This window comes from Arcobacter ellisii, assembly GCF_003544915.1.
Taxonomy (GTDB): domain Bacteria; phylum Campylobacterota; class Campylobacteria; order Campylobacterales; family Arcobacteraceae; genus Aliarcobacter; species Aliarcobacter ellisii.
The window spans coordinates 576,713-692,055 of record NZ_CP032097.1 but is presented as its reverse complement, the minus strand read 5'-3'; the positions used below and the strand labels follow the sequence as shown (position 1 = coordinate 692,055).

Genomic DNA, 115,343 nt, shown 5'->3' with positions numbered 1-115,343 from the left:
ATTTTAATAAAGTTGATTTTCCTCCACCATTTGGACCAATTATCGCTAAAAAGTCATTTTCACTTATTGATAAATTTATATTTTCTAATACATCTGTTTTATGATATCGATAAGATAAATTACTTATATTTATTATTTCCACTAAAAACCTTCATTTGCAACTTTGTTGCAATATTATCAAATATTGGATTAATCCAATATCAAATCTCATCTCTTAACCAAGAATAGATTAATCCTAAATATTCATGAAAAGCTAATTCACATTTTCTTAAATTATTTGCAGAAAAAAATGAACTATAAGAACTATCTTCATATGCCATATGATTGGTTGGACTTGCAATTATTTTTAAGCCCTCCTTTTCAAATAACAAAGCTGAACGTTTCATATGTGAAGCTGAAGTTACCAAAATAAGTTCATTATCCCCAACTATTTTTTTTGTTTCAATTGCCTCTTCTTTTGTATCTTTTGTAGTCTCAAGTCTTATAATATCATTTGGATTTACACCCAAAGAAATAGCTAGTTGTTCTTGCATAAAAGCATGGGAATTTTTATCACTAAAACTATAACCTGAAACTATTAGTTTTGCCTTTTCTAAATTTTTATAGTGTCTAACTCCCTCAACTAATCTATTTATTCCTGTCATTTTTATTTGAGAAGTTATACTTAAACTTTCATCACTTTTATGTCCACTTCCTAAAACTAAAATATAGTTTACTTTTGGAGTTTCTATCAAAGCTTTATGGGAATTTTCAAGTGGTGCTAAAATAGCATTTGAAATTGGCTGAAATGAGAGAAGAACAAACCAAGACAAACCTAAAAATAGAAATACTTTAGCTTTTTTATGGGAATTAAACATCAAATAAATAAAAGCTATAAAAAGTAAAAAAATACCAATTGGAATTGGCAACAAAAATGCTGAAATAATTTTTTTAAGTGTAAACATCTATTTTCCTATGAGAGCTGATGTATATCCAACAACCCTACTTTTATCTTTTGTAACATCTGCGCTTGTACAATAATTTAATATTTTAGTTTCATAATTATTTTTAATAGCCCAATTTATAATCGCTTCTACTCCAACTTTTCCACAAGCTTCACAATAATCAAAAAGTTTTAAATCTTTTTTATCTATGGCCTCTAAACAAACATTATCAAGTTTTTGTGCTTCTTCTAATGTATAAAAATGGCTTAAATCTGTACTTATTACTACAAAATTATCAACATCGGCTAAAACCTCATTTATAACTTTTGATAAATCTTCGTAATTAATCTCACCATAAACTATCTCAACTAATTTTACATTTTCAAAATAGTATTTTATAAATGGAGCTTGAGTTTCAGTTGAATGCTCAAATTCACACTCAACGTTAAAATCTAAAAAATCATATTTATCTATTAAATTTTGAGAAAACTCTTTATCAATTTTTAGATTTCCAAGTGGAGTTTCATATTCATCATAAAGTGCAACACTAGCACCTTTTAAGTAAACTCTATGTGATGGACCAATAACAACAACTCTTTTTATATCTTTTTTTGAAATTGAAACTAATTGATAAGCTAAATTTGCAGTAAATCCACTATAAATATATCCAGCATGGGGAACAATAATAGCTTTTATATCTTCAAAAGTTTCAGTTTTAAAATCATTACTATTAAAATGATTTATATATTTTAAAATCTCTTCTTTTTTACTTGGATAAAAACTTCCACTTACAACTGCTTTTCTTATACTCATTTGAAAACTCCATCAAGTTTTGTTTTACATTTTGGACAACATCCATTTAAAACTCTGTTTTCTAAAATATTAAAATATTCTCTTCGTATTAAAACTTCACCACAATTTTTACAAACTGTATCATTCTCAAAAGTGCTATTTCCCATATAAACATAGTTTAACCCATGACTTTTTGCAATATCATAAGCCATTTCTAGACTCTCATCTTTTGTTCGTTCTAAATCTTGTTCTTTATAATCTGGGTGAAAAGCACTAATATGCCAAGGAACATCAACTCCAAGATTTTCTTTTATAAATTTAACTATATTTTCTAATTCAACTTTTGAATCATTTTTTGAAGGAACTATCAAAGTTGTAATTTCTAAATGAATGTCATTCTTTTTAATGTTTATTAAATTATCACAAACAACTTTTAAATCTCCACCTAAAGATTTTTTATAATAGTTTTTATCAAAAGATTTCAAATCAATATTCATAGCATCAATAACACCTTTCATATCGGCTATTACTTCACTACTTTCAAATCCATTTGAAACAAAAACTGATTTTAGGCCAAACTCTTTGGCTTTTAGAGCAATATCCCTTGCAAATGGATAAAAAATTGTTGGTTCATTATAAGTATATGAAATTGATTCACACTTTTTCTCTTTTGCTATATTTACTATTTCATCAACACTAAAATAGTTATTTTTATTTATATTATTGTTTTGCGAGATTTGCCAATTTTGACAAAATGAACATCTAAAATTACAACCAACAGTTCCTAAAGAAAGTGATTTTGAAGAGGGTAAAAAGTGATAAAGAGGTTTTTTCTCAATAGGGTCAATATTTAAAGCACTCAAATATCCATAAACTAAACACTCGATTTTATCCCCAATATTTTTATTTACTCCACAAACTCCCGTTTGCCCTACTTTTAACTTACAATAATAAGAGCATAAAAGGCAAACTAATCGCTCTTTTTCTTGTTTATAAAATTTCATTTTATCTTCTTAACTTCATAAGTAAAGATTTGAGGATGAAACTCCAAACAATTTACTTCAAAACTTCCTTTATAACAAAGATGTGCAAAAAATTCTTTAAAACTAGGAAGTTGTTCCCAAACTTGTGGCAAGAAAGTACTTCTTCTTCCATCTTTTTGTAAAATCACACCATGTATATTTGGTTTTATTTTTGATTTTAAATCTTCTAAATCACTATATAAAACTTCAACAGGTGTTGTTAAAATAGAGATTTCTATATTTACTTTTTTAAACTCTAAGGGCGTTAATTCATAAAATCTTGGGTCTTCAAAAGCAGCTGCAAAGGCATTTGAAATCAAATCATCCAAAAGTGGTCTATAAGCTTGTAAACTTCCAATACAACCTCTTAGTTGCCCATCAAGAGTCAAAGTAACAAAAGTTGCACCATTTTCTTTTAATTCTGGAAAATCAGTTAAAAGTTTTGTTTTATCAATCTTTATATTTGAATCAAACTTCTTTTCAATAGATTTTTTTGCGATATCCAATAAAACCTGATTTTCCATCTTAACTCCTTAGTTTTTAATAATATCCTTTATTGCTTCAACAAATTCATCACTATCATTTACACAACGACATACTTTATATTCATTAATTCCCATTTCATGTGCAATTTCTCTATATTCAATATCTAATTCAAAGTCTGTTTCAGAATTATCTACTATAAATGCAATTGGATAAATTATTACCTTTTGCTCTTTAAAGTTTTTTAACATATCTTCAAGTGACGGTTCTAACCATTTTAGAGGTCCAACTTTTGATTGATATGCTAAATTTACAGATTTAAAATTTATATTTTTTTCTTTTAATTTTTCACTTAAAATTTTTACATGTTCATTCATCTGAATTTCATAAGGATCACCAGCATCAACTATTTTTTGAGGAAGTCCATGTGCTGAAAAAATCAGATTATATTCACTTGGCTCTTCCACATTTGAAATAATCTCATTTATAATACATTCATTAAATTTATCATTTTTATAAAATGTTTCTATATATCTTATGTTTTTACCAAAAGTATAAGGTAAATAATCTATAAAATCTTCAACCGATGATTTTGTAGTTGTTGTTGAATATTGAGGATATAAAGGCAATAATACTATTTCATTTATTCCATCATCTAACATCTGTTTTATCACATCTTGTGCAAAAGGTGGCGTATATCGCATCACTTGATAAGTTTTAAACTCTTCAATTTTTTCATTACATTTTTCTACTAACTTTTCAGTTAATGGATTAATAGGTGACGAATTTCCTATATGTTCATAATTCTCCCATGCACTATCCAATCGTTTTGTAACTATAAAATATGCAATCATTTTTCTTATTAATGGATTCTTTATAGTTAAAATATTTTTGTCATTAAACATATTTGTTAAAAACATTTTTAATTCAGCCTTATTTCTAGCCCCACCCATATTTAGTAATACTAAAGCTTTTTTATTTTCTTGCATTCTCTTCTAACCTTATAATTTTATCACTACACCACGAAGCCATATCTACATCGTGTGTTATTAGTAAAATAGCACATTTATCCAAAAGTGTAATTAATAATTTCATTACATCATATGCTATTATATTATCCAAAGCTGATGTTGGCTCATCAACTAAAAGTAAGTCAGGTTTCATTAAAAGTGCTCTTAAAATAGAACATCTTTGAAGTTGACCTCCGCTTAATTGATATGTTTTTTTCTCTAAAATCTCTTTCTCTAAACTAAGTTTTGGTAAAAGTTCGTTCATTTCTTCTTCAAAATCTTTTCTAACGACATCTTTTATTTGTTCAAGTATTGAATATGTTGGATGAAAAGAGTTAAATGGGTCTTGAAAAATCATTGCAATATTTGATTTTTTTATTGTTCCAGTTATTGGTTTTAAATTTCCACAAATCAATTCAAAAAGTGTTGTTTTTCCACTACCACTTTTACCAAATATTGTAACTAATTCACCCTTGTTTAACTCCAAAGAAAAATCCTTATAAATAGGATTTTCTTTTTTATAATAAAATGTTAAATTATTTATATTTAAAACTGACTTTTTATTCAATCTTTTACCTTTATTTTAATCTTAATACTATATAAAAAAAAACCTTTATATTCCCATTGTATAGTATTTAAAAGCTTTCACAATTTTTATACAATTATAAGTAAAACTTACATTGGATATTTAGTAAAATTTGAAAAATATTAAGTATAAAAAAAGAAAAAAAAGCTAAAATATTTTTCTTAAAAAACAAGGAGAAAAAATGAAAAAAATCGTATTAACTACATTAGCTGTTGCTACTTTTGCATTAGCTGACGCGCCTGCTACTTACAATACTTGTAAAGCATGTCATGGAGCTAAAGGTGAAATCAACACTACAACTCAAAGTAAAAGTCATGTTCCAGCTAATTTAACAAAAGCTGACGTTGAAAAAGCATTACATGGTTATAAAGATGGTACTTATGGTGGACCAATGAAAGCTATCATGAAAGGTCAAGTAATGAAACTTTCTGATGCTGACATTAAAGCTTTAGCTGAGTATATTGGTAAATAATTTTTTAGAAGAATAAAGATTTTCTTTATTCTTCTTTTCCTTCCTCTTTCTTATTTTCACTTTCAAGTTTTGATTCTTTTGCTTCTTTTAAATTTTTTTCTTTTTTGATAGCATCATTTAAATCTTCAATACTATCATATAAAGGATTATTTAACATTTTATTTGCATCATCAAATTGACCAGTTTTTGCGGCCCAAACAAAAAGAAGTAATAACCCCGCTGAGATTATAATTCCAACTATTAACATAAAAAAAAGCGTATCATTTATCATTTAAAAACTCCTATTTCATCTTTATTCTAAGTGAATTTAATACAACCATCAATGAACTCAAACTCATTGAAAGAGCAGCAACTAATGGAATAACAAAACCAGCCATAGCTAAAGGTATTGTAACCATGTTATAAATTATTGATAAAGATAGATTTTGTTTAATATATTTATATGTTTTATTTGAGATTATAAAAGCTTCTTGTAAAGATTTTAATGTTGAATTTAATAAAACTATATCAGAAACTGCCAATGAAATATCAGCAGAACTTCCCATAGCAACTGCAACATCTGCACTTGTTAAAGCAACACTATCATTTACTCCATCACCAACCATAACAACAATTTTATTCTCTTTTTTTAACTCTTTTATATAATTCGCTTTTGAAATTGGCGTTTGAGAAGAGAAATATTTTTTTATATTTAACTCATTTGCTATTTTTGAAGCTACTTGTTCATTATCCCCTGTTAACATTACAACTTCAATATTTTTATTTTGTAAATAAGTTATTAATTCTTGTGCATCATCTTTTATTTTATCTTCAAGTTCAAAAGTTGCTATTACTTTTTTATTTATTGCAAACAGATAAACTGTTTTTGATGAATCAAATTTATAAAAAATCCCAAATTGTCTTAAAAGGTCAACATTTCCACCAATTAACTCAAACTCTTTACCTTCAATATTTTTATAAGTTGCACTCATTCCTTTTGCTTCAATATTTTTTACATTTTCAAGTTTTTTAATATCTAAGTTATATTTTGTTTCTAAATATTTTTTAATTGAAACACTAACTGGATGAGTTGAAGCATCTAACAAAGAGTAAAGTAGATGCATTTTATGAATATTATCATCCATAATTCGAGCTTTTGTTACATTTAATTCACCTTTAGTTAAAGTTCCTGTTTTATCAAAAACAACAGTTGAAGCAACTGCCATTGTTTCAATAAATTTCGCTTCTTTAAAAAGTAAACCTTTTTTTGCAAGTTCTGAAATTCCTATCAAACTTGCCATTGGAGTTGCAAGTGCTAAAGCACAAGGACAAGCAATTACTACAACAGAAACAGCAACAATAAATGATTTTTCAAATTGTGTTGTTCCTTCATAATCAAAACCTAAATCTATTCCAAAGAAATACCAAACTAAAAAAGTCATTAAAGCAAGACTTAAAATAGTTACACTAAAGCCTTTTGAAATTTCTGCTGCTTTTGTTTGAATAGTTGGTTTTGAATTTAAAGAATCTTCAAGTAAAGCAACAATTGATGAAAAAGTTGAATTTTTAAAACTTTTTGTTACTTCAAATTGTATTAATGAATCTAAATTTATAGTTCCACTATAAACAAAATCTTTTACTTTTTTGTAAATAGGAATAGATTCTCCTGTTAGAGTTGATTCATCAAATGAACCATTTCCTGAAATTATTTTTCCATCAACAGGAACTTTTTCTCCAGGTTTTATCTCAACAATATCACCAATATTTATACTATTTAAAGCTATTACTTTTTTTTCATTATCTTTTACAACAACAGCTTCCAAAGGCAAACTTGATTTGATTTTGTCTAAAGTATCGATAGCTGATTTTTTACCTATTACTTCTAAATATTTTCCAACTAAAACAAAGGTAATTATCATTGAAACAGAATCAAAATAACTTTCTCCTTTTGCTCCAAAAAGAATAAATAACGAATAAATGTAGGTTGATGTAGCACCAAATGCAACTAAAAAATCCATATTTAACATACGATTTTTTAGACCAAAATATGCACCTTTATAAAAAATCCATCCACTATAAAATAGAACAGGAGTTGAAAGAATAAACTCTCCAATATGAATCATATCCTTTACTTCTTTTGAAATTCCAGTAAAAAATCCAGTATATTTTGCAACACTTAGCATCATAATATTCATACTACAAACAACAGCAACCATCATACGAATAAAATATTCTCTTTTAGCTTTTGAGGCTTGAGCATCTGCAACACTTGATTCATAAGCATAAGCGTTATAACCAATTGATCTGATTTTTAGAATAATTTCAGAGAGTTTTAGTTTCTCTTCATCCCAAATAATTCTCGCTTTATTTGTTGTGAAATTGATATTAGCTTCAACTATTCCTTTTGTATCATGAAGAACTTTTTCATTTAGCCAAACACAAGCAGCACAATGAATTCCTTCAATAATTAAATCAATTTGAGAAAAACCATCTTTTGTTTTACTTACATAGTTTTCCAAGAAATTTTCTGAATCAAATTTTGTAATATCATCACTATCCAACTTTATAGGTGGAGTTAAAGTTTTATTACCTAATTTATCATAAAAAGAATCCAAACCATCACTCTTTAAAAGATGGTAAACTCCTTGACATCCTTTACAACAAAAGTTTAAATTTTCCTCCTTAATCATTATATTTTCTTCAAACTCTAAATGACAATGATTACACTTGATTTTAGACAAAAATACTCCTAGCAGACCCGAATAGTTTAATTCTTACTTTTTTTATTATTTAGATATTATGTTAATTTATGATATTATATCTTAATAATTTTGGAGAGAGTCTTAATAATGATAAATAATATTTCAATACTGAAAAATATAACAATTTTATATGCTGAAGATGAAAAAGACTTAAGAGAAGTTACACATCAAATATTAAAAGGCTTTACCAAAAAGCAATATGTTGCACAAAATGGACAAGAGGGTTTAGAACTTTTTAAAAAATATGAAAATGAAATTGATTTAATTATTACTGATGTTAATATGCCTATTTTAAACGGTTTAGACATGGTAAAAGAGATAAAAAAAATAAATATGAATATCCCTATTATTGTGGCAACTGCATTTTCAAATAAAGAGTATTTACTAGAAGCAATTGACATTGGTGTTGATAAATACGTATTAAAACCTATTGATATAGCAAAACTTTTACAAGTTATGTCTCAATCTCTTGTTTACCACGAATTAAAAGATTTATACACTGATAAACTTACAAACTTACCAAATAGAAATAAATTAAAAAAAGATTTAGATGAAAATAGTATTGATTTAATGGCTCTTCTTGATATCGATGAATTTTCTACAGTTAATGACCTTTTTGGTGAAAAAATTGGTGATACAATTTTATATGAATTAGCAAACAAACTAAAAAGCTATTTTAGTAATGAAGAGTATTTTGTATATAGAATTGAAGCTGATAAATTTGCAATTGTCGCAAAACAAAATAATAAAGATATAAATGAATTTTACGATATTTGTAAAATATTTGCAGATAAAATCGAAAAAGAGTCATTACTTATTGATGAAGATGAAATTGATATAAACATAACTATTGGAATAGCTCAAGGCGATGGAGCAAGAGCTTATAAATACTCACAAAGAGTTATAAATTATGCAAGAACAAAACTTCAAAGAATTATGATTTATAATGAGTCATTTAAAATTCAGCAATCTTTTGAAGAAAATATAAAATGGGTAAAACAACTAAAAATTGGTTTTAGAGAGAATCTATTTCAAGCCTATTTTCAACCTATTGTTGATACTCAAACAAAAGAAGTTCATAAATATGAAGCATTAATCAGATATGTTACAAAAGAAGGTGTTGAAATAGCTCCATATAACTTTATAAATGTTGCTAAAAAGACTAAACTTTATCCAAATATCATAAAAATTGTAATTCAAGACTCTTTTAAACTCATAAAAAATAAAAACAAAAGAGTATCTGTAAATATCTCTTTTGATGATATAGCAAATAGTGAAACTACATCATTTATTTATGAGATATTAGAACAAAATAGAGAATATACTCAGTTTTTAGAATTTGAAATTTTAGAGTCAGAGGAGATTTCAGATTTTAATGAAGTTTCTAAATTCATTTCTGAAATCAAAAAATTTGATTGTATTGTTGGAGTTGATGATTTTGGTGCAGGATACTCAAACTTCAATCTTCTAACTCTTCTTGATATCGATTTTGTTAAAATTGATGGTTCTTTAATTGAAAGAATAAATACATCAAAAGATTTAGAAATTATTGTAAATACAATTGCTAATTTCTCAAAAGAGTTTAAAGTAAAAACTGTTGCTGAATATGTTTCAAATGAAGATATTTATAATAAAATCAAAGAGTTAAATATTGATTATTGTCAAGGGTATTATTTCGAAAAGCCAATAAGTTATGATAGTATCAAATAGCTTAAGTAATTAATTACTTAGCCAATTTGATACTATTTTTTCTTTGTCAAAAAGTTTAGTTTTTATTCTTGTAATATTTGCAATACAAACTAACTCTTTTGCTGCTGTTTGTAAATCATCATTAATTATTAAATAATCATAATCCTGAAAAAATTCAACTTCTGCTTTAGCATTTTTAATTCTTTTTTCTATTATTTCTATACTATCTGTATTTCTACTATTTAATCTCTCTTCTAAAACATTTAAAGATGGTGTTGTAATAAATACAGATGTAACCAATGAATCTATCTTATTTCTAACGATTTCATGCCCTTGAACATCAATATCAAAGATAACTAATTTACCCTCATCTAAAGCTTTATTTATAGGTTTTAAAGATGTACCATAATAGTTGTCATGTACTTTTGCATACTCTAAGAAATCATCATTTTTTATATCTTCTTCAAACTCTTCTTTTGATACAAAAAAATAGTCAACTCCATTTACTTCTCCAACTCTTGGAGCTCTTGTTGTAGTTGAAATAGAAAAATAGTAGTTATCTATATCTTTATATACTTCTTTTAATAATGTTGATTTACCACAACCACTAGGTCCTGAGATGATTAAAATTGCACCTTTTTTCTCTTTTATCATCTATTTATCCTTCAATGTAATTCTAACATCAACTGTTTCCCCAGTTGAAAGTTTATCAATTACAGATTGGTCGAATTTTTCTAATAATGGTCTTAATTCATTAATATTAAAATTACTTAATACTAAATTATAAGGCTTAATTGGCTCTTTTGTTAAATCAAATTCATACTCTTTAACTTCTGCTAAAGCATCATCAATAATAGAAGAGATATCTTTCCAATCATTCTTTTCAAGGTTTATCTCATTTTGTATAGTATCTTCTCTTAAAATATCATTTATCTTATTTAATTCACTAGAATCTAAAACTCCACCTATATTTAATGAAGCAAGACTTACTATACTTTCATCATTATCTAATCCAAACTCATCATCTTCTTCTATAACACTTTGTTTCTCTTCTATCATATTACTTACATAATTAACAACAGGAATCGTAACTTCTTCATCATCATCTTCATCATAAGAAGAAAATGTAGTTACTTTTCTATTATGCTCATACTCCTCTTCTTCTTTAATAAACTCTATTTGTTCAAGTAGCATTGATTCTAATTTTGTTGGTAAAAATGGTCTTGGAATAATAAAATCTCTTGATTTATCAAAAGGTAATTCTTCTGAACTAATTGCACCTAATTTTTTTGAAAGTTGCTTAAAAGAGTTAAATTTATCATCAATAAAATTTTGATCAACAACTATTAAATCAAATTTTTCATTAACACTATTTGTTTTTTGAACTGTTAAACTTATGTTTAATCTTTTACAAACTAAAGTAAAAATATGTTCAATAATTGCTGTTTCACAAATTAATAATAATTTCACTTCAACTCCTGCAATCTCAGCTCTTCCAATTTATATACTTTATCACATCTCATAGCTAATTCATTTTCATGTGTAACTAAAATTAAACCAGCTTCATTATTTTTTATATAATTAAACAAAGTATTCATTACAACATTTGCTGTCTCTTTATCTAAATTTCCAGTTGGTTCATCTGCAAAAATTATTCTTGGTTTTTTTGTCATAACCCTTGCAATTGACAATCTTTGCTGTTGTCCACCACTTAATTCTCCAACACCTTGATTAATTACATGCTCAATTTTTAACTCTTTTAATAAATCATGATCTATTTTTTCACCACTTAATAATGTAGCAATTTCTAAATTTTCAATTGCTGAAAATCCACGAAATAGATAATGTGCTTGAAAAATTATACCAAAATCATCTCTTCTAATTTTTAAAAGTTCATTTTGTTTGATTGAGTACATATCTTTACTTTTAAAAACAACTTTTCCAGATGATGGTTTTAAAAGTGAAGACAAAATATTTAAAAGTGTTGATTTTCCACTTCCACTTGTACCTATAATTGCAATTGATTCTTTTTTATAAAGTGATAGATTTATATCTTTGAAAAGCTCATAATCAAATTTATGAGATAAATTATTTGCTTGTAGTAAAAGGTCCTCTGCAATGAGTGCATCCAAATTATTAGTTTCACTCATCACATACTTCCTTTTATTTTTTTACATTGTAGTTTTTTTAACTACGAATTATTTACCCATTTGTTTTGCAACTTCTGCTGCAAAATCTTCTTCTTTTTTCTCAATACCTTCACCAAGTTCAAATCTAATGTACTCAGTAATTTTAATAGATGCATCAACTTCAGCAATTGCTTGCTCTACAGTTTTTTTGTCATCCATTACATAAGCTTGAGATAAAAGTGCAAATCTTCCATCTAATTGAGTATTATCAGTGATATATCTCTCAATTTGTCCAGGAATGATGTTTGCCCAAATTTTTTCTGGTTTACCAGCTGCTCTTAACTCTTCTTCAAATCTAGCTTTTGCATTTGCAATTGCTTCATCTGTTAATTGAGATTTAGAAACAAACTCAGGAATTTTCTTTAATGGTTTTCCTAATCTTTTTAATTCATCATTTTCAGCAATAATTTCAGCAACAATTGCTTTGTTTTCAGATTCAACAAATGCTGGATCTAAATCTTTATATGAAATAACTGTTGGTTTCATTGCAGATGCGTGCATTGCAATATTTCTTAATAAAGCAGCTGCTTTATCTTTTACAGCTTCATCACAAGATGCAGCTAAAACAACTCCAACTCTTCCTGTTGCATGAACATAAGCATTAACAACTTGTCCAGAAACATTTGCAAGTTTTCTAGCAACTAAGTTTTCACCGATAGTTGCAATTTTTTCATTTAAGAAAGTTGGGAAATCTTGTCCATTAATTGAAGATGCAGCTAAAGCTTCTGCATTTTCAATTCCATTATTTAACGCATGAGATGTAATCTCTTTTGTTAAATTAACAAAGTTTTCATTTTTTGCAACGAAGTCTGTTTGAGAGTTTAATTCTAACATTACAGCTTTTGTATTATCAGCATTAACTAAAACAGAAATTAAACCTTCAGCAGCAACATTTCCAGCTTTTTTAGCAGCTTTTCCTAAACCAGCTTCTCTTAAAGCTTGAACAGCTTTTTCTAAATCACCACCAGTTTCATTAAGTGCATTTTTACAATCAAGCATTCCTGCACCAGTCATCTCTCTTAATTCTTTAATTAATTGTGGAGTTGCTCCTGCCATTACGCTTCCTCACCTTCTGCAAATTTGAATTCTTCTTCACCTTCAGCTACTGCTTCAGCAATTAATTCTTCAGTTTCTTCAACAGAAATTGGCTCAATTTCAGCACCAGTTTCATCAGCTAATGCTGCTTTACCTTCATTCATAGCTGCAGCCATTTCGTTGCAGAATAAGTGAATTGATCTGATAGCATCATCATTTCCTGGAATTGGTAAATCTACAACATCAGGATCACAGTTTGTATCTAAAGGAGCAACAACAGTGATTCCTAATCTTCTAGCTTCTTGAATAGCAATTTTTTCTTTAACAGCATCAAGAACAAACATCATATCTGGAAGTTTGTGCATTTCTTTGATACCACCAAGGTATAATTCTAATTTTTCTTCTTTTCTAGTAAGCATTAAAGCTTCTTTTTTAGTTAAAAGATCTAATTGACCTTCTTCTCTCATTTTTTTAATAATTTCTAATTTTCTAATTGATTTTTTAATTGTTCCGAAGTTAGTTAACATTCCACCTAACCATCTGTGGTTAACGTATGGCATACCACAAGAAATAGCAGCTTTTTTAATTGTTTCGCTAGCTTGTTTTTTAGTTCCTACGAAAATCATAGTTTCACCTTGAGCAGCTCTGTCTCTAACTACGTTATATGTATATCTGAAATATCTTAACGTTTTTTGTAAATCTATAATATAGATATTTTTTCTAACACCGAAAATGAATTTTTTCATTTTTGGATTCCATCTTCTTGTTTGGTGTCCGAAGTGTACACCACACTCTAATAGGTCTTTCATTGTAACCATGAGTAATTCTCCTTGAATTAATTGTATTTTTTGTAATAGGGTTTAGCCTCTGTGTCCCTTAATGTCAAGATTTCTCTTGTCACAACCCGTACAAGGATTGACACATGTGAGGTTCTAATTTAAAATTAGAACGACGATTTTATCTAAATTAAATTTAATTTAACTTTAATCTTAATTTAACAATATTTTTAATTTGTAATTAGCTAAAATTCAAACTCTTATATAAAAGGATAGATTTTGAGTTTACAAGATAAATTAGATGAATTAAGACAAGAGATTTCAAAAGGTGTAATTGGTCAAGAAGAGATGGTAAATTCCATCTTAATTGGACTTTTAACTTCTGGACATATTTTACTAGAAGGTGTTCCAGGCTTAGCTAAAACTACAACTGTAAAAGCAGTTTCACAAGCACTAAATCTTGATTTTAAAAGAATACAATTTACTCCTGATTTACTTCCTAGTGATATTATTGGTGCTCAAATTTTTGATATGAAAACAAATGAGTTTAAAATCAAAAAAGGACCAATATTTACAAATTTACTTTTAGCCGATGAGATAAATAGAGCTCCTGCAAAAGTACAATCTGCACTTCTTGAAGTTATGCAAGAAAGACAAGTTACAATTGCAGAAAATACATTTAAAGTTGATTCTCCTTTCTTAGTTCTAGCTACTCAAAATCCAATAGAACAAGAAGGAGCTTATAGTCTGCCTGAAGCTCAACTTGATAGATTTATGTTTAAAATTGTTGTTTCATATAATACAAAAGAACAAGAGTATGAAATTGCTAAAAAAGCTACTATGAACTCTTTTGAAACTATAAACAAAGTTTTAAATAAAGAAGATTTAGAAGAGTTAAAACAAGCAGTTAAAAATATTCATATTGATAAAGAGTTGGAAGAATATATTGTAGATATTATTGATGCAAGTAGAAATCCAAAAAATTATGCCTTAGAAGAGTTAGTTGATATTATTCATTTTGGAGCAAGTCCACGGGCAACTATTGATATGTTTAAAGCTGTAAAAGCAAATGCATATTTAAGAAAAAATGATTTTGTCTCACCAATTGATATTGCAATGGTTGCAAAAAATATTTTAAGACATAGAATTATTTTAACTTATGAAGCCATGGCAAAAGAGATTAATATAGATGATGTAATTCAAAAAATTTTAGAGAAAATTGCAATTCCATAAAATATGAATCAAGCTTTAAAAAAAATACTCATAAAAACAAAAAAACAAGTTTTTTCAGAAATCATAGGAAATAACAGTACAAAACTAAAAGGTGAAGGTTATGATTTTTGTGAGTTAAAAGAGTATGAATATGGAGAAGATGTAAAAAATATTGATTGGGTTGTAAGTGCAAAAATGCAAAAACCTTATGTGAAAGTTTTTTATTCCCAAAAGGAGTTAAACGTAAATATTGTTTGTTTATTAAATGGTTCTACTTATTTTGGAACTGATGTTTTTAAACAAGAGATTATCACTCAAATTGCTTCAAGTTTAGGCTTTATTTGTATAAAACAAGGAAATCCTTTTTCTTCATATATTGCAAATGAAAATCTTGAAGTTTGTACAAAAAAATCTAAACAAATTTTTAATGTAAATTTTATGGCTGATTTATTATATAACTACAATGTTATTGGTAAAAATATAAATTATGAAAAAATTACAAAAGAGCTTTTTAAATCAATAAAAGAGAAATCTTTAATCTTTTTGATTGGGGATTTTTTTGATATTGAAAAACTAGATTTAAAACTTCTTTGTCAAAAACATGAAATAATCACACTTATAGTTAGAGATAAATTTGAAGAAAATCCAATCGAACTTGGAAACGTAAGTTTTATTGACCCAAACAATAATAAAATTTTTGAATCAATTTTAAATAAAACTTCTATTTTAGAGTATGAAAAAAAAGTTTTAGAAAATGACCACAAACTTTATAATCATCTACAAAATTGTGCTGTTAGATTTACTAAAATTTATACAAATGAAGACCCAATCAAAAAACTAATTGGAGTTTTAAGATGAAAGAAGAACTTTTATCAAAACTAAATGATATAAAAGAGTTGGAAAAAATTCCTGATAACTCAATATTTATATTTTCATTTTTAATTTTTTTAGCTATTTTAATTTTAACAACTCTAATTTTTTTTCTAATTAAATTTTTTAAAAATAGAAAAAAAAGTCCAAGAAAAATCTATTTTGAAATTTTAAAAAATATTGATTTTAGTGATTCTAAAAAATCTGCTTATGTTATTACAAAATATTCAAGACTAATAACTACAAATGAAAGAGAAAAAAAATTGGCAAATGAACTAATAGAAGAGCTTGAAAAATATAAATACAAAAAAAATGTTGAAAAAATAGATGAAACAATCAAAGCAAAATTTTTAGTTTTTATGGATTCTTTAGATGTTTAATAACTTTACTTTTGAATATCCATATTTTTTATTATTAATTCTTTTATTTATGTTTTGTTCATTTTTTTGTAGAGCAAAATCTCCTTCATATTTAATTCCTCATCTAAATATTTTTCAAAAAGTAAATCAAAAATCAACTCTATTTACTAATATCTTAAAATATCTTGTGATTATTTTTTCAATCATAGCTCTTTGTAGTCCAATTAAAATAAATGATACAGTTAATTTAAAAAATGATGGAATAAATATTATTTTAAATTTAGACGCAAGTTTTTCAATGTATGAAATGGATTTGGATGAAAATAATGAAAAGAATCGTTTTGATGTTGTAAAAGAGATAGTAAAAGATTTTATAAGCAAAAGAGTTGCTGACAATATTGGTATTATTTTATTTGGAGATTCTGTATTAATTTCAAGTCCACTTAGTTTTGATAAAGAGGCTCAAAAACAAATAATTGATTATTTAGATGTTGGAATGGCAGGGAAAAATACTGCTTTGATTGATTCAGTGGCTTCTGGTATAAATATTCTAAAAGATAAAAAAGCTAAATCAAATATCATAATTTTATTAAGTGATGGAGAAGATAATTCTAGTTCAATTCCTCTTGAAATAGTAATAAAATTATTAAAAAAATATAGTATAAAAGTTTATACTATTGGAATTGGAAATTTTAACAACTCTATTTTAAACTCTTTAGCAATTGAATCTAAAGCAAAAGCTTATACAGCCTACTCAAAAGAAGATTTAGTTTTTATTTATGAAGATATCAATAAATTAGAAAAATCACAAATTGAGCAAAATAAAATTGTTCTAAAAGATTATTTATTCTTCTATCCACTTTTCCTTGCTGTTTTATGTTTAATTATATTCATATATTTAAGGAATAAAGAGTAAAAAAGGTTATAATATGATAAGAGGAATCAAAATGTTTAAAAATATATCTTTACCACTAAAAATTACTTTAATATATTTTCTATTTAGTTTGTTATGGATTTATTTTTCTGATTCTATAATAAATATTTTAGTTAAAGATTTAGAAAAATTACAATTTTTACAAACAATCAAAGGTTGGTTTTTCATAAGTCTATCTTCAATTCTTTTATATCTCTTATCAAAAAAACTATTTTCTTATGTGGAAGAAGAAAGAGATAAATTAGCCAAAGCAAATGAACTACTTGAAAAAGTGCTGGAAAATGCACCTGTAATAATCTTTTGGAAAAGTAAAAAAGGTGTTTATCTTGGATGTAATACTCAATTTTTAGAATTAATGAATCTAAAATCAAAAGATGAATTATTAGGAAAGACTGATTCTAATTTTGCTATTAATGAAAAAGAGGATTATATAAGTGATGATATGCTTGTAATGAGTACAAAACAACCTAAATTAAACTATATTGAAACAATCACACCAAAAGATAAAACCCTTAAAATTTTAAATACTTCAAAAGTTCCATTATTTGATAAAAATGGTTCTGTAATTGGTGTTCTTGGAGTGATTCAAGATATAACAGAAGAAATAGAAAAACAAAATCAAATAAAATCTCAAGAAGAGTTACTAATCCAACAATCAAAACTAGCTTCTATGGGAGAAATGATTGCAAATATTGCTCATCAATGGAGACAACCTTTATCTGTAATTTCAACTCTTTCAACAGGAATGAAATTACAAAAAGAGTTAAATATTTCAAATGAAGATTATGAAAAACAATCTTTAGATAACATAAATGCAAATGCTCAATATCTATCTAAAACAATAGATGATTTTAAAAATTTCTTTAAAAAAGATAATCCAAAAAGTAGCATTAATACAAAAACTTTAATTGACAAAACAATAAAACTTATAGATTCAAGATTAAAAATAAGAGATATAAAAATAGTTCAAAATGACCAAGAGATAGAATTTGATAGTTATGAAAGTGAAATTATTCAAGTTTTAATTAATTTGATTAATAACTCAATAGATGCCTTTGAAAATATCAACACAAATAAATATATATTTATTGATATTAAAAAAGTTGAAGACAATTTAATAATAGAGCTAAAAGATAATGCAGGAGGAATCTCAAGTGAAATTATAGATAGAATTTTTGAACCCTATTTCACAACAAAAAGTGAAGATAAAGGTACTGGGATTGGTCTTTATATGTCAAAAGAGATAATTTCAAAACACCTAAAAGGAACAATAAAAGCAGCAACTGTAGATTTTAATTATAAAAATGAAAATTACACTGGAGCACTTTTTACAATAACTATTCCTTTAAATAAAATTTCAACTACGGAATAAAAATTGCATAAAATCCTTAAAAAAGGATTTTCTATGACACCAAATGAATACATCAAAACAAACAAACTTGAATGGCAACCATCTTTTAATGGTTCTATTTCATCTTCTTTAAATGCTTATAGAGGAGCATTAATTATTGAAGAGGGTAAAAAACTTTCAGAAACAAAAATCATGCCTCCAAAAGCTCAAGCAAAACAAGTGATTATGATAAGTGAAAATGACAAAGTTAAATTTTTTGCTTGTGAGTTAGAAACATTTAACTATTTTGAAGCATTTTTTGAAAAATATAAAACTTTCTTTGACAAAGATTCTATCATCGTACTTTATGTTATTGATTTAGATGGAAATGGGATTTTTGAATACGAAGGTATAAAATTTAATGCAATTATGTTATATGAAAATTCAGTATGGAATGAAGTTTTAGATTTTTTATCACTAGAAAAAGGTGATTTGAAAAAACTTTCAAATGAAGATAAATTAGTTGCAATTTATGATGAATTAGCAAATTTAGAAAAAGAAGAAGTTAATAAAACTTATGATGAAATGTTAGCTTTAATAGGAAATACAAAAAAAGCTCTTATGGGAGCAGTTTGATTAAATAAAGAGTTTTTACTCTTTATTTAAAATCTTTAAAACTTCTTCTTTATCAGAAAAAGGGAATTTTTTATCGTAAATTATTTGTGTTGATTCATCACCCTTTCCAAGAATTAAAACAACACTATTCTCATCAGCCATATCAATTGCTTTTTTAATGGCCTCTTTTCTATTTATTTCAACTAAAACACTTGGATGATTTTTAATTCCAGCTAATATATCTTCAATAATCATATCTGGGTCTTCAAATCTTGGATTATCACTTGTTACAATAATATGTTTTGAATATTTTGCTGCAACAGTTCCCATCAATGGACGTTTAAGTTTATCTCTATCTCCACCTGCACCAAACACACAAATAATATCTTTTTCATTAAAACTTTTTAAAACCTCATCCATTCCATCAGGAGTGTGAGCAAAATCAACTATAACTAATGGATTTACACTAATTGTTTCCATTCTTCCACTAACTCCACCAAATCCTTCAAGAGCTTCACAAATCTCTTCTAAAGGTTTTTTTGTAGTTATATGAACTGCTGCAACAGCTGCCATTAAATTATAAACATTAAAAATTCCCATCATCATTGATGAAAAAGAGAAATGTTTTCCAAAATGATTAAACATTACATGCATACCATTTTTAAAAGAGTATGCATCAACTTTATATGTTGATGGATTTTCCAAAGAGTATGCAAATCCATTTTTTGGATTACATACTACTTTTGGGTCATCTTTATTTATAAGTTTTGGGGATTCATCTTCAAAAAAAGAGTTTTTAACTCTTACATACTCTTCAATAGTTTTGTGATAATCAAGATGGTCTCTTGTTATATTTGTATGAATTTTTAAAGCAAACTCCAAACCTTCAATTCTTTTTTGTTCAATCGCATGAGAACTTACTTCCATCACAAAAAAATTACAACCATTTTGTATAGCTTTTTGAATGTGAGCAAAGTTTCCAAGTTGAACAGGAGTTGTTAAAGAGTATTCTTCAACTCTTTCATCATTTATGAAAAAACCTCGTGTACCTTGAAGTGCAACTTTATACCCTAAATCTAATAAAATAGAATAAATAGCTGCTGCTGTTGTAGTTTTTCCATTTGTTCCAGTAATTCCAATAACTTTGATAGATGACATATCCAAATGATTTTTTAATTCACTTGCAGTTATTATCTCACGGCATCCATTATCAATTGCACTTTGTTTAAATTTTTCATTCTGTTTTGAAACAACAAAAACAGAATTTTCATCTACTTCATTTGAATTATCAGTATAAACTCTATTATTTATGATTAGTTGCAAGGTTTTTCTCTTCTAATTTTTTATATAATTTTTCAATCTCTTTATCATATGAAAAATATTCATTAAATCCATCTAAATATGAATAAGCTGTTGTGTTAAAATCATTGTCAATCAACTTTGTAACAAAATCAAAAAAATCATCTTTATTTTCAATTGCAACTTTTGTTGAAAACATTATATCTTCAAAAGCAATTCTAAAAGAACCTCTTGATTCTATTAATTTTTTAAAATCGTCATATCTAATTGCATCAAGTGATTCAACAGTTGATGTACTTAAATCTTTTAGAATTTCCATCATCTTATCTATATCACCATCATATGCATTAATTACATCTTCAACATATTTTATAGCTTCATCTAAATTTTCATCTTTGATTATACTAAAATAGTCAAATAATGACATTGCTTTTTGAACATCTTCAGTTGCAATATCACAAAAAAGTGCGTACACTTTATACTCTTTGTTTTGTGGAAAGTTTGATGATAGTTGTGAATATAAAAATAAAGCTTCATCAAACTTCTTTTGAACAAAAAGTGAATTTGCCTCATTTAATAACCTATTCTCGTTTATCATTATTATAATTCCTCTAATTTATTTTCCATACCTTGTGGTACATTAACAATTCCTAAATCTGGATGTATTGCAGCTTTTAACTCTTTTTCAACAATATATTTTAAAGTACTTCCACTTGCACTACAACCAACACATGCACCTTGTAATTGAACATAAACTTTTGCATTTTTTATATCTAAAAGTTTAATTGCTCCTCCATCTCTTGCTAACATTGGAGCAATTTTATTTTCAATAATTGAACTTACTGGTGCTTGTAAATCTTCATCAGAAAATGGCATCATTTATTTTTTTACCTCTTTTGCTTTTTTCTTTACAAAATATATTCCAACAGCTGTAATTACTAAAATTACAGCTATTGTTTGAAATATAAAAGAAAGTGTTACTTCTTCTTGAAACATTATTTTCCTATTTTAAAACGTCTTCACATCTATTACAAAGAGTTTCTTCAGCTGTTGCTGTAAATTTCCAACATCTTGGACATTTGTGAGCTACGGCTTTATAAACTTCGAAATCTTTTCCATCAATTTGGAAACTTCCAAGTATATCAGAGTTTTGTTTATTATTTGTTACAGAACTTACTAAGAACCAATCACTTGATTCTACTTCATCTAAAGCTAAAATTTCTTCACAGTTTGTATAAATCATTAATTCTAAAGTTGATTTGATTACTTTTTCTTTACTTAAAGCATCTTTGATTTCAGAGAATTTTTCTTTTGCAGTTAATAAAACTACTTCATTTAAAGTTGATTCAACTTCTGGTAATTCAACTTTTTTGAAATCAAAAATATCTTCACATCCATCTTTTATAAATGCTGGTGCATACTCTAATAACTCATCCATTGTATAAGTTAAAATACAAGCTAATGTTGAGATTAATTTTTTAGCGATTAATGCCATTGCACTTTGAGATGCAAGTCTGTGAATATCTTTTTTATCATCACAATATAATCTATCCTTACAAACATCTAAATAGATTCCAGATAAATCAACAACTAAGAAGTTATTTAATTTATTTAAACCTTTTGAGAATTCATAAGCATAAAATGCAGCTTCAATTTCATCAAATACTTTTTTAGCTTTATTTAAAACCCATTTATCTAAAGGTCCCATTTTATCAACACTAATGATTTCTTCTAAATCATCAATATTTGCAAGTAAGAATCTTGCAGTATTTCTGATTTTTCTATATAACTCACCATTTTGTTTTAAGATATTATCAGAGATTTTTAAATCAGATTGGTAATCACTCATAGCAACCCAAAGTCTTAAAATTTCACTTCCGTACTCTTTGATTACTTTATCAGGAGCAACAACATTTCCTTTTGATTTAGACATTTTTTCACCTTTTTCATCAACAGTGAATCCATGTGTTAAAATCGATTTATAAGGAGCAATTTCACTTGAAGCTAAAGTTGTTAAAAGTGAAGATTGGAACCAACCTCTATGTTGGTCACTTCCTTCTAAATACATATCAGCTGGGAAAGTTCCCGCATCATAATTTCTACTTCTTAAAACTGCATTTTGTGTTGAACCACTATCAAACCAAACATCTAAAATATCAACAGTTTTTTCTAAATCATTTGGATTTAATCCACTTCCTGGATATAATAAATCAGAAATCTCTAAATCATACCAAGCATCACAACCTTTTTGTTCAAAAATCATTGCTGTATAATTTAAAACTTTTTCATCAAAAATGATTTCATCAGTTTTTTTATTTCTAAAAAATGCAATTGGAACTCCCCAATCTCTTTGTCTTGAAATACACCAATCAGGTCTTCCTTCTAACATTGCTTTTAATCTATTTCTTCCCCACTCTGGATAGAATTTTAAATTTTCAACAACTTCTAAAGCATTTTCTCTTAATGTATTATTTTTATTACCATATTTATCATCTATTGAAATAAACCATTGTTTTGTTGCTCTAAAAATAATTGGTGTATGAGTTCTCCAACAATGTGGATAAGAGTGTCTAATATCTACTCTTTTTAATAAAGCACTTCCTAACTCTTCTAAAATTAACTCATTTGCTTTAAATACATTTAATCCTAAATATTTATCTGTGTCTTTAAATAGTTTTTCTCTAACTATTGTTTCGTCATATTTTCCATATGCATCAACTGGCATAATTACATCTAAGTTATATCTTAATCCAACTTTATAGTCATCTTCTCCATGACCTGGTGCTGTATGAACTGCTCCAGTTCCTGAATCCATCATAACATGGTCACCTAAAACAATTTTAGAAGTTCTTCCATTTAATGGATTAATTGCAAATGTGTTTTCTAAATCTTTTGGATTAATAGTTTCAACTACTTCACCACTTATAACTCCACTTTCTATTAAAGAGTTATATAATTTTTTTGCAACAATAAATTTATCAGCTGTTTTTACATACTCTTCTTCACCATTTAATGAAATCCCTGTATTTGCTGGAAGTGTCCAAGGAGTAGTTGTCCATATAATTATACTTGCATCAATACTTTCATGTTTAAACGCCACAAATATTGATGGAGATGTTTTATCTTCATACTCAACTTCAGCTTCAGCTAACGCAGTTTGAGCAGCCCAAGACCAATAAACTGGTTTGCTTCTTTGAACTAATAAACCTTGTTTTGCAATTGCACATAATTCTCTATAAATATTAGCTTCAAATTTAAAATCCATCGTTAAATATGGATTTTCCCAATCAGCAATTACACCTAATTTTTTGAATTCATCTTTTTGAATTTCAACAAATTTAGTTGCGTGGTCTCTGCATAATTGTCTTAATTTTGATTTTGGTAACTCTTTTTTCTTTTCACTACCAATTTTCTCTTCAACTTTTTGTTCAATTGGTAAACCATGACAATCCCATCCTGGAACATATCTAATTGATTTTCCTTCAAAATAATGAAATTTGTTAATAATATCTTTTAGAATTTTATTTAAAGCATGACCAATATGAATATTCCCATTTGCATAAGGAGGTCCATCGTGAAGTGTAAATGATGGACACCCCACTCTATTTTTTTTCATTTTTTCGTAAACTTTTTTGTCATCCCATTGCTTATATTTCACTGGCTCATTTTGAGGAAGATTCCCTCTCATTGGGAAATCTGTTTTTGGAAGTAATAAACTCTCTTTATAATCCATTATAACACCTTCATTTTTCAAATATTTATTTGTTGTTTCATTAAATCGTTGATTATATCTAATTAAATTTAAAACTAAATTTAGCATTTATAAATAATAGTTTGTTACTAAAATCTATAATTTATTTAATATTGTGTAATTTTGTGTAGTATTTATGTTAAATATAAAATTTATATGATAAAATCCTCAGATATTTCACAAAAAAGCATAGGAAAGATAAATGAATGAAAAACACTATGAAGTAGTAATTGTTGGTGGAGGAATCTCTGGGGCAGCTCTATTTTTCGAGTTAGCAAAATATTCTGATGTAAACAGTATGTGTTTATTAGAAAAATACGAAGACTTAGCTACATTAAATTCAAAAGGTACAAGTAACTCTCAAACTATTCACGTGGGAGATATTGAAACAAATTATACATTTGAAAAAGCTAAAATCACAAAAAGAACAGCTAAGATGATTGAAAAATTCAACTTAATGTATAATCTTCAAGATAAAATTATGTTCAAACACCAAAAAATGGCTCTTGGAGTTGGTGAAAAAGAAGTTCAATTTATAACTGATAGATATAACAAATTTAAAGAAATTTTCCCTTACTTAGAATTATGGGATAAAGAGACTTTAAAAGAAAAAGAACCTTTATTAGTTTGGGCAGATAAAGAAAGAACAAAAGAAAGACCAGAACCAATTATTGCTATGGGAACAGATGATCAATATACAACTGTTGATTTTGGAGCAATGACTAAAGAATTAGTTAAAGCTGGTCAAAATGCTGATAGTTCTAAAACAACTGATGTATTCTTTAATTCTGAAGTTGAAGAGATTGAAAAAGTTGGAAGTAAATTCAAATTAACTACAACAAATGGTACAGTTTATACCGCTGATTTCGTTGTTGTTGACGCTGGTGCTCACTCATTATTCTTAGCTCACAAAATGGGTTATGGAAAACATATGGGTTCTTTATCAATGGCAGGGTCATTCTATATTACAAATGGAACTTACTTAAATGGTAAAGTTTACATGGTTCAAAATGATAAATTACCATTTGCTGCTCTTCATGGAGATCCAGATATCCTTTGTGAAGGTAAAACAAGATTTGGACCAACTGCATTAGCATTATTAGTTCTTGAAAGATACAAAGGTGGAAAATCATTCTTCCAATGTCTAAAAACTATGAATTTTGATGGAAGCATTATGAAAATTTTCTGGGACTTATTAAAAGATTCAGATATTAGAAATTATGTATTCAAAAACTTCTTATTTGAAGTACCAGGAATTAATAAAGGTCTATTCGTAAAAGATGCTAGAAAAATCGTTCCATCTTTAAGTGTAGATGATATTGAATATGCAAAAGGATTTGGAGGGGTTAGACCTCAAGTTTTAAATAAAACTGAGAAAAAATTAATGCTTGGAGAAGCTTCAATTACTGAGCTTGAAGGAATTATCTTTAATATGACTCCATCACCAGGTGCTACATCTTGTTTAGGAAATGCAGAAAGAGATATCAAAAAAGTTTGTGAACACTTAGGTAAAACTTTCTATGAAGATCAATTCTTAGCTGACTTTACTGACGACAAATAATCTATATAATTAGTAGAAGAATTTTTTCTTCTATTAATTTCTTCTATATTCTTATAATTATCCCTATTTAATCTTATAATCATTAAAATACATCAAATAATTACTTTACAAAGGAAAAGTTATGTATGAAGATATATTTAATGAAAATGATATGATAAAGCTACAAGAACTTTTAAGAACATATAATAAAACTATTACAACTGCTGAATCTTGTACAGGAGGTTTAGTTGCAAGTTTAATTACAAAAATCTCTGGCTCATCTGATATTTTTAATGGAAGCATAGTTACATACTCAAATAAAATAAAAAATCAAGAATTAAATGTAAAAAATGAAACTTTAGAAACATTTGGTGCAGTTAGTATTGAAGTTGTAAATGAGATGTTAGATGGAGTAATTAAAAAATTTAATGCAGATTTTGCAATAGCTATCTCAGGAATTGCAGGTCCAACTGGTAAAACAAAAAATAAACCTGTAGGTACAGTTGTTATTGGAATAAGTGACTCAAACAACCATAAAATCGTTAATATGTACCACTTTAAAGGTTCAAGAGAAGAAGTGCAAATACAAGCTGCAAAAACATCTTTAAAAGAAATTTCAAAATTTATTCAAAAAACTCTTGACAAATAAAATGTTTTGCACTATAATTCCAGTCCAATTTAAGTAGAACAACTTAAAGAAGGACAAAATATGTGACCCGTTAGCTCAGCCGGTAGAGCATCTCACTTTTAATGAGGGGGCCGATGGTTCGAATCCATCACGGGTCACCACTTTTACATTGTTGCATAATCTTGGCCCCTTCATCTAACGGTTAGGATTCATGGTTTTCATCCATGCCACAGGGGTTCGAATCCCCTAGGGGTCACCAAGCCAAATATGCAACAAACGGTCGATTAGCTCAGTTGGTAGAGCGCTACCCTTACAAGGTAGATGTCATAAGTTCGAGTCTTATATCGACCACCACTTAAAAATCTAAAAATACAGTTAGTATAGGATTTTTATTTTATTGTGACTTTGTTTATAAAGTGCGGCTGTAGTTTAGTTGGTTAGAATGCCTGCCTGTCACGCAGGAGGTCGCGAGTTCGAGTCTCGTCAGCCGCGCCACTTTTATTGTTTATTTATGTGACCCGTTAGCTCAGCCGGTAGAGCATCTCACTTTTAATGAGGGGGCCGATGGTTCGAATCCATCACGGGTCACCACTTTTACATTGTTGCATAATCTTGGCCCCTTCATCTAACGGTTAGGATTCATGGTTTTCATCCATGCCACAGGGGTTCGAATCCCCTAGGGGTCACCAAGCCAAATATGCAACAAACGGTCGATTAGCTCAGTTGGTAGAGCGCTACCCTTACAAGGTAGATGTCATAAGTTCGAGTCTTATATCGACCACCACTTCTTTATATATTTCCAAGTGCGGCTGTAGTTTAGTTGGTTAGAATGCCTGCCTGTCACGCAGGAGGTCGCGAGTTCGAGTCTCGTCAGCCGCGCCACTTGAAATATAATCTAAAAAAAGATTCTTATTATAAAAAACTAGATACCATATCAACCATTTAATTGCACAAAGGTAGTCTAAGTTATGTTAAAAGCAAAAAGTTTATATCATCTCATCGTATATAGTATTTTATTTATTATTATTCTAATATCTTTTTTTACTTTTATCATCATAAATAATGCTCACGAAGAATTACAAGAAAAAATACACACTTTAAAAAATGATTATACTAATAGTCAAAAAACTTTGATTAAAAATCAAGTTAACTATGTAATTAATTTTATTGATTATTATTACAACCAAAACAAAGATAAAAAGCCTTTAGAAACTATCCAAAAAGAAGTTATTGAAGCCATTGAGAAACTAAGAATTGGAGATAATCCAAATGAATATATTTTTATATACAATTTTAATGGTACTGTAATACAAAATTCTGTTTCAAAAGGAAATATTGGTAAAAACTTTTTAAATGTTGTTGATTCAAAGGGAAAAGAAGTTATTAAAGAATTGATAAACACTTCTAAAAAAGAGTTTGGTGGTTATGTTGATTATGTTTGGTTTAAACCAGAGATAAATAAAGAAACCAATAAAGTATCATATGCAAAATCTTATAATGCTTGGAATTGGTCAATTGGAAAAGGTGTATATTTAGATGAAATTGATAAATTAGTACACTTAAAAGAAGAAGAATACAATCAAAAAATATCAAACTATACTCTTCAAATTACTTCTTTAACAGTTATGTTAATTCTTTACTCTATTTTTATATATAAAAATGCAACCATACTAATTGTTAATGACGTAAAAGAGATAGGAAAATATTTTAAAGAATCACAAAAAAATGATGAACCTATTAATCAAAATAGAATTATTTTTGGGGAATTTAAAGTAATTGCTAATTATGCAACAGATGCAATGAATAATATAAAATTAAAAACTCATATGCTTGAAGATTTAAATAAAAATCTTGAATACAAAGTAAATGAAAAAACAAAAGAATTAACCAACTTGATTGAATCTCAAAAAAAATTTATAAAAAATTCAGTTCACGAAATAAATACACCTTTATCAATTATAAGAACAAATATTGATTTACTTAAAATGAAAATTCCAAATAACAAATATATTACAAATATTGAATCAGGTTCAAAAATCATTCAATATATTTATGATGATTTATCATATTTAATAAAAAAAGATAGAGTAATTTATGAAAAAGAGTATTTGGATTTTACTAATATTTTAAAAAATAGATTAGATTTTTTTGATGAAATTGCAAAATCAAACTCTTTATATTTTATAAATAGTATTGAAGATGATTTATATATAAAATTTAATGTTACAGAGCTTCAAAGGATAATTGATAATAATCTTTCAAATGCAATTAAATACTCATTTGCCCAATCTGCAATTTTTGTAAAATTGTATTATTTAAATGATGATGAAATAGAGTTTTCAGTAACAACAAACTCTAAAAAAATAGAAGATACAGAAAAAATATTTGATGATTTTTATAGAGAAAATTCAGCCCGAGGTGGTTTTGGATTAGGCTTAAAAATCGTAAAAGATATATGTGATAAAAATTTAGTTATAATCAATCTTAATTCAAATGAAAAAGAGACAAAATTTACTTATAGGTTTAAAATAAATGAAGATACTACTGCTTGAAGATGAATTAATGCTAAATAATGCAATAAGTGAATATTTAAGAAATATAGGTCATATGGTTGAAAGTTTTTCAGATGGACAAGAAGTTCTTGATAATATAAATAGTTCATATGATTTACTTGTGTTAGATATAAATGTTCCTACAAAAGATGGTTTTGAGATTTTAAGTGAATTAAATAGCAAAAAAATCTATATTCCAACTATTTTTATTTCTGCATTGATTGATATTGAAGATATTTCTAAAGCATATGATTTAGGATGTCGAGAATATATAAAAAAACCTTTTCATTTAGGTGAATTAGGTATCAAAATAAATCAAATTCTAAAAAAAGAACAAAATAACACTTCACATATTAGATTTTCAGAAAACTATTCTTACTCAAAAGATAAACAAACTTTATATTTTAATGGTGAACCACAAAATCTAACAAAAAAACAGTTAGAAATCATCCATATTCTAGCATTAAATATCAATATGATTGTTGATTTTGAAAGATTCAGAATTGATATATGGGATGGAGAAAATATTGATAACCCAACAATTAGAGCTGAAATTTCAAGATTAAAAAAAGCATTAAAAGAAGATTTTATAAAAAATATTAGAGGTCTTGGTTATAAAATAGACAGATATTATTCTGTATAAAAGCACTATATTTAGGCTCTTATCTTAGATTTGAGTCTAACTCTTTTCTCAAAAATAATTAAATTTTCCAAAAAAAAATTAATTGCTACCTTTTTGCTATTCATAATTGTTATAGTTTCATTGTTAATTATTTGACATTAATTTGTTTGATAAAAATTCAAAAAGGAGAGCTAAGATGAGTCCAGAAAAAGCACAAGCATACTGGAAAGAAAATATTTCTATGATTATCAAATTACTTGTAGTTTGGTTTCTAGTTTCTTTTGGTTGTGGAATTTTATTTATTAACGAACTAAACACTATTGAGATTAGTGGAGTTAAATTAGGTTACTGGTTTGCACAACAAGGTGCAATTTATATATTTGTTATCTTAATTTTTGTTTACGTAAAAGTAATGACAGGAATTGATGAGAAATATGGCGTAAATGAATAGGGAGAATAGAAAATGGAATTACAAACATTAATTTATCTATTCGTAGGTGTTTCTTTCGCAATTTATATAGGTATTGCATTGTGGGCAAAAGCTGGATCAACTAAAGATTTCTATGTTGCTGGTGGTGGAGTTCACCCTGTTGCAAATGGTATGGCAACTGCTGCTGACTGGATGTCTGCTGCGTCATTTATCTCACTTGCAGGTATTATTGCTTTCAAAGGAAGTGATGGAGCTGCTTATTTAATGGGATGGACTGGTGGATACGTTCTACTTGCAATGTTACTTGCTCCTTATTTAAGAAAATTTGGTAAATTTACTGTTCCAGATTTCGTAGGTGATAGATACTATTCTGATACAGCTAGACTTGTTGCTGTTATTGGTGTAATTTTCGTTTCATTTACTTATGTTGCAGGACAAATGAGAGGTGTTGGTATCGTATTCTCAAGATTCTTACAAGTTGATGTAAATACAGGTGTTATTATTGGTATGGCAATTGTATTCTTCTACTCTGTTCTTGGTGGTATGAAAGGTATTACGTATACTCAAGTTGCACAATATGTTGTAATGATTTTTGCTTATACAATTCCAGCAATTTTCTTATCATTACAAGTAACTGATACATTCTTACCTCAATTAGGTATTTTTGCAACAACTACGTTTGCATTTAGTACAGGTGTACAAGTAATTCCTGAAGGAACTTACCTTTTACATGCACTAGATCAATCTTTACTTGATTTAGGATTTAAACCTTATACTGAGCCAGGTAACTTATGGAATGTATTTATGTTAACAACTGCTTTAATGTTAGGAACAGCTGGTCTTCCTCACGTTATCGTTAGATTCTTTACAGTTCCAACAGTAAAAGATGCAAGAGTATCTGCTGGATGGGCTTTAGTATTCATTGCTATTATGTATACAACTATTTCTTCTGTTGCTTCTTTCTCAAGAATCAACTTAATTAAAAATGTACAAAATGTTGAGTATTCTGCATTTGTAAATGGTGAAGCAAAACATATTGATGGAACATCAAATAATGGTAAATGGTTTGCTACTTGGGAAAATGGTGGATTATTAGCATGGAATGATAGAAATGGTGATGGTAAAATCCAATATGCTTCTGGAGCTGCATTTGATGGTAAAGGTGGAAAACCTGCATACGATGGAGATAAAAGAGCAGAAGATGGACATAAGTTAAGTACTAATGCTAAAGGTGCAGCTGATGAGAAAGAATTAGCAAAAGGTAATGGAATTGCTAATGAAATCTATGTTGATAATGACATTATGGTTCTTGCAAACCCTGAGATTGCAAACTTACCAAACTGGGTTATCGCATTTATCGCAGCTGGAGGTTTAGCAGCAGCATTATCAACAGCAGCTGGATTATTACTTGTAATTGCGTCAGCTATTTCACACGATTTAATGGGACAAGTTATCTTTAAAGATAAAGCAACTGGTAAATCTACATTAAATGAAAAAACAGAGTTAATGTGGGCAAGAATTTCAGCTATCGTTGCAATCGTTATTGCAGGATATTTAGGAATTAACCCTCCAGGTTTCGTTGCACAAGTTGTTGCTTTTGCATTTGGTTTAGCAGCTGCTGCATTCTTCCCTACAATTATCCTTGGGGTATTTGATAAGAGAATGAATAAAGAAGGTGCGATTGCAGGTATTTTAGTTGGATTAATCTTCACATTTGGATATATTGTTTACTTCGTATTCATGGGGTGGATTAAAAGAAAACTATCTATTTGGAATTGACCCAACTGGAATTGGAACTATTGGTACTATTTTACACTTAATTGTTGCTTTAATTGTATCAAGAATGACTCCTCCACCTCCAACTGAAATTCAAGAATTAGTTGAGAGAATCAGAATTCCTTCTGGTGCTGGTGAAGCGTTAGATCACTAAAAACTATAAAGTATACCTTCAAAGGTATACTTTTAGTATTTTTTTAAATTAAAATAATACTTTAATTTAAAAAAATATTATTATTAAAGGAAATAAATGAGTATACAAGATCAAGAGGCTTTTCTTTCAAATATTCATCCTTTTCAAGTTTTAACTCCAGGACAAATGTCTTTATGTATTCAACATATGGATATCGCTTATTATCCTAAAGATACGATATTAATTAGTCCAGAAAAAATTCCTAATCATTTTTTTATTATTATAAAAGGTTCAGTTTATGAGTACTCTGCTGATAATGTTGTTGTTATGGATTATGAAAGTGAAGATTCTTTTGATTCAAACTCTTTGATTTATGGAAAATGTTCTAACACATTTAGAGTAAATGAAGAACTAATTTGTTATGAAATTGAAAAGAATACTTTTCTTAATTTAATTGAAAAAAATCAACAATTCAAAGACTATTTTCTAAAAGATTTAGTAAATAAAATTCAATCACTAAAAGATAAAGAGTACACTTCTCAACTCTCGTCATTTATGATTGCAAAAGTTGAAGATACTTTAATTCATGAAGCTTGTATAGTTGAAGAAAATACAAAATTAATTGATGCAATTCAAAAATCAATGGAGTATAAAACTTCAACAATAATTATAAAAAAAGCATCTGGTGAATATGGAATTATTACAGATTCACTTTTAAAAGTAAAAGTATTATTAGAGGGTAGAGATTTAGATATTCCAGTAGAAAGTATTGCTATTTTCCCTCTTCTAACTGTAAATAATGATGACTATTTATTTGAAGCTCTTACAATATTAATCAAAAAGAATATAAAAAGAATTGGTGTAACAAATAGTAAAGGTGAAATGATAGGAATATTAGAACAAATTGATGTTCTTTCACATTTTGCAAATCACAGTTATGTTGTAGATTCAAAAATCAAAAAAGCTAAAAATGTTGAGGACTTAAAATCTGCAAGTAAAGATTTAATTAATATCATAAAAAGTTTACACGCAAAAGGTGTAAAAGTAAATCATATTTCAAATCTAATTGGTCAATTAAATACAAAAGTTTATCAAAAACTTTATAACCTAGTTTTACCAAAAGAGTTAAGAAATGATGCTTGTCTGATTGTAATGGGAAGTGAAGGAAGAAATGAACAGATTATAAAAACTGACCAAGATAATGCTTTAGTTGTAAGAGATGATGTTGATGTTGAACAATATAGACCTTATATGCAAGAAATAACTAAACACTTAATAGACTTTGGTTATCCTCCTTGTGAAGGTAATATTATGGTTTCAAATCCATTTTGGTGCAAAAATGTAAAAGAGTATAAAGCTGAAACAGTAAGATGGATAGAAGCTCCTGATATGCAAAATTATATGGATTTAGCAATATTCTTTGATTCATTTGCAGTTGCAGGAGATAAAGAGTTATTAATTAATTTAAAAGATAATTTATTTAATAAACTTCACGATAAAGACGTATTTATGGCATATTTTGCAAGGGCAACACTTGCTTTTGATACACCAACAACAATTTCTAATTTTATGACAAAAACACACTTTATTGATATTAAAAAAGCAGCTGTTTTTCCAATCGTTCAAGGAATTAGAAGTTTAGCTTTAAGAGAAAGAATTAGAGAAACAACAACTGTAAAAAGAATAAAAATTTTAGAAGAGAAAAAAATCTTAGAAAAAGACAAAGCAGCTGAATTATTGGAAGCTTTTGATGTTGTAAATACATTAAGATTAAAGTCTCAATTAGAAGATATTCAAGCTGGGAAAAAAATCAATAATGAAATTGACACACATAGTTTAGGAAAAATTGAAAGGGATTTATTAAAAGACTCTTTCAAAATTGTTATTGAATTTAAAAAATTCATTAATTATGTATTTAAAATAGATAAGATTTCATAATGTTAGAAAATTTTTTTAGAAATTGGAATAAAAAAAGATTAAAAAATAAAAAATATGATTTTTTATTTGATGAACCATTACCAAATGAATTTATCTCTTTGGATTGTGAAACAACAGGATTAAATCCTAAAAAAGATGAAATTCTTTCAATTGGTGCTGTTTTAATAAGAGATAACAAGATATTGATGAGGAAAACATTTAATGTTTTTTTAAAGCCATCAAAAAATATAAATGCAGAATCTATTAAAATTCATCACATAAGAAAAGTGGATTTAGAAAATGCCCTTAATCCAGAAGATGCAATTTATCAACTATTAGATTTCATTGGTTCAAGACCAATTGTTGGCTATTATATAAAATTTGATGTTACAATTATTTCAAAATATACAAAAAATTTTATTGGAATAAAACTTCCTAATGAAACAATTGAAGTTTCATCTTTGTATTTCAAAACTAGAAAAAGATCAAGTGATTATGAATTTATTGACTTGAAATTTGATACTATTTTAAAAACTTTAGATATCCCTGCTCTTGGTAAACATGATGCTTTAAACGATGCAATAATGACAGCAATGATGTTTCTTAAATTAAAAGATTTAACTCCAGCGAAAACTACTTTTTATACAAATTAGAAACTTTTTTCCTAATTTGTATTTTATATTTTAATAATATAATAACTCAATATATTTTCATAATGAAAATATTATTAAAATTTTTTGAAAATATTTTAAATGCTATGTTATTGCGACTTTTATAGTCTAATATTCCAGACATTTAAAAAGAATCTTACACAGGAGGGGAATGATGGATAAAGAATTAGTTAACAAAATTAAGTCTAATCCTAAATATAAAGAGTTAGTTGAAAAAAGAAACTCGTTTTCTTTAAAACTTTCTATTTTTGTTTTAGTAATGTTTTATGCATTTGTACTTGTAATTGCTTTTGACAAAGAATTATTAGCTACAAAAATTGGTGAGGGAGTAATGACGGCTGCGTTTCCAGTTGGTGCTGCGATTATTGTAATTAGTTTTATTACTACATTAATTTATGTTAAAAGAGCAAATAGTGAATTTGAAGATTTAACAAATGAAATCAAAAATGATGTAAAGGATTTATTATAATGTTAAGAATTGTTACAATATTAATTTTATTTGCATTAGCTATGTTTGCTGCTGGTGATGCAACATTTGAAGGGAAAAGAGACTTAAATATCTCTGCTATTATTATGTTCTTCATCTTTATTGCTGGAACATTAGGTATTACTAAATGGGCTGCTAGTAAAACAAAATCTGCTTCAGATTTCTATACAGCTGGTGGAGGAATTTCAGGATTCCAAAATGGTATGGCTATTGCTGGAGACTATATGTCTGCTGCTTCTTTCCTTGGTATTTCAGGTATGATTTACTTAAGTGGATTTGATGGTTTAGTTTATGCTGTTGGATTTTTAGTTGGATGGCCTGTAATTTTATTCTTAATGGCTGAAAAATTAAGAAACTTAGGTAAATTTACATTTACTGATATTGCTGCTTATAGATTATCACAAAAAGAGATTAGAATCTTAGCTGCGTTTGGTTCTTTATCTGTTGTTACTTTATACTTAATTGCACAAATGGTTGGAGCTGGAAAATTAATTCAAATCTTATTTGGTATGGATTATGAGTACGCTGTTATCCTTGTTGGTGTTATGATGATTGTTTACGTAACTTTTGGTGGTATGCTTGCAACTACTTGGGTACAAATTATCAAAGCTGTATTATTATTATCTGGTGTAACTTTCATGGGATTAATGGTAATGGCTCATTATGGTTTCTCTTTTGAAGCATTAGCTACAAAAGCTGTTGAAACTCATACAAAAGGTCAAGCTATTATGGCTCCTGGTGGATTTATTTCTGACCCTATTTCTGCTATCTCTTTAGGTATGGCATTAATGTTAGGAACTGCTGGTTTACCACACATTTTAATGAGATTCTTTACAGTTGGGAATGCAAAAGAAGCTAGAAAATCTGTTGTTTATGCAACTGGGTTTATTGGTTACTTCTACTTAATTATTGCTGTAATTGGTTTAGGAGCTATTGTATTCTTAAACTCTCCAGAAGGTGCTGCTTACTTCAAAGATGGTAAATTAGTTGGTGGAGCTAATATGGCTGCTATTCACTTATCTCATATTGTTGGTGGAGATATTTTCTTAGGATTTATTTCAGCAGTTGCATTTGCTACAATCTTAGCGGTTGTTTCAGGATTAACACTTGCTGGAGCTTCTGCAATTTCTCATGATATCTATGCAATCGTTGTAAAAAAAGGATTAGCAACTGAAGCTGATGAAATCAAAGTTTCAAAAAGATCAGTTATCATCATCGGAATTGTTGGAGTTATCTTAGGAATTGCATTTGAAAATCAAAATATTGCATTCATGGTTGGTCTTGCATTTGCTATTGCTGCTTCTGCTAACTTCCCTATTTTATTCCTTTCAATTTACTGGTCTAAATTAACAACAAGAGGAACATTTATTGGTGGATTTGTTGGTCTTATAACTGCTGTTGTATTAGTTATCTTAAGTCCAACTGTATGGGTTGAAGTTTTAGGAAATGCACAAGCTATTTTCCCTTATAAACACCCTGCATTATTCTCTGTAACTGCTGCTTTTGTTGCAATTTGGTTCTTCTCTATAACTGATAAATCAGCTAGAGCAAAAGAAGAAATTGAATCATTTGAAGCACAAAATGTTAGAGCTAATACTGGTATTGGAGCTGACGGAGCTGTTGCTCACTAAAAATATTACTAAAGAGATTTTCTCTTTAGTAATTTCATCTTTTTATAAAATTTTGCTTAAGAATTATAATTAAAATTAATAATTTATAATTCAATTTTTTGTTACATTTCTACAAAATACTACACAATTTTTACACATTTTGAAAAAAAAATCCCTACATATTTGTATTTGCTTGTATAATCAGTTACTTTTTTTCATTTAAAAATTAGTTTAAATGAAAAAGGCTAATAGACATTATTGTTTATTAACTAGAAAAAAGGGAGCAAAAATGAACGACGAATTGGTTAATCGAATTGAATCTAATCCTAAATATAAAGAGTTAGTTTCAAAAAGAAATGGCTTAGGAATTAAGCTAGGTATTTTTGTATTAGTTATGTTTTATGCATATATTTTAGTTATTGCATTTAACAAAGAACTTTTATCAACAAAAATCGGGGATGGTGTTACAACAATTGCATTTCCTATTGCATTAGCAATTTTAGTAATTAGTTTTATTACAACACTAATTTATGTAAAAAAAGCTAATACTGAATTTGAAGATTTAACAAATCAAATCAAAAAAGATGTAAAGGATTTATTATAATGTTAAGAATTTTAGCACTTATCTCAATTATTGCACTATCTGTTTTTGCAGCAGGTGATGCGACTTTTGAAGCAACAAAAAGAGACTTAAATGTAGCTGCAATTATTATGTTTTTTGTATTTATTGTTGGTACTTTAGGAATTACATATTGGGCAGCAAGAAAAACAAAATCTGCTAGTGACTTTTATACAGCTGGTGGAGGAATTTCAGGTTTCCAAAATGGTTTAGCAATTGCTGGAGATTATATGTCTGCTGCTGCATTCCTTGGGGTTTCTGGTCTTATTTATATGAAAGGTTATGATGGAGTTATTTATGCCGTTTCATTCCTTGTTGGTTGGCCAATTATTCTATTTTTTATGGCTGAAAAATTAAGAAACTTAGGTAAATTTACTTTTGCGGATATCGCTGCTTATAGATTAGGACAAAAAGAGATTAGAACACTTGCTGCATTTGGTTCTATTTCAGTTGTTATTTTATACTTAATTGCACAAATGGTTGGAGCTGGAAAATTAATTCAAGTTCTTTTTGGTATGGATTATGAATATGCTGTATTTATGGTTGGAGCATTAATGATTATTTATGTAACATTTGGAGGGATGCTAGCAACTACTTGGGTACAAATTATCAAAGCTTGTTTATTACTTTCTGGTGTATCATTTATGGCAATTATGGTTTTATACCATTTCAATTTCTCTTTTGAATCACTTGCTGTTAAAGCTGTTGAAAATCATAAATCTGGTGAAGCTATTTTAAGTCCAGGTGGATTTATTACTGACCCTATTTCTGCTATTTCTTTAGGTATGGCTTTAATGCTTGGAACTGCAGGTCTTCCTCACGTTTTAATGAGATTCTTTACAGTTGGTAATGCAAAAGAGGCTAGAAAATCTGTTGTTTATGCAACTGGTTTTGTTGCGTACTTCTGGGTAATTATCACTATTGTTGGTTTTGGTGCAATTGCATTTTTAAATAGTGCTGAAGGTGCTCAATATTTTGATGATGCAAAAGCATATATTGATGGTGGAAAACTATTTGGTGGAAGTAATATGGCTTCTGTTCACTTATCACACATGTTAGGTGGAAATGCCTTCTTAGGATTTATCTCAGCTGTTGCATTTGCTACTATTTTAGCGGTTGTTTCAGGATTAACATTAGCAGGAGCTTCTGCTATATCACACGATATTTATGCAAATGTTATTAATCCAAATGCATCTGATGAAAAAGTTGTAAAAATTTCAAAAATTACAGTTATATTAGTTGGAATTATTGGTGTTGTTTTAGGGATTGCTTTTGAATCTCAAAATATCGCTTACATGGTTGGTCTTGCATTTGGTATTGCTGCATCTGCTAACTTCCCAATTTTATTCTTATCAATTTACTGGAGTGGATTAACAACAAAAGGTGCATTTATTGGTGGATTTATGGGATTAATTTCTGCTGTAATGTTCGTTGTTTTAGGACCAAATGTTTGGGTACAAATTTTAGGAAATGAAAAAGCGATTTTCCCTTATGCACACCCTGCACTATTCTCAGTTACTATTGCATTCGTTTCTATTTGGTTTTTCTCAAAACTTGATAACTCTGCTAGAGCTAAAAATGAAAAAGAATTATTTAGAGCTCAAAATATAAGAGCAAATACAGGAATTGGTGCAGCTGGAGCTGTTTCTCATTAATTTAAAAATATCAAAGGTTTTCCTTTGATATTTTAACTGTGTTCTGTCGATTGAATTTTTTAATTCAATCTTGTCTTTTATATTTACAAAAGAGGAAATATGAGTATATTAGAACAAAAAAAAGTTATCTCTTCAATTCATCCATTTCAAAACTTAACATCAGAACAACTAGATACATTTGTTGAAAATATGGATATTGTTTATTTTAAGAAAAATGAAACTGTACAAGCACAAGGTTCAACTCCTCAATCACTTTTTTTTATTTTAAAAGGAATAATTCAAGAAAAACAAGATGACGAAGTTTTTTCAATTTATTCAAAAAATGAGATTTTTGATTCAATATCTTTAATCGAAAATTATTCAAAAAATAGTTTTGTGACTGCAGAAGAGACGATTTGTTACACTCTTCCAAGAGAGATTTTTATAGAAATACTTCATGAAAATCAAGAGTTAGAGAACTATTTTTTCCAATCAATTGCAGAAAAATTAAATAACAACACTCTTTATGAAAAAAATAAAGAGATGGCTAATATCATGATTGCAAAAGTAAAAGATGCAAAAATTCATAAAGCTGTAATCGTTGATACAAATATTTCTATTTTTGAAGCTGCGACAATCATAAAAAAAGAGAAAGTTCCAACTATTTTATTAAAAGATGAAAATGGTGAAATGTATATAGTAACTGATTCTGATTTTAGACAAAAAGTAATATTAAATAGAATGGATTTTGACGATAAAATCGTAAAAATTGCAACAAAAGGTTTAATATATATAAATGAAGATGACTTTTTATTTAATGCTCAATTGATAATGGCTAAACATGGAATAAAAAGAGTTGTTGTAAAAAATGATAAAGATGAAATAATTGGTATCTTAGACCAAATCTCTTTATCTTCATTTTTTGCCACAAACATTTTTTCAGTTTCAAATCAAATCGTAAAAGCTGAAACTATAGATGAGTTAAAAGAAGCATCATTATCATTTATAAAAATCATAAAATCACTAAATGCAAAAGGTGTAAAAATTGAATTTATTTCAAAATTAATTAATCAATTAAATAAAAAACTTTTAGATAAATTATACAAAGTTTTAGCACCTTCTGAATTATATGAAAAATCATGTTTAGTAGTAATGGGAAGTGAAGGAAGAGGTGAACAAATCCTAAAAACAGACCAAGATAATGCTTTGATTTTATCTGATGATTGTACTATTGATGAAAAAGAACTTCAAGAATTTACAACAAAATTTACTGAAACTTTAGTTGATTTTGGTTTTCCAAGATGTGAAGGAAATATCATGGTTTCAAATCCTTATTGGTGTAGAAAAGAATCAGATTTTAAAGATTTAATTTATACTTGGATAAATGAACCAAATGGTGATAACTTCATGAATATTGCAATATTTTATGATGCTGTTTGTGTTTCAGGAAATAAAAATTTAATTACACATTTAAAAGAATATCTATTTAAACTTACTTCAAATAGTTTATCTTTTTATGCACATTTTGCAAAAGTTATTACAAGTTTTGATGTTCCATTAGGATTTTTTGATGGTTTTGTATTTAATAGTAAAGATAACAAACACAAAAATGAGATTGATATAAAAAGAGGTGGTATTTTTATTCTTGTTCAAGGTATTAGAAGTCTTAGTTTAGAAAATAAAATTTTTAATACAAACACAAATAAAAGAATTAAAAAACTTACAGAACTTGGTGTTTTAGAAGAAGAGTTTGCAAAAGAGTTAACAATGGCATTTAATTTTTTAACAAATCTAAAATTAAAATCAAATCTAGAAAAACTAGATAAAAAAAGTGATATAGATAATTATATTAACCCTGATAATTTGAATACAATGGAAAAAGATTTATTAAAAGAGTCGTTTAAAATTGTAAATAAATTAAAGAAAAAATTAGAATTTCATTTCAAGTTAAACTATGTTTAGAAATATAAAAAACTATTTTAATAAAAAAAATCTAAAAGACGAAAAATACTCTTATTTGTTTGAAAATTCTTCAAATGAAGAGTATGTTTGTTTTGATTGTGAAACAACAGGATTAAATCCAAAAGTTGATGACATTATCTCAATTGGTGCAGTAATTATTAAAAATAATACTATTGTATCAAGTAAAAAATTTATTAAATTTGTTAAACCTAAAACAAAATTACAAGCAGAAGCTATAAAAATCCATCATATCAGAGAGTGTGATTTACTTCATGCTGAAGATATCAATGATGTAATCATAGAATTTATTGAATTTATAGGAAATAGACCGTTAGTTGGATATTTCTTAGAATTTGATATCACTATGATTAACAAATATTTAAAACCAAAACTTGGAATTACTCTTCCAAATAGAGCCCTTGAAGTTTCTGAAATTTATCATGATTATAAAATCGAAATTATTCCTCAAGGACATATTGATTTAAGATTTAACTCAATTATGGAAGAGCTTGAAATCCCAACTCTTGGCAAACACGATGCATATAATGATGCAATAATGACTGCCATGATATTTATAAAACTTAAAAACTTACAAAAAATTAAATAAACTAGAAAAGGAAAATTAGAATAATGTTAGTATTTGTATTAAATGCTGGTTCATCATCTTTAAAATATCAATTAATCAACGCTGAAACTTCTGAATTAAAAGCAAGTGGAATAGTTGAAAGAATTGGAATAGATGGTGTATTAAAACATGTAATCTCAGAAAATAAAAAATTAACTATTGAAGCATATATTCCTTCACATAAAGAAGCTATCGAACTTATATTAGAAACTCTTACACATGATGAAACAAAAACTATAAACTCGATTGATGAAATTCAAGCAGTTGGACATAGAGTTGCACATGGTGGAGAATATTTCAAAGAATCAACTCTTGTTACAGATAAAGTTATAAAAAAAATTGAAGAGTTAATTCCCCTTGCACCTTTACATAATCCAGCTAATATTTTAGGAATGAAAATCTGTATGGAACTTATGCCAAATGTTCCAAATGTAGCTGTATTTGATACAGCATTTCATCAAACTATGCCTGAAATTCATTTCTTATTTCCTGTACCACATGAAGATTATACAGAACATCATTTAAGAAAATATGGATTCCATGGAACTTCTCATAATTATGTTTCAAAAGAAGCCATCAAACTTTTAAATAATAAAAAAGATTCTAAAATCATTGTTTGTCATCTTGGAAATGGTTCATCAATTTGTGCAGTAAGAGATGGAAAATCTATTAATACAACAATGGGATTAACTCCACTTGGAGGATTAATGATGGGAACAAGAAGTGGTGATATTGACCCTGGAATCATCCCATATTTGATGGATAAAAAAGGTATGGATACACATCAAATTATTGATTATCTAAACAAAAAATCTGGTATTTTAGGAGTTTCTGGAATTAGTTCAGATTTAAGAGAAATTATTGGTGCTGCTAATGATGGTGACCAAAGAGCACAAGTTACAATTGATATGATGTGTAATAGAGTAAAAAAATATATTTGTTCATATTCTGGATTACTTGGTGGTGCTGATGCAATTTGTTTTACAGCAGGAATTGGAGAAAACTCTGATTTAATAAGAGAAAAAGTTTGCGAAAATCTTGATTTTATGGGAATTGAACTTGATAAAGAAAAAAATCAAATAAGAACTCATGGAAATAGAGAGATAAATAAACCAACTTCAAAAACTAAAATCTTCGTAATACCTACAAATGAAGAGTTAGTAATCGCAAGAGATACATATAATCTTGTAAAATAAATCTCCTATAAATAATTAGTATTATGTACAACAAATTGTACATAATACTTTTATGTTACTTTTTAATTTGAAATTTTAAATTCCTTTATCTTTATAAATCAAAATTAATTTTAAAAGCAAATTTAGATTTAAGTTTTACTATAATGCAAAACAAATTTTATATTAGAAAAATAATAAAGGAAAAATTTATGTTAGTATTTGTATTAAATGCTGGTTCATCTTCTTTAAAATATCAATTAATCAATGCAAAAACATCTGAATTAAAAGCAAGTGGATTAGTAGAAAGAATTGGAATTGATGGTATTTTAAAACATGAAGTAGGAGAAAATAAAAAATTAACTTTTGAATTACCAATTCCTACACATAAAGAAGCAATTGAATTAGTTCTTAGAATTTTAACAAATGATGAAACAAAAGTTATCAACTCAATAAGTGAAATCGAAGCTATTGGACATAGAGTTGTTCATGGTGGAGAATATTTTAAAAAATCTGTTTTAATAGATAATGAAGTAATCGATAAAATTGAAGAACTTATCCCTTTAGCTCCATTGCACAATCCAGCTCACGTAATTGGAATAAAAATATGTAGAGAATTAATGCCGAATGTTCCAAATGTTGCGACTTTTGATACAGCATTTCACCAAACTATGCCAGAAGAAAACTTTTTATATGCAGTTCCGTATGGAGATTACACAGAACATCACTTAAGAAAATATGGATTTCATGGAACTTCACACTATTATGTTTCAAATGAAGCAAATAAACTTTTAAATAAAAAAAATAGCAAAGTTATTGTTTGTCATTTAGGTAATGGTTCTTCTGTTTGTGCTGTAAAAGATGGAAAATCAATTGCAACTTCAATGGGATTAACTCCACTTGAAGGTTTAATTATGGGTACACGTTGTGGAGATATTGATGCTGGTGTTATTCCATATTTAATGGAAAAAAAGGGTCTTGATTCTCACCAAATTATCAATTATCTAAACAAAAAATCTGGAATTTTAGGAGTTTCAGGAATTAGTTCTGATTTAAGAGAAGTAATCAAAGCATCAAATGATGGAGATAAAAGGTCTAAAATTGCAATTGAAATGTTATGTGGAAGAATAAAAAAATATCTTTGCTCTTACGCTGGATTAATGCAAGGTGTTGATGCAATTTGTTTCACAGCTGGTATTGGTGAAAACTCTGATTTAATAAGAGAAAAAGTTTGTGAAGGTTTAGATTTCATGGGAATTGAAATTGATATAGACAAAAATAAAGTTAGAACTCCAGGAATAAGAGAAATTCATAAAGAAACTTCAAAAACTAAAATCTTTGTTATTCCTACAAATGAAGAGTTAGTAATTGCAAAAGACACTTATAACTTAGTTAAATAAGTGGAAATTGTTACCTTTTAGAATTCTATTTTAAAATTGAGTATTATGTACAATTCTTGTACATAATACCACTCTTTATTACATAAATAAAACAAATAAACTCCATATATTATCACTATTTCTCACTTCTATGATTTTTTTTTATAATTATGTATATTTTATGTACTTTTTTTTAATTATGATATAAAATATACATAAGTGAGATTATAAGAGATTGCTATTTTAATGCTATGTTTCTCAATTATAATTTTTCCACAAAGTTTAAAGTAGAAAGGATAACTTACAAATGGGTTTAATTGAAAGTATCAAAGAAAAAGCGAAACTACAATTAAGAACTATTGTTCTGCCAGAGCCAGAAGATGAAAGAGTTCTAAAAGCTGCACAACAAGTAATTGAAGAAAAAACTGCGAAAGTTGTTTTAATTGGTAATGTTGAAACAATAAAAGCAGATGCTGCAAAATGTGGTGCAAATATAGAAGGTGCAACTATTGTTGATCCTAAAAATTTTGACAATATCAATAGATATATTGATGAATTAGTTGAACTAAGAAAAAGTAAAAATCTTTCAAGAGAAGAAGCTACTGAGATTATGTTAAATGAACCAAGATTTTTTGGTTGTATGATGGTAAGACTTGGTGATGCTGATGGTTTAGTTGCAGGTTCAAATTCTCCAACTGCTGATGTTTTAAAAGCTGCTATTCAAGTTATTAAAACAGCACCTGGAATTAATACTGTTTCTTCTACATTTATTATGGAAACGGCTGATGGTAAATTTGGTGACAATGGTTTAATTTTATTTGCAGATTGTGCTGTTATTCCAGAACCAAATGCAGAACAATTAGCTGATATCGCTTGTGCAACTGCTGCTACTGCTGCTTCAGTTGTTGGTTTAGATCCAAGAGTTGCAATGTTATCATTCTCGACAAAAGGAAGTGCTTCTCATCCATTAGTTGATAAAGTACAATATGCTTGTGATATTTTAACTGAAAGAAATGTAAATTTCTCATTTGATGGTGAATTACAAGCTGATGCTGCTATTATTGAATCAATTGGTGCAAAAAAAGCTCCAGGTTCAAAAGTTGCAGGTAAAGCAAATATTTTAGTATTCCCTGATTTACAATCTGGAAATATCGGATACAAACTTGTTCAAAGATTTGCAGGAGCTGAAGCTCACGGTCCAATCGTTCAAGGATTAAATCAACCAGTTAATGACCTATCAAGAGGTTGTTCAGTAGAAGATATTGCAAATTTAGTTGCAATTACAGCAACACAAATCAAATAATTATATTAAATAACTAAGGAGAGAGTATATGTTAGTATTCATTTTAAATGCAGGAAGTTCATCACTAAAATATCAATTAATGAACCCTATTTCAAAAGAAGTTTTAGCAACTGGATTATGTGAAAGAATTGGAATTGATGGTATATTAAAACATGAATTTGGTGATAATAAATTAACTTTAGAAGTTTCAATGCCAACTCATAAAGAGGCTATTGAATTAGTATTAAAAACTTTAATTGAAAGTGAAGGAAAAGTTATCAATTCTATTGATGATATCGATGCAATTGGACATAGAGCTGTTCATGGTGGAGAAGAGTTTGCATCTTCTGTTATGGTAACTCCTAAAGTTATTGAAACTATGAAAAAATTAATTCCATTAGCACCTTTACACAATCCTGCTAATATTATGGGAATGGAAATTTGCCAAGAATTAATGCCTGGTAAACCTAATGTTGCTGTATTTGATACTGCATTCCACCAAACTATGCCTGATTATGCTTATATGTATGCTTTACCTTATGAACAATATACTAAACATGGTATTAGAAAATATGGATTCCACGGAACTAGCCACTACTTTGTTTCAAATGAAGCTAGAGGGATGTTAGATAAAAAACACAATACAAGAATTATCGTTTGTCACTTAGGAAATGGTTCTTCTGTAAGTGCAGTATTAAATGGTAAATGTATTGATACATCAATGGGTCTTACACCAGTTCAAGGTTTAATGATGGGAACAAGAGCTGGAGATGTTGGAGCTGGAGCTATTTCTTATATGATGAGCCAAGAAAAACTTACAATTGATCAAGCATTAGATATTATGAACAAAAAATCTGGTATCTTAGGAATTTCTGGAAAATCATCTGATTTAAGAGAAGTTTTACAAGGTATGCAAGATGGTGATGATAGATGTAGATTAGCTGTTGAAATGGTTGCATACAATATCAAAAAATATGTTGGAGCTTATGTTGCTGCACTTGATGGTGTTGATGCATTATGTTTCACAGGTGGAATTGGTGAAAACTCTTCATTAATTAGAGAAATCGTTTGTGCTGGACTTGATGGTATGGGATTAATTATTGACCCAACTAAAAATAACAAAAGATCAGGGAAAGCTAGAGATATTGCTACAAATAGCTCTGCTGCTAGAATCTTTGTTATTCCTACAAATGAAGAATATGTTATTGCAAACGATACTTATAAAATCGTTTCAGGACTTGAAAAATAAATTCATAAAAAAAGGTGAAGAAAAAATCTCTTCACCTTTTTTACTTTCTAAACTAACTATCAAAATAAATCAATAAGCTTTTAAAGAATTCCCAAACATCATTGTAACTTGAGAAACTGCTTCACTTACAAGTTTATCCATAAATTTTTCAAACTTATCCTCTTTTTGCCAAACAGGATTTTCAACTTTTGCTAAATCTTTTAACAAATTTTGAGCATAAAAAATTGTGGCAACCTCATCAACAAGACCAACCTCTTTTGCTTGTTTTGAAGTGAATATTTTTGCATCAGCAAATATAGTATGATTTTTTACATCAAGATTTCTTGCATTTGATACATCTGTAATAAACATATTATATGTATCATCAATTACAGCTTGAAGTTGTTTTTCTTCATAATCAAACCATTTTCGTGTTGGAGTTCCTGATTCTTTAAACTTTCCAGCTTTTACAGTTTGTGTTGAAACACCTATTTTTTCCATAAGTTCTTCTGCATTTACACCTTGCATAATAACTCCAATAGAACCAACTATACTTCCTGGATTTGCAATAATCTTATCTGCCCAAATTGAAGCATAATAACTACCACTTGCAATTACACCACTCGCATAAACAACAACCGGTTTAATCTGCTTTAACTCTTTAATTGCATAAGCTAATTCAACAGAAGGAGCAACAGCACCACCTGGAGAATCTACTACAAATAAAACACCTTTTATATTTTTATTAGTTCTTGCTTTTTCAATATCTTCTAAAGTCTTTTTAACATCTAAAATTGGACCAGATAACTCAATTTTCTGTAAATTAGCTAAACTTGTATTCTCTTTTAGATTTTCATTTGAATCAAATACAATAAAATACATAATTGTTAAAAAAACAATTGTTTTAAAATATTTTGTTATAAAATCAAGTATAGCTATGATTGGTGAAAATAGAGTTCTAAAAAAATTAAACATATTCTCCTCCTATAATTACATTATCAACAAATTTTGTATGTAATATTATTTGCATATATAAATCTTCTACATCTTCAAGATTATCAGGTAAAGAGAAACTTATAATATCACTATCAAAATCTTTTCCAATAACACCTTTATTTAATCCTAATGCCCTACTTCCATTTACAGTTGCAGCTTTTATTAGTTTTTTTGAAAACTCTATTACATTTTTATCATAATGAGCCATCAAAGCATTTCTTAATTCATCAAACATTGATAAAGAGTTATTTGAACTTAAACCATCCGTTCCAATAGTAAAAGGAATCTCACCTAATCTATCTAAATCTAATTTTGTATTATTTAAAAGTCTATTTGAAGTAACACAATGATTTATACTTGCACCTAACTCTTTAATCTTTTCTAAATCATTATTACTTACTTCAACACAATGGGTAAATGAAAGATTTTTTATATTTGAAAAAAGATTTAAAAACTCCATTGGTTTTGAAACAGCTTTTTCTTGATTTAAAAAGTTTTTAAAAAATTCTAAAAATGAACCTTCATCTTTATGTAACCATTCAAACTCTTCACGTGATTCTAAAAAGTGTGAACTAACAGCTAAATTTTCATTTCTTGCTAAATTCAAAGTTTCTCTTACTAAAAATGGATGAACTGAATATGGAGAATGTATAGCAATTGCTGGAATAAAATTTTTTGAAGCAAATTTTTTTGCATTGTTCAATCTACTTTTAAAATCAGCAAAAAGTGTATCAATCATATCACCTTTTGAGCCAATAACTTCACAAAAAAAGACTTTATTTATTGGCGATTTTAAACAAGCTTCTAACTCAAAAGAGTAAGATGAAATAGCTCCAATAGTTGTTGTTCCTGTTCTTTTCATTTTTTCAAGTTTTAAAGAGATTAACTTTTTATCAGCTTTATTGATTAAATCTTCTCTATGTTTGATAACAGAAGTTAACCATGAATAAAAATTTCCATATTTTAAAGTTGTTGAATTACCACTAAATTCTAAGTGAACATGAGAGTTTATAAGTCCTGGCATTAAAACTGAATTATTTTCAAGTTTGTTTATTTCTATATTTGGATATTTTTTTTCTATTTTATCTAAAGAATCAATTTCTATAATTTTGTCATCAAAAACAATAGCACCATCCTTTATGATACTATCGTTTTCATCACAAGTAACAATCCAATTTGCACTAATTATTTTCATTTATTAAGAATTTTATGCATTTGCTTGTTGAACTTGAGCAACAGCTTTAATTTCACTAATAATTTGCATTAAAGCAATTAATCCCATATGATAACCAAATGGTCCAAATCCAGAAATAACACCAGTTGAAGCACCAGCAGTAATTGATTTTTGTCTAAACTCTTCTCTTTTATAAATATTTGAAATATGTACTTCAACTACAGGCATATTTACTGCACTTAAAGCATCTTTTATTGCTATAGAAGTGTGAGAATAAGCAGCTGGATTTATCATAATTCCATCAACTGTTCCTAAACATTCTTGAATTCTATCTACGATTTCACCTTCTAAATTTGATTGAAAAAATTCTACTTCAACTCCATTTTGAGCTGCAGCATTTTTTAATTGTTCATGAATTTGGTCTAAACTCATTGGACCGTAAATGTGTTGTTCTCTAATTCCTAACATATTTAAATTTGGTCCTTGAATTACGGCAATTTTCATATTATATTCCTTTTATAAATTTTGGGTAAGATTATAATTAAATTTTTGTTAAACCATACCCAAACAAAGGCTTTTTATGAAAAACTTTATATTACAGAATGAAAATGCAATATATTTTGAATGTAAATTCTCTTGTGATAATGTTATTTTTTTGAATTTAGAAAAAGATAGATTTTTTATAACTGATGCTAGATATACAACAGAAGCAAAAGAGTATGCAAAAAAATGCGAAGTGATAGAATCATCAAATCTAATTGATACAGCAAAAGAGATTTTGAAAAAAAATAAAATCAAAAAAATCACATTTGACCCAAATGATTTTAGTTTTGCCTCTTATACAAAATTGACTGAAAATCTAAAAACTGAATTTATAGCTAAAGAAAACTTTTCAAAATTAAAAAGAATTATAAAAAGTGATAAAGAGATAACTTTACTTAAAAAAGCGGCTGTTGCAGGACGGGAAGGTTTCAAAGAACTTGCAAAATATATAAGAAAAAATGGTTTTAATCAAACTGAACAATTTTTATATTTCAAAGCATTTGAAAAAATGAGCCAAACAGGTAAACTTGATATAAGTTTTGAACCAATTGTTGCAATAAATGAAAATGCTGCAAAACCACATGCACTTCCAACTTCAAAAAAACTAAAACTTCATGATTTATTATTGGTTGATGCAGGAATAAAATATAAAAGATATTGTTCAGATAGAACTTGTACAAGCCATGTAGATTTTGAAAATTTTAATTTTAAAAGAGAACAAAAATTCAAAAATGAAAAACATCAAAAAGTATACGATATTGTTTTAAAAGCTCAGTTAAATGCAATTGAAAAAGCAAGAAGTGGTATGAAAGCAAGTGAAGTTGACAAATTAACTAGAGATATAATAGAAAAAGCTGGATTTGGAAAATATTTTATTCATAGCACTGGGCATGGAGTTGGTCTTGATATACATGAATTCCCAACAATAAATTCAAAATCTGATGTAATTATTGAAGATAATATGGTATTTACAATAGAACCTGGAATTTATCTTCCAGATGAATTTGGTGTTAGAATTGAAGATACTGTAGTGATGCAAAATGGAAAAGCTGTAATACTATAAATTAAAAAAATAGAAAAAATAAATCTTGATAAATTTAGTCATAATTTATTTTTAGCAAAAAAGAGAGAAATTTGAGAAAAAAATTAAGCCCTACTTTAACACTTTTTTATACTCCTAATTTTCCTAAAAAGTTCAATTCATATTCACAAAAAAAATACAAGGTAACTATAGGAATTGGGGGAAATATTGGAAATACAAAATATTTATTTGATAAATTAATCTTATGTTTGAAAAAAGATGCAAGATTTACTTTACTTATGAGTTCACCACTTCTTAAAAATCCTCCTTTTGGATTTTTGGAACAAAGCGACTTTTTAAATGGTATAATTCTCCTCCAAACAAATCTTTGTCCTAATGCTTTTTTAAAAGCAATGCAAAGATATGAAAAGAAATTCGGAAGAAAGCGATCCTTTCAAGATGCGCCTAGAACCTTAGATATAGATATTATATTTTTTGATAATAAGAAAGTAAATACAAAAAATCTTATTATCCCTCACAAAAATTGGGCAAATAGAGAGTCAGTGATTATTCCTTTAAAATATATGCAAAACAACTAAATTGTTGTAAATACAGTTCTAAAAAAGAACTTTTTAAAGGTAAAAAATGAGCAAAAATAAAAAAGTAGTTGTAGGAATGTCAGGTGGAGTTGATTCATCTGTTACTGCATTATTGTTAAAACAACAAGGTTATGATGTTGTTGGACTATTCATGCGAAATTGGGAGTATGGAATCAAAGGAAGCCAATGTCCTAATCGTATTGAATTTGAAGATGCAAAAAAAGTTGGTGCTTTAATAGGAATAGAGGTAAGAGGAAAGGACTTCGTTAAAGAATATAGAGATAGAGTTTTTGATGTATTTTTAGAAGGTTTAAAACAAGGTCTAACACCAAATCCTGATATTTTATGTAACAAAGAAATAAAATTTAATGTATTTTTAAATGAAGCAAAAAGTATGGGTGCTGATATGATTGCAACTGGACATTATGCAAAAATTGCAAAATACAAAAATCATTTTGTATTAGATACTCCAAAAGATAATTCAAAAGACCAAAGTTATTTCTTACACGCATTATCAAGTGAACAATTATCACATGCTATGTTTCCACTTGGAGATTTAACAAAAAAAGAAGTTAGAGAAATAGCAAGAGCTCATAATTTACCGGTTAGTGATAAAAAAGATAGTACAGGAATTTGTTTTATTGGAAATCAAAAATTTGATGAATTTATTACTCAACATCTTCAAGCGATTCCAGGTGATATTATAGATGAAAATGGAAAAGTTATAGGAAAACATAAAGGTTTAGTTTGTTACACATTGGGACAAAGAAAAGGTATTGGTCTTGGTGGTATTAAAGGCAATGAAAGTGAAAATAATACACATAAACCTTGGTTTGTAGCTTCAAAAGATGTAGTAAATAATACATTAACAATTGTTCAAGATACAAATCATCCACTTCTTATGAGTAAAACAGTTGAAGCTAGTCATATGCATTGGGTACTTGAAGAAGCACCAAAAGTTGGTGATAAATTAATGGCACAAGTTAGATATAGACAACAAAAACAAGCTTGTACAGTGATTGTTGCAAGTGATGAAAAAGTGGTTGTTGAGTTTGATAATCCTCAAAGAGCTGTAACATTAGGACAAAGTCTTGTTTTATATTCTGGTGATTATTGTCTTGGTGGTGGCTTTATAAGTTACTACAAGTAAAAAGGTAAAAGATGAGCAAAAAAAAAGTTATGGTTGGAATGAGTGGTGGAATTGATTCTTCTGTTACTGCTTATATGTTACAAAAAGATGGTTATGAAGTTGAAGGAGTTTATCTAAAACTTCATAATAGAACTGATGGTTATCATGAGAAAAATTTAGCTTACATTGAAGATGTAGCTAATTTTTTAAATATTAAATACCACATATTAGACTTAGCCGATGAATTTTCAAAAGAAGTTTATGACTATTTTGTTGATTCTTATTTAGAAGGTACAACTCCAAATCCATGTGTAAAATGTAACAAACAAATAAAATTTGGTGCTATGCTTGATTTTGCAAAAAAACATGGTGCAAATTTTTTAGCAACTGGACATTATGCAAAAACTGATGGTAAGTTTTTTTATGAAGCTGATGATAAAACAAAAGACCAAAGTTATTTTTTATCGCAAGTAGATAAAGAAGCCTTAAAATATATGATGTTTCCACTTAGCACTTATAAAAAAGAAGACATCGTAAAATTTGGTGCTGATTTAGATGTGGCATACAAAAAAATTACAGAAAAAAGTGAATCTCAAGAGATTTGTTTTGTTGAGACAGTTTACACTGACGTTGTAAAAAGACATGCAAATATTGACCAAGAAGGTGATGTTTTAGATGAAAATGGCAATGTAGTGGGAAAACATAAAGGTTTTGCACATTATACAATTGGGAAAAGAAGAGGATTTACAGTTCATGGAGCACATGAACCACATTTTGTTACAAAATTAAATCCAAAAGATAACACTATTGTTGTAGGTAAAAAAGAAGCTTTAGAAGTAAATGAAGTTGTTGGAAATAATCTAAATATGTTTATTGATGATACTAAATTTTCATGTAGTGTAAAACTAAGATATAGATCAACTTCAACACCTTGCGAAGTAGAAATTAAAGATGAAAAAGCATATATTACTTTAAAAGAACCAGTTTATGGTGTTGCAAATGGGCAACTTGCAGTTTTTTATGATAGACAAAAAGTAATTGGAAGTGCTTGGATAGAAGGAACTAAATAAATCTAAAAGATTTACTTATGTGAGTTGACATTATACGTCAACTCATATAATATTTAAAATGAATATTTTGCTGTTACAAATAAATTTTTTTGATCACCTTTAGTTGTATCATCTGGATTATAATTTGCATAAATAAGTGCTAAATCAATTGATTGACCTTCAATTTCAACAGTTTTACTAATTCCAGCTGTATAATTTCTACCATAATCTTGATAATCTCCATAACTTGCATCTACACTTAAGATTTTAAAGTCATATGATACTGTTCCTTCAACATAATATGGTTTGTGTCCACCCCATTCTTGATACATTGCTTTAGAGTAAGATGCACCTAATGATAAATCTCCTAAAGTATAACCTAATGCAAGTTTTGCTTCATCAAAATCAGATTGATCTTTTGAATCAGGATACATATATTTAATATAAGATAAATCATATGAAAAATCATTAATTGTATTACTATAACCAACATATCCATCTAATTCATAATTTGCTTGTGTACCAAAATCAACATTTGAAGCCCAAGTACCTAAATAAAAACCATTATATTTTAAATCAACACCACCATTAACAGCAGATTTATCTTTAGTTTGAGTCATACCTCTCCAAATATAATTTGAAGCTGCTCCTACATTACCACTAACCTCTAAATCATTTGCTTGAATTGTTGATACTGACCCCAGTGTACCTAACGCTAACAAAGCTGCTAAACTTAATTTTTTCATAATTTTTCCTTATTATTATTTGTAAAACTTTTCATGACTGAAAAAGATTTATCTTAGAAGAACAAAAAAATTATAACATTAAGTAAACAAATTATAAATACCTTTAATGTATATTTTTTATACAATATTTTAATTATTAATTTTACAATAAATACGCAAGAAAAGTAGGCAAGAGATTTTAAAAAGTAATTAATCTTAGATATAAATTGAGGAAATTTTCCCCAATTATATTTACATAAATTTATATTAGAAAGTATATTCTACACTTGCTAGTACATATTTATCATCTGAAAAAGATGTTTCTCTTGAATCTTCATTAACAACACCATATAAAATCGATGTTTTAATTGACTCAGTTATAGAATAACCTGCTGTTAAATTTAATTCTGTTTCTTTATAATCATTTGTACCATATTTTGTTTCACCATATAAAGCACATAATTCAATTCCAACAATTGTATATCCTAATGAACCATATATAGTTTTTGCATCTGCTGAATAAGTATTATTACCTGTATCAAATGGAGAAATGTTGTCTCCTCCTTTACTCATACTTCCTGCTCCAACATCTTTACCAGCTTTAATATAACCAACTGCTGCAGAAACTCCTTCTAAAGTTGTATTTAATTCTATATGACCAATTGAACCATCTTTTTGTGTTTCTTCATTTGAAGCAGCATAGTGTGCAATAGCACCAAAATATTCAGTTGTAAATATTGTTTTTAAACCATACCAATCAGCAAGATTAGGAGCTGAGTAATAATATGGATTTAATTCAACATCTTTTAAACCAGCATATTTAGCATCAACTACATAAACACCTTTACTTCCATTGATATCAGTAAAATCTTCACTTAAATCAATTCCAGATTCAGCTTGTCTATTTGCAAATCCTAATACAATTGTAGTATCTGGAATAGCTGTAATTGCTGCAACTACTGATTCATTATAATCACCCAACCATTCTAAATCAATAGCTTGTCTACCGGCACTTATAGCAAAACCTTCTGTTGTATATTTTATATATGCTTCAGTCATTAATGCGTTATTTGCAAATGCAGAATCTGAATTTCCATCTCTATCATTTTTTTCTATTTCACCAAGACCTAGATTTCCTTTAAATTCAGCTTTAGCTGTGAAACCATAAAATGAACCTGTTTCATACCCAATTGTTGCATTTCCATTACCAAATCCAGAATCTAAATTTCCAGCTGTTTTATCATGTTTTTCACCATATAAAGCTAAGCTTCCTGAAACTTTACCTTCTTTAAATGCACTATCTATTGTCTCAGCCCCCAAAGACATAGTTGAAGTTAAAATTAATCCACAAGCTACTAAACTTATTGTTTGACCTCTTAAAAGGTTTTTCATGTTTTTTCCTTAAATATAATAAATCTTTTGAATAAAACATTTCGCGCAAAATGTAAAATTCATATTAGAAGAACAATAAAATTATAACATTAAATAAACTACCATTATAATTCTTTGTTATATTATTTATACATCTTATATTTTTACATATAATTAATACTGATTATCATTATAATATATAATTCTTAATAAAAGATTAATTTAAAATTCATTAAGTGCTCTTTAGATATAATAATGTATATCAATCTAAGGAATTTTTTATGTCAACATTTAAACTTTTTAGTGGTTCAGCTAATCCTGAATTTGCAAGAAAAGTAGGTGAATATTTAAGTATGCCAGTTTCAGATGCAACTTTAAATAAATTTAGTGATGGTGAAATTTCTGTTCAAATAACAGAAAGTGTAAGAGGACAAGATGTATTTATAATTCAACCAACATGTGCACCAACAAATGATAATTTGATGGAGTTATTAATAATGGTTGATGCACTTAAACGTTCAAGTGCAAAATCTATTTCTGCTGTAATGCCCTATTACGGTTATGCTAGACAAGATAGAAAAGCAGCTCCAAGAGTTCCAATTACAGCTAAATTAGTTGCTGATTTATTAGAAGCTGCTGGAATTACAAGAGTTGTAACTATTGACTTACATGCTGCTCAAATTCAAGGATTTTTTAATATTCCTGCTGATAACTTATTTGGTTCAATTTTATTCGTAAACTATATTAGAAGTAAACATTTAAAAAATCCAATTATTGCAAGTCCAGATATTGGTGGAGTTGCAAGGGCTAGATCGTATGCAGATAAACTAGGTTATGATTTAGTAATTGTTGATAAAAAAAGAGAAAAAGCAAATGTTGCTGAAGTTATGAATATTATTGGTGATGTTAAAGGTAAAGATGTTATCTTAGTTGATGATATGGTTGATACAGCTGGAACATTAGTAAAAGCTGCTGAAGTTTTAAAGAAAAAAGGTGCAACTTCTGTAATGGCATGTTGTACTCATGGTGTATTAAGTGGTCCAGCATATGAAAGAATTGAAAAAGGTGAACTAGATGAATTAGTTATATCAGACACAATTCCTACACAAAAAAATGCTAAAAAGATAACTGTTTTAACAGCTTCTAGTATAATTGGTGAAGCCATTAGAAGAATATACAATAATGAGTCTGTTAATTCAATTTTTAATGCTTAATATTAAAAATTCGAAAAATATGTTATAATTCGCGAAATTATTATCAAAAAGGAAAAAACATGAAAAGAGTATTATTATCAACAATTGCTTGTGCTTCTTTAGCATTAGCTGCGAACAGTGATTACAAATATGAAATTACTCCATTAATAGGTGGAGTTCATACAGAAGGTAATTTAGATTTAGATAGAAACTATGCAAATGCTGGTTTAAGTTTAGGTTTTAATCAATTTGATTCTTTTATTGACCAAGTTGAATTAGGTTTCTTAAGATCAATCGAAGATGTTGGTTACACAGGAACTAACAATGATACTGGTGTTACTAGAATATTTACTAACTTAATCAAAGAATATCCATTAACTGCTGATGCATCTTTATATACATTAGTTGGAGCTGGGGTAGAAGTTTTTGATGATGAAGCTAAAGGTAATGAAGATGGATTATTTGGTAACTACGGTGCTGGTATCAAATATAAAGTTGCTGAAGAATTATCTTTAAAATTCGATGTTAGACATGTAATTGAAGCTGATCATGGAGATAATAACTTATTATATACTTTAGGATTTGCTGTTCCATTTGGAGAAGTTGCAAAAGCAGCTCCAGTTGTTGAAAAACCAGCTCCTGTTGAAACTCCTGCACCAGTTGCAGCACCAAAAGATACAGATGGTGATGGTGTAATTGATAATTTAGATGAATGTCCAGATACAATGAAAGGTGCAAAAGTTGATACAGTTGGATGTATGACTTTAATCAACTTAAATATTAATTTTGATACTGATAAATCTGTTATCAAAGATTCTTATAACTCAAGAATTGCTGAATTTGCAAAAATGATGAAAGCTAATCCAAAATTAAAAGCATCAATTGAAGCACATACAGATTCTGTTGGTTCAAATGCTTACAACCAAAAATTATCAGAAAGAAGAGCTGCTTCTACTGTTAAAGCATTAACTGATTTAGGTGTTGATAGCACAAAAATCAAAGCTGTAGGTTTTGGTGAAACTAGACCAGTTGCATCAAATGAAACTGTTGAAGGTAGAGCTGAAAACAGAAGAGTTGAAGCTGTAATGGTTAAATAATTTTAAAAATAAAATTATATTTTCTTTTGGGTCGAGAATCATCTCGACCCTTTTTTATTTCAAACAATAAATAATTTTAAACTAAATAAAATTATTTATTTGTTATTATATCCAAAAATTAATTATTTAAAGGGAAATAATGAAAAAAATCTTACTAACTTCAATTTTCTGTTCTTCAATCATTTTTGCTGCAAGTGATTCAAGTAAAACTTATGATTATGAAATTACACCTTTTGTTTCAGGTATTTTAACTGACAGTAAAGTAAATTTAGATGATGATTCATATATAAATGGAGGAATTTCTGTAGGTAAAAATTTCAGTGATTTATTCATTGATCAAGTTGAAATCGCATATATGAGAAGTGCAAATGTTGCTTATAATAATTCTTCTGAAAATGGAAATACAAATATAAATCGTGCTTTTTTAAATGCTGTTAAAAAATTTGAACTAACAGATAGATTATCAGCTTATGGCTTAGCAGGTATTGGTTATCAAGATGTTACTCAAGAACTTGGTAATTTTCAAGACTCAGCATTATTTAATTATGGAGTTGGTTTAAGATATGATATTCCTTATTATGGAATAGCAATCAAAGGTGATATTAGACATTTAATAGCAACTAAAGAAAATCAAAATGATTTAATGTACACGTTAGGTTTAGGAATGCCTTTAGGAAAAACTTATAAAGATGATGTAATAAGTGCTAAAGTTCCTAAAATTGAAGAAAAAAAGATATATCAAGAAGAAATAACTAAAGCACCAATTGTTATTGATAATGATGATGATAAAGATGGTGTAAAAAATAATTTTGACAAATGTCCAAACACATCTCCTGGTGTAAAAGTTAATAAAGATGGCTGTGTTGAAACTATTAACTTAAATATCAATTTTGATAACAATTCAGCAGAAATAAAACCTATTTATAAAGAAAAATTATTACAATTTTCAAATTTAATGAAACAAAATAAAACTATGACAGCTCTTATTGAAGCTCATACTGATTCAAAAGGTAGTGACGAATATAACCAAAATCTTTCAGATAGAAGAGCGATATCTGTTGTAAATGAACTTAAATCTTTTGGAATTGAATATACAAGATTAAAAGCTATTGGATATGGCGAAACTCAACCAATTGCTACAAATGATACAGAAGAGGGAAAAGCTAAAAATAGAAGAGTTACAGCTTTAATAAATCAATAATATTTAAAGATTTAGAATCTTCTAAATCTTTAAAAACTAACTCAAAAAACCATTTAACTAGAAACTTACTAAACTTTAGATACAATCGCGAATAATTTAATAAAACAATAAACAAACAGTAGGAAGAACTTTGCAAAAAAATATTAGGAATTTTAGTATTATTGCACATATTGATCATGGAAAATCAACACTTGCAGATAGAATTATTCAAGAATGTGGAGCTATTACAGATAGAGAAATGACTTCTCAAGTTATGGATACAATGGATATCGAAAAAGAAAGAGGTATTACTATCAAAGCTCAAAGTGTTCGACTTGATTATGTAAAAGATGGTCAAAAATATGTTTTAAACCTAATCGACACTCCAGGGCACGTTGACTTTTCATATGAAGTTAGTCGTTCATTAGCTTCATCAGAAGGTGCTTTACTAATAGTTGATTCAACTCAAGGTGTTGAAGCACAAACAATAGCAAACGTATATATTGCAATGGATAATGATTTAGAATTATTGCCAGTTGTAAATAAAATAGATTTACCAAGTGCTGACCCTATTAGAGTTTTAGAAGAAGTTGAAGAAGCTATTGGACTTGATTGTACTTTACATAATCTAATTTCTGCAAAAACAGGACTTGGAGTAAAAGATTTAATTGATGCAATAGTTGATAGAGTTCCAGCTCCAAATGGTGATGAAGATGCTCCTACAAAAGCTCTTATTTATGACTCTTGGTTTGATAACTATCTTGGAGCACTTGCACTTGTAAGAGTTTATGATGGAAGTATCAAAAAAGGCCAAAAAATAAGACTTATGAATACTAAAGTTGAACATCAAGTAATTGGACTTATGTATCCTCATCCATTAAAAAGACAAGATACTTTAGAAATCAAAACTGGTGAAATTGGTATTGTTGTACTTGGACTTAAAACTTTAGATGGTATTGCTGTTGGTGATACAATGACTGATGCAAAAAATCCAACTCTTGAGCCAATTGATGGATTTGAACCAGCAAAACCATTTGTATTTGCAGGAATTTATCCAATTGAAACTGATAAATTTGAAGATTTAAGAGATGCATTAAATAAACTAAAATTAAATGACTCTTCAATCTCTTTTGAGCCTGAAAGTTCAGCAGCTTTAGGAAGTGGATTTAGAACTGGTTTCTTAGGTATGCTTCATATGGAAGTTATTAAAGAAAGACTTGAAAGAGAGTTTGATTTAGATTTAATTGCAACTGCACCAACTGTTGTATATAAAGTTGAAAAAAGTAATGGAGAAGTAATAGAGATACAAAATCCTAGCGAACTTCCTGAACCAAACTATATAAAAACAATTTTTGAGCCATATGTAAAAGCTACTATTTTAGTACCTGATGAATTTTTAGGAAATGTTATAAAACTTCTTAATGATAAAAGAGGAATCCAAATAAAAATGGATTATTTAGGGAAAAGAGTTTTACTTGAATATGATTTACCAATGAATGAAATTGTAATGGATTTTTATGATAAATTAAAATCAACAACAAAAGGTTATGCTTCATTTGATTATGAGCCAGTTGGATTTAGACCTGGAAATCTTAAAAAACTTGATATCAGAGTTGCTGGTGATGTTGTTGATGCACTTTCAATCATCGTTCCTGATGATAAAGCGGTTTCAAAAGGTAGAGAGTTTGTAAAAGCACTAAAAGAGTTAATTCCTAGACAACTTTTTGAAGTAGCCGTTCAAGCAAGTATTGGAAGTACAGTAATTGCTAGAGAAACTGTGAAATCAATGGGGAAAAACGTAACTGCAAAATGTTATGGTGGAGATATTACAAGAAAAAGAAAACTTCTTGAAAAACAAAAAGAAGGTAAAAAAAGAATGAAAGCAATTGGAAAAGTAAATGTTCCGCAAGAAGCATTTATGGCTGTTTTAAAAATCTGATTTTATTAATTATAGAATTTAATAAAATAAATTCTATAATTATTTTATGATTTGCCTAACCTGTAAAAACTTATCATTTCAAATTATTTGTAAAGATTGTCAAACAAATCTTTTAACACCCTCTTTTCACAAAAGAGAAATAGAAGATGGATTTTTTAACTACTCTTTTTATTCACTTTCAGAACTTGAAAATTTAATCTCTTCAAAATATTATTTTCATGGAGATAGAGTTTTTAATCTTTTAGCAAAACTCTCTTTTGCTAAATTTGCTTCAAATTTTACTTTTACTTCACAAGTTTTTGCTATTCCAATTGATGACCATACAAGACATGATTTTTCTCATACTGCAATTTTGGCAAAACATCTAAACTCACAATTTATTACACCAAAATATAACTCTTTAAAAGCCACAAATATTGTCAAATATGCAGGAAAAGATTTAGAATTTAGACAGAAAAATCCAAGAAAATTTGAAGTTACAAATATAACTAATCAAATGACAATTTTATGTGATGATTTAATCACAACTGGTGCTACAATTAAACAAGCAAAAAAGGCTTTAGAGAAAAAAAATAATCAAGTATTATTCTCTTTAACCCTAGCTGATGCAAAACTTTAGTATAATCTTTAAAAATTGGGAACAAATTTAAAGGACTGAAGTAGTGATTGGAATAATTGATTACAATATGGGAAATTTGGCAAGTGTTTATAATGCTTGTCATTTACTTGATGCAAAAGCAACTATTGTTAAAAACCCTGATGATTTAAAGAATTTTAATAGAGTTATTTTGCCTGGTGTTGGAGCATATAAAGATGCCATGGAACATCTAATTAAAACAGGTATGAATGAAGCTGTTAATGAATTTGCAAAAAGTGGTAAACCAATGATAGGTATTTGTCTTGGAATGCAACTTTTATTTGAAAGTTCTCAAGAGTTTGGTCATACTGATGGTTTAGGGTTAATTGATGGTGTTGTTGTAAAATTTGACAAAACAAAAATGCATGAAGATTTTAAAATTCCTCATATGGGTTGGAATACAATTGTAAACAAAGAACATCCTTTATTTGAAGGACTTCATAATCCATATTTATATTTTGTTCACTCTTATCATGCGGTAACAAAAGAAGAAAATATAATAGGTAAAACAACTTATGGATATGAGTTTGCAAGTGCTGTAAACAAAGATAATATCTATGGTTTCCAACCACATCCTGAAAAATCTCATGAAAATGGATTAAGAATTTTAAAAAACTTTATGAATATTAAATAAATATAAAGGATTTTATATGAAAACTATTGCAATTAGCGGTGCTAGTGGATTTGTAGGTACAAGCTTAACTAAATTTTTTTCTAATGTAGGATATAAAGTTATTCCTATTTCTAGAGAGATTTTAAATAACAATAATAAATTGGAAGAGTTATTAAACACTACTGATATTGTAATAAATTTAGCAGGTGCTAATATTATAAATAGATGGAGTGAATCTTATAAAAAATTACTCTATTCTAGCCGAATAGATACAACTTCAAAAATAGTAAAAGCTATAAATAGTATTTCAAATAAACCTAAAATATTAATTTCAACTTCTGCTGTTGGGATTTATGACAATATTTCAACATATGATGAAAATGGCTCTTTTTCAAATGATTTTTTATCTAATCTTTGTCAAGATTGGGAAAAAGAGGCTTTAAAAGCAAAAAATGAAACAACAAAAGTAGCAATTTTTAGATTTGGTATTGTTTTGGGTCAAGAGGGTGGAGCATTACAAAAAATGATTACTCCTTTTAAATTAGGTCTTGGAGGAACAATAGGAAGTGGAAAACAAGCTTTTTCTTTTGTTCATATAGATGATTTATTAAATGCTTACAAATTTGTGATTGAAAATTCTCATGAAGGTATTTTTAATTTAACAGCTCCAAAACCAACAACAAACAAAGGTCTAACCCTTGCTTTAGGGAAAACACTAAAAAGACCTACTATACTTCCAGTACCAGAATTTGTTTTAAAACTAATTTTTAGTGAAGGAGCAAGAGTTCTAACTGATGGACAAAGTGCAATTCCAAAAAAATTATTAGATTTAGGATTTGAGTTTAAATTTAAAACAATAGAAGAAACAATAGAAAATTTATGTAGTTAAGGATTTATTTAATGGATATTTTACCAGCAATTGATTTAAAAGACGGAAAAGCTGTAAGACTTAGTAAAGGTTTGATGGATAGTGCAAAAATCTATTCTGATGAGCCATGGCAAGTGGCAAAAAGATTTGAAGAATTGGGTTCAAAATGGGTTCATATAGTTGACTTAAATGGTGCATTTGCTGGAAAACCTGCAAATTTAGAGCAAATTAAAAAAATTAGAGAAAACTGTAATTTAAAAATCGAACTTGGTGGTGGAATTAGAGATGAAGAGACTATCAAAATGTATCTTGAACTTGGTGTTGATAGATTAATTCTTGGTTCAATTGCGGTAAAAGACCCTCAATTTGTTAAAAATATGGCTTCAAAATATCCAATTGCTGTTGGAATTGATGCAATGAATGGAATGGTTGCAGTTGAAGGTTGGGCAGAAGTTTCAACTATGAAAGCAACTGATCTTGCGCGTGAATTTGCAAATGCAGGAGTTCAAGCTATTATTTGTACAGATATTTCAAAAGATGGTATGCTTTGTGGAGTAAATGTTGAATTTACAGAATCTATTGCTTTGGCAAGTAATGTTGATACAATTGCTAGTGGTGGAGTAAAAGATATTCAAGATATCATAAATTGCAAAAATAACGGAAACATTTCAGGTGTTATTGTTGGTAAAGCTTTTTATGAAGGAACTCTTGATTTAGAAGAAGCTTTTAAAATTTTATAAATTATTTAATAACAAATAAAAAATATTTTAATAAAAATAATGTTATTCTTTGTAACTAAATTGATTCCTCAAAGGTTGAATAATGAACTCTAATAAAAAAATAACTATTATTATCTTTTCAATGGTTACACTACTAACTATTGTCATAGTTGCATTAGTTGCACTTGGGTCTAGGCAAAGTGGATATGATAGTGCAAAAAAAAGAGCTTATTTAACTGCTGATATTGTAAAAAAATCATTAACTTCTCATATGGTTAATGGAAATATGGATCAAAGAGAGACTTTTTTAGAGGGTATAAGTCAACTAAATGAAGTAAATGATTTATGGATTATTAGAGCAAAAAGTGTAAGTAAACAATTTGGACAATCAAAATTAACAAATGAAATTCCAAGAGATGAAATAGATAAAGATGTATTAGAAACAGGGAAAGAAGAAGTTGTAATAAAAGAGTCATTAACAAATGCAACTTTAAGAATTACAATTCCATATACAGCTTCTTCACAAGATAAACCAAATTGTTTATCTTGTCATAATGCACAAGAGGGAGAAGTTTTAGGAGCTATTTCTTTAACTTTTGATATTCAAGAAGATAGAATTTCAAGTATCGCTGTTTTATTAAATATTATTGCAATTATCTCTTTATTTTTAATATTTATTTTGATTTATATTAGTAAAAAAATTAAACCTTATACTACTTCTTTTGATTCAATTACTGAAGTTTTAAAACAAGTACATGAAGGTGATTATAGTGTAAGAGCAAAAGCTGGTGTTTTAAAAGAAGACAAAGAAGCTTCTGCTTGGTTAAATGAACTTATTGAAAAACTTGAAACTGTATTAACTGGAATTGAAAAAAATCTTACTGCTTTTGTACATAATAGATCAATAAATGTAAATAATGACAAACTTTTAAGTGCAAAAGAGATAATTGAAGATATCTCTGAAATTTATAATTATAAAAAAACAATAGAAACTGATTTAACAAAAGAAGATATTTATTATAGATTAATTCAAGTTTTAAAAGATAAATTAAAAATACAAGAGTTCTTTATTTTTGAAACAGATTTGATAAAAGATGAAAGAAAAGTAATTTTTGCAACAAAAGATACTACTCCTTGTTGTAATTTATCAAATAATATAAAAGAGAGATGTAGAGCAGAAAGAACTGATACAATTGTCTCATCTGAAAATTTCCCAGAAATTTGCAGACTTGCAACTTGTAAAAATGATACAAAACATATTTGTATTCCATTTTTAATCAATGACCAAAAAAATGTAATTATTCATATAATTTGTCACGACCAAGAGTGTTTAAAACATGTTAAATATCAAATTGGAATAATTAAAAAATATCTTGAAGAGACAAAACCTATTTTAGAAAGTAAACTTTTAATGGATGTATTAAGAGAAAGAAATCTAGTAGATGGATTAACAGGACTTTATAATAGAAAATATTTAGATGAATTTATAGATAGAAAACTTCCTTTTGAATTAAGAGAAGGAACAACTTTTGCTATTATGTTCTTAGATATTGATTATTTCAAAATGATAAATGATACTTATGGGCATGATGCTGGTGATGCTATTTTACAAAAATTAGCTCAAACAATGAAAGATGCAGTAAGTGAAAATGAATTTATTATTCGATTTGGTGGGGAAGAGTTTTTAATAATAATGAAAAATCCAACTGAAGAGAGTGCTTTAAAATTAGCGAATAAAATAAATCAAGATTTCTCTAAATTGATATTTACATTTAATAATGAATCATTTAGTAAAACTGTAAGTATAGGATACTCTTTCTTCCCAACTGATACAGACCAAATTTGGAAATGTATTAAATTTGCAGATTTATCGCTTTATGAAGCTAAAGATACAGGTAGAAATAAAGTAGTAAGATTTAAAAAAGATTTGTTAAAAAACAAAGATACTAGTAGTTATTAAAAGAGATATTAAAATAATATCTCTTGAGAAATAAACCATTTTTTCAAAGAGTTATAAAATTCCATTGAGAGATTTTTCTCTTTGGAAAAAACATCAAAATATTCTAAAGAGTCTTCAAATCTATTTTTCAAACAATATTTAGCTAGGTCTATAATTTCAATATTACCAAAATAACAAGCACCAAAAGGATTCTCTTTTGTGATTATTACCTCACTTTGATTTACAAAACCATTTTTTACGACTGCTTTTTTTTCTATTCTTGGAATTTGATTTTCTAATTTATCTTTATTTTGTGGCCAAGTTTGTCTTTTTTGCCAAAAAATTGTATCAAATCTTTTTTCTAATAAATAAAACTCTTTACCAATTTTTGTAAATTTATCAAAAATAAACTCTACCCTACTTTTATAAAAATCAATTGCCACTTTTTGTTCGACTTCACTTTTATTTAAAATTGTATTTATTACATATGGGGCAATACTTGACATACTCATAGCTTGAAATGCACCATTTCCAGAAAGTGGGTCAACACTTGATGCACTATCCCCAACTAATATCATTTTATTATTTATTATCTCTTTATGGATTTTGCAAAAAGAATCTCTTTTTACTAATTTTCCTACAACTTTATAGTTATTTAAACTCCAAAGTTTTATATCTTGTTCTTGCAAAATTTTTAACATATCTTCAAAACTATTAACTCTATTTAAAAACTCTTCATCACAAGAAAATTGAATATAACCTCTTTTATTTCCAACATAAGCTTGCCAAATCCAACCATCTTTTACAGAATCAATGGAAGTTTTATTTTCTTTTATATTTTCAAGTTCTAATTCTTGAAGAAGAGAAAAACTTTTTGGACCACAAATATATTCATCTTTAAAAGGAGTAAATCTACCCCTTGCATCAACCATAAAATCTGCAATTAAATCATATTTTTCTTCATCTATTTTATATGTAATTTTAGGTTTTTTTTCAAGTGAATCTATTGCTCCTACAACTTTTGCTTCAATTATTTTTATTTGATTCTCTTTTAAATCTTCTAATAAGGCATTGTCTAATATGCTTCTATTTACAACAAATTCATAATTTACTCTATTTGATTTTGTTGCCCAATTTGAATTTCGTAAAGATTGTTCAACTAAAAGTTTAGAAGCATTTATACAACCTTGAGAAATAAGTCCCTCTTTTGTTTTTTCACTAAATCCTTCAAAAGCAGTAAAAGGTCTATTTTTATAAATCACTGTTACATCAAAACCTAATTTTTTAAGTCCTATAGCTGTAGAAGTACCTGCAATTCCAGCACCAAGTACAACTATCTTTTTATTACTATTCATTTAACAATCCTTTTTGAAAACTCTTCAATTATCTCAACTTTACTAAAACCCTTTTTGAAAAAAGAACAAAACTCTTTTGTAAACTTAGCAACGGCAACACTTGAACCTGCTACATTTTTTACATTTGAAAATGGATTTGCTCCAAAAAATAGTTTTTCTTTATCTAAAACAACTACTTTATCATCTTTACACATTCCCTCAGAAGTTACTTTTATAACATTTTCATAAGAAGCGGGATAAACAAACTCTTCTCCACGCCTTGGGTATGAAGAGATTATTACAACACCTTTTTTTATAAATTCATTCACTAAACTTTCTATCTCTTTATAGTTTGTTTTAAGTCCCAAACTCATACTTATTACATCAACTTTTTTATCTTTTAGATAATTTAATGCACCAAAAATATGATTAGGAGTAGTTGATAAATTTTCGTTAAATACTTGAATATCATAAATATTTGTATTTTCATCTTTTATAATATTTCCAATAACATTTCCATGTTCAAAATTTATTTTTTTTTGATTTACTATTTTTATTTCATTCTCTTCAATCTCTATTGCAATTTTTTCAAAGGTTTCAAAATCACAACCGCTATCTATTAGTGCAACAAAAACCTCTTTAGGCATTTTTGTACTCTTTTAAAGTTTTATCTTCAAGTAAATAAACTTTTTCAAAATAGCTCAACATATTTAGATTATGTGTTATTGCAATAATAGTTGAATTTGGGAAAATTAATGAAATATTTTCATAAAACCAAGTACTATCTTTTTCATCAATTGAAGAGGTAAATTCATCTAAAATTATAATTTTTGGATTTAATAAAATTAATCTTGAAAGAGCTAATCTTTGTTTTTGACCACCAGAAAGATTTGCTCCTGATTCTAAAATATTTGTATTTAAACCTTTTTCTAACTTTTTAAACCACTCAAACATACCTGTTTTTTTTAGAGAATCTATTAACTCCTCTTCACTTGCATTGTTTTTAGCTAAAAGAAGATTGTTTTTTAATGTATCGTCAAAAATAATTGGGCTTTGTTCTAACTTTACCAAATATAAAGAGAAGTTTATATAATCATTTTTTCCTATTTTTTGATTTCCTATAAAAATATCTCCATTGTTAGCTTTTACAAATCCACAAAGTAAATCAGCGAAGGTAGTTTTACCTGCACCGTTTTTTCCAATAATTGCGATTTTACTTTTTTCTTTTATAAAAAGATTTAGATTTTCAAATATTTTATTGTTTGAGTAAAAAAACTCTAAATTTTTTATGCTTAAATCAAAATTTTTTGTTATTAATTCTATATTATCTTTCTCTTTTGGTAATATTTCAAGCACTCTATTAAGACTTACTTTTACTTTTGGAAAATTATTTATAACTCCTAATATCGTATGAACTGGTGCTAAAATCATAGTAAAGTATGTCAAAAATGCCACAAGTTCACCTATTTTTAATTCACCTTTAATTGTCAAATATCCACCATAAGCTATAATTATTGTTTTTCCAAGAAGAGAGATAAATGCAGGAATTTGAGAAAAAAGTAGATTTATTTTTTTGTTTTTTATTACAATATTTTTATAATCATCTTGAATAAAATCAAGTTTGTCTATAACTTGTTCTTTTGCTCCAAGATTTTTTATAGTTAACATATATCTAAAACTTTCTATAAAAAATTTACCAATATTTGAAGTTGATTCCCTCATAGTTTTTGTACTATTTTGCATATGTGGATATAGAGGTTTTAAACAAATAAACTCTATTGGTAAAAATATAAGTATTAATATCATTAGTTTTATATTATATGAATATATAATACAAGAGATAAATACAAGACTAATGATAGTTGAAAATAGTGAAAATATACTATCTGTATAAAACCTTTGAAGTTCACTAATATCACCTTGAACTCTACTCATCAAATCTGCAGAATGATATTTATTTAAAAAAGTTTTATCATGTAAAAATAGTCTATTAAAAACTATTTTTCTAAATTCAAATAAAATATTCATTGAATTTTTTGTGTAATAAATCTCATTTACAGCACTCATCAACATCACAAAAATTGCAAGAAAAAAAGAGATTAAAACAAGATAAAAAAGTTGATTTATATTTGAAGCTAAAATTGCATTATCAATTATGTGTTGCATAATAAATGGTTGAATTGCTCCACCAAGAGATACAAGAATTGAAAAAAAGAAAATGACAAAAAATCCTCTCTTATTTTTACGTAAGAGAGGATATAAAATATTTTTAAACATATTATTACTTAACCCTAAATACTTGTAAAGTTCCAGCTCCAACATCACCATCAGGTAATTTTATTGTTGTAATTTTTTCTAAAGTATCTGGATTATAAACCGCTATATCATTAAAAGTTCCACCAAGATAAATTTTAGAAGCATCTGTTGCAAAATTTATACAATAGTATGAATGGTCTAAATAAACTCTTTTAATAACCTTTTGATTTTTTCTATCAAATTTTGTTAAATCAGTTAAAACTCCATATAAAAGATTTGTATCTTTTGGATGAGTCATACCTGTAAACATTACACTTTCAAGTGGTGCAAAATCTTCTTGAACAATTTCATTTGTTTTCAAATCAACTCTAGTTGCTCCCCAAACAAACTCTGCTTCATTCATATCCATTTTATCATTTGGGAATTTGGCAGCTGTATACATAAGTAAAAACTCTTTTGATACATTTCCAATTGGCCACATTGCTAAAACATCAGCTGAAGAGTAATTTGCTCTATCCCAATTTCTCAATTTTGCAGCAATTGAAAACTCTTTTTTCTCTGGATCTATTTTATATACATTTGAACCAGACGCATATAAAGTTCCATCATCAGCAGTTGCCATAACTGTTATTTGTCTTGGTGCTTTAAAACTATCAATTGGTTTAGCATCTAATCCGTCATTTGTATTAAATGTTTTAAATACTGGGTCAAGAACTTTATATCTATCATTTAACATTTGTGTTGGATTCGAAATAGTATAAAGCTTTTTCCCATCAGGACTTAAGGTAAATGAAAAAATTGACATCGCTCTTACATTATCATAAGAAAATTTTGCTCTAAATGTATTTTCACAACTATTTAAATCATATCCATAAACTGCACCCCAATTATCTTGTAGAACATAAGCAGTATCACCTTTTGGAGAAATAACCATTCCTCCACTCATATAATCACCTTGTAATTTACAAGTTTTATAAAGTTTATTTGTAGTTGAATCTACTATATGTAATTCATTTTTTCTACTAACAGTTGCTAAATAATCTCTATTTTTTTCTAATTTTAAATTTTGAGTATTACTTGTTGGAGTTGTTGGTTGTGTTAAACTACAACCACTAATAAACATACCTAAAACTAATGAACTTAATATCGAAACTCTTTTCATCTTAAAACCTTTTATTTATCATCTATTGGAAAAACAGAATTTAGATTTCTCCACTCTTTTGAACTTGCTGGTGATTTTGAACTCCATCCTGGATTATTCATAGTATCAGGAACTTGTGTTGGCCACCAACAAGGATCTGAACATCCATAAAGGTCTGATTCCATTGGTTGACAAAGTCCTGCTACTCCACCAAAAGCATCAACTTCCCAACCTGGGTCAAATGTACTTGTACACCCAACAATACTTTGCATTGCAACAACTTCTTTTTCTCGTCCCTCTTTTATAGATTTATTTAATAAATCTGCTTTTGGATTTAAAGGTTTAAATAAGCCCATTTACATCTCCTTTTTCTTCTTTAAAATATAAGTCAAAAAACTTAGGATTATTATTTCTTATTTTTGAATAAGCATATAATCCAAAATCTATCCAGTCTCTCATAATATCGCAGTAATGAAGCACCGCTTTTGTAGGGTCGTTGTATCTAATATAACTTTCGTGATAACAACCTCCTGCACACAGATTTCTAATATGACAAGTTGAACAATCTCCATCATTTTTATTTAATCTTTTTTCAATAAAGTTTGATAGTCTTGGTTTATCAAGACCTGTTTTAATATTTCCAAAATTACCAAAATCACTTCCAGTAAATCTATGGCATAAATCAAAATTTCCATCATAACTAACTGATAATAACCCAACACCTGCACCACAAGGAAGTTTTTTCTTTCTTCCTGCGTGAATGTCGCCAAGTAATCTATGTAGATTTGAAAAACCATTAAATTCATCTTTTAAAGCTGAATATATATATTTTTCTCCCATCTCTTTAAAACCTTCAAATACTTTTAAAAGTTCAAATTCACTTAGATTAAACATAGCGTTATCACTTGCAGTTGCTGGTGCAAATCCAACTTCTGTAAATTTTAGTTCATTATATAAATGGTCCCAAATCTCTTCAATTTGAGTAACTCCGCGCGTAAGAGTCACTCTTGCACCTATTGGTCTATCATTATATAAACTTAAAAGCATCTCTACTTTTTTTCTAACTGCGTCATAACTTCCAGTTCCAGCATTTGTAAGTCTAGTTTTATTATGTATTGCTTTTGGTCCATCAATACTAATTGTAATTCCAAACTTATAAGCTTTTAAAAACTCTATTATCTCTTTTGTTAAAAGTGTTGCATTTGTTGTCATTGTAAAATCAACAAGTGCATTTTTCTCTTTAAAAAATTTAACTGCAAAAGTTGTAACCTCTTTAATCAAAGTAAAATTACTCAAAGGCTCGCCACCAAAAAAAGTTACATTGTAAACTTTTTGATTAGGAGCACCTGCATAAAGTTGTTCAATTGCAGCAGTTGCAGTTTCAAAACTCATATTTCCACTATTTTTCAAAGTTGTTAAATCTGCTTTATAACAATAAGTACAACTAAGATTACAACCTGTTGCTACATTTAAAATAAGTGTAGTTGCAGGAAAGTTTTTAACTTCTATGTACTCTTGTTTTTCAATATTTCCAATAATATTTAGTTTTTCTAACTCAACTAATTCTTCTTTGGAAAAATCAGTTATTTTTAATTCTTTATTATTTAATCTATTTAACAATTTTTCATTTGTTTCATCTATTTCAAATAAAGAAGTTGTAGGTACATGAAAAAGTAAATTTTCATTATCTTTTTTAACAATTCTAAAATTTTGTCTATTTACTTTAAATTCATTATTACTCATAATTAACTCCTAATTAATTGGAGGATTTACCCATTTTTGAACTGTAACCATCATATGAGAATCTGCTTTATATGTTTCAATACCATCTTTATAAGTTGCTACTACTTTTATATTTCCAGCATTATTAGTGCTAAATTTTCTTTTTGGATTTGGTCCTGCAAACGATGGTGTAAATCTTCCACTAAATGAATCAATTGTTCCAACATATTTAACATCTTCATCTTCAATAGCTCTTTCGTCAAAAGCCTCTATATTCCATTTTGCATCTACTTTTCCAATATTTATATCATCAGCAGTTCCAACTTTTCCATCACTTCCTGCAATTACTCCATAAGCTTCAAAAATTGCATGTTGTTTTGGCATAGCTCCACCACCATCACCAATTCTTGAAATTGCATAATTTGGAGTAATTGTTAAACCATCAAGTTTTTTATAAACTACAAACTCTTTTTCAAATTTTTTAGAATTGATTGTAAAATCAATCTCTTTTACATCATATTTTGAACTTGCAGTTACATCTAAAACTAATTTATTTGATGCAGCTTCTAAAATTTTATTTAATTTTAATCCTTGTGATAATTTGATATTTTTATCTAAATTATTTCCTATTATTGTTAGAGTTGTTGTTTCTCCAGCTTTTAAAGAAGTTGGATAAATTCCTAAGATTGATGTATCTTTATTTGTTGATTTTAAACCTTTTACATAAGAGTATTCTTCAGGATGTAATGTTTCAAACATACTTCCAGATAATTGTAAAGTTTCTGGATTAACTGCAAATATTTGATTATAAGAGACACCATTTACATCTAATTTTGCTCTAAATTCATAACCACTATAAACAATCGCACTTCCTGTTGCATTTAATTCTCTTCCATCAATAAACTTTCCATTTAAAGTTAAATTGTAATTATCTTTTGAAGTTTTTGTAAGTTTTAATGTTGCACTAAAATCACCATCACCAAGTTTATGCCCAAATAGAGTCCAACTACCCTCAAAATCAATTGCTTTTAATTCAAACTTTTTCTCATTTCCATAAGTATTTTTTAAATAAGGAACAATTTGTTTTTGAGCGATATCCAACCAATCCCTATCTCTTGCAAGTGCTTGATACTCTAATGTTGGGAATTTTCCTAAATGGAAATTAACTAAATTATCCCACTCTCCTTGAGTTCTTCTTTGTAAACCAACCCTTGCTCCACTATGACATCTTGCACACATTTCTACAAATAGTGTATCATCAAATTTTTCTTGATAATTAGGTGTTTTTTCTAATATATATCTAAAATCTTTACTCTCTTCATAATTTAAACCTTGAGTATCAGATAAATATTTAACAACACTTTGTTCTTGTTCTTTTGTTATTACTAAACCATGGTCTTTTTGCATTCTATCAACCGTCATAAACCAAGCTTCAGGTGTTTTTCTTTGGTCTGAAATTCTACTGAATCCTTGAGAAGTCGGTGTATGACATGCAACACATTTTGTTTCTATTATTGTTTTTCCATCAATATTTGCTGCATTTAAACCAACTGTTCCTACCAAAAGACCAACACTAACTCTTAGCATTGAATTTAAACTTTTAGTCTTCAATTTATCTCCTTTTTTTCTTTTTATCAACTCAAATTGATAAGCGAATTATAAAAATTTGAAAAATTAAAGTATAGAAAAAAAGCGACATTTTTGTATATTTTTTATACATTAAATATATATACATTTTAAATAAATTTTCAAAATATATTTTGAACTTTTTTATTTGTTTTTTGTAAAAAAACGACAATTTAAACAAATTATTCAATTTTTTAAAGAATTTTTGAGTTTTTTTTAAACATTAGACATCTTTAAAATATTTTTTTGCCTAGTTATACTTTCCTCATATCAAAAAAAGGAAAAAAATGAAAAAATTAAAATCACTGGTTGCAAGTTCTGCACTATTAGTCTCAACAATCTCATCTATGAATGCAAATGATATAGATACAGCTTTTAATATCACAGGAGCAAGTAACTATTTAGTAAGAGGAATAACTCAAACTAATGATAAAGCTGCACTATTTTTAGAAGGAACTCTACTTTATAATGGTTTTTTCACAGGAGCTTGGACTTCAAATATTGAGTTTGAAGGATTAGATGGAAATAGAGAAATAGATTTGTATGCTGGTTATTCAAAAGAAATTTTTGGATTTGAAACAACATTAACATATACAAAATTTTTATATCCTGATTCAAAAGATATTGCAAATTTAGATGAAACTGAAATAAAAGTTGTTTATCCAATAGATAAATTTTCTCTTGGAGGAAAATATATTTTTGGAGTTTATGTGGAAAATGATGGAGAAAAACTTGATTATTATGAAGGATTTGCATCTTATGATTTTGATATTTTAAAATTGAATGGAAGTGCAGGTTCATTTGAGGATATAGGAGACAACTTTGAAATTAGTGTATCAAAAGTTTTTGATTTACAAAAAGGTTCTTTAAAATTAGAGTTACTTTATAATGAATTCTATTCAGATAACAGTTCAAGTGAAGACCAAGACAATCTTTATGCTAAAATAACTTATTCGTTTTAATTAGGATTTTTAATGTTCTCATCTAAAATGTACATACCTAATGAAAAATTAAAAGATTGGATAAAAGTTTTTTGGTTTTTAGAAGGTAATAGTAATCAAGGATTAACATATACCAGAAATATTTTACCTGATGGTTGTGCAACAATTACTTTTGTTATTCAAGGTAATATGGATTTGACAATATATAAAAATGGAAAAATAAAAAGAGGAATATATATTATTCCTCCCGTTGTAAATGCCCATTATGATTTAATTAGTGATGATATATTTCTAATTGATATTCAATTAAATCCAAGTATTTTTTACAAACTTTTTAATCTCCCAGTTAATCAACTGGAAAATAGAATTTATACATTTGATGAGTTATCATTAAATTTTGATAAATCAATTCTAGAAAAAATTTATGAAGTTAAAAATAATAAAAATATTATATATTCATTATTAAATGATTTTTTTATAAATCTATTTGATAAATCAAATTTTTGTTCTGAACAGATAATTATAAATATAAATCAACTTTATAAAAATGGAAATCTAGATGAATTTTTCAATTCTCAAAATTTATCTACTAGACAAATTGAAAGAAAAGTTAAAAATTTTACAGGATTAACTCCTCAAAATATAAGTAGATTAGGAAGATTTTACTCTGTTTTAGAATATATGAAATTTAGACAATTTAATATTGAATACAGTGAATTAGCTTTAGAATACAAATTTTCTGATCAATCTCATTTTATTAAAGAATTTAAACATTTTACTAAAACCACTCCAAAAAGTTTTATCAAAGAGATAAATGACTTTCCCCAATTTAAAGGCCTATGTAATATAACTAAAATCACTAATTAACTATTTTGTTAATTCTCAACCATTGTATAATGTAATTCTAAACCTTTAGAAGTTGCAATAAAACCATTTATATTAATTGTTCCATCATGTACCATTTTATGGTGTTCTTTACATAATGGAATAAGATTATATTTATGGTTTGCATTTATGTGTCCAATAAAGCCATCTTTATTTGCCCTTGCTTGCTCTTTAATATGATGAACATCATCACAAGCTCGTCCACATATAACGCAAGATGATGCAAAAACATTGTTATTGTATTTAGAAGTTTTTCTTTGAGTTAATCTCTCTATTGCACTATAATCATCAGTTAATTTTTTTCTTATTTCATTTGCCACAGATAAGAATTCTTTATCCATATGAAGTGATTTTGCATACTCTAAACCATACATTGATGAGCCACTTCCATAGGCTAATTTTCTATCAAAAATCAACTTATCTTCCTCATCTTTATACATAACTGATAAGTGAAGTGCAATTATATTTTTTAGTTTTTGTATCTCCTCAATTTCAGGAAGTTGATGTAAGTGAGTTGCAAAAACAAAAATAGCTTCTAGTTTTGCTAATTTTAAAATAGAACTTGCAACAATACTTAATCCACTCATTGTTTCAGTGCTATGTGAAATTTCATCACCTAAAATCAAAGAATTTTTAGTTGCTCTATTAAAAATATTTTTTAACTCCAACATCTCAACTGCAAATGAAGATAAACCTTTTGCAATATTATCAGCTCCACTAATTCTAGTATATACAGCATCAAATATAGAAAATCTCATAGACTTACAAGGTACATAAAATCCAGCTTGTGCCATGATTACAGAGATTCCAATAGCTTTCATAAGTGAAGATTTTCCTGAAGAGTTTATTCCATAAAGTAAAACTCCATGCATTTTATTGTTATACATATTTACAGGATTTGAGTTTTTGATAATTACATTATCATTATACTCTTTTGAAGCAAGTGATAATTCTCCCAAAATAATGTCATTTGGTACATAAATTCCCTGCTCTTCATTTGCTTCAATTATTGGATGTCGCAAATCAATCAACTCTAAAAAGTTTTCATTATCTTTTGTTTTTACAATTTTTGGACAAGTATAATTATATTTTTTTGCTGTTTTTATATTTGAAACTGTTAAATCAACTTCTGCTATAAACTGTACTAATTCTTGAAGTAAAGTAGCAAATTTTTTCTCAAATTCAAGAATTTTTTCTTTAAATACAAGTTTATTTAACTCTATTATTTTTCGTAAATTATGTACATATTTATCTGAAACATCTTCTGTTAATTTACAAAATATTTTCACAGAGTTTGTTTGAATTCTTATTGTAAAATCTTTAAACAAATACAATTCATCATCCACAATCAAATGAGAATTCATCAACTCTTCTTTGATTGAATTAAATCTATTTTTAGTTAAAGTGATAAAAAATCCCTCTTTATCAAGTCTATTTATTCCTACAAAATTTGAATCATCAGATTTTATAAAGAATAAAATATGTTTTTGTAAAAGCTCTAATTTTGAATATAAAACCTCATTTTGAACATTTAATTCATCTATTTGAGTGTTTATCCCTGAACTTATCATATTTGTATCTACATCTTTTAGCATATATTTTCCACTAATATTTAAGTCAAAAGTTGAATCAATTGATTGAATAAACAAAGCCAAATCAGCACTACTACAAGGTGGAGTTATAAACTTATAATTCTCCATAAAAGTTACAACTTCTTTGATACTTAAAAGTGAATCATACAAATAATTTAACTCAAAAGGATGAAGACGATTAAGTTTAATTCTTCTTGTTAATCTTTCAATATCATAAATATTTGCTAACTCATTTTCTATTGGAGCATGATAATCATAAAGCTCTTTTGAAAGAGCAAGTCTTCGTAAAATCTCTTTACTATCTTTAACTGGATGGGTAAGTCTCTCTTTTAAAAGTCTTTTTCCCATTGCTGTTGAAGTATTGTTTATTAGTTTTATTAAACTTGGATTGTGTGTTGTTTCTATTACATTTAATTGTTCAAGGGCGTTATTCCCAAGATAAATATATCTACTAACATCAAGTTTTACAGGGTGTGAGAGTTTTTGAATAATATTTGAATCATGTCCAATTACAAAATCAATTAAAACTGCCAGTGATTCAGTACTTAAAGGAACTCTTTCCATATCAAGATGTTCAATAGAAGTTAATAAAGATTCTATATTAAATACATTTTTAAAAAGTTCATTTTGATAAGAGATTTTTGGTCTAAAACTTCCAATATGAAAAGTTTTTAAAGAGAGTTCTAAATAATCAATAACCTCTTTTTGATTTATATTTTTATCTGCAAAACTAATAATTATTTCATTTGTTTTGTGCATATTCATATAATTAAATACTTCATCTAAAGCAAAAAATTTATCTTCACTTGTTCCATGAACTTCGTTGTAATAACACTTTCCAGTTGTTACATCAATAGCACTATAACCAACTAAATAAATACCTCTAATTTGGTCAATTAAAAGCGAAGTTATATTGTTTTCATCTTGTGAAATTACAAAATCAAAGTTTGTCCCTGGACTTACAACTGTGTCTAAATATCTAGTAACATTTGGTGGAATTCCCTTTTGTTTGATTAAAACAACTGTGTATTTTTGCTCAGCAATAATTCTTGCAAGATGTTTTTCAAGTGAAATTGCTGGAACTCCAGCCATTATTGGATTTTCTTTTGAGTTTTCTAAAATAGCTTTATTTTTTCTTGTTAACTGAATATTTAAAAGTTCAGCTATCTCTTTTGCTTTTCCAATATGTTCTTCATCATTATTTACTTCATAAACTTCAAAAAAAGTTCCTATTTCCATAAGAACTACAGTATTTTTTCCATATTTTTTTTCAAATAATTTTTGAAGTTTAAAATAAGTAATTGTTAATAACTCTTTTTTATTAGCTAAAAGTTCTGCTACTTCTTCTCTCACTTAGGTCTAACCCCTGTCCAATCTCTAATCAAAGTTCTTTGCTCTTTAGTTAAAATTGCATCATCATGAATCCAAAGATAACTTTGTAATGGCATTGAAGCATAAACTGTTCTATAAATATCTTTTAAATGCTCTTTTTTCTCTTCATCACTATAATTTTCCCAAGTAGAAAAATTCAATGCTTTTCTACCTTCATTTATATGATTTGAAACAACCCAAGAAAAAGGAGCAATATTTGAATACCAAGGATAAACTGTCTCATTTGAGTGACAATCATAACAAGCTGTTTTAAAAATTTTCATTACCTCTTCACTTGCTTTTATCTCAATATTTTTATCTACTTTTGGATTTGTTTTATCAGTTTGAATAAACTGCATAACAATAAAAATAATTAAAAAAATTAATAAAGTTCTTTTCATATTACTCACACATTAAATTATAAGGTCGTTGTATTTCTTCTAAAAATAGAGGAATACTCATATTTCTTCCATATCTTTTGAACTCTTTTTTATCAAAAAATATGATTGTAGTTGGAATAGAAAATACAGTAAATTGACTTGTAAGTTCTTTATAAATATCCGTTTTTATCTCATAAAGTCTAAAATTTGGGAAATTTTTAATTACTTCTTCTTCAATTTTTGGTTTTAAAACTTTACAAACTGAACAATTCTCTCCACTAAAATATATTAATACTGCATCATTATTATTAATAGCTTCTTCTACTTGTTGGAAATTTTCTAGTTGAATCACCTAATTTCTCCTAACTCTTCATCTTTATTTATATTAACTTGATAAGCTTTTTCTTTAAAAATATCCTCTTTTGTTAAAGAGATACCTTTCATATGAGATAAAGGGAAAGCAAAAGCAACTCCTTTTCCTGTTGTTGTAATATGTAATGAATGAATAATAGATTTTATAACCTCATTTACTAAATGCTGTGGTAATAAAAATAATAGTAACACATCTTTTGCTTCAAAAGAAGTTCTATAGAAATTTGCCATTCCTTCTAGACCTATTCCTTGTGCATTTAAAAGTGTAACACCTGATGCTCCTGCTTTTTGTGCTGCCATAATTGCATCATCTTTTTTGTCTTCTGGAATTATTATCACAACTGCACTAAATTGTAATACTAAAGAGTGTCTAATTTTTGAACCATCTATATTTACAGTTGATAATTCCATATTATCTGCATCAACTAAAGCATCTCTTAATAACTCTTCATGTTCAATTTGGGTATCTGATTTAACTCCCATTTTTTCAATAATTACACCACAAAGCATAACTGTTATCATTGGAAATAATGAAGCAAAAGCGATAAGTCCAAATCCATCAATTAAAGAACTTCTTCCTTCAATATTTGAAGCAAGCCCAATTCCTAAAGCTGCAACTAAAGGAACAGTAACTGTTGAAGTTGTAACCCCTCCACTATCATAAGCTATTGGAATTATATATTTTGGTGCAATAAAAGTAAGAATTATTACAACAATATATCCAACAATTATGTAGTAGTGAATATGTCCACCATCAACTATTCTAAATGCCCCTAATGCAATACCAATTGCAACACCAAAAGCAACAAATAGTCTTAGAACAAAATCATTAACTTTTCCATCACTTATCTCTTTTGCTTTTTTTGCAATTGCCATAAGAGCTGGTTCTGCCATAGTTGTTGAAAATCCAATTGCAAATGCAAAAGCATAAATTATAAATACAGAATTACCTTTTGTTAATTGATAAGCCATTGTTTCACCAAGTGAAAACAATCCTAATTCTAATCCTAAAATAAATGTATATAATCCAACAATAACTAAAGCAAACCCTAAAAATACAGTTTTTGGTTTTTCTATACTTTTCTTTAAAATAATGTATTGGAAAAATAAAATAATTAATAAAATAGGAAGAACATCTCTTATTACTGCAAAAAATCCACTTAAAATTGAACTAATACTAATTGTAGTTGATGTACTAACTGTTGCTTGTATAACAACTTGAGTAACTTCTTTTACCTCTCCAAAATTATAAACATAAACTCCATAAATCTGAACAAATATCATTGGAGTTAATGAAGCAAAAGCAATAAGACCAAAACCATCAATAACAGGATTTCTTCCTTTAATTGATGAAGCAAGACCAATCCCAAGTGCAGCAACTAAAGGAACAGTAACTGTTGAAGTTGTAACTCCTCCTAAATCATAAGCTAAACCAATTATCTCACTTGGAGCAAAAAAAGTAACTCCAACAACTAAGATATATCCTATGATGATATAGTAGTGGATTGGATGACCTTTTATGATTCTGTAAACACCTAATAATATTGCAAAACCTACAGATAAGGCTACAACTAATCTTAATATATTAGAATCTATTCTTCCACTTGATATTGATGCTGCTTTATCAGCAATAACTGCAAGTGCAGGTTCGGCTATTGTTGTACCAAATCCTATAAGAAATCCAAAAATCAATATCCAAATTACATGACCTGACTTAGCAAAATCTTTAGCTAATGATTCACCAACTGGAAATATTCCAATTTCTAAACCTTGTAAAAATATTGCTAAACCTATTGCTACAATTCCTAAACCAAGAGCCGTATTAACCCAACCATCAGGAACACTTTGAATAATTGCTAACTGAAAAAATAAAATTACCAAAATAATTGGTATTAAATCACGAAAAGATTCTCTAAGAAGTCTAAGAAAAAAATAGAGTTGTAACACGAGTAGATTCCTTATGAATTTTTAAAGAGGATAACTAAAAGTTATCCTCTTTTCAAACTTGATGTTCGCAAGTTTTTGAAAGTCTCTCTTTTTGAGAAAGATATGAATTTAATGCACCAATGTAAGCTTTCGCAGTTGCTAACATTGTATCAATACTTAATCCATGACCTACAAAAGCTGGGCTTGTTGAATCAAAAGATACTCTTGTTGTAACTTTTGCTAAAGCATCTTTTCCTTCTGTTACAGAGATTACTTTATAATCTTTTAATTCTCCGTTATAACCTGTAATTCTATCAATTGTTTTAAATATTGCATCCATAGTTCCATCACCAATAGCTGCATCTTTAATAATTTCATCTTTGTATTTAATAGCAACAGCAGCAGTTGGAACTCCTGTTGTACAATCACTAATTTGTAATCCTATTAAATCATATGTTTTGTCATGATTTAAAGCTTCATCAGTAATTAACATTCTTACATCATCATCTGTAATCTCTTTTTTCTTATCAGCTAAAACTTTAAATCTTTCAAATGCTGCATTTAATTCTTCATCACTAACTTTATCAAATCCTAATTGAGCAATTTTATCTTTAAATGCTGCACGTCCACTATGTTTTCCTAAAATTAAAGTAGAGTCTTTAATAACTCCAACATCTTCAGGTCTCATAATTTCATAAGTTTCTTGATGTTTTAATACACCATCTTGATGAATTCCACTTTCATGTGCAAAAGCATTTTTACCAACAATTGCTTTATTTTGTTGAGGCTCAACACCAGTTATTGTTGCAACTAATCTTGAAGTAGCATAAATTTCAGGAGTATTAATCGTAGTATATAAGTCACCAAAAGCATCTTTTCTTGTTTTAATAGCCATAACAGCTTCTTCTAAAGCTGAATTTCCAGCTCTTTCACCTAATCCATTTATTGTTACTTCAATTTGTCTAGCTCCATTTAAAACAGCTGCTAAAGTGTTAGCTGTTGCTAATCCTAAGTCATTGTGATTGTGAACTGAAATAATTGCTCTATCCCCTGCATAAGCACTTAATTCTTTAACCATTGCACCTAATTCAGTTGGTAATCTATATCCAACAGTATCTGGTAAGTTAATAGTTCTTGCACCTGCACTTATAACTGCATCCATAACTTCTTTCATAAAAGAGATTTCACTTCTTCCTGCATCTTCTAAAGAAAACTCAACATCATCAACAAAAGTTTTTGCATACTCTACTGCATGGATTGCTCTTTTTATTACTTCATCTGGAGCCATTTTTAATTTATATTGCATATGAATTGGGCTTGTTGCTATAAATGTATGAATTCTATGTTTTGGGGCTTTTGATACTGCTAATCCAGCTTGTTTAATATCATTCTCAACTGCTCTTGCTAAAGAACAGATACTTGAATTTTTTACAATCTCTGCAATTCTACTTACTGCATCAAAATCTCCAGGACTTGCTGCTGCAAATCCAGCTTCTATTACATCAACACCTAATTTTTCTAATTGTAATGCAACTTTTAATTTTTCCTCAGTGTTCATAGAACAACCAGGACTTTGTTCACCATCTCTTAATGTTGTATCAAATACTATAATTTTATTTTTATCCATTGTATTAACCTTTTAAAATGTTATTAATTATATCTTTTTTTAAATAAAAAAAGAAAAACGCTATTTTGATTATTTTGTTGTAAATTATTATAAAATATTATAATTAGAGGGAAAAAGAAAGAAGCAGAAGAGAGTTTACACTTTTAATGAAATGGTTATTATAAAAATCAAATATTTTCATATCAATCTCTCCTTTTTTGTTTTTTAAAGTGCTTAAGTATAATTAATAAATCTTTGTTTGTCAATAGTTTATTTACTTTTTGGATTAAATTTTCTAAAATTTAATCCAAATTAATTAGTTATTATTAATTGGCAATTTTATAGTGAAAATTGCACCTTCATCATCATTTTTAACTTCTATTTTTCCACCCATATTATTTTCAATAATCAATTTTGACATATAAAGACCAATTCCTGTACCCTTACTTTCATCTTTAGTTGTAAAATATGGTTCAAATATTTTGTTTATTATCTCTTCACTTATTCCTTTTCCATTATCTTTTATTGAAATAAGAATATTACTATCTTCAATTTTTGTTTGAACTATTACAAGAGGATTCTCTATTTTATTTTCAAAAATTGCATCTTTTGCATTTGTAAGAATATTTAATATTACTTGTGAAAATTCATTTGGGAAACCATAAAACTTTGGTTCTTCTAAAGAAAAATATTTTTCTAATTTTATATGATGATGTTCAAATGTTGATTCAACTAACTCTATTGCTTTAAATACATTTTCATTTATACTAAACTCTTCTTTTGCTTTATTTGGTTTGAAAAAATTTCTAAAATCATCTATTGTTTTAGACATACTATTTGTAAGCATTGTTGCTTTATTTATTGATTTACTCATCATATTTTCATTTAATTCTCCTATATCATAAGAAAATTTCAGATTTTGTAAAACTAAGCCTAATGCATTTAAAGGTTGTCTCCATTGATGAGCAATATTTCCAATCATTTCACCCATTGCTGCTAGTCTTGTTTGTTGGATTAAAAGTTGTTCTTGTTCTTTTTGTTTTGAAGTTTCTAAAATTACTTTTTGTTCTAAATTACTATTTAATTTTTTCTCTTCAATTATTAGTTTCTCTATTTTTGTTGCCATTTCATTAAATGAATTTTCTAATTGACCTATTTCATCTTTTGAAGTTACTTTTATTCTATAATCTAATTCATTATTAGCAAATTTTTTCGTTCCAATTAATATATGGTCAATTTTTTTACTTAAATATCCAGACATTAGTAAGGCAATTATAATAATTAATATAACCATTGCAAAGGTAATTATTGTCAATTCATTTATTAAAGCTTTTATAAAACTTTTTATCTCAAATTGATTTTCTGTCATTATTTCTGACATATTTTCAGTTTGATTTTTTAATATATCCAAAACATCACTTTTAGTTTTATTAGCAGCTGCATGAAAATCATCAACACTAGCTCCAATAGTTACAAATCCAAATCCTCGTTTAGAATTTGCATATTTACCTGTATAATATGGAATAGCAGCAGCAGTTGTTAGTTTCCAAACATTACTCCAATTAATAATAAATGACCCATAACCTCCATTTTCTGTTAATTGCATCCAACCTTCACATTGAGGTGCAAAATTTAGATATCTACAATCAAGACCAACATTTCCATCCTCTTTTAGCTGTTTTAAATTTGGTTTTTTATTTAAACTTTGTTCTTCAAATTTTGGATAATCTTTTAAAAACTCATTTATATTTTTATTAGATTGATAATATTTCTCAGCCAAATCAGCACTTAACCAAGGCATAACTCTTTCACCTGTATTTTTATCATATCCAAGAATCGAATAATCTCTTGGATGAGCAATACTTTTCCCTTCATAATCCCACATAAATGCATAATTACCTAAAGTAGCATCTGAAATATTTTGTTTTAAACTTGTATTAGTTGGATTAACTGTATTTGTATATTCTTGTATATGTCTGTGGTCTAAAGCTAGTGAAACATAACCTATTTTTTCACCATTTTTATAAACCGGTGTAATAAATCTAACTATACCTTCAAATCTTTTTCCTAAAGGATTTTCAACTCCTGCATATCCATAATTATTTGGTTCAAATTCAATTCCAGCTTTTTTTGCTTTTTCTTTAGTAAATGTCCCAATAACTTTTGTTCCTACATATTCACCTATAACATCTGAAACATAAATTTCATTCTGTTTTAATTTTTTTATTTCTTCAAAATATTTTTCAGCTTTTACATATGTATTTTTGCTATTTGATACATCAACTTTTTCTTTATTAAGTGATGAAACTTTGTATTTTTCAACACCATTTAGATCAAAAAATGATATCTCTTTATAAATTGGAATATTTTTCGTTTTGTAATTTATAGGATCAATATAATTAAACTCTTTTTCATTATCTTTTAAAGTTGCTGTTTTTTTATCTCTTTCAATACTTTTAAACTCTTCTTTAGATTTATATGTATTTGTTTCATCATCATAATAATATTCTGAATGAATAGTAATATCTTTATTTTTTGATTCATAAAAACTATCTAAAATTTTTTGGTTTAAATCCAATTTTGATAAAAAAATCAAATCTTTATCTCTTTCATATAAAAACTCAGCAACTTGATTTGCTATTTGATAAGAGATTTTTTCTAAAGAATCTTGAGATTTTTTATCTAAATTCTTAATACTATCTTCAATTGAAGCATTTGCTGTATTTATAATTATCTCTTTACTTTGATTATATAAAAAAGTTGTACTTTTATTTAAGTAAGTATCTAATTTCAATACTCCTTCATAAGCAATATAAGCAATAAATAATAAAGGAAGAATTTTTATTAAAATAAAAATTATAATTAATTTAATCCTAATACTTAAATTCTTCATACTGTTTCCTTTTTAAATTTCATATATATCCTTATATTTATCTCTTATAGCCAAGAATTCATCTAAATTGTTAAAAAAAACATCTATTAATTCTGGATCAAAATATTTCCCTTTTTCGTCATTAAAATATTCGTATATTTTTTCTAAACTCCAAGCTTTTTTGTAAACTCTTTCACTACTTAAAGCATCAAAAACATCTGCAATTGCAGTTATTCTTCCAAAAATATGAATCTCTTTTTCTTTTAAGCCTAAAGGATAACCTGTTCCATCCCATTTTTCATGATGAGTATAAGAGACAATTCCAGCAGTTTTTAAAGTCTCTCTTTTTGAATTTTTTAATATTTCATAACCGATTTGAGTGTGTGTTTTCATAATTTCCCACTCTTCTTGAGTTAATTTTCCAGCTTTGTTCAATATTGCATCAGGAATCCCAATTTTACCAATATCATGCATTGGAGAAGCCATAAAAAGTCTATTAATATCATCATTATTTAGATTTATTTTTTGTGCAAATAATTTTGAATATTCAGCAACTCTTTTTACGTGATTTCCTGTTTCTGAACTTCTTGTTTCTCCTATTTCCCCAAGTTTATATATAATCTCTCTTTGTGTCTCTTCTAACTCTTCATACAAATTTTTAATTTCTGTTATATCATGGCTTATTTGCATATATTCAATAACTTTTCCTTCATCATTTTTTAAAGGGAAAATAGTCACATTAAGAGTAAATTCTTGATTATTTTTATTTTGATAAGAGAGTTTTCCTTTCCAAATTTTTCCATTAAACATCTCATCTATTTGTTTATAATCTCCAAACATTGAATAAGGTTTATTTAATAATTCATTTTTTGAATATAAACTTATATTGTAAAATGCTTCATTTGCATAAATAATATTTTTGTCTAAATCTACTCTTAAAATTATATTACTTTCATCAATTGCCTCTTTATAAGCATTTACAACCCTAATAGTTTCATTTAAGTTAAGTTCACTTTTTTGTGTCATATTTTCAAAATAATTTTTTGATAATTCTAAATCCGTAATATCATTTGCCAAAGAGATAAATTCTTGAATATTCCCATCTAAATCTAAAATTGGTTTTATAATTAAATCAACGAAATATTCATTACCATTTTTTGAAAGATTTTTTACACGACCTTGCCAAGATTTTTTTTCTATTTTGATTTTTTTCCACATATCTATAAATATAGTTTTATCCATATTAGGATGGCTAACTATATTATGAGATTTTCCTAAAATTTCCTCTTTTTTATATCCAGAAATTTTTTCAAAAGGTTCATTTACATAAGTTATTATTCCATCTTTTGTAGCTTTTGAAATAATTGAACGTTCATCAACTATATCTTTATACTGTTTTAGCGTATTATAAATCTCTTTATTCTCTTTTTCTAGATTTACATTTTTTGCAATAGTTGCCAAAGTTTCACTAAGAGAAAATAGATTAAGAGGTTTTGTAAGATAATTTGTTACTTTTAATTTTATAGCTTCAAATAAATAATCAGTATCATTAAAAGCAGTAATTATTACAATTGGAACATTGGGGTCAATTTCTTTGATTTTTTTAATCATTTGAATGCCATTCATAATAGGCATTTGAATATCAGTTATTATTAAGTCAGGTCTATTTTTTTCAAAAGTATCTAAACCCTCTTGTCCATTTTTAGCAACAAAAAGTTTATTAACTTTGTTTTGTAAAAAAAATTCTAATTCTTCTCTTGTACTATCATCATCTTCTACATATAATAGAGTTGTTTTTTTTAAATAATAAAAGAAATCTTGTTCTTTATTCATAATTTTTCCTTTAAATTAAGGAGTCTTTCTTAAATTATATTATACAAAACAATAGTATCAAGATAGTATCTATAAATCATTCTTTAAATAGATTAGATAAATTTATCTAATCTATTTTTATTAAATTATTTTTCTAAATTACTCTTCTTTAGATTCAACATTATTTACAATTGCTTCTGAATGTAAATCTTCTTCTTCGAAAACTTTTCCACCATTTTCTTTAATGATTTCTCTTACTCTTTCACCAGTTATTACTTCTACATCTAATAATTCTGATGTCATTTGTTCAATTGCAGCACTATTATCTCTTAATGCTTGTAAAACTATTTCATATCTTTCATTTAATACTTTTTTTACATGGTCATCTAAATCTTTTGCCATTGCATCAGAAAAATCTTTTTGTGTTTGTCCACCTAAGAATTGATTCGTTCTTCTTTCAAGTACCATTAATCCAGCAATATCACTCATACCATAAATAGTAGCCATTGATTTGATAATTCCAGTTGCTCTTTCAAGGTCATTTCCAGCACCTGTAGAAATTTCTCCAATAAATACTTGTTCTGCTGCTCTTCCTCCAAGAAGAACATCAACTTCAGCTAGTAACTCATGTTTTTGCATTAAATATTTATTTTCTTCTGGAGTATTTAAAGTATATCCAAGCGCAGCTAAACCTCTTGGAACAATAGATACTTTATTTACTTTATTTGCACCTTTTGTAATCTCTGCAATTAATGCATGTCCAGATTCGTGATAAGCAACAATTTTTCTCTCTTTAGGAGAAATTCTTCTTGATTTCTTTTCAAGTCCAGCAATTTGTCTCTCAACTGCTTCTTTAAAATCACTTGGCTCAACTTCATCTTTGTTTGCTCTACCTGCAAGAAGGGCTGCTTCATTTATAATATTTGCTAAATCAGCACCCGCAAGTCCTGCTGTCATTTTTGCAATTTCTTTTAAATCCACATTTTTTGCTAATTTAACATCTTTAATATGTACATTTAAAATTTCAATTCTTCCCTCATAATCAGGTTTATCAACTAAAACTTGTCTATCAAATCTTCCTGGTCTTAGTAACGCTGGGTCAAGAACTTCTGGTCTATTAGTTGCTGCTAATACAATAACAGGTGCATGTTCTGTTGAGAATCCATCCATTTCAGCTAAAAGCTGATTTAATGTTTGTTCTCTTTCATCATTTCCACCCATTGGACCGCCACTTGCTCTACTTTTACCAATAGCATCAATCTCGTCAATAAAAATAATTGCAGGAGCAACTTTTTTTGCTTGTTCAAACAAATCTCTAACTCTTGAAGCACCAACTCCTACGAACATTTCAATAAATGCAGAACCTGAAACTGATAAAAACTCAACATCAGCCTCTCCAGCAACTGCTTTTGCTAAAAGTGTTTTACCTGTACCTGGAGGTCCTACTAATAAAACACCTTTTGGAATTTGAGCACCAAGTCTTACATATCTATCTGGTGATTTTAAGAAATCAACAACTTCTTGAACTTCCTCTTTTGCCTCTTTATTCCCAGCCATGTCATCAAATTTTACATTTGGTTTTTCAGAATTAATCATCTTTTTAGATGAACCTATTCCGAGAATTCCTCCTGAACCACCACCCATTGATTTTTGCATTCTTTTAGCAATAAACATCCAAATAGCAAAGAAAATAAATATTGGTAAAACCCAACCAAATAAAATATCAGCTAAAATATTTTCTTCATTGATTCCACCATATCCTATTGCATTTTTTTCTAGTTCAGGGATTAGTGTTTCATCAGGAACAACTCTTCTTGCAGTATATGTTATAACTTGTCCACCATCACCTTTAGAGATAGCTCTAATTTGTGTGTTTCCTATTCCTACATATTCGATTTTTCCTGAACTAATTAATTTCTTTAAATCAGAATATGCAATTGTTTTATTTGCTGTTTGTCCAAATGCTTGGATATTTGAATTTGAACTTCCTACTTGGTCTTCTGGAAAAATTGCTTTAAATGCAAATATAGTTACAATTGAAAAAATTACAAATATTAATAATGGGTTATTATTAAAAAAGTTATTATTATTTCCATTATTTGCATTGTTATTGTTATTATTTTGTTGTTTTTTAGCCATAACTAAAACTCCTTATTATTCTTAAATACAACTGTAACCCATTCATTTTTATGAATAAGTTTCACTTGTTCTAAATCTTTAAATTTACTTAATACTCTATTTATATGTTTATCTAAAATACCTGAAATTATTAATAATCCATTTTCATTTAGACATTTTTTTAAATCATTTGCAATCATAACTAATACATCAGCTACTATATTTGCAATAACTACATCATATTTTTTAGTTGTTTTATTTGTTGAACCAACCCAAGAATCATTAAATGTAACACCATTTAATTCAAAATTTGATTTTGTATCAACTATACAAACTTCATCTGTATCACATATATCAACTACACACCCTTTTTTAGCTGCTGCAATTGCTAAAATACCACTTCCTGTTCCCACATCTAAAACAGTTTGTTTTTCTTTTACAAATTCATCAATTGCTTCTATACAAGAAGATGTTGTTTCATGGTGTCCTGAACCAAAAGATAAAGCTGGGTCAATTATAATATCTATTTTATTCTCTTTTTCTTCTTCCCATGATGGTCTAATAAAAAAGTTTCCAACTTCAACTGATTTCACAGATTTTTGATATTCTTTTATCCAATCTATATTCTCTTTTTTATCATATGAAATATTACAGTTTGTATTTAATGCTTTAGAGAACTCTTCGATTCCAAATTTTATATCTTCAAGTTCTTCTTCACTTCGAACAATTAAAGTACCTTCATTTTCTTCGATTGCATCTGTTGTTAGTGATTCTAATAAATCTAAAAAAAGTTCATAATGATTATCTGGTTTTAAAGCTAATTCAAAATAGTATTTAGACAAATATTTCCTTTATTAAAAAATTGTTTATAATTTCTTTACTTATAAAAAGTGTAATATTCTATCTAAATAACTTTTGAATCTAATTAAAAAGGTTTAAAAAAAGTTTTCTATCATATCTCTCATGACATCTACATCAGAGATTTTATTTACAATATCTCTAAATTCATTGGCACCTGTGTAACCTTTAGAGTAAGCGTGTAATAATTTTCTAAACATTATTGCACCATGTGGTCCATGAAACTTTAACATAGCATCATAATGTTCTAAAATTATCTCTTTTTTCTTTTCATTTGAAATATTTTCTATTCCATGTTTTAACTGATAAAATACCCAAGGTTTTCCAATCGCACCTCGACCTATCATAACTCCATTTGCTTTTGTATATTCTAATACTTCTTTTGCTTTTTCGTAATCTTTTATATCACCATTTGCAATAACAGGAATAGATACAGCTTCTTTCATCATTTTAATTGCATCATAATCAACTGGAGCTTTATATTTCCCAGCTCTTGTTCTTCCATGAACTGATACAAAATCAACTCCACAAGCTTCAACTGCTTTTCCTATTTCAACTGGAATTTTTTCATTTACACCAAGTCTTACTTTTGCACTTGTATATTGTTTTTTAGAGTATTTTTTAACTGTAGATAAAATCTCTTCAAGTTTTTTTAAATCTCCTAAAAGATTTGAACCTGAACCATGATTAAAAACCTTTGGAGCAGGACATCCGCAGTTTAAATCAATTCCATCAATCCCTTCAACATCATTCAAAATTTCAACAGCAGCTTTTACTAAATCTACGCTATTCCCAGCAATTTGAACGAAATATGGATCTTCTGTTGGAGATTTTTCTATCATTTTGAGTGTTCTTGCAGATTTATAAACTAAGGCATTTGAAGAAATCATTTCAGAGATAGTTAAATCAGCACCAAATTTTTTTACAACCGACCTAAAAGGTAAATCTGTATAACCTGCTAGTGGTGCTAAAACCACTAGAGGTTTGCTAAAATCAAGTTTATTATTCATTATTTATAAGATATCGTTTCTAAGTTATAGTGTTTTCCAGACTCTTTTAAATCCAGAAGTGCTTTAAATGCAGTAAATTTATTATCAGGAGTTAAAGAAACTATCTCTTTAACTTTATCAATCATTTCATATTCACATAATACATGTAAATATGCAGTTGTTGCTTCTTCAACTTCATTTGATAATTTTTCAAAAATAGCAATTATTTGATCAGGTTTTAATATTTTTTCATAATTTTTTGCTAATGCTAAATAATCATCTTTTGTAAAATCTATATCTTTAACAATTGCTAAAATCTCTTCAGCCGTAAATCCAAACTCATTATTTGCTGCATCTTTTTCAAAAAGTTTAAATGCCAACTCTTTATCAAGTTTAATATTTTTATAAACTTTTTTAACTGTTGTCATAGTTTTTTCTGCCAATACATTTTCAAATGATTGTCTAACTACATTTGAAGAATAGTTTTCAGATTTTTTTAATACATCAACTGCAAAATCAATTTGCTCATTAACTTTATTTAAAAGATTTAGATTTGCTAATTTTGATGTTTCATTTATTTTGAAAGATTTGTCACTTACATATTTCCCATCATTAATATCTTGGATATTTCCAACAATTTTATTTAACTCTTCATTTGAAGATGTAAATCTTTCATCTTTTGGTGTTATTTTAAATTGAGATAGGATTGAAGATAAATTTCTAAAATCTTTTGTTCTAAACTTAACTACATTAGTTTTTTCTAACAATTGTGATTTAACAAACTCTATCATTGCTTCATGATCTTTATTTACTGCTCTTTGTTTGAAATAGTTAATTAATCCATAAAAAATTATATGTAAGTATGTAACTAATGTTAAAACTACAACTGGAAATATAATCCAAACTGATACAGGTAAATTTAAAGAATATCCAAGTAGTGAAATTTCATATTCACCTAACTCTAAGCTATATGCATATCCAAATACTGCAATAATAAATATTATTGAAGAGATGATATATTTTTTAAGACCCATCTTCTTTCCTTTTTATAAGACTTTCTTTTACTATTTTTCATTATACAAAAATGTTTATAAATTACTTATGATATGGATGATTGTTTTGAATACATAAGCTTCTAAATATCTGTTCTGTTAAAACAACATTTGCAACTTTATGAGCCATAGTTAAATCACTAAGTGAAATCACACTATCACATTTTTGTAAAAATTCTCTTTGAAATCCATATGCTCCACCAATAAAAAAATTAACTTCATTTTTATTTTCAATTAAATTTGAAAAAGCATATGTATCAACTTTTTTGCCTAAAACATCAAGTGCAATATTGTAGCCTTTTAGTAATGGTTCATAAGTTTCACTATATGATTGTTGAGCCTCTTTTTCACCAATAGTTTGGGCTTTTGCTATATTTTTATTAAAAATATATAAAACTTCAACTTTTGCATATTTTGAAGACATTTTTACAAATTCTTGTATAATCGAATCAAAATTATCTTTTGATGGTTTTAATATAGAATAAATATTAATTTTCATTAAAAAAACCACTTCCTATAACATTAAATCTAACATTTTCTATAATATCATCCATTTTAACTCCACCAATAGCACAAACTGGATGTTTTGAAATTTTTGCTAAATATGAAATTTTAGAACCTATTATTGAACTTACATCTTTTGTATTTGTATTTCTGTAAGCTCCTAAACCTATCATATCTAAAGGCAATTCATTAGCCTCTAAAATCTCTATTTCATTGTGAGTTGAAAGACCAAGTAATTTATCTTTTATTTTTGCTTTTATTAATTTTATAGCTATTTTTTTATCATTATGTATTTTAGAAAAATCTTCTTGACCTAAATGTAATCCATCAGCATATTCTATTAATTCAATTTTGTCATTTATGATTATTGGAATATTCAGATTTGATTTTAAATATAAAAGATTTGTTTTTTGTTCTTCAATTGATGAAATTTTATCTCTATATTGAACTAATTTCACATCATTTTTTTTACATAAATCAACAAATTTTTTTAAAGAGATATTTTTTTTAAGTAGTGTTTCATAATCACATAAGATATATAAGTAATTAAAGGCTTTAAGTTCAAAACCTAAAGCCTTTTCTAAATTTGAAATCATTTATTAGCTAATTTTTTCTTTTTGAAACATACTTAAAAGGTCTGTTAAAGTTTGTTTCATTTTTGATCTATTAACAACCATATCAATAGAACCTTTTTCTAGTAAGAACTCTGCTCTTTGGAAACCTGCTGGTAAATCAGCTCCTATTGTTTGTTTAATAACTCTTTGACCTGCAAATCCAATTAACGCACCTGGTTCTGCCATAATAATATCACCTAAAAAAGCAAATGATGCAGAAACTCCACCCATTGTTGGGTCAGTTAATATTGAAATATATGGAAGTTTTGCATGATCTAATTTTTTAAGAGCTGCAGAAGTTTTTGCCATTTGCATTAATGCAAAAGTTGACTCTTGCATTCTTGCACCTCCTGAAGCAGAGATAATAATTAAACCTTGATGTTTTTCAATGGCTCTATTTACAGCTCGTACTATTTTTTCACCTTCAACAGAACCTAAACTTCCACCCATAAAAGCAAAGTCAAAAACAACCATTTGTACAGGAATACCATTTATTGTACATTCACCACTAACAACAGATGATGTTCTTCCTGTATTTTTTAAAGCTTCATCAACTCTTTTTTTGTAAGAAGTTTTATCAACAAATTTTAATGGATCATTTGGCTTTAGATTTGCATCATATTCAACAAAACTATCTTTATCTGTTAAAATCTCAATTCTTCTTTTTGCACCAATTCTCATATGAAAATTACATTTTGGGCAAATGTTATCTTGATTTTCTACCTCTTTAAAAAACATCAATGCACTACATTCTGGACATTTTACCCAGTGACTTGGTGCATCTTTTTTTGTTGGCTGTTCTTTTGATTTTGTATCAAAAGATATTTTGCTAAATAAGTTTCTTAAATCCATAATAATCCTTTATTATTTTTGAATGTTTTCAAATTTATCTAATTCGTCTAATTTTTCCCAAGGATAATCGCTTTGACCAACTTGCCCACGTGCAGCAACATCTGCATAAAGGAAAGTTTTTTCGCTTGGTTTATCTAAGGCAAATTTTTCTGTAATCCATCTTGGTGTTAATGGAAAAGTGTCCATTACAAATTGTGATAAAGTATCATCATCAAATTTTGTAAATGTTCCCATTGTATCAACTGCAACTGAAGTTGGACGTGCAACACCAATTGCATATGAAATTTGAACTATTGCTTTTTTTGCAAGTCCAGAAGCAACAATATGTTTTGCTATCCAACGTGCAGCATAAAGTCCACTTCTATCAACTTTTGTATAATCTTTTGAACTTTGTGCTCCACCACCAATTGGTGCATATCCACCAAATGAATCAACGATTAATTTTCTTCCTGTTAATCCACTATCGTGTAAAGAAGAGTGATTTACATATCTTCCTGTTGGATTAATATGAATAATTGTTGATTTTTTATCATACATATTTGTAGGAAGTCCAGCATCATCAATTAAACCTTGAATTAATGCTCTTACTTCTTCAATTGGCATTCCCTCAACAGAAGGTGCACTTACAACTATTGTATGAATTTTTTGTGGTTTACAATTTTCAAAATTCTCTTTTGTACCATAATCAACTGTAACTTGAGTTTTAATATCAACTCCTAGTTTTTGATTATGATGTAAAGCATAATTATAAACTTTATCACATAACATTCTAGCATATGTAATAGCTGCTGGCATATAATCTGCTGTTTCACTTGAAGCAAAACCAAACATAATTCCTTGGTCACCTGCTCCAATTTCTCCAGTTGTTTGGTCAACTCCTTGAGAAATATCTGGGCTTTGTTGATTTAGTAAAACTTGAACTTTTACTTCATCAGGGTGTAAACATTGTTCTTTTGTGAATGCTGATTTTCCATCATATCCAATTTTTGCCAATGCATCTTTTACTAATTTTTCATAATCTTCAAAAGATAATTGTGCTTTTGATTTTACTTCTCCACCAATTACCACATGTTTTCCAGCAACAAATACTTCAGATGCTACACGACTATCTTTATCTTCTATAATTAATCTATCAACTATTGAGTCGGCTATAATATCTGCACATTTGTCAGGGTGTCCTGGGCTTACTACTTCACTTGTAAATAAATATTGAGTTTGTTTTTTCATTTTGTTTTCCATCCTTTGTTTTCCACAAGCCTTGCTTGAGTTGTTTTCCATCTTTTGTTTTCCATTTTTTTGTTTTCTAAAATATGTCTTAAGAAAGTTAAAATAAAAATTTAAAGAATTCAATTTGCCATAAAGACAAAAAGTTTGTAATATTAGCTAAAAATTGCTGTCATTTACTTTTTATTTTTTAACTGTTTTTTAAATTCTTTAAGAATTATTATCTCTTTTTTTAATCTTTCTTTTTCTTCTATATTATTAAGTTCTTTGATTTTTTGTTCTATTTTAGAGATTTTATCTTCGATTTTTTCTTGAAGTTTTTTTATTTTTTTCTTTTCAATTTCTTGTTTATCTTCAATTAATGACAGATATTTTTTAACTTTTTCATAAATTTTTACCAGCTTCATAGTCTTCTCCTAGTTGTTTAACAGTTGAATCTTCTATCCATAATATTTTAGCCACATTTATTAATTTATTAATAATATTATAAGCATGAGAACTATCATTTAATAAAGTTGTTGCCATTTTTTTATCAATTCTTTTCTCTCTAATTAATATATCAATTCTACCGGTTGCAATAACATCTAAACTTTTTAAATAATCTTTTAATAATTCTGATTTTGAAAGAACATCTATCTCATCTTTACTATTTTTTATCTCATTTATTGTATTTATTGTTTTTGCAATTGCTTCTCTAATATAATTATATTCATCTTTTATATAATCATTATTACTTAACAGATATTTTGAAATATTTTCTTGCAACTCTTCTGTATTTTTTACAGCTTCAGCGATATCTCTACACGCACTTCTTAAATCATACAAATAGTTTCTATCTTCACCTTCTAAATCATTTATGAAATATGTAGAATAATCTATAATATCACTATAAAGTGATTTAATTCTTGTTTGATAAAAATCTTCAATGTTCAATTCAATAATATCTGTTGACTCTTTTACAGCAGTTGATATATCAGTTTTTCCTAAATATCTATGTCTATGAAGCATAATTGCATGGCTTAAAACTTCACTTGCATTATCATATAAATGAATTATCTCTTTTCTAGTTGCTTTTAGTGCTGCAAAAGGAACAGCAACAACTTCCATATCTAAATATTTTGTTTTTTGAATATAAGCTTCTTTTTCCTCTACAAAAAGTTTTTTTAAGAAATTTACTAATTTTGGAATAAAAAATGAGAAAATTAACAATCCAAAAATATTAAATACTGTATGAAATAGTGATAATTTCATTGCAAAATCATCTTCATTAATTCCCACATGAACAGCAAGATAATCAACTATATCAACCAAATAGTATAAAAAAACTGTAACAACAACAGCTGTTATACTATTAAAAATCAATAAAGCTAATGCCATTCTTTTACTATTTGAATTTGAAACAGCAGCTCCCATTAAAGCAGTAATTGTAGTACCTATATTTGCTCCAATTGCAATTGCAATCGCATTTAAGTAAATAATTTGTCCCGTTGCTAATGCTGTAATTGTTAAAGCCAAAGTTGCACTACTTGATTGAATTATAACAGTTGCTACAATTCCAACAAGAATATAAATAAAAATTCCTTTATACCCTTCAACTGCATATTGAGATAAATCTATCCCTTGTTTTAAATCTTCAAATCCGTCTTTCATATATCCAATACCAAGAAAAACAAATCCTAAACCTAAAAGAACATTTCCTATCCCTTGAACTGATTTACTTTTATAAAATCTAAAAATCACACCGAAAATAATCATAGGTAAAGCTAAAGCTTCAATATTTATTTTCATACCAAAATATGAAACAATCCATGCTGTTGCAGTTGTTCCAACGTTTGAGCCAAAAACAACTCCAATAGCACCAGAAAGAGTAATAAGTTTTGCAGATAAAAAAGAGATTACAATAATAGAAATCAAAGAAGAACTTTGTAAAATTGCTGTTGAAACAACCCCTAAACTTATTGATTTAAAAGTTGTATCTGTACTTTTAGTAATAATCTTTTCTAGTGTTCCTCCACTAAAAAGTTTAAAACCATCTTCCATAAAATGCATACCTATTATAAATATTCCAACACCAGCTACTATAAATTTAGAATCTGCATTTTCATAAAGTAAATAGCAAAGAAGTGCTAATAAAATATACGATAGGTATTTTTTCATTATATTATTCTACAGTAACAGATTTAGCCAAGTTTCTTGGCATATCAACATCATTTCCAAGTCTTATTGAAATTTCCATTGATAAAAGTTGTAAAACAACTAACATTTCAAAAAATTCCAACATATAGTGGTCACAAGAGTTTATTTTTATAAAATCATCTGCTAAATCAAAATCAAGTGGTGAAATAGCACAAATTGTACTATCACGTGCACTTAACTCTTCAACATTTGATTTGATTTTATCATATAATAAATTTTGTGGCATTAATGCAATTGTGAATAATTCTGGGTCTGCTAATGCAATTGGTCCATGTTTCATTTCACCAGATGGATAACCTTCTGCGTGTAAATATGAAATCTCTTTTAATTTTAAAGCACCCTCTAAAGCTAATGGATAAAATACATCTCTTCCTATAAAAAAGAATCCATGACCATGCAGATATCTTTTTGATAATCTTTTTGTTTTTTCATGAATTCTATCACTTATACATAAAGTTTTAGGAACTTCTCTTAAAGTATGAATTTCATTTGCTAAAACTTCCGATGAAATTAGATTTTTTATTTTTGCAAAATATAATGATAACATCCAAAGCACAACTGTTTGAGTCGAGAAGGCTTTTGTTGAAGCAACACCTTTTTCTATTCCAGCTCTTGTTAAAATTGTATAATCAGCAGTTCTAGTCATAGAAGAGTTATCAACATTACAAATAACTAAAGTTTTAAGTCCAGCATTTTTTGCCATTTTTAAAGCTTCTAAAGTATCTGCTGTTTCCCCACTTTGAGAGATTACTACAAATAAAGTATCTTTTGTTAAAAGTGGTTCTTTATATCTAAATTCACTGGCAACTTCGATATTACATTTTATTTTTGAAAGTCTTTCAAAAAGATATGAAGATGTAAGTCCTGCATGATAAGAAGTTCCACAAGCACAAATTTTTATCTCATTTATTCCATCAAGTATTGAAGAATCTATTTCATCAAATAAAATTTCATTATCTTTTACACGTCCAATCATACAATCACTTACAACAGTACTTTGCTCATAAATCTCTTTTTCCATAAAAAATCTATATCCATCTTTTTGAGCAAATTGTTTTGAACTTGGAAGTGTTGACCAACTATAATTATCATTAAAAAACTCTATTGAATTAGCACTTACAACTCCACCAACTCCATCTTCTAAATAAACAACATCTGATGCTAATCCGATTAATGGAGCATCACTTGAAGCAAATAAAACTTCTTCTTTTTCATTTCCCTTTGCTACTATTAAAGGGCTTCCATTTTTAAAGAAAAAGATTTTTGTTGGGTCTGCTTTTGTAATTAATAAAATAGAAAAAGCACCCTCAAGTCTTGAAATAGTATTTTTAAAAGCTTTTGTTGTGTCATTTAATTGGTTATAAAAATTTTCAAAAAGATGAACAATAACTTCTGTATCAGTTTGAGATACAAATTTATGTCCTTTTTCAATCAATTCATCTTTTAACTCTTTATAATTTTCAATAATTCCATTATGAACTACATAAGAGTATTCACCCAAATGTGGATGAGCATTTAATTCTGTTGGTTTTCCATGAGTCGCCCATCTTGTATGACCTATTCCTAGATGATAATCATTAGATGCTGAACTATTTACTTTTTCTTCAAGGTTAATTAGTTTTCCTAAAGCTTTAAAAACATCAATTTTATTATCTTTAAGTACTGCAATTCCAGCACTATCATAACCTCTATACTCTAACTCTTTTAAACCATCTAATAATATTTTAGTTGTATCTTTTTTACCTATATATCCAACAATTCCACACATTTAAAAAACCTTTATTCAAATTTTAAAGTATTTATTATATTTAATAATCTCTAAATAAGCCCTTTTGAGAACTTTTTTTAATTATTATAAATTTAAATTCTTAATTAACTCATCATGAATTTTTCCATTTGTTGCAACAATATATTTGTCTTCAAATAGATTATATTCATCTCCATTTATATTTGTTATTTTTCCACCTGCTTCACTTAAAATTAAAACTCCAGCACTTACATCCCAAGGTTTTAAATTCATTTCATAATATCCTTCAAAAGTTCCTCTTGCAACTAAACATAAATCAATCGAAGCACTTCCTAATCTTCTTAAATCTTGACAAAGAGGTAAAATATCTTTTATTTTTTTTACAACATCATTCAAATCATCTTCATTTGAACCACTTGTGTATGGAAATCCAGTAGCAAGAAGTGCTTTTTGTAACTCTGTTTCATCACTAACTTTTAATTGTTTACCATTTAAAAAAGCACCTTTTCCAATCTTTGCTTCATACAATTCATCTAATATTGGATTATAAACTATTGCTAAATATGGCTTTTTATCTTTATAAACTCCAACTGAAATAGCAGTATGAGGAACTCCATTTACAAAGTTTGTTGTTCCATCAATTGGGTCAATTATAATTGAATCATTAAATTCAATATTTGCATTATCAGACTCTTCAGCAATTATATTAAACTCTTTAAATTTTTTTGTAAATTTTGCTTTTAAATAGTTTTCAACTGCAACGTCATATTTTGTTACTAAATCTTTTTTTGCTTTAAAAGTTACATCTTTATTTGAGTAATAACCTTTTTTTAAAATCTTTCCTGCTTTTTTTATTATTTTTATCAACTCTTTTTTCATTATTTTTTCCTAAATTTTTTTGTATTTTATCTAAATTATGAACAAAAATTCATATTTAATTCATTCTATATTCATATTCATTATCTAAACTTTCAAAAAATAAAAAAGGACAATCTTGATTTCATACGCGTTTAAAGCACTATTTGCAAATAAACTAAAAACTTTTTTAATCATTTTAAGTCTGATTTTTTCAATAGTTTCTATTTTTTTGATTAGTTCTATTTCAAATGGAGTTATTTCTATGTATTCAACGCTTATAAAAAGTGATGGAGATATTATCGTTACTCAAGCAAAAATCTCTGATACATTTTTTTCAAATGTAAATATTAATTTAGTTGAAAAAATAAATAACTTAAAAGATATAAAAGATACATCAGCGATGATTGTAGGAGCTAGTCCTGTTGAAAAACTTCCAATTGTTGCAGTTTATGGAGTAACAAAAAATAGATTTAAAAATTATACCTTAATTGCAGGTAATTATCCTTCAAAAAATGAAGTAATTATTGGAAAATCTATTTTAGAACAACTTTTTAATAAAAATGAAATTCAAATTGCAAATAAAAGTTTCAAAATTTCTGGAGTTTTTAAAAGTGAAATTGGTTTTGAAAATGGTGGAGTTGTTTTAAATATAGATGAAGCAGGAGAGATTTTTAATAAATCTGCTTCAATGATTTTGGTAAATACAACTTTAAATTCTAATGTTGAAAATATTATTAAAGATATAAAAAATTTATCAGATGAAATTGATGTTAAATCAACACAAAATTTTGTAGATAACTATAATCAATTTAAAATCATAAAAACCTCATCAAATGTTATTTCATTTATCGCATTTTCTATGGGTCTTCTTGGAATTGTAAGTCTTATGAGTATTACAATAAATCAAAGAAAAGCTGAATTTGGTATTAAAAGAGCATTAGGAATAAAAACATCAAAAATTGTTTATTCAATAATGGTTGAGAGCTTTTTACTTGGTGTTTTTAGTTTCATTAGTGCTTTAATTATTTCAAATGTAACTCTATATTTTGTAAAAAATGCAAAAACTCTACAAGGTTATGTAAATGGTGAAATATCTGTTGAACTAGCTTTTTATATCTTTGTTACTTCTATTTTAATGGCGATTATTGGTTCAATAATTCCAGCTTTAAATGCTGCAAAAACTGACCCAGTTGAACTTATTCAAGGAAATAAAATATGATAAAAGCTTTAAATTTAACACATTATTACAACAAAGATTTAGCTTTAGAAAATATCAATTTAGAAATAAATAAAGGTGAATTTATTTGTTTAATTGGAGAAAGTGGAAGTGGAAAATCTACACTTTTATCACTTTTATCAACACTTTTAAAACCTACAAGTGGTGAAATATTTTTTGAAAATACAAATTACAAAGATATAAAAGATATTGATAATTTTAGAAAAACAAATGTTGGTTTTATTTTTCAGTTTCATTATTTAATCAACTATTTAACTGTTAAAGAAAATATAAAACTTGCAAATGAAAAAGCAACAAATGATGAGATTTACAATCTATTAAAAATTCTAAAAATTGAAAATTTATTAGATAAATATCCAAATGAAATTTCAGGTGGTCAAAAACAAAGAGTTGCAATTGCAAGAGCTTTGATAAACAAACCAAAAGTAATTATTGCAGATGAACCAACAGGAAATTTAGATTCAAAAAACTCTTTAAATGTTTTTGAAATCCTAAAAAAATTAAGTGAAAGTGGAACAACAATAATAGTTGCAACTCACGACAAAGAACTTGCAAAATTTGCAAATAAAATTTATGAGGTAAAAGATGGAAAAATTAATTAATACATCAAATAATTTTGAACAATTTATAAATAAACATTTCAAAATTTCTATTGCTTTTTTTGCAATAGGACTATTTTTTGGGATAATTTATTCACTAAATTTATTAGGATTTAATATTGATTCACAAACTTTAAATCCAGTAAATATGAGAGCAATTCATATAAGTCTTATGCTTTATGGTTTTGTTCCTTTAATGCTTTCATATCTTCCTTTTTTGCTTATAAATAAAGAAGTTGGAAATTCACGTGAAGGACTTAGATACTTAAATCTTTATACTCTTATTTGGTATATATTTTTAGTATTTATGGTTATGTCTTTACTTTTAGGGAAAAATCGAGGTTTAGCTTTTTATGATTTTGCTTATGAATTAAATTTCTTATTAGCATTTGCTGGTTTATTTTATATCTTAGCTTTATACAAATTTATCAAACTTTATGCTGTTCTTTCTTTATGGATAAAAGTGTGTTTAAGAGTTGTAATTATTGCTCCAATTACACTTTTGATTTTAATGAATCCGATTATTGGACAAGTTGAAAGTACAGTTAGTGGTCCTCATGGAGATAATACACTTGGAATGAGTTTGGCTTTAATTCCTATTTATTATCTAATTATCAAACTATTAAATGAGGGTCAATTCAAAGCTAGATGGAATATCTTATGGATTATTCCAACAGTTTTTTATTTTGGTTCAGTTTTATATAGAATTTTTATTGGTCATCTATCTTATAACCAAGAGTGGTTTTTACAATATCTAACTCTTTTATATGTTCCACTTTTATATAGATGGTACAAAGATAGCCAAATTAGCGATATAGCTAAAAAAGCTCTTTTAGTTTCTATATTAGCTTTTTTATTTGTTGATGTTGAAGGGAATATTTTATTTATTCCAGAAATTAGATGGCTATTTCATAGAAATGATTTAATAGTTGCTCACGCTCATGTTGCTATGGGAATTGGAGTATTTTTTATGGTTATTTCAATGTTTATAAATCATATTAAAGAACTACACAAAGAAATATTTTTAAAAATATATTTAGTTGGAATATTAGGAATTTTTACAGCTTTAAGTATTTCAGGATTTACACAAGCTGGATTTAGTTTGGTTGAAACTTATACTTTATGGATATTTAGAACTCTATTTGGAGTTGTTGCTTTTACTTTTATATTTGCTTTTATAAAAATAAAAACTTCTTATTCAAAACTAGGTTTTTATAATCTAATTGGAGTTTTAAGTGATGGATTAGGTGGAGTTTTTTTAATTTTACTTGCAAGTTTTTTATATCCTATTTTAAGATTTAGTTTTAGTGGAGTTTATGAATATGTTGTTTTTACTTTTGTTAGTATGACGGGGATTATTCACTATTTAGCTTTAAAAAATGAAGCTTATCAAATGATTTTAACTAAATTATCAGTGATTATTAGAGTATTTGCAAGTTCAATGTTTTTTGCTTTATATTCAAGTGGAAAATTAGGAATTGAAGCTTTAGTTATTTGCCTTTTTGATTTGACTTTTATTTTCGTTTATTTAATCTTTTTTGAGAAAAAGGAGTTTTTATGCAAAGATTAATTTTAATATTTTTTATTGCAAGTGAGTTATGTTATTACTTACTTATTGCACAAACTGGAATTGTTGAGTATTTTTCATCAAATATATTTTTAATAGCACCCCTTCCAGTTGGTGGAGTTATTGGTTCATTGTTAATTTCATATATAAAAATTAAAAATAAAATTTCACTATTTTTAGTTGCACAACTAATTTTAAGTTTTTTATATCCAAATTACAACTTTTTGACTCTTTTTCTTTTAGGTTTTGTTGTTGGAAGTATGGCTCCACTTATTATAAATGAAGTGAAAAAAACTACATTTTTAGAACTTGGTCTTGCACTTAGTTTATCTTATGTAACAGGAACAATACTTTTTAATTATGAAGTTTCTCAAAGAGAGATTATTGCAGTAACTCTTACAACTATTACTCTATTTTGTTCTTTATTTTTAAATTATATAAAAGAGGAAAAAGAAGTAAATACAACAAGTCACTCTTTGTTGATGATGGTTTTATGGGTGTTTTTGGATTCAGCACTATTTGAATCTCTTTCAAGAGATGTAACTGTTTCTATTTGGAGAGATGGATTTACTTTTGAAATTGCCTTATTTCATGTAGTTGGTCTATTTTGTGCTTTATATTTCAAAATTGAAAAAAATCAAAAAGAGTTATTAATATTAACACTTTTTGCACTTTCATACTTATTTTATTTTTTAAGGGAGGGTTCTATTTTATCAATGGTTTATCCATTTGTAATTTCATATTACAACGTGGTAATTCTTCAATCTATAAGAAAATTAGATTTTAAAACAATCTCATTTTATATGATATTTATAGGTTGGATGGCTTCTGGTGCTGGGCTTTTTATAGCTTTAGCAAACTTAATACTTTTTGTTCCAATTACTCTTTTATTTGCGATTTTTAGAGTAATGAGTAAAGAGTATTTACCAAATAATAAGGAGATTAAATATGTTTAAAAAAATAGTTTTCCTAATAATTCTAAGTCTTGGCCTATGTGCTGACAATTATGCGAACAATTTATCAGTGACTAGTGGAGAAATTAAAGCTCATACGGAAGTTTTTGGGGACAGCGAAATCAATCCAACAACTAAAGATGTAAAAGCAAATTTAACAATTGAAAATGGTTTAGACTCAATAAAAGGTCAAATCTTTTTTGAAACTATAACTTTAATAAGTGACAAAAAAGATAGAGATGAAAATATGTATGAATTACTAAATATTCAAAAATATAAAACTATCTCTTTTGATATAAAAAATATTGTAAAAAATGAGACTAACTATGATATTAATGGTGTTTTATCTCTAAATGGTGTAACAAAAAATATCACACTGAAAAGTAATATAAATGAACAAAATAATCAAATTTTATTTGATGGAGGATTTTTATTTAATCTAACTGATTTTAATTTAGAACCGCCGACTCTTCTATTTTTAACAGTTAGAAATCAAATTGATATTAGTTATAAAATTGAATTTAAAAGATAAAAAATGATGAAACAACTTATATTATCGATAATATTTGCAAATTTTATGTTTGCTTCAACTCTTAGAATAGATGATAAGATAGGTAATTTTTCATTAACTGACCAATTTGATAAAATACATACAATTTCAAGTAATGTCTCAACTATAATTGTAACTTTTCAAAAAGAGACTCTTATGATGGTAAATGAGTATTTATCATCAAAGAGTGAAAACTTTTTAGAAGAACATCATGCAATTTTTATAAATAATATCTCTTCAAGTCCAACTATAATTACAAAAATGTTTACTTTACCAAAATTAAGAGATTATAAATACACAATACTACTTATTTATGATGAAAGTAACACAAAATTTGAAAAACAAAATAATAAAATTACAACATACTCTTTGGAAAATGGGTTTATAAAAAATATAAATTTCATCTCTTCAGTAGATGAATTAGAGAGAGTTTTAAAATGAGTTTAGATAATTATTTTCAAGTTGTAAATATAGAAATAGAAGATAAAAAATTAGAGAATTTAAAAATTCTTCATTTAAGTGATTTACATATAAATAAAAAAACTTCTGAAAAAAAGATTTTAGAACTTGTAGATTTTTGTAATAATTTAGAGTTTGATTTTTGTGTTATAACTGGCGATATAATTGATACAAAAGTAAAATTTATAAAAAAACAACTTGAAATTTTAAACTTCTTAAAAAAAGAGGTTTTTTATATAAGTGGAAATCACGATTTATTTTATGGTTTAGAAGATTTAAAAAAAGAGCTAACAAATTTTATTTTTATGGATAATAAAACTTTAAAAATTAACTATAAAAATGAGATTATTCATCTAGCAGGATTACCTGATAGATTTTCAAAATTTTTTAAAATAAAAAGGGAAGAAAAAAAAATAAAAGAGTTTTTGCAAAACTCTCCATCTATTTTTATTTCTCACCAACCAAAAGATTATAAAATTGCATTAAATTCAAATCTATTTTTGTGTGGACATACACACGGTGGACAAATTTATCCTTTTCATTATCTTGTAAGATTAGTTCAACCTTTTTTAGCTGGTCTTTTTTATAAAAATAAAACAGCAATTTATGTAAATAAAGGCTTTGGAACTTGGGGTGTTGATTTTAGATTTAAAGCCAATGCAGAGATAAGTTTATTGAAATTAATAACAAAAAGTGTAGAATAATTTTTATGAAAATATTAATAATTGAAGATGATTTAAAAATCATAAACTTTTTAAAAAAGGGTTTAGAAGAAGAGTGTTATGTAGTAGATTTTTCTACAAATGGTGATGAAGGTTTATATCTTGCTAGCATAAATGAATATGATTTAATTTTACTTGATATTATGCTTCCAATAAAAGATGGAATTGAAGTGTGTAAAAGTTTAAGAAGTTCAAATATTCAAACTCCAATTATCATGCTAACTGCTAAAGATTCCATTGAAGACAAAATCAAAGGATTGGATATTGGAGCAAATGATTATTTAGCAAAACCTTTTTCATTTGCAGAATTACTTGCAAGAATTAGAGTTCAATTAAGAGTTAGTGTAGCAAGCCAAACAAAATTAACTATTGCAGATTTAGAACTTGATTTACTTAATAAAACAGCAACTAGAGCAAATCAAAATATAACTTTAACAGCAAAAGAGTTTGCACTTTTGGAATATTTAATAAAAAACAGAAATAGAGTTTTGAGTGAAACAACAATAAATGAAGCACTTTCATCATTTGAAGATTCAAATATAAGCAATATTGTAAATGTTTATATTTATAGATTAAGAAATAAAATTGATAAAAATTTTGAAAAAAAATTAATCAAAACAATCAGAGGAATAGGATTTAAAATCAGTGAAGATTAATTTATCAATCAAAAAAAAACTTTTAATTCATAGTTTTTTAATACAAACAATAATTCTTTTAATTTTTTCATTCTCATTATATAAAGCATTAGAAATCTCAACAACTGATAAACTTGAAGCAACTTTAAAAGTTATAATTCTTGATGTAACTGATGATTTATTAGAAAATAAACAAATAAGTCAAACTTTACTAAATGAAGAAAAAGAGTATAAATTTGAACCACTTTATATTAGAATTTTAGATAACAAAACTCACGAAAAAATAATTCAAACAGAAAATTTCCCAAATAATATTGAACATGATGATAAATATTTGAATAACCTAAAAGAAGATATTGTTACTTTTGAAAAACAAAACAATTATTTAGTAAGTAGAATAAAAATAGACTTTCATGGTGAAAAAGTTGTGATTATCGAAGTTGTTACAACAAAAGAGATTTTAACTTCAACTTTAGAAAATTTACTTTATATTCTTAGTTTCATTCTTCCAATAATTCTTATTTTTGCTGTAATTGGTGGAAATTTTATAATTTATAAATCATTTTTACCTATTGAAAATATCTTAGATGAGCTAAAACAGATAAATGCAAATGATTTATCAGCAAGATTAAAAACAACTAACACAAAAGATGAAATTTATCAATTAATTAATGAAGTAAACAATCTTCTTTCAAGACTTGAAAACTCTTTTGAAAGAATCTCACAATTTAGTTCAGATGCTTCACATGAATTAAAAACTCCGCTTACAATAATAAAAGGTGAAATTGAAGTAGCTTTAAGAAAAGAAAGAAGTGTAAATGAATACAAAGAGACATTAACAACTTCCCTAAATGAAATTTGTGTAATTGAACAAACAATAAATGACTTACTATTTTTAGCTAAAAATGAGAAAGATTTAATTATTGATAAACAAGAAGAGTTTTATTTAGATGAATTAACAGATGAATCAATAAATGAACTTAAAAATTTTGCAAAACTCCATAAAGTTGGAGTTACTTTGGAAGTAAAAGATAGTTTAGAACTTCTTGGTTTTCCAAATCTTCTAAAAATTGCAATTAAAAATGCTTTAAAAAATGCAATTCAATTTAGTAATGAAAATTCAAAAGTTATTATAAAAATATTTAAGAAAGATGATTTTCTAAATATTTCTATTCAAGATTTTGGAATTGGAATAGCAAAAGAAGAACAAAATAAAATCTTTGAAAAATTTTATAGAACAGATAAAAGTAGAAATAAAAACTCTGGTGGAACAGGACTTGGAATGTCAATTTTAAAAAAGATTATTGACATTCACAAAGCAGAAATAAATATAAAAAGTATAGAAAATCAAGGTACAACTATAAGCTTCTCTTTTCATATAAAATAACTTTTTTATGTTTCAGTTTCTTTTAATACAAAAAGATGTTATAATTACATTATCTTAAACAATTTAGGAGGTTGAATGGCGAGAATTTCACTTTTTATGGTTGTTAAAAATTAACTTTACGATAAGTTTATTTTCAAGTAAACTTGGTAAATAAAAGTATTATTTACCAAATAAATAATTTTTTAAAGGGCTCAATAAACGAGCCCTTTTTTATTAGTCATTAAAAACTATATCTATTGCATTTACAATATCTATATCTATTTTATAATCACTTAAATTTTTTCTTAATATTGATATTGCATCATTGTGAGACATTGAATTTCTATAGGGTCTATCTTCAACTAAAGCTTGATAAAAATCTAAACAAGAAACTATTCTTTCTTCCAATCCCAATTCATTTGATGTTAAACCAAAAGGATAACCTGAACCATCAAGTTTTTCATGGTGAGCTGATGCCCATTTTGTTATGTCATTAAAATTTTCTAACTTACTTAAAATAGAATGGGTTAAATATGCATGTTTTTTTATCTCAAAAAGTTCTTGATTTGTAAGACTTCCTTCTTTATCTAAAATAGCATTTGGAGTTCCTAATTTTCCTATATCATGTAAATTTGAAGCTATTTGTATTTTTAGTTTTGTTTCTTCATCTAAATTAAAATATTCTACAAGTTTTAAAGATTTTTCTTCTAAGTCAACAGAATGTTTTGCAGTAAATTTTGATTTTCCATCTATGATTTTTGAAAATATTTTTGTAATAGATAAAAACTTTTCAAGACTTACCTCAATAGAAAAATTTGGTAAAATTTTTTCTAAAGGATTTACTTCATCAAAATACTCTAAATCTCCCCAAAATAAAAAAGACTCAGACAAAATTTTAAATGTTTCTACAATCTTTTTTGAAAACAAAATATTTTCATTTTCTATCACATAATTTAAAATCAACTCTTTTTTATCAAAACTGATTTTTAATAAATCAAAATTTGTATCTAAAGTATCAGCAAAAGAGATTAATTGAGCAAATAAAGGAATTTCATCTGCTTTTTTTCCAAATAAACCTGACCCATCAAAATTTTCATGATGATATAAAATCACATTTTCTTGTTTTGTTAAAAAAGGAAATTCTTTAGTATTATTTTCTCCAATAACACAATGTTCAGCAAAATTTATTAACTCAAAATAGTCTTGACTTCTATTTGATTTATATTCACTTGTAAAGTTACAAAAACTTTCAATTAAACCATTATCATGTAATAAAGAGTATGAGCATAAATCAAATTTTTCTTTGGCACTTAAGCCTAAAATTTCTGCCATTTTTAAACAAATATAAGCAACTCTTTTACTATGTTTTGAAGATGTGCATTTTATTTCACTCTCTGCTAAATCCAATGCAAATGATATAGAAAATAGAAATTTATTAAGGCTTAAAGTCATTGAAGAAATTCCTGTTTAAAAGTTCTTTCATTATAACAAAAAAAATACTAATTTTGAAAATTATTTTGTTTATTAGATATAAAAAAACCGTACCCCAAAAGAGTACGGTTTAAAAAGAAAAATCAAAAAATGATTTTACATCATACTAGACATAAAAAAAACAACAATTTCTTTGAGTAAGTATAACTCCAAAATACTTATATGTAATCTATTTCTTAGAAGTTAAACAGTTATTATTAAAAATAAAAAACTACACACTATATAGTATTTGTATATTCATTTAGAACATCATTAAATATTAAATTAAATTGATATGAACTCCGTAAACACGAAGTGTTTATGGAGGACATTCACACGAAGTGTGATTTGTAATCTTGTTGTTTGTACTTAAATAATATATACATCTTTATAGTAATATTTACTCTTAATCTAATTTATGTATCAAATTTCTCTTCTTAACATAAGTGTGTAATGAACTAACTTCACCATATCCTAGATGATTTATTACTTTTCTAAAACTAAGTCCTAGTGTTAGTAATTCAACTATTCTATCTTTATCTATATCGTACTTTGATGTTTGTATAGTACCAGTCTTCTTACCTAATTTGATTCCTCTATCTTTTAAGTTCTGTAGACTCTCTTTAGTTCTTTGACTTATAATGTCTCTTTCAAATTCACTAAACATTGATAAGATTGTAATTAACATCTTGTTCATCGGGTCTTTTGATTTTATAAACAAGTTCTGTTTCAATATTCTTACTTCAACATTCATTTTAATTAGAGTATCAATGAGAGTTATTACTTCACCAGTGTTTCTACCTAGTCTAGAAAGTTCTGTTACAATTAAAATATCACCATCTTTTACTTTAGATAGTAATTCATCAATCTTTCTTTCTCTTAAATCTTTTCTTGAACTAATTTCAACTTTTATAGACTCATCAATACTTAGGTGATTTAAGTCACAGTATCTTTGAATTTCATCTAATTGAACTTTTACTGATTGTTGATTTGTACTAACTCTAATATAAGAATAAATCATTTGTTTTTTACCTTGTTTATATGTGTTCTGTATTAATATAATTATAGTAATAAAACAGAACAAGGTCAAGGCATCTTGTGAGAGAGTTATTTAGAATAAAATGTTCTCTTTTATCGTTCGTTAAAATATGATGAATTTATCTGAATAATGATATAGAATTCCATTAATTGGAATTCTACTTAGGTGAATAAAGAATACTATTTACTTAATTACTCTGATAATAATGAATCTACACTAATAGAAACTACAGAGTTAAAGTCATTGATTGCATCTTCAATCCTTCTTAGTAAACTGTCTAAATTATTAGAGTCATTAGAATAAATTACATCACCAAGTTTTTGATGTAAAGATATACAATAATTTATATGTTTGTGAAGCTCTTGATATTGAAGAAAGATTTTTTTAGCATCATCTTGTATGTCTAATGGGGGTAGTTCTATAATTAAATCTTTTAGTGGTTCTTTACTGATACTTTTCATATTTGTATCAGACATATTTCTTTCATCACTATTTAATAGTTTCTTTGTATCTTTATTTAATAAAAAAAACAATAAGTAATAACTATTTAATACATTTTTGTCAGGTCTAATAATCCAATATTGATGATTAACAATACAAGGTATTTCTGATTCTAATTCAAATATTGCAATTTTATTTGTTATAGATGAACCTCTTACTGGAATAACAATATCACCTTTTTCTAATCTTTTTAGTTTTATTTGATCATCACTACCATTATGTTTTAGCTCAGTCGGCATATTTAAAGAATTACCATCAAAATCTTTCATATTGATTTCATAATAATCTATTCCATAATTAGTCTCTTCTTTAACCTTAACACCTCTAGTAATAAATGAACATTTAGCTAATTTTGTTTCATACATTTTTAAATCCTTTTGAAAATTATAAAGATAAACAGCTTAAATTAATCTTATTGTTAATTTTTTAAATCATTATGATAATTTTAAGAATTAATTAAGTTAACATATGGAATTATTTGATTAACAAAACGATTAATAGAGCATTTTAAGTGCTCTTATTTTTTAACCTATAAAATTAATCGTTATGTTAATTATATTAATAAAACAGTTTTATTTAAAAAGTTATAAAGTCAGATCTAAACATTAGTTTAGAAAAAAGTTGCATCGATAAAAAAAACTTAGTTGAGTGATGCCAAATTTGAAATAGAATTCCAAGAACTGGAATTCTAATAAAATAGAAAGTGAGAAATAGAAATGAATAAAGTTGAAGACATTAAAGATTTAAATATAAAAGAAATGAAATTAGATGAAATTATTATCTTAGATAGATTAAGAAGTATTAATACAGATATGATTAGCCCATTATCAGATTCAATTCAAAGAAATGGTTTACTAAACCCAATTACAATCAATCAAAATAATATTCTAATTAGTGGTTATCATAGATATACTGCTTGTAAAGAATTAAATTTTGAAACAATATTATGTAATATAGTTAATACAGAAGATGAAGATAAAATGAAATTAATAGAAATTGATGAAAATCTTATAAGAGCTGAACTGGAATGACCCCGAAGTAGTAGACACTTTTTTAATCAGTTAACACCTCAGGTTGAGTAACATTTTCATTGTACCTTTTCTCAAATTCATTTGGACTTATAAAACCTAAATAACTATGTCTTCTTTTTGAATTATAAAACATCTCAATATATTCAAATATTTTATCTCTTGCTTCTTCTCTTGTTCTAAAAATGGTTTTTCTTACTAACTCTTTTTTTAATGTTTTAAAAAAACTTTCTGCAACTGCATTATCATAACAATTTCCTCTTCTACTCATACTTGGTGTGATGTTATGATGTTTTAAAAAAGTTTTATATTCATATGAGCTATATTGACTCCCTTGATCTGAATGTAAAATTACTCCATCTTTTGGAATTCTATATTTAGTATTTTTTAATGCTTGAATTATTAAATCTGTTGTAATTCTATGACTTGTTGCCCATCCTATAATTTTCCTTGAAAATAAATCTAAGATAATTGCAAGATATATCCATCCTTCATGAGTTCTTATATAAGTTATATCACTTACCCATGATTCATTTGGAGTTTGTGATATAAAACATTGTTTTAAATGATTTGGATGAGCTTTATGAATTGAACCTGCTTTATACTTAGGTCTTCTTTTATAATTTCCTATTCCACAAAGTTTTGCTTCTTTCATTAATCTTGCAACTCTTTTTTTATTTACATGAATATTTGAAGCTTTCAAATCCTTATGAATATTTCTATAACCATAAATTCCATTTGATTCTTTATATGCTTTTTTTATTTCAATAAGAAGTTCTTGATTCTCTTTTTCAAGATTTGAAATAGGTTGTTTTAACCATTTATAATACCCACTTGGATGAACTTTTAACACAGTACACATTCTTCTTATTGTGTACTGTATTTCATGCACTTTAATAAATGCGTACTTTAATTTGGGTTGCTTGCAAAGTACGCTGCGGCCTTTTTTAATATATCTCGTTCTTCTGTAACTCTTTTTAGCTCTTTTTGTAATCTTTTTATTTCAGCTTGTGTATCTTGAAACTTTTTTGTTTCTACTTCTGCTTCAGGTGATTGGTACTTTCTTATCCAATTTCTCAAAGAATCATGATGTACACCTAATCTCTCAGCTGTTTCAACAATCCCATATCCATTCTCAACAACTTGTTTTACAGCATCCCTTCTAAACTCTTCACTATATTCTCTTCTTCCCATTTTTAATTCCTTCAATTATTTACAATTTTCTCTAAATTGTTATATTAATTAACTGAATTATTTTATGTCTATATTTTTGGGGTCATTCCAGGCTTATCATAATGATATTAAATATATCAATGATAAAAAAATAGATTTCCTAAAAAATAATTATGATGATGAGTTAAAAAAGCAAGGTATAGAGGAGTATTTTAATTATTTTAATAGTGATATTTCTGAAAAAAACATAATTGAATATTCATCAAAAAATATTGATACTAAGTTATTTGATATATATCAACTATCTAGTAGTGAAAAATACAATTATTATCTTGGAAATTCAAAATCAATTAAAAATTTACAAGTAGCATTTAGAGAATTAATAGAGTAATAGAATTCCAATTATTGGAATTCTATTTTTTATACAATTAATAAAAATAAGATACACAAATTATCACAAGGTTCAATTATGAAAATTAAAAAAAATTTATTATATGGTGATAATCCAATTACAAATTATCTACCAGAAATTGAAAAAGAAGACATTAATGGAATTATGTATTTAATTTCAAATTTATCAAATAGATTTCTTGAACATAAGTTTGATAACAATTGTTTATCAATAAGTAAAGATATGAAATATGATTTATTTAGTCAAAATAGATGGCGTCAAATAATTGATAAAAAACCTGAACACGTTTTTCACAAATTATTTCAATTAAGATTTTATGGGAACAATTTAAATCAAGCAACAAATGGATATCAAATTACAAAATTATTAATTGATTCATATTGTAAATGGTTATCTTATAATCCAACTTATGAACTTATTGAAGTCAATAAAAAACAAGTAAGAATTAAAGATATTCAAATAGATGAAGAAGTTGATGAAACAAAAAGTAATTTTTATGAAGAAGTAGAAATTAACATTGAATATATAAAAAAAAAATTAATTGAATATTGGGAACCTGTACAGAAATATCTTGATAAAGAAACAGTCGAAGCTGATGCAGAATTATTTAAATTTATTAAATATAAAATTGAGCCACTTAGAAAAATGTACTATTATATTTCAGAAAATAATAATAAACTTAAAATTTATTACAGACAATCACATTCTGGTAGATATTATAGTATTGGAGAATATTCTATTCAGTCTTTAAAAAAAGAAGTTAGGAATATTATCTTAAATGATTACAATGAATATGATATTTCTGTATCAGCACCTCTATTGTTGAGTCAAATTTACAAAAGTATTACTAATGAAAATATACCTTCAACAATAAAATATTTCATAATCAATAAAAAAAGAATTAGAGAAATTTTTGCTGAAAAATACAATATCTCTTTAGATAAAAGTAAAGAGTTTTTCACATCTTTATTTTTTGGAAGTAAATTATTGTCTAATGATTTTAAATATAATTCAGCAGTAACTAAAAGTCTAGGTATAGATATAGTTAATTTAATTCTATCTGATAAAACAACTTATGAATACCAATTATATAAAGATATAAAAAAACTTTTTGATGTTATAAGTAATCATTATAAAGAAAAAGATAATAGAAAAGTTATTGGTTTTAATAATCATACTTTAGAATTGAGAAAGTGGAAAAAATCAACAGTAGTTGCTCACCTGTATCAATCACTTGAAAGTGTAGTTTTAGATTCAATGATAAAGTTTTATACAAGTACAACAAATGATTTTAATTATGTAAGAGTTCACGACTGTCTTTATACAAAAAAAGAAATTGATGAATCTGAGTTATATCATTTTATAAAAAAAGAAACTCAGATAAATACTTTATTTAAAGAGCCAATTTCAAAACAATTTTCTGATGAAGAATTGTATAAAATGATGAATATTTAAAATTCTATTCTTTTAATAACTAAGTATAAATACTCTAAAAAAGGATACTAAAATGAAAAATGAAATAAATAAAACACTTGATTGGAGAGAAATAGAAGATGATATTGTTGCACTTATTAGTAAGCTAGAGAATTGTTCAATCGATGACTTTCTTATTCTCTTTAATAGTATTGTATATGAAT

At 27.0% G+C, this 115,343-nt stretch carries 108 protein-coding genes and 8 tRNA genes (2 of these 116 running past the window's edge); 63 read left to right on the top strand and 53 right to left on the bottom strand.

Annotated features, from left to right (window positions below):
* The 7 genes in view from AELL_RS03470 to AELL_RS03440 are tightly spaced (at most 58 nt apart) and all read right to left on the bottom strand, a layout consistent with a single transcriptional unit that may run on beyond the window.
* Positions 1 to 142, bottom strand: partial view of a metal ABC transporter ATP-binding protein gene (locus tag AELL_RS03470; protein WP_118916606.1) — the 5' portion only. 599 nt of this gene lie to the left of the window's left edge; 142 of the gene's 741 nt are visible here — the first part of the coding sequence; the start codon lies at positions 140 to 142; its stop codon lies off the left edge, out of view.
* 58 nt (positions 143 to 200) lie between these two features.
* Positions 201 to 944: an ElyC/SanA/YdcF family protein gene (locus tag AELL_RS03465; RefSeq protein ID WP_118916605.1), complete on the bottom strand. Its 744-nt coding sequence runs from the start codon at positions 942 to 944 to the stop codon at positions 201 to 203.
* Positions 945 to 1,736, bottom strand: coding sequence for an AmmeMemoRadiSam system protein B (amrB, locus tag AELL_RS03460; RefSeq protein WP_118916604.1), 792 nt, complete (start codon positions 1,734 to 1,736; stop codon positions 945 to 947).
* Positions 1,733 to 2,719: an AmmeMemoRadiSam system radical SAM enzyme gene (gene amrS, locus AELL_RS03455; RefSeq protein WP_118916603.1), complete on the bottom strand. Its 987-nt coding sequence runs from the start codon at positions 2,717 to 2,719 to the stop codon at positions 1,733 to 1,735. Before amrS ends, amrB begins: the two co-directional genes overlap by 4 nt.
* Positions 2,716 to 3,261 (bottom strand): AmmeMemoRadiSam system protein A, encoded by a 546-nt coding sequence (gene amrA / locus AELL_RS03450; protein ID WP_118916602.1) that lies wholly within the window; start codon positions 3,259 to 3,261, stop codon positions 2,716 to 2,718. The genes amrS and amrA overlap by 4 nt, the downstream gene beginning before the upstream one ends.
* A 9-nt stretch (positions 3,262 to 3,270) precedes the next feature.
* A complete protein-coding gene (gene hemH / locus AELL_RS03445) occupies positions 3,271 to 4,209 on the bottom strand; it encodes a ferrochelatase (protein WP_118916601.1) in 939 nt (312 codons plus the stop codon).
* Entirely contained in the window at positions 4,196 to 4,798 is a 603-nt protein-coding gene (locus AELL_RS03440; RefSeq protein WP_118916600.1) for an ATP-binding cassette domain-containing protein, read from the bottom strand. The genes hemH and AELL_RS03440 overlap by 14 nt, the downstream gene beginning before the upstream one ends.
* Positions 4,799 to 4,997: 199 nt before the next feature.
* Here AELL_RS03440 and AELL_RS03435 point away from each other — a divergent pair, with 199 nt between their 5' ends.
* Positions 4,998 to 5,288 carry a c-type cytochrome gene (locus AELL_RS03435; protein ID WP_118916599.1) on the top strand — a complete coding sequence of 97 codons (291 nt, stop codon included), beginning with the start codon at positions 4,998 to 5,000 and terminating at the stop codon, positions 5,286 to 5,288.
* A gap of 25 nt (positions 5,289 to 5,313) precedes the next feature.
* On the opposite strand, the gene ccoS is transcribed toward AELL_RS03435, so the two are convergent.
* Positions 5,314 to 5,559, bottom strand: a complete 246-nt coding sequence (gene ccoS / locus AELL_RS03430) for a cbb3-type cytochrome oxidase assembly protein CcoS (protein WP_118916598.1) — start codon at positions 5,557 to 5,559, stop codon at positions 5,314 to 5,316.
* Positions 5,560 to 5,569: 10 nt separating this feature from the next.
* Positions 5,570 to 8,008 carry a heavy metal translocating P-type ATPase gene (locus AELL_RS03425; RefSeq protein WP_118916597.1) on the bottom strand — a complete coding sequence of 813 codons (2,439 nt, stop codon included), beginning with the start codon at positions 8,006 to 8,008 and terminating at the stop codon, positions 5,570 to 5,572.
* 108 nt (positions 8,009 to 8,116) lie between these two features.
* Here AELL_RS03425 and AELL_RS03420 point away from each other — a divergent pair, with 108 nt between their 5' ends.
* On the top strand, positions 8,117 to 9,739 hold the full coding sequence (locus tag AELL_RS03420; RefSeq protein WP_118916596.1) for an EAL domain-containing response regulator: 1,623 nt from the start codon (positions 8,117 to 8,119) through the stop codon (positions 9,737 to 9,739).
* Between the two features lie 9 nt (positions 9,740 to 9,748).
* Here AELL_RS03420 and gmk read toward each other — a convergent pair whose 3' ends face one another.
* Genes gmk through rpsB form a run of 5 tightly spaced genes read right to left on the bottom strand, consistent with a single transcriptional unit; the run spans position 9,749 to position 13,760 of the window.
* Positions 9,749 to 10,372, bottom strand: coding sequence for a guanylate kinase (gmk, locus tag AELL_RS03415; protein ID WP_192941210.1), 624 nt, complete (start codon positions 10,370 to 10,372; stop codon positions 9,749 to 9,751).
* Positions 10,373 to 11,188 (bottom strand): hypothetical protein, encoded by an 816-nt coding sequence (locus AELL_RS03410; protein ID WP_118916595.1) that lies wholly within the window; start codon positions 11,186 to 11,188, stop codon positions 10,373 to 10,375. It lies immediately after the preceding gene.
* Positions 11,185 to 11,868, bottom strand: coding sequence for an ABC transporter ATP-binding protein (locus AELL_RS03405; protein WP_118916594.1), 684 nt, complete (start codon positions 11,866 to 11,868; stop codon positions 11,185 to 11,187). The genes AELL_RS03410 and AELL_RS03405 overlap by 4 nt, the downstream gene beginning before the upstream one ends.
* A 48-nt stretch (positions 11,869 to 11,916) precedes the next feature.
* On the bottom strand, positions 11,917 to 12,963 hold the full coding sequence (gene tsf, locus AELL_RS03400) for a translation elongation factor Ts (RefSeq protein ID WP_118916593.1): 1,047 nt from the start codon (positions 12,961 to 12,963) through the stop codon (positions 11,917 to 11,919).
* Positions 12,963 to 13,760, bottom strand: a complete 798-nt coding sequence (gene rpsB / locus AELL_RS03395) for a 30S ribosomal protein S2 (protein WP_118916592.1) — start codon at positions 13,758 to 13,760, stop codon at positions 12,963 to 12,965. The genes tsf and rpsB overlap by 1 nt, the downstream gene beginning before the upstream one ends.
* A 237-nt stretch (positions 13,761 to 13,997) precedes the next feature.
* On the opposite strand from rpsB, the gene AELL_RS03390 reads away from it, so the two are divergent.
* From AELL_RS03390 to AELL_RS03365, 6 genes are read left to right on the top strand one after another with little or no spacing between them, the layout of a single operon-like run.
* Positions 13,998 to 14,951, top strand: coding sequence for an AAA family ATPase (locus AELL_RS03390; RefSeq protein WP_118916591.1), 954 nt, complete (start codon positions 13,998 to 14,000; stop codon positions 14,949 to 14,951).
* Positions 14,952 to 14,954: 3 nt separating this feature from the next.
* Positions 14,955 to 15,788 carry a DUF58 domain-containing protein gene (locus AELL_RS03385; protein WP_118916590.1) on the top strand — a complete coding sequence of 278 codons (834 nt, stop codon included), beginning with the start codon at positions 14,955 to 14,957 and terminating at the stop codon, positions 15,786 to 15,788.
* Positions 15,785 to 16,180: a hypothetical protein gene (locus tag AELL_RS03380; protein WP_118916589.1), complete on the top strand. Its 396-nt coding sequence runs from the start codon at positions 15,785 to 15,787 to the stop codon at positions 16,178 to 16,180. Before AELL_RS03385 ends, AELL_RS03380 begins: the two co-directional genes overlap by 4 nt.
* Positions 16,173 to 17,075, top strand: coding sequence for a VWA domain-containing protein (locus tag AELL_RS03375; RefSeq protein ID WP_118916588.1), 903 nt, complete (start codon positions 16,173 to 16,175; stop codon positions 17,073 to 17,075). The genes AELL_RS03380 and AELL_RS03375 overlap by 8 nt, the downstream gene beginning before the upstream one ends.
* 31 nt (positions 17,076 to 17,106) lie before the next feature.
* Positions 17,107 to 18,465 (top strand): PAS domain-containing sensor histidine kinase, encoded by a 1,359-nt coding sequence (locus AELL_RS03370; RefSeq protein ID WP_164967223.1) that lies wholly within the window; start codon positions 17,107 to 17,109, stop codon positions 18,463 to 18,465.
* Between the two features lie 33 nt (positions 18,466 to 18,498).
* Positions 18,499 to 19,059 (top strand): hypothetical protein, encoded by a 561-nt coding sequence (locus tag AELL_RS03365; RefSeq protein ID WP_118916586.1) that lies wholly within the window; start codon positions 18,499 to 18,501, stop codon positions 19,057 to 19,059.
* A 15-nt stretch (positions 19,060 to 19,074) separates the two neighbouring features.
* Here the strand turns inward: AELL_RS03365 and AELL_RS03360 are convergent, their stop codons facing one another.
* The 4 genes from AELL_RS03360 to ileS all read right to left on the bottom strand — a co-directional run bounded on the left by AELL_RS03360 (position 19,075) and on the right by ileS (position 24,070).
* Positions 19,075 to 20,361 (bottom strand): UDP-N-acetylmuramoyl-L-alanyl-D-glutamate--2,6-diaminopimelate ligase, encoded by a 1,287-nt coding sequence (locus tag AELL_RS03360; RefSeq protein WP_118916585.1) that lies wholly within the window; start codon positions 20,359 to 20,361, stop codon positions 19,075 to 19,077.
* Positions 20,342 to 20,935 carry a hypothetical protein gene (locus AELL_RS03355; protein ID WP_118916584.1) on the bottom strand — a complete coding sequence of 198 codons (594 nt, stop codon included), beginning with the start codon at positions 20,933 to 20,935 and terminating at the stop codon, positions 20,342 to 20,344. Before AELL_RS03355 ends, AELL_RS03360 begins: the two co-directional genes overlap by 20 nt.
* A 2-nt stretch (positions 20,936 to 20,937) precedes the next feature.
* The gene (locus tag AELL_RS03350; protein WP_118916583.1) at positions 20,938 to 21,216 is read right to left on the bottom strand and encodes a NifU family protein; all 279 of its coding nucleotides are present in this window, start codon (positions 21,214 to 21,216) and stop codon (positions 20,938 to 20,940) included.
* 124 nt (positions 21,217 to 21,340) lie between these two features.
* Positions 21,341 to 24,070 (bottom strand): isoleucine--tRNA ligase, encoded by a 2,730-nt coding sequence (gene ileS / locus AELL_RS03345; protein ID WP_118916582.1) that lies wholly within the window; start codon positions 24,068 to 24,070, stop codon positions 21,341 to 21,343.
* A gap of 220 nt (positions 24,071 to 24,290) precedes the next feature.
* On the opposite strand from ileS, the gene AELL_RS03340 reads away from it, so the two are divergent.
* The 27 genes from AELL_RS03340 (at position 24,291) to AELL_RS03215 (ending at position 46,376) form a co-directional block, all read left to right on the top strand.
* Complete coding sequence (locus tag AELL_RS03340) at positions 24,291 to 25,649, top strand: FAD-dependent oxidoreductase (protein ID WP_118916581.1); 1,359 nt, start codon at positions 24,291 to 24,293, stop codon at positions 25,647 to 25,649.
* A 121-nt stretch (positions 25,650 to 25,770) separates the two neighbouring features.
* A complete protein-coding gene (locus AELL_RS03335) occupies positions 25,771 to 26,277 on the top strand; it encodes a CinA family protein (RefSeq protein ID WP_118916580.1) in 507 nt (168 codons plus the stop codon).
* A gap of 64 nt (positions 26,278 to 26,341) precedes the next feature.
* Positions 26,342 to 26,417 (top strand) — tRNA-Lys (locus AELL_RS03330).
* A gap of 23 nt (positions 26,418 to 26,440) precedes the next feature.
* Positions 26,441 to 26,515 (top strand) — tRNA-Glu (locus AELL_RS03325).
* Positions 26,516 to 26,534: 19 nt separating this feature from the next.
* A tRNA-Val gene (locus AELL_RS03320) sits at positions 26,535 to 26,610 on the top strand.
* Between the two features lie 64 nt (positions 26,611 to 26,674).
* Positions 26,675 to 26,751: transfer RNA gene (locus AELL_RS03315), tRNA-Asp, on the top strand.
* Between the two features lie 20 nt (positions 26,752 to 26,771).
* A tRNA-Lys gene (locus tag AELL_RS03310) sits at positions 26,772 to 26,847 on the top strand.
* 23 nt (positions 26,848 to 26,870) lie between these two features.
* Positions 26,871 to 26,945, top strand: a tRNA-Glu gene (locus AELL_RS03305).
* 19 nt (positions 26,946 to 26,964) lie between these two features.
* Positions 26,965 to 27,040: transfer RNA gene (locus AELL_RS03300), tRNA-Val, on the top strand.
* A 21-nt stretch (positions 27,041 to 27,061) separates the two neighbouring features.
* A tRNA-Asp gene (locus AELL_RS03295) sits at positions 27,062 to 27,138 on the top strand.
* An 86-nt stretch (positions 27,139 to 27,224) separates the two neighbouring features.
* Positions 27,225 to 28,808: a sensor histidine kinase gene (locus AELL_RS03290; RefSeq protein WP_118916579.1), complete on the top strand. Its 1,584-nt coding sequence runs from the start codon at positions 27,225 to 27,227 to the stop codon at positions 28,806 to 28,808.
* On the top strand, positions 28,789 to 29,451 hold the full coding sequence (locus AELL_RS03285; protein ID WP_118916578.1) for a response regulator transcription factor: 663 nt from the start codon (positions 28,789 to 28,791) through the stop codon (positions 29,449 to 29,451). Before AELL_RS03290 ends, AELL_RS03285 begins: the two co-directional genes overlap by 20 nt.
* 175 nt (positions 29,452 to 29,626) lie before the next feature.
* Positions 29,627 to 29,881, top strand: a complete 255-nt coding sequence (locus AELL_RS03280; RefSeq protein WP_118916577.1) for a DUF4212 domain-containing protein — start codon at positions 29,627 to 29,629, stop codon at positions 29,879 to 29,881.
* A 12-nt stretch (positions 29,882 to 29,893) separates the two neighbouring features.
* Entirely contained in the window at positions 29,894 to 31,639 is a 1,746-nt protein-coding gene (locus tag AELL_RS03275; RefSeq protein WP_226806012.1) for a sodium:solute symporter family protein, read from the top strand.
* A complete protein-coding gene (locus AELL_RS14355; protein ID WP_226806011.1) occupies positions 31,584 to 31,790 on the top strand; it encodes a hypothetical protein in 207 nt (68 codons plus the stop codon). Before AELL_RS03275 ends, AELL_RS14355 begins: the two co-directional genes overlap by 56 nt.
* A 96-nt stretch (positions 31,791 to 31,886) precedes the next feature.
* Positions 31,887 to 33,707 (top strand): DUF294 nucleotidyltransferase-like domain-containing protein, encoded by a 1,821-nt coding sequence (locus AELL_RS03270; protein ID WP_118916576.1) that lies wholly within the window; start codon positions 31,887 to 31,889, stop codon positions 33,705 to 33,707.
* Positions 33,707 to 34,339 carry a 3'-5' exonuclease gene (locus AELL_RS03265; protein ID WP_118916575.1) on the top strand — a complete coding sequence of 211 codons (633 nt, stop codon included), beginning with the start codon at positions 33,707 to 33,709 and terminating at the stop codon, positions 34,337 to 34,339. The genes AELL_RS03270 and AELL_RS03265 overlap by 1 nt, the downstream gene beginning before the upstream one ends.
* A 172-nt stretch (positions 34,340 to 34,511) precedes the next feature.
* Positions 34,512 to 34,826: a DUF485 domain-containing protein gene (locus AELL_RS03260; RefSeq protein ID WP_118918605.1), complete on the top strand. Its 315-nt coding sequence runs from the start codon at positions 34,512 to 34,514 to the stop codon at positions 34,824 to 34,826.
* Positions 34,826 to 36,475: a cation acetate symporter gene (locus AELL_RS03255; RefSeq protein ID WP_118916574.1), complete on the top strand. Its 1,650-nt coding sequence runs from the start codon at positions 34,826 to 34,828 to the stop codon at positions 36,473 to 36,475. The genes AELL_RS03260 and AELL_RS03255 overlap by 1 nt, the downstream gene beginning before the upstream one ends.
* A 268-nt stretch (positions 36,476 to 36,743) precedes the next feature.
* On the top strand, positions 36,744 to 37,058 hold the full coding sequence (locus AELL_RS03250; protein ID WP_118916573.1) for a DUF485 domain-containing protein: 315 nt from the start codon (positions 36,744 to 36,746) through the stop codon (positions 37,056 to 37,058).
* Positions 37,058 to 38,728, top strand: a complete 1,671-nt coding sequence (locus AELL_RS03245; protein ID WP_118916572.1) for a cation acetate symporter — start codon at positions 37,058 to 37,060, stop codon at positions 38,726 to 38,728. The genes AELL_RS03250 and AELL_RS03245 overlap by 1 nt, the downstream gene beginning before the upstream one ends.
* 99 nt (positions 38,729 to 38,827) lie before the next feature.
* Positions 38,828 to 40,669, top strand: a complete 1,842-nt coding sequence (locus tag AELL_RS03240) for a putative nucleotidyltransferase substrate binding domain-containing protein (RefSeq protein WP_118916571.1) — start codon at positions 38,828 to 38,830, stop codon at positions 40,667 to 40,669.
* Positions 40,662 to 41,276 (top strand): 3'-5' exonuclease, encoded by a 615-nt coding sequence (locus AELL_RS03235; RefSeq protein WP_118916570.1) that lies wholly within the window; start codon positions 40,662 to 40,664, stop codon positions 41,274 to 41,276. The genes AELL_RS03240 and AELL_RS03235 overlap by 8 nt, the downstream gene beginning before the upstream one ends.
* Positions 41,277 to 41,299: 23 nt before the next feature.
* Complete coding sequence (locus AELL_RS03230; protein WP_118916569.1) at positions 41,300 to 42,490, top strand: acetate/propionate family kinase; 1,191 nt, start codon at positions 41,300 to 41,302, stop codon at positions 42,488 to 42,490.
* A gap of 188 nt (positions 42,491 to 42,678) precedes the next feature.
* Positions 42,679 to 43,866, top strand: a complete 1,188-nt coding sequence (locus AELL_RS03225; RefSeq protein WP_118916568.1) for an acetate/propionate family kinase — start codon at positions 42,679 to 42,681, stop codon at positions 43,864 to 43,866.
* Positions 43,867 to 44,152: 286 nt separating this feature from the next.
* A complete protein-coding gene (gene pta, locus AELL_RS03220) occupies positions 44,153 to 45,148 on the top strand; it encodes a phosphate acetyltransferase (protein ID WP_118916567.1) in 996 nt (331 codons plus the stop codon).
* 28 nt (positions 45,149 to 45,176) lie between these two features.
* Positions 45,177 to 46,376, top strand: coding sequence for an acetate/propionate family kinase (locus AELL_RS03215; protein ID WP_118916566.1), 1,200 nt, complete (start codon positions 45,177 to 45,179; stop codon positions 46,374 to 46,376).
* A 69-nt stretch (positions 46,377 to 46,445) separates the two neighbouring features.
* Here the strand turns inward: AELL_RS03215 and sppA are convergent, their stop codons facing one another.
* From sppA to aroQ, 3 genes are read right to left on the bottom strand one after another with little or no spacing between them, the layout of a single operon-like run.
* Positions 46,446 to 47,330 carry a signal peptide peptidase SppA gene (sppA, locus tag AELL_RS03210; RefSeq protein WP_118916565.1) on the bottom strand — a complete coding sequence of 295 codons (885 nt, stop codon included), beginning with the start codon at positions 47,328 to 47,330 and terminating at the stop codon, positions 46,446 to 46,448.
* On the bottom strand, positions 47,323 to 48,546 hold the full coding sequence (gene mqnF / locus AELL_RS03205) for an aminofutalosine deaminase family hydrolase (protein ID WP_118916564.1): 1,224 nt from the start codon (positions 48,544 to 48,546) through the stop codon (positions 47,323 to 47,325). Before mqnF ends, sppA begins: the two co-directional genes overlap by 8 nt.
* Positions 48,547 to 48,558: 12 nt before the next feature.
* Positions 48,559 to 49,029, bottom strand: coding sequence for a type II 3-dehydroquinate dehydratase (gene aroQ, locus AELL_RS03200; RefSeq protein ID WP_118916563.1), 471 nt, complete (start codon positions 49,027 to 49,029; stop codon positions 48,559 to 48,561).
* Between the two features lie 76 nt (positions 49,030 to 49,105).
* Here aroQ and AELL_RS03195 point away from each other — a divergent pair, with 76 nt between their 5' ends.
* The 4 genes from AELL_RS03195 to mnmA (AELL_RS03180) all read left to right on the top strand — a co-directional run bounded on the left by AELL_RS03195 (position 49,106) and on the right by mnmA (AELL_RS03180) (position 52,887).
* On the top strand, positions 49,106 to 50,131 hold the full coding sequence (locus AELL_RS03195; protein WP_118916562.1) for a M24 family metallopeptidase: 1,026 nt from the start codon (positions 49,106 to 49,108) through the stop codon (positions 50,129 to 50,131).
* Positions 50,132 to 50,202: 71 nt separating this feature from the next.
* Complete coding sequence (gene folK, locus AELL_RS03190; RefSeq protein WP_118916561.1) at positions 50,203 to 50,688, top strand: 2-amino-4-hydroxy-6-hydroxymethyldihydropteridine diphosphokinase; 486 nt, start codon at positions 50,203 to 50,205, stop codon at positions 50,686 to 50,688.
* A gap of 46 nt (positions 50,689 to 50,734) precedes the next feature.
* Positions 50,735 to 51,838, top strand: a complete 1,104-nt coding sequence (mnmA, locus tag AELL_RS03185; protein ID WP_118916560.1) for a tRNA 2-thiouridine(34) synthase MnmA — start codon at positions 50,735 to 50,737, stop codon at positions 51,836 to 51,838.
* A gap of 11 nt (positions 51,839 to 51,849) precedes the next feature.
* Positions 51,850 to 52,887 carry a tRNA 2-thiouridine(34) synthase MnmA gene (gene mnmA, locus AELL_RS03180; RefSeq protein ID WP_118916559.1) on the top strand — a complete coding sequence of 346 codons (1,038 nt, stop codon included), beginning with the start codon at positions 51,850 to 51,852 and terminating at the stop codon, positions 52,885 to 52,887.
* A 53-nt stretch (positions 52,888 to 52,940) separates the two neighbouring features.
* Here the strand turns inward: mnmA (AELL_RS03180) and AELL_RS03175 are convergent, their stop codons facing one another.
* Both AELL_RS03175 and AELL_RS03170 read right to left on the bottom strand, forming a co-directional pair.
* The gene (locus AELL_RS03175) at positions 52,941 to 53,612 is read right to left on the bottom strand and encodes a TorF family putative porin (protein ID WP_118916558.1); all 672 of its coding nucleotides are present in this window, start codon (positions 53,610 to 53,612) and stop codon (positions 52,941 to 52,943) included.
* A 246-nt stretch (positions 53,613 to 53,858) separates the two neighbouring features.
* The gene (locus AELL_RS03170) at positions 53,859 to 54,983 is read right to left on the bottom strand and encodes an Opr family porin (protein WP_118916557.1); all 1,125 of its coding nucleotides are present in this window, start codon (positions 54,981 to 54,983) and stop codon (positions 53,859 to 53,861) included.
* 260 nt (positions 54,984 to 55,243) lie between these two features.
* Here AELL_RS03170 and AELL_RS03165 point away from each other — a divergent pair, with 260 nt between their 5' ends.
* From AELL_RS03165 to AELL_RS03125, 9 genes are all read left to right on the top strand, one after another.
* Complete coding sequence (locus AELL_RS03165; protein WP_118916556.1) at positions 55,244 to 56,176, top strand: ribose-phosphate pyrophosphokinase; 933 nt, start codon at positions 55,244 to 55,246, stop codon at positions 56,174 to 56,176.
* A 59-nt stretch (positions 56,177 to 56,235) separates the two neighbouring features.
* Positions 56,236 to 57,252: an OmpA family protein gene (locus AELL_RS03160; RefSeq protein ID WP_118916555.1), complete on the top strand. Its 1,017-nt coding sequence runs from the start codon at positions 56,236 to 56,238 to the stop codon at positions 57,250 to 57,252.
* Positions 57,253 to 57,391: 139 nt separating this feature from the next.
* Positions 57,392 to 58,453, top strand: coding sequence for an OmpA family protein (locus tag AELL_RS03155; protein WP_118916554.1), 1,062 nt, complete (start codon positions 57,392 to 57,394; stop codon positions 58,451 to 58,453).
* Between the two features lie 130 nt (positions 58,454 to 58,583).
* On the top strand, positions 58,584 to 60,371 hold the full coding sequence (gene lepA, locus AELL_RS03150) for a translation elongation factor 4 (RefSeq protein ID WP_118916553.1): 1,788 nt from the start codon (positions 58,584 to 58,586) through the stop codon (positions 60,369 to 60,371).
* Between the two features lie 46 nt (positions 60,372 to 60,417).
* Entirely contained in the window at positions 60,418 to 60,990 is a 573-nt protein-coding gene (locus AELL_RS03145; RefSeq protein ID WP_118916552.1) for a ComF family protein, read from the top strand.
* A 43-nt stretch (positions 60,991 to 61,033) separates the two neighbouring features.
* Positions 61,034 to 61,642 (top strand): imidazole glycerol phosphate synthase subunit HisH, encoded by a 609-nt coding sequence (gene hisH, locus AELL_RS03140; protein WP_118916551.1) that lies wholly within the window; start codon positions 61,034 to 61,036, stop codon positions 61,640 to 61,642.
* 16 nt (positions 61,643 to 61,658) lie between these two features.
* On the top strand, positions 61,659 to 62,510 hold the full coding sequence (locus tag AELL_RS03135; protein ID WP_118916550.1) for a TIGR01777 family oxidoreductase: 852 nt from the start codon (positions 61,659 to 61,661) through the stop codon (positions 62,508 to 62,510).
* 11 nt (positions 62,511 to 62,521) lie between these two features.
* On the top strand, positions 62,522 to 63,229 hold the full coding sequence (gene hisA / locus AELL_RS03130) for a 1-(5-phosphoribosyl)-5-[(5-phosphoribosylamino)methylideneamino]imidazole-4-carboxamide isomerase (protein ID WP_118916549.1): 708 nt from the start codon (positions 62,522 to 62,524) through the stop codon (positions 63,227 to 63,229).
* Positions 63,230 to 63,311: 82 nt separating this feature from the next.
* The gene (locus tag AELL_RS03125) at positions 63,312 to 65,168 is read left to right on the top strand and encodes a GGDEF domain-containing protein (protein WP_118916548.1); all 1,857 of its coding nucleotides are present in this window, start codon (positions 63,312 to 63,314) and stop codon (positions 65,166 to 65,168) included.
* Between the two features lie 8 nt (positions 65,169 to 65,176).
* Here AELL_RS03125 and qhpG read toward each other — a convergent pair whose 3' ends face one another.
* From qhpG to peaA, 7 genes are read right to left on the bottom strand one after another with little or no spacing between them, the layout of a single operon-like run.
* Positions 65,177 to 66,502: a flavin-dependent monooxygenase QhpG gene (gene qhpG, locus AELL_RS03120; RefSeq protein ID WP_118916547.1), complete on the bottom strand. Its 1,326-nt coding sequence runs from the start codon at positions 66,500 to 66,502 to the stop codon at positions 65,177 to 65,179.
* Positions 66,499 to 67,128, bottom strand: a complete 630-nt coding sequence (gene qhpE / locus AELL_RS03115; RefSeq protein WP_118916546.1) for a subtilisin-like serine protease QhpE — start codon at positions 67,126 to 67,128, stop codon at positions 66,499 to 66,501. The genes qhpG and qhpE overlap by 4 nt, the downstream gene beginning before the upstream one ends.
* Positions 67,121 to 68,758 (bottom strand): ABC transporter ATP-binding protein, encoded by a 1,638-nt coding sequence (locus AELL_RS03110; RefSeq protein ID WP_118916545.1) that lies wholly within the window; start codon positions 68,756 to 68,758, stop codon positions 67,121 to 67,123. The genes qhpE and AELL_RS03110 overlap by 8 nt, the downstream gene beginning before the upstream one ends.
* A gap of 4 nt (positions 68,759 to 68,762) precedes the next feature.
* Positions 68,763 to 69,899: a quinohemoprotein amine dehydrogenase subunit beta gene (peaD, locus tag AELL_RS03105; protein ID WP_118916544.1), complete on the bottom strand. Its 1,137-nt coding sequence runs from the start codon at positions 69,897 to 69,899 to the stop codon at positions 68,763 to 68,765.
* Positions 69,900 to 69,910: 11 nt separating this feature from the next.
* Complete coding sequence (qhpC, locus tag AELL_RS03100) at positions 69,911 to 70,234, bottom strand: quinohemoprotein amine dehydrogenase subunit gamma (protein ID WP_118916543.1); 324 nt, start codon at positions 70,232 to 70,234, stop codon at positions 69,911 to 69,913.
* A complete protein-coding gene (gene peaB / locus AELL_RS03095; RefSeq protein WP_118916542.1) occupies positions 70,221 to 71,621 on the bottom strand; it encodes a quinohemoprotein amine dehydrogenase maturation protein in 1,401 nt (466 codons plus the stop codon). The genes qhpC and peaB overlap by 14 nt, the downstream gene beginning before the upstream one ends.
* 9 nt (positions 71,622 to 71,630) lie before the next feature.
* Positions 71,631 to 73,211: a quinohemoprotein amine dehydrogenase subunit alpha gene (peaA, locus tag AELL_RS03090; RefSeq protein ID WP_118916541.1), complete on the bottom strand. Its 1,581-nt coding sequence runs from the start codon at positions 73,209 to 73,211 to the stop codon at positions 71,631 to 71,633.
* 302 nt (positions 73,212 to 73,513) lie between these two features.
* Between peaA and AELL_RS03085 the strand changes: the two genes are divergently transcribed.
* A complete protein-coding gene (locus AELL_RS03085; RefSeq protein WP_118916540.1) occupies positions 73,514 to 74,188 on the top strand; it encodes a TorF family putative porin in 675 nt (224 codons plus the stop codon).
* A gap of 12 nt (positions 74,189 to 74,200) precedes the next feature.
* Positions 74,201 to 75,034: a helix-turn-helix domain-containing protein gene (locus AELL_RS03080; protein ID WP_118916539.1), complete on the top strand. Its 834-nt coding sequence runs from the start codon at positions 74,201 to 74,203 to the stop codon at positions 75,032 to 75,034.
* An 8-nt stretch (positions 75,035 to 75,042) separates the two neighbouring features.
* Here AELL_RS03080 and AELL_RS03075 read toward each other — a convergent pair whose 3' ends face one another.
* The 19 genes from AELL_RS03075 to AELL_RS02990 all read right to left on the bottom strand — a co-directional run bounded on the left by AELL_RS03075 (position 75,043) and on the right by AELL_RS02990 (position 100,016).
* Positions 75,043 to 77,997 carry a MutS-related protein gene (locus tag AELL_RS03075; RefSeq protein ID WP_118916538.1) on the bottom strand — a complete coding sequence of 985 codons (2,955 nt, stop codon included), beginning with the start codon at positions 77,995 to 77,997 and terminating at the stop codon, positions 75,043 to 75,045.
* A complete protein-coding gene (locus AELL_RS03070; RefSeq protein WP_118916537.1) occupies positions 77,994 to 78,416 on the bottom strand; it encodes a heme-binding domain-containing protein in 423 nt (140 codons plus the stop codon). Before AELL_RS03070 ends, AELL_RS03075 begins: the two co-directional genes overlap by 4 nt.
* Position 78,417: 1 nt before the next feature.
* The gene (locus tag AELL_RS03065) at positions 78,418 to 78,747 is read right to left on the bottom strand and encodes a thioredoxin family protein (RefSeq protein ID WP_118916536.1); all 330 of its coding nucleotides are present in this window, start codon (positions 78,745 to 78,747) and stop codon (positions 78,418 to 78,420) included.
* Entirely contained in the window at positions 78,744 to 80,714 is a 1,971-nt protein-coding gene (locus tag AELL_RS03060) for a DUF1538 family protein (RefSeq protein WP_118916535.1), read from the bottom strand. The genes AELL_RS03065 and AELL_RS03060 overlap by 4 nt, the downstream gene beginning before the upstream one ends.
* A 52-nt stretch (positions 80,715 to 80,766) precedes the next feature.
* Positions 80,767 to 82,320: a 2-isopropylmalate synthase gene (locus AELL_RS03055; RefSeq protein ID WP_118916534.1), complete on the bottom strand. Its 1,554-nt coding sequence runs from the start codon at positions 82,318 to 82,320 to the stop codon at positions 80,767 to 80,769.
* Positions 82,321 to 82,615: 295 nt separating this feature from the next.
* Positions 82,616 to 85,192 carry a sensor histidine kinase gene (locus tag AELL_RS03050; protein WP_118916533.1) on the bottom strand — a complete coding sequence of 859 codons (2,577 nt, stop codon included), beginning with the start codon at positions 85,190 to 85,192 and terminating at the stop codon, positions 82,616 to 82,618.
* A 12-nt stretch (positions 85,193 to 85,204) separates the two neighbouring features.
* Positions 85,205 to 87,004 (bottom strand): HD domain-containing phosphohydrolase, encoded by a 1,800-nt coding sequence (locus tag AELL_RS03045; RefSeq protein WP_118916532.1) that lies wholly within the window; start codon positions 87,002 to 87,004, stop codon positions 85,205 to 85,207.
* Positions 87,005 to 87,142: 138 nt separating this feature from the next.
* Positions 87,143 to 89,122 (bottom strand): ATP-dependent zinc metalloprotease FtsH, encoded by a 1,980-nt coding sequence (gene ftsH / locus AELL_RS03040; protein WP_118916531.1) that lies wholly within the window; start codon positions 89,120 to 89,122, stop codon positions 87,143 to 87,145.
* Positions 89,123 to 89,124: 2 nt separating this feature from the next.
* Positions 89,125 to 89,943, bottom strand: a complete 819-nt coding sequence (locus AELL_RS03035) for a 50S ribosomal protein L11 methyltransferase (RefSeq protein ID WP_118916530.1) — start codon at positions 89,941 to 89,943, stop codon at positions 89,125 to 89,127.
* Positions 89,944 to 90,036: 93 nt separating this feature from the next.
* A complete protein-coding gene (locus AELL_RS03030; protein WP_118916529.1) occupies positions 90,037 to 90,969 on the bottom strand; it encodes a tRNA dihydrouridine synthase in 933 nt (310 codons plus the stop codon).
* Entirely contained in the window at positions 90,969 to 91,982 is a 1,014-nt protein-coding gene (locus AELL_RS03025) for a hypothetical protein (RefSeq protein ID WP_118916528.1), read from the bottom strand. The genes AELL_RS03030 and AELL_RS03025 overlap by 1 nt, the downstream gene beginning before the upstream one ends.
* Before the next feature lie 61 nt (positions 91,983 to 92,043).
* Positions 92,044 to 92,499, bottom strand: a complete 456-nt coding sequence (locus AELL_RS03020) for a 23S rRNA (pseudouridine(1915)-N(3))-methyltransferase RlmH (protein ID WP_118916527.1) — start codon at positions 92,497 to 92,499, stop codon at positions 92,044 to 92,046.
* Positions 92,489 to 93,100, bottom strand: coding sequence for a thiamine phosphate synthase (locus tag AELL_RS03015; protein ID WP_118916526.1), 612 nt, complete (start codon positions 93,098 to 93,100; stop codon positions 92,489 to 92,491). The genes AELL_RS03020 and AELL_RS03015 overlap by 11 nt, the downstream gene beginning before the upstream one ends.
* Before the next feature lie 3 nt (positions 93,101 to 93,103).
* Complete coding sequence (gene accD, locus AELL_RS03010) at positions 93,104 to 93,970, bottom strand: acetyl-CoA carboxylase, carboxyltransferase subunit beta (RefSeq protein ID WP_118916525.1); 867 nt, start codon at positions 93,968 to 93,970, stop codon at positions 93,104 to 93,106.
* A gap of 12 nt (positions 93,971 to 93,982) precedes the next feature.
* Positions 93,983 to 95,197 (bottom strand): methionine adenosyltransferase, encoded by a 1,215-nt coding sequence (metK, locus tag AELL_RS03005; protein WP_164967222.1) that lies wholly within the window; start codon positions 95,195 to 95,197, stop codon positions 93,983 to 93,985.
* A 173-nt stretch (positions 95,198 to 95,370) separates the two neighbouring features.
* A complete protein-coding gene (locus AELL_RS14215; RefSeq protein ID WP_129096290.1) occupies positions 95,371 to 95,601 on the bottom strand; it encodes a hypothetical protein in 231 nt (76 codons plus the stop codon).
* A complete protein-coding gene (locus tag AELL_RS03000; protein ID WP_118916523.1) occupies positions 95,579 to 97,351 on the bottom strand; it encodes a Na/Pi cotransporter family protein in 1,773 nt (590 codons plus the stop codon). The genes AELL_RS14215 and AELL_RS03000 overlap by 23 nt, the downstream gene beginning before the upstream one ends.
* A gap of 4 nt (positions 97,352 to 97,355) precedes the next feature.
* Positions 97,356 to 99,158 carry a glutamine--fructose-6-phosphate transaminase (isomerizing) gene (glmS, locus tag AELL_RS02995; protein ID WP_118916522.1) on the bottom strand — a complete coding sequence of 601 codons (1,803 nt, stop codon included), beginning with the start codon at positions 99,156 to 99,158 and terminating at the stop codon, positions 97,356 to 97,358.
* Between the two features lie 84 nt (positions 99,159 to 99,242).
* Positions 99,243 to 100,016, bottom strand: coding sequence for an inositol monophosphatase family protein (locus tag AELL_RS02990; RefSeq protein ID WP_118916521.1), 774 nt, complete (start codon positions 100,014 to 100,016; stop codon positions 99,243 to 99,245).
* 115 nt (positions 100,017 to 100,131) lie between these two features.
* On the opposite strand from AELL_RS02990, the gene AELL_RS02985 reads away from it, so the two are divergent.
* Genes AELL_RS02985 through AELL_RS02945 form a run of 9 tightly spaced genes read left to right on the top strand, consistent with a single transcriptional unit; the run spans position 100,132 to position 108,104 of the window.
* Positions 100,132 to 101,214: an ABC transporter permease gene (locus AELL_RS02985; RefSeq protein ID WP_118916520.1), complete on the top strand. Its 1,083-nt coding sequence runs from the start codon at positions 100,132 to 100,134 to the stop codon at positions 101,212 to 101,214.
* A complete protein-coding gene (locus AELL_RS02980) occupies positions 101,211 to 101,834 on the top strand; it encodes an ABC transporter ATP-binding protein (protein ID WP_118916519.1) in 624 nt (207 codons plus the stop codon). The genes AELL_RS02985 and AELL_RS02980 overlap by 4 nt, the downstream gene beginning before the upstream one ends.
* Positions 101,818 to 103,401 carry a hypothetical protein gene (locus AELL_RS02975; RefSeq protein ID WP_118916518.1) on the top strand — a complete coding sequence of 528 codons (1,584 nt, stop codon included), beginning with the start codon at positions 101,818 to 101,820 and terminating at the stop codon, positions 103,399 to 103,401. The genes AELL_RS02980 and AELL_RS02975 overlap by 17 nt, the downstream gene beginning before the upstream one ends.
* A complete protein-coding gene (locus tag AELL_RS02970) occupies positions 103,389 to 104,354 on the top strand; it encodes a hypothetical protein (RefSeq protein WP_118916517.1) in 966 nt (321 codons plus the stop codon). Before AELL_RS02975 ends, AELL_RS02970 begins: the two co-directional genes overlap by 13 nt.
* Positions 104,347 to 104,883, top strand: coding sequence for a YceI family protein (locus tag AELL_RS02965; protein ID WP_118916516.1), 537 nt, complete (start codon positions 104,347 to 104,349; stop codon positions 104,881 to 104,883). The genes AELL_RS02970 and AELL_RS02965 overlap by 8 nt, the downstream gene beginning before the upstream one ends.
* A gap of 3 nt (positions 104,884 to 104,886) precedes the next feature.
* Entirely contained in the window at positions 104,887 to 105,342 is a 456-nt protein-coding gene (locus tag AELL_RS02960; RefSeq protein WP_118916515.1) for a hypothetical protein, read from the top strand.
* Positions 105,339 to 106,064 (top strand): metallophosphoesterase, encoded by a 726-nt coding sequence (locus AELL_RS02955; RefSeq protein ID WP_118916514.1) that lies wholly within the window; start codon positions 105,339 to 105,341, stop codon positions 106,062 to 106,064. Before AELL_RS02960 ends, AELL_RS02955 begins: the two co-directional genes overlap by 4 nt.
* A 5-nt stretch (positions 106,065 to 106,069) precedes the next feature.
* On the top strand, positions 106,070 to 106,738 hold the full coding sequence (locus AELL_RS02950) for a response regulator (protein ID WP_118916513.1): 669 nt from the start codon (positions 106,070 to 106,072) through the stop codon (positions 106,736 to 106,738).
* Positions 106,728 to 108,104 (top strand): ATP-binding protein, encoded by a 1,377-nt coding sequence (locus AELL_RS02945; RefSeq protein ID WP_118916512.1) that lies wholly within the window; start codon positions 106,728 to 106,730, stop codon positions 108,102 to 108,104. Before AELL_RS02950 ends, AELL_RS02945 begins: the two co-directional genes overlap by 11 nt.
* A 213-nt stretch (positions 108,105 to 108,317) precedes the next feature.
* Here the strand turns inward: AELL_RS02945 and AELL_RS02940 are convergent, their stop codons facing one another.
* From AELL_RS02940 to AELL_RS02930, 3 genes are all read right to left on the bottom strand, one after another.
* On the bottom strand, positions 108,318 to 109,535 hold the full coding sequence (locus AELL_RS02940; RefSeq protein WP_118916511.1) for an HD-GYP domain-containing protein: 1,218 nt from the start codon (positions 109,533 to 109,535) through the stop codon (positions 108,318 to 108,320).
* Between the two features lie 424 nt (positions 109,536 to 109,959).
* Positions 109,960 to 110,574 carry a recombinase family protein gene (locus AELL_RS02935; protein ID WP_118916510.1) on the bottom strand — a complete coding sequence of 205 codons (615 nt, stop codon included), beginning with the start codon at positions 110,572 to 110,574 and terminating at the stop codon, positions 109,960 to 109,962.
* Between the two features lie 209 nt (positions 110,575 to 110,783).
* Positions 110,784 to 111,458, bottom strand: a complete 675-nt coding sequence (locus tag AELL_RS02930) for a restriction endonuclease subunit S (protein ID WP_118916509.1) — start codon at positions 111,456 to 111,458, stop codon at positions 110,784 to 110,786.
* A 351-nt stretch (positions 111,459 to 111,809) separates the two neighbouring features.
* Between AELL_RS02930 and AELL_RS02925 the strand changes: the two genes are divergently transcribed.
* The gene (locus AELL_RS02925) at positions 111,810 to 112,124 is read left to right on the top strand and encodes a ParB N-terminal domain-containing protein (RefSeq protein ID WP_206732010.1); all 315 of its coding nucleotides are present in this window, start codon (positions 111,810 to 111,812) and stop codon (positions 112,122 to 112,124) included.
* 22 nt (positions 112,125 to 112,146) lie between these two features.
* Here the strand turns inward: AELL_RS02925 and AELL_RS02920 are convergent.
* Positions 112,147 to 113,315 (bottom strand): IS3 family transposase gene (locus AELL_RS02920; RefSeq protein ID WP_429697570.1). Its coding sequence is split into 2 segments (ribosomal slippage): positions 112,147 to 113,063 and positions 113,063 to 113,315, totalling 1,170 coding nucleotides; the frame shifts between segments, so codons are not numbered across the junction.
* Between the two features lie 64 nt (positions 113,316 to 113,379).
* Here AELL_RS02920 and AELL_RS02915 point away from each other — a divergent pair.
* The 3 genes from AELL_RS02915 to AELL_RS02905 form a co-directional block, all read left to right on the top strand.
* Positions 113,380 to 113,685 carry a hypothetical protein gene (locus tag AELL_RS02915; protein ID WP_118916507.1) on the top strand — a complete coding sequence of 102 codons (306 nt, stop codon included), beginning with the start codon at positions 113,380 to 113,382 and terminating at the stop codon, positions 113,683 to 113,685.
* Between the two features lie 78 nt (positions 113,686 to 113,763).
* Positions 113,764 to 115,161 carry a hypothetical protein gene (locus tag AELL_RS02910; protein WP_118916506.1) on the top strand — a complete coding sequence of 466 codons (1,398 nt, stop codon included), beginning with the start codon at positions 113,764 to 113,766 and terminating at the stop codon, positions 115,159 to 115,161.
* A gap of 52 nt (positions 115,162 to 115,213) precedes the next feature.
* A protein-coding gene (locus AELL_RS02905; RefSeq protein ID WP_118916505.1) for a hypothetical protein crosses the window boundary here: on the top strand, positions 115,214 to 115,343 show its 5' portion. 92 nt of this gene lie beyond the right edge of the window; the window shows 130 of its 222 coding nt (coding positions 1-130); it begins with the start codon at positions 115,214 to 115,216; its stop codon lies off the right edge, out of view.

What these genes read in the sequence shown, in the direction of transcription:
- AELL_RS03135 (WP_118916550.1), top strand. Translation starts at nt 61,659, where the DNA reads ATGAAAACTATTGCAATTAGCGGTGCTAGTGGATTTGTAGGTACAAGC.
- mnmA (WP_118916559.1), top strand. Translation starts at nt 51,850, where the DNA reads ATGAGCAAAAAAAAAGTTATGGTTGGAATGAGTGGTGGAATTGATTCT.
- AELL_RS03385 (WP_118916590.1), top strand. Translation starts at nt 14,955, where the DNA reads ATGAATCAAGCTTTAAAAAAAATACTCATAAAAACAAAAAAACAAGTT.
- AELL_RS03055 (WP_118916534.1), bottom strand. Translation starts at nt 82,320, where the DNA reads ATGGATAAAAATAAAATTATAGTATTTGATACAACATTAAGAGATGGT.
- AELL_RS03265 (WP_118916575.1), top strand. Translation starts at nt 33,707, where the DNA reads ATGTTAGAAAATTTTTTTAGAAATTGGAATAAAAAAAGATTAAAAAAT.
- AELL_RS03465 (WP_118916605.1), bottom strand. Translation starts at nt 944, where the DNA reads ATGTTTACACTTAAAAAAATTATTTCAGCATTTTTGTTGCCAATTCCA.
- mqnF (WP_118916564.1), bottom strand. Translation starts at nt 48,546, where the DNA reads ATGAAAATAATTAGTGCAAATTGGATTGTTACTTGTGATGAAAACGAT.
- AELL_RS02975 (WP_118916518.1), top strand. Translation starts at nt 101,818, where the DNA reads ATGGAAAAATTAATTAATACATCAAATAATTTTGAACAATTTATAAAT.
- AELL_RS02955 (WP_118916514.1), top strand. Translation starts at nt 105,339, where the DNA reads ATGAGTTTAGATAATTATTTTCAAGTTGTAAATATAGAAATAGAAGAT.
- AELL_RS02950 (WP_118916513.1), top strand. Translation starts at nt 106,070, where the DNA reads ATGAAAATATTAATAATTGAAGATGATTTAAAAATCATAAACTTTTTA.
- AELL_RS03340 (WP_118916581.1), top strand. Translation starts at nt 24,291, where the DNA reads ATGAATGAAAAACACTATGAAGTAGTAATTGTTGGTGGAGGAATCTCT.
- AELL_RS03335 (WP_118916580.1), top strand. Translation starts at nt 25,771, where the DNA reads ATGTATGAAGATATATTTAATGAAAATGATATGATAAAGCTACAAGAA.
- hisA (WP_118916549.1), top strand. Translation starts at nt 62,522, where the DNA reads ATGGATATTTTACCAGCAATTGATTTAAAAGACGGAAAAGCTGTAAGA.
- mnmA (WP_118916560.1), top strand. Translation starts at nt 50,735, where the DNA reads ATGAGCAAAAATAAAAAAGTAGTTGTAGGAATGTCAGGTGGAGTTGAT.
- AELL_RS03195 (WP_118916562.1), top strand. Translation starts at nt 49,106, where the DNA reads ATGAAAAACTTTATATTACAGAATGAAAATGCAATATATTTTGAATGT.
- AELL_RS03125 (WP_118916548.1), top strand. Translation starts at nt 63,312, where the DNA reads ATGAACTCTAATAAAAAAATAACTATTATTATCTTTTCAATGGTTACA.
- AELL_RS03245 (WP_118916572.1), top strand. Translation starts at nt 37,058, where the DNA reads ATGTTAAGAATTTTAGCACTTATCTCAATTATTGCACTATCTGTTTTT.
- sppA (WP_118916565.1), bottom strand. Translation starts at nt 47,330, where the DNA reads ATGTTTAATTTTTTTAGAACTCTATTTTCACCAATCATAGCTATACTT.
- AELL_RS03240 (WP_118916571.1), top strand. Translation starts at nt 38,828, where the DNA reads ATGAGTATATTAGAACAAAAAAAAGTTATCTCTTCAATTCATCCATTT.
- AELL_RS03000 (WP_118916523.1), bottom strand. Translation starts at nt 97,351, where the DNA reads ATGAAAAAATACCTATCGTATATTTTATTAGCACTTCTTTGCTATTTA.
- AELL_RS03350 (WP_118916583.1), bottom strand. Translation starts at nt 21,216, where the DNA reads ATGATGCCATTTTCTGATGAAGATTTACAAGCACCAGTAAGTTCAATT.
- AELL_RS03420 (WP_118916596.1), top strand. Translation starts at nt 8,117, where the DNA reads ATGATAAATAATATTTCAATACTGAAAAATATAACAATTTTATATGCT.
- AELL_RS03260 (WP_118918605.1), top strand. Translation starts at nt 34,512, where the DNA reads ATGGATAAAGAATTAGTTAACAAAATTAAGTCTAATCCTAAATATAAA.
- rpsB (WP_118916592.1), bottom strand. Translation starts at nt 13,760, where the DNA reads ATGGTTACAATGAAAGACCTATTAGAGTGTGGTGTACACTTCGGACAC.
- qhpE (WP_118916546.1), bottom strand. Translation starts at nt 67,128, where the DNA reads ATGCCTAAAGAGGTTTTTGTTGCACTAATAGATAGCGGTTGTGATTTT.
- metK (WP_164967222.1), bottom strand. Translation starts at nt 95,197, where the DNA reads ATGAAAAAACAAACTCAATATTTATTTACAAGTGAAGTAGTAAGCCCA.
- ccoS (WP_118916598.1), bottom strand. Translation starts at nt 5,559, where the DNA reads ATGATAAATGATACGCTTTTTTTTATGTTAATAGTTGGAATTATAATC.
- AELL_RS03215 (WP_118916566.1), top strand. Translation starts at nt 45,177, where the DNA reads ATGTTAGTATTCATTTTAAATGCAGGAAGTTCATCACTAAAATATCAA.
- AELL_RS03145 (WP_118916552.1), top strand. Translation starts at nt 60,418, where the DNA reads ATGATTTGCCTAACCTGTAAAAACTTATCATTTCAAATTATTTGTAAA.
- AELL_RS02940 (WP_118916511.1), bottom strand. Translation starts at nt 109,535, where the DNA reads ATGACTTTAAGCCTTAATAAATTTCTATTTTCTATATCATTTGCATTG.
- AELL_RS02965 (WP_118916516.1), top strand. Translation starts at nt 104,347, where the DNA reads ATGTTTAAAAAAATAGTTTTCCTAATAATTCTAAGTCTTGGCCTATGT.
- AELL_RS03155 (WP_118916554.1), top strand. Translation starts at nt 57,392, where the DNA reads ATGAAAAAAATCTTACTAACTTCAATTTTCTGTTCTTCAATCATTTTT.
- AELL_RS02990 (WP_118916521.1), bottom strand. Translation starts at nt 100,016, where the DNA reads ATGAAAAAAGAGTTGATAAAAATAATAAAAAAAGCAGGAAAGATTTTA.
- AELL_RS03070 (WP_118916537.1), bottom strand. Translation starts at nt 78,416, where the DNA reads ATGAAAAGAACTTTATTAATTTTTTTAATTATTTTTATTGTTATGCAG.
- AELL_RS03255 (WP_118916574.1), top strand. Translation starts at nt 34,826, where the DNA reads ATGTTAAGAATTGTTACAATATTAATTTTATTTGCATTAGCTATGTTT.
- AELL_RS03380 (WP_118916589.1), top strand. Translation starts at nt 15,785, where the DNA reads ATGAAAGAAGAACTTTTATCAAAACTAAATGATATAAAAGAGTTGGAA.
- AELL_RS02925 (WP_206732010.1), top strand. Translation starts at nt 111,810, where the DNA reads ATGAATAAAGTTGAAGACATTAAAGATTTAAATATAAAAGAAATGAAA.
- AELL_RS03275 (WP_226806012.1), top strand. Translation starts at nt 29,894, where the DNA reads ATGGAATTACAAACATTAATTTATCTATTCGTAGGTGTTTCTTTCGCA.
- AELL_RS03365 (WP_118916586.1), top strand. Translation starts at nt 18,499, where the DNA reads ATGACACCAAATGAATACATCAAAACAAACAAACTTGAATGGCAACCA.
- AELL_RS03270 (WP_118916576.1), top strand. Translation starts at nt 31,887, where the DNA reads ATGAGTATACAAGATCAAGAGGCTTTTCTTTCAAATATTCATCCTTTT.
- AELL_RS03175 (WP_118916558.1), bottom strand. Translation starts at nt 53,612, where the DNA reads ATGAAAAAATTAAGTTTAGCAGCTTTGTTAGCGTTAGGTACACTGGGG.
- AELL_RS03045 (WP_118916532.1), bottom strand. Translation starts at nt 87,004, where the DNA reads ATGAATAAAGAACAAGATTTCTTTTATTATTTAAAAAAAACAACTCTA.
- qhpC (WP_118916543.1), bottom strand. Translation starts at nt 70,234, where the DNA reads ATGGGCTTATTTAAACCTTTAAATCCAAAAGCAGATTTATTAAATAAA.
- AELL_RS03370 (WP_164967223.1), top strand. Translation starts at nt 17,107, where the DNA reads ATGTTTAAAAATATATCTTTACCACTAAAAATTACTTTAATATATTTT.
- AELL_RS03435 (WP_118916599.1), top strand. Translation starts at nt 4,998, where the DNA reads ATGAAAAAAATCGTATTAACTACATTAGCTGTTGCTACTTTTGCATTA.
- hemH (WP_118916601.1), bottom strand. Translation starts at nt 4,209, where the DNA reads ATGCAAGAAAATAAAAAAGCTTTAGTATTACTAAATATGGGTGGGGCT.
- AELL_RS03355 (WP_118916584.1), bottom strand. Translation starts at nt 20,935, where the DNA reads ATGATAAACGAGAATAGGTTATTAAATGAGGCAAATTCACTTTTTGTT.
- AELL_RS03025 (WP_118916528.1), bottom strand. Translation starts at nt 91,982, where the DNA reads ATGGGTCTTAAAAAATATATCATCTCTTCAATAATATTTATTATTGCA.
- AELL_RS03230 (WP_118916569.1), top strand. Translation starts at nt 41,300, where the DNA reads ATGTTAGTATTTGTATTAAATGCTGGTTCATCATCTTTAAAATATCAA.
- AELL_RS03225 (WP_118916568.1), top strand. Translation starts at nt 42,679, where the DNA reads ATGTTAGTATTTGTATTAAATGCTGGTTCATCTTCTTTAAAATATCAA.
- tsf (WP_118916593.1), bottom strand. Translation starts at nt 12,963, where the DNA reads ATGGCAGGAGCAACTCCACAATTAATTAAAGAATTAAGAGAGATGACT.
- qhpG (WP_118916547.1), bottom strand. Translation starts at nt 66,502, where the DNA reads ATGAATAGTAATAAAAAGATAGTTGTACTTGGTGCTGGAATTGCAGGT.
- AELL_RS03290 (WP_118916579.1), top strand. Translation starts at nt 27,225, where the DNA reads ATGTTAAAAGCAAAAAGTTTATATCATCTCATCGTATATAGTATTTTA.
- accD (WP_118916525.1), bottom strand. Translation starts at nt 93,970, where the DNA reads ATGGATTTAAGAAACTTATTTAGCAAAATATCTTTTGATACAAAATCA.
- amrA (WP_118916602.1), bottom strand. Translation starts at nt 3,261, where the DNA reads ATGGAAAATCAGGTTTTATTGGATATCGCAAAAAAATCTATTGAAAAG.
- pta (WP_118916567.1), top strand. Translation starts at nt 44,153, where the DNA reads ATGGGTTTAATTGAAAGTATCAAAGAAAAAGCGAAACTACAATTAAGA.
- AELL_RS03085 (WP_118916540.1), top strand. Translation starts at nt 73,514, where the DNA reads ATGAAAAAATTAAAATCACTGGTTGCAAGTTCTGCACTATTAGTCTCA.
- AELL_RS03285 (WP_118916578.1), top strand. Translation starts at nt 28,789, where the DNA reads ATGAAGATACTACTGCTTGAAGATGAATTAATGCTAAATAATGCAATA.
- AELL_RS03280 (WP_118916577.1), top strand. Translation starts at nt 29,627, where the DNA reads ATGAGTCCAGAAAAAGCACAAGCATACTGGAAAGAAAATATTTCTATG.
- glmS (WP_118916522.1), bottom strand. Translation starts at nt 99,158, where the DNA reads ATGTGTGGAATTGTTGGATATATAGGTAAAAAAGATACAACTAAAATA.
- aroQ (WP_118916563.1), bottom strand. Translation starts at nt 49,029, where the DNA reads ATGAAAATTGCCGTAATTCAAGGACCAAATTTAAATATGTTAGGAATT.
- AELL_RS03405 (WP_118916594.1), bottom strand. Translation starts at nt 11,868, where the DNA reads ATGAGTGAAACTAATAATTTGGATGCACTCATTGCAGAGGACCTTTTA.
- peaD (WP_118916544.1), bottom strand. Translation starts at nt 69,899, where the DNA reads ATGAAAAGAGTTTCGATATTAAGTTCATTAGTTTTAGGTATGTTTATT.
- AELL_RS03170 (WP_118916557.1), bottom strand. Translation starts at nt 54,983, where the DNA reads ATGAAAAACCTTTTAAGAGGTCAAACAATAAGTTTAGTAGCTTGTGGA.
- ileS (WP_118916582.1), bottom strand. Translation starts at nt 24,070, where the DNA reads ATGGATTATAAAGAGAGTTTATTACTTCCAAAAACAGATTTCCCAATG.
- AELL_RS03080 (WP_118916539.1), top strand. Translation starts at nt 74,201, where the DNA reads ATGTTCTCATCTAAAATGTACATACCTAATGAAAAATTAAAAGATTGG.
- AELL_RS03030 (WP_118916529.1), bottom strand. Translation starts at nt 90,969, where the DNA reads ATGAATAATAAACTTGATTTTAGCAAACCTCTAGTGGTTTTAGCACCA.
- amrS (WP_118916603.1), bottom strand. Translation starts at nt 2,719, where the DNA reads ATGAAATTTTATAAACAAGAAAAAGAGCGATTAGTTTGCCTTTTATGC.
- AELL_RS02980 (WP_118916519.1), top strand. Translation starts at nt 101,211, where the DNA reads ATGATAAAAGCTTTAAATTTAACACATTATTACAACAAAGATTTAGCT.
- AELL_RS03235 (WP_118916570.1), top strand. Translation starts at nt 40,662, where the DNA reads ATGTTTAGAAATATAAAAAACTATTTTAATAAAAAAAATCTAAAAGAC.
- AELL_RS02935 (WP_118916510.1), bottom strand. Translation starts at nt 110,574, where the DNA reads ATGATTTATTCTTATATTAGAGTTAGTACAAATCAACAATCAGTAAAA.
- AELL_RS02910 (WP_118916506.1), top strand. Translation starts at nt 113,764, where the DNA reads ATGAAAATTAAAAAAAATTTATTATATGGTGATAATCCAATTACAAAT.
- AELL_RS02960 (WP_118916515.1), top strand. Translation starts at nt 104,887, where the DNA reads ATGATGAAACAACTTATATTATCGATAATATTTGCAAATTTTATGTTT.
- AELL_RS02970 (WP_118916517.1), top strand. Translation starts at nt 103,389, where the DNA reads ATGCAAAGATTAATTTTAATATTTTTTATTGCAAGTGAGTTATGTTAT.
- gmk (WP_192941210.1), bottom strand. Translation starts at nt 10,372, where the DNA reads ATGATAAAAGAGAAAAAAGGTGCAATTTTAATCATCTCAGGACCTAGT.
- AELL_RS02915 (WP_118916507.1), top strand. Translation starts at nt 113,380, where the DNA reads ATGTCTATATTTTTGGGGTCATTCCAGGCTTATCATAATGATATTAAA.
- AELL_RS03050 (WP_118916533.1), bottom strand. Translation starts at nt 85,192, where the DNA reads ATGAAGAATTTAAGTATTAGGATTAAATTAATTATAATTTTTATTTTA.
- AELL_RS03015 (WP_118916526.1), bottom strand. Translation starts at nt 93,100, where the DNA reads ATGATTTCAAATTTAGAAAAGGCTTTAGGTTTTGAACTTAAAGCCTTT.
- AELL_RS03250 (WP_118916573.1), top strand. Translation starts at nt 36,744, where the DNA reads ATGAACGACGAATTGGTTAATCGAATTGAATCTAATCCTAAATATAAA.
- amrB (WP_118916604.1), bottom strand. Translation starts at nt 1,736, where the DNA reads ATGAGTATAAGAAAAGCAGTTGTAAGTGGAAGTTTTTATCCAAGTAAA.
- AELL_RS14215 (WP_129096290.1), bottom strand. Translation starts at nt 95,601, where the DNA reads ATGAAGCTGGTAAAAATTTATGAAAAAGTTAAAAAATATCTGTCATTA.
- peaB (WP_118916542.1), bottom strand. Translation starts at nt 71,621, where the DNA reads ATGAGTAATAATGAATTTAAAGTAAATAGACAAAATTTTAGAATTGTT.
- AELL_RS03020 (WP_118916527.1), bottom strand. Translation starts at nt 92,499, where the DNA reads ATGAAAATTAATATTTATTCTATATTAAAACCATCAAAAGATAATTTT.
- AELL_RS02930 (WP_118916509.1), bottom strand. Translation starts at nt 111,458, where the DNA reads ATGTATGAAACAAAATTAGCTAAATGTTCATTTATTACTAGAGGTGTT.
- AELL_RS03165 (WP_118916556.1), top strand. Translation starts at nt 55,244, where the DNA reads ATGTCAACATTTAAACTTTTTAGTGGTTCAGCTAATCCTGAATTTGCA.
- AELL_RS03375 (WP_118916588.1), top strand. Translation starts at nt 16,173, where the DNA reads ATGTTTAATAACTTTACTTTTGAATATCCATATTTTTTATTATTAATT.
- AELL_RS03110 (WP_118916545.1), bottom strand. Translation starts at nt 68,758, where the DNA reads ATGTTTAAAAATATTTTATATCCTCTCTTACGTAAAAATAAGAGAGGA.
- ftsH (WP_118916531.1), bottom strand. Translation starts at nt 89,122, where the DNA reads ATGGCTAAAAAACAACAAAATAATAACAATAACAATGCAAATAATGGA.
- AELL_RS03160 (WP_118916555.1), top strand. Translation starts at nt 56,236, where the DNA reads ATGAAAAGAGTATTATTATCAACAATTGCTTGTGCTTCTTTAGCATTA.